This window comes from Pseudomonas sp. H1_F01, assembly GCF_054681425.1.
This window is the reverse complement of sequence record NZ_CP162823.1, coordinates 6,480,416-6,595,758: the sequence shown is the minus strand read 5'-3', so window position 1 is coordinate 6,595,758 and position 115,343 is coordinate 6,480,416. Positions and strand designations below refer to the sequence as shown.

Genomic DNA, 115,343 nt, shown 5'->3' with positions numbered 1-115,343 from the left:
GACGTCATTAGCTGGCGTCTCGACGTTAACGGTGCCAGTGGTCTGGCCGGCGGCGATGGTGATGACCGAGCCGTTGCTCAAGGTCACCGTCACCGGGGTCTGGGCCGGGTTGGTCAGCGTCGCGGTGTAGGTAATCTGGCCGCCTTCGGTGATGGTGTTGCTGGCGGTCAGGGTCAGGCCGGTGGTGTCGGCCGAATCGGTAATCGTAGTAACCGCAGGCGTCGTGCTCGGCACCAGATTTTCGAAGTTGCCACCGGTCGCACCGGTAATGGTGGTGCTGACCGTGCTGCCGTTGTTGTAGACGTCATTAGCCGGCGTCTCGACGTTGACGGTCCCGGTAGTCTGGCCGGCGGCGATGGTGATGACCGAGCCGTTGCTCAGGGTCACGGTCACCGGAGTCTGGGCCGGGTTGGTCAGGGTGGCGGTGTAGGTAATCTGGCCGCCTTCGGTGATGGTGTTGCTGGCCGTCAGAGTCAGGCCAGTGGTATCCGCCGAATCGGTAATCGTGGTGACTGCAGGCGCCGTGCTCGGCACCAGGTTTTCGAAGTTGCCACCGGTCGCACCGGTAATGGTGGTGCTGACCGTGCTGCCGTTGTTATAGACGTCATTGGCTGGCGTCTCGACGTTGACGGTCCCGGTAGTCTGGCCAGCAGCGATGGTAATGACCGAGCCGTTGCTCAAGGTCACCGTCACCGGGGTCTGGGCCGGGTTGGTCAGGGTGGCGGTGTAAACAATCGAACCGCCTTCGGTGATGGTGTTGCTGGCGGTCAGGGTCAGGCCAGTGCTGTCCACCGAATCGGTAATTGTGGTGACCGCAGGCGTCGTGCTCGGCACCAGATTTTCGAAGTTGCCGCCGGTTGCGCCGGTGATCGTAGTGCTGACCGTGCTGCCGTTGTTATAGACGTCATTAGCTGGCGTCTCGACGTTAACGGTGCCAGTGGTCTGGCCGGCGGCGATGGTGATGACCGAGCCGTTGCTCAGGGTCACGGTCACCGGAGTCTGGGCCGGGTTGGTCAGGGTGGCGGTGTAGGTAATCTGGCCGCCTTCGGTGATGGTGTTGCTGGCCGTCAGAGTCAGGCCAGTGGTATCCGCCGAATCGGTAATCGTGGTGACTGCAGGCGCCGTGCTCGGCACCAGGTTTTCGAAGTTGCCACCTGTCGCACCGGTAATGGTGGTGCTGACGGTGCTGCCGTTGTTGTAGACGTCATTAGCCGGCGTCTCGACATTAACGGTGCCAGAGGTCTGGCCGGCGGCGATGGTGATGACCGAGCCGTTGCTCAAGGTCACCGTCACCGGGGTCTGGGCCGGGTTGGTCAGGGTAGCGGTGTAGGTAATCTGGCCGCCTTCGGTGATGGTGTTGCTGGCGGTCAGGGTCAGGCCAGTGGTGTCCACCGAATCGGTAATCGTAGTAACCGCAGGCGTCGTGCTCGGGACCAGGTTTTCGAAGTTACCGCCGGTTGCTCCGGTAATGGTGGTGCTGACCGTGCTGCCGTTGTTGTAGACGTCATTAGCCGGCGTCTCGACGTTGACGGTCCCGGTAGTCTGGCCGGCGGCGATGGTGATGACCGAGCCGTTGCTCAGGGTCACGGTCACCGGAGTCTGGGCCGGGTTGGTCAGGGTGGCGGTGTAGGTGATCTGGCCGCCTTCGGTGACGGTATTGCCCGCGCTCAGGGTGACGGTGGTGGTGTCGATGGTGTCGGTGATCTGGGTCACGGCCGGCGTGGTGGGCACGGTCACGGCAATGCCAGTGCCACCGGTGGTGCCAGTGACGGTCACGCTGATCTGGCTTGGGTCGTTGTAGACCGTGTCATTCGGCGCGAGTGGAACGTTGACGCTACCGGTCAGCTGACCCGCCGGGATCACGATGACCGCGCCGTTGGACAAGGTCACGGTCAAGGCGGTTTGCGGGGCCTGGGTCACGGTCGCGGTGTAGACCAGCACGCCGCCGGCTTCGGTCAGGGTCGGCGTGGCGCTCAGGGTCATCGTCGCATTGAGGACAGCGTTGGCGGTCGTATCCGTAGTATCGCCACCCAGGGTGTTGTTATCGGTGGCAGCCGCCGCAGCGAGACCTTCAGTTGGGAAACCGACAGTAGGGTCGACGCTACCAGCGGTGGCATCCAGCACCACAAAGCTGTGGCCGCCACCGGCGGCGCCGCCCGTACCTGCGGCAGTGGCGCCGGCGGCGGTGGCTTCCAGGGCGGTCGTCGGGTCGACACCCGCGGCGATGGCTTGTTGCAGCTCTTCTACCGACGGCGCGGCCTGGGCAGTGGCTTGTGCCAGGTCGGTGGAAGAGTCCGGGGCATTGGCGCTCCACTGGGTGTCGCGGCCCAGGTCCAGGGTGCGGCCATCGGCCAGATCCAATGTGACGGCGCCAGAAGGGCCAGTGTCCAACTGATCGCCCGTGTACAGGCGATCGCCTTCAATGAGTACGCGCCGGATGCCCTCTGGGGATACGACGAAAACCTGACCAACAATGCTTTTGACAACGGCAATAACACTGCTCATTGAAGACTCTCCGGGTGTCACGCTCAGTAGACTTCCATGGACCCGTCAGCTTGTAGGCTGCAGCGGTCTGGACGTACATGTTCACAAAGTAAGGTTATTTGACGCTTTTACATGTCAATATTTTGGCTGTGTTTTCTCGATTATTTTGTTTGTGCCAAACTATTGACCTTCTGCCGGCCATCCTAAACAATCGCCGAGGTAATGTCACATTGATATTTAAGCGGCGACCTGTTCTTTCAGTGCGTGTTCCAGCTCCTGTTTTGAACTTTCCGACATACGGTCATTCCGGTTGCCATCATCCGATGCAGCGCCACGTTTCGCTGTGATCCAAGACAAGTGTTTCAGGAAGAAATCCATCATGCGTCTGTACCTGTTCAAGGCTTTACCCTTTGCTCTCGCCGCCAGTTTCGTACAAGCACAAACCTTGCCGCAGGCCATGCAACAGGCGCTGGATGTCCATCCTGAAATCCAGGCTGGCGTGAACAGTCGCCTCGCGGCGGATTACCAACTCAAGGCGGCCAAGGGCGGCTACCTGCCTAGAGTGGACCTTGCAGCCGGATACGGCCGTGAAGGCACCGACAGCGTCACCACCCGGTCGGGCGGGACCAATCATTGGGAAACCCTGAACCGTAGCGAGTCGAGCCTGCGCCTGTCGCAAATGGTTTTTGACGGTTTTGCGACGTCCAGCGAAGTGGGGCGTCAGCAAGCCACCGTCAATGCCCGTGCCTACTCGTTGCTGGACGCGTCCGAGCGCACCGGGTTGACAGTGGCCCAGGTCTACCTGGACGTGCTGACCCGTCGCGAGTTCGTGCGCCTGGCCGAGGAAAACCTCAAGAGCCACGAGCGCATCTTCGACCAGATCAAGCTGCGTACTTCCCGCGGCGTGGGCAGCGGCGCCGACCTGGACCAGGCCGAAGCGCGCATGGCTCAGGCCCGCAACAACCTGATCACCGAACAAACCAACCTGGCCGATGCCGAGACCAACTACCTCAGCGCCGTTGGACAACTGCCCGATCAACTGGAACGTCCTGCTGATTTTCTGGCGTTGCTGCCGGCCAACCTGACCGAAGCCCGTGCCCAGATGCTGGAAAACAGCCCGGTGCTGCGTTCGGCCGAAGCCGACATCGCCGCTGCCGAGCAGCAGTACGAAGCCGCCAAGTCGAGCTTCTACCCACGCTTCGACGCCGAGCTGGGCCGCACTGCCGACAACGACCTGGACGGCCAGAACGGTCACAACAATGAATGGCAAGCCATGCTGCGCATGCGTTTCAACCTGTATGCCGGCGGCAGCAACAAGGCGGACCTGGAATCCAAGTCGTACCTGTCCAACCAGGCCCTGGACATTCGCAACAACGCGTTGCGCCAGTTGAACGAAGAGCTGGGCCTGGCCTGGAACGCCTTGAACAACGCCAATGCCCAGGTGCCGGTCGCCCAGCAATACGTGGATCGCAGCGCTAACGTGCGCACCGCCTACCAGAAGCAGTTCAGCCTCGGCGAGCGGACCCTGCTCGACTTGCTCGACAGCGAAAACGAGCTGTTCAGCGCTTCCCGTCGCCTGGCGGAAATCAAGAATGTGCAGCTGTTCACCCAGTACCGGATCAAGGCAACCATGGGCCAGCTGTTGAAAAGCCAGGGTGTGGTCGCGCCGTTGGCATCGGTTGTGCAGAACGACATGAAGCCCAAGGTCCAGTTGCCTGGGATGAATTGAGTCCTACCACCCGTTTTAATCAGTCAGAGTGCCGAGCGTGGAATCAGAAGTCAGTCCAGTCGAACTAGTTCATGACCCGCGCACGCTGCACGACGACCCGCTGCTGGACGGCTTGCTGGCGCTCTGCATGCTGCATCAGAAGCCGGCCAGCGCGGCGATGCTCACCACCGGCCTGCCGCTGCCCAAGCAGCGGCTGAGCGTCGAATTATTGTCGCGCGCGGCGGCCCGTGCCGGTCTGCAAGGTCGGGTGCTGCAACGCAAGCTCGAGCAGATCCCGACCATCGCCATGCCAGCGCTGTTGTTGCTCAAGGACGGCCGCAGTGCCGTGCTGCTGGGCTGGGTTGGCGACGACCAGGCGCGGTTGCTGCTCAGCGAAAGCGACGGCGGTGAGGTGACCATCAGCCGTGAACTGCTGGCCGATGACTACAGCGGCAAGGTGTTCTTCGCCCAGCCGCAGCATAAATTTGACGTTAACCACGGCACGCTGATCCCTCGGGCGCGTTCGTGGTTTCGCGACACCCTCAAACGGTCCCGCTGGCTGTACGCCGATGCCATCGCGGCGAGCCTGCTGATCAACATCATCGCCATGGCCGCGCCGCTGTTCGTGATGAACGTCTACGACCGCGTGGTGCCGAACCAGGCCGAATCGACTCTGTGGGTATTGGCCGTTGGTATCACCGGCGCCTATGTCTTCGACCTGATCCTCAAGATGCTGCGCAGCCTGTGCCTGGACCTGGCGGGCAAGAAAACCGACCTGATCATCTCGGCGACGCTGTTCGAGCGCATCGTCGGCATGTCCATGAAATACCGCCCGGCGCGGGTCGGCAGCTTTGCCCAGAACATCCATGAGTTCCAGAGCCTGCGGGACTTCCTTGCTTCGCTGACCCTCACCAGCCTGATCGACCTGCCGTTCACCCTGCTGATCTTCATGGTCATCGCGATTATCGGCGGGCACCTGGTGTGGATTCCGGTGCTGGCGTTCCCGATTGCCCTGCTGATCGGCTATGCGCTGCAGAAGCCTTTGGTGGCGACCATGGAGCGAACCATGGCCTTGGGCGCCGAGCGCCAATCCAGCCTGATCGAAACCCTGGCCGGCCTGGACGCGGTGAAGGTCAACAACGCCGAGAGCGAACGCCAATACCAGTGGGAACAGACCATCGGCACCCTCAGCCGCCTCGAACTGCGGGTGAAGATGCTGTCCGGCCTGGCAATGAACATCACCTTGCTGATCCAGCAACTGGCCGGGGTGGTCATGATCGTCTTCGGCGTTTACCTGATCATCGCCGGTAGCCTGAGCATGGGTGGGCTGGTTGCCTGCTACATGCTCAGCGGTCGCGCCCTCAGCCCGTTGGCTTCGCTGTCGGGCCTGCTGACCCGCTACCAACAGGCGCGGGTGACCATGACGTCCGTCGACCAGATGATGGAGCTGCCCCAAGAGCGCAATTTCGACGAGCGCCCCCTGAGCCGCAAGGTCCTGCAGGGTGCCGTCGAATGCCGTCAGTTGAATTTCACTTATCCGAACCAGCAGAACCCCGCGCTGAAGAACATCAACCTGGTGATCAAGCCGGGCGAGAAAATCGGCATCATCGGCCGCAGCGGCTCGGGCAAGAGTTCCCTGGCCAAGTTGCTGGTGGGGCTTTACCAACCCGACGACGGCGCCTTGCTGGTGGACGGCGTGGACATCCGCCAGATCGACGTCAGCGAGCTGCGCTACAACATTGGCTACGTGCCCCAGGACATCCAGCTGCTGGCCGGTACCCTGCGGGACAACCTGACCTCCGGCGCCCGTTACGTCGAAGATGAACTGGTGCTCCAGGCCGCTGAACTGGCGGGCGTGCATGAATTTGCCCGCCTGCATCCGCAAGGCTATGAACTGCAAGTCGGTGAGCGCGGACAGAACCTGTCCGGTGGTCAGCGCCAGAACGTCGCCCTGGCCCGCGCGCTGCTGCTCAACCCGCCGATCCTGTTGCTGGATGAACCCACCAGCGCCATGGACAACACCGGTGAAGAACGCTTGAAACAGCGCTTGGCTGCCGTGGTGGAAAACAAGACCGTGTTGCTGGTGACGCACCGTGCATCCTTGCTGTCGCTGGTGGACCGCCTGTTGGTGATCGACCGTGGACAGATCCTCGCCGACGGCCCGAAAGCCGCTGTCATGGAAGCGTTGAAGAAGGGGCAGATCAGTGTTGCTTAAATCCGGTTTCAAGGGCGCGGTGGGCCGTTATTTCAAAGGTTCCGACTCGCTGCACGGCCAACCGCTGCCCGAGGTCAACAAAGCCCTGATCGAGGACGCTCCGCGGGTGGTGCGTTTGACGATCTGGGGCATCATCGGCTTCTTTGTGTTCCTGATGCTGTGGGCCAACTTCGCCGAGATCGACGAAGTGACCAAGGGCGACGGCAAGGCGATCCCATCGTCCAAGATCCAGAAGATCCAGAACCTGGAAGGCGGCATCGTCGCCGAGCTGTTCGTAAAGGAAGGGCAGATCGTCGATGCCGGCGCGTCGTTGATTCGCCTGGACGACACCCGGTTTGTCTCCAACGTCGGCGAAACCGAGGCCGATCGCCTGTCCATGCTGTTGCGGGTCGAGCGCCTGAGTGCCGAGGTCGACGACCGGCCGCTCAACTTCCCGGCCGATGTGCTCAAGGCGGTGCCGGGCCAGGCCGCCAGCGAGGAGTCGCTGTACCTCAGCCGCCGCCAGCAGTTGCACGATGAAATCGGCGGCTTGCAGGAGCAGTTGATCCAGCGCCAGCAGGAACTGCGCGAATTCGTGTCCAAGCAGGCGCAGTACCGCTCCGGCCTGGCGCTGCAACGCCAGGAAATCAACATGTCCGAGCCGCTGGTGGCACAGGGCGCGGTGTCGCCAGTGGAAGTGCTGCGGCTCAAGCGCGCCGAGGTCGAGACCCGTGGGCAACTGGACGCCACGACGTTGGCGATCCCGCGTGCCGAATCGGCGATCAAGGAAGTACAGCGCAAGATCGACGAGACCCGTGGCAAGTTCCGCAGCGAAGCCTTGACGCAGCTCAACGAAGCTCGCACCGACCTGAACAAGGCCCAGGCCACTGGCAAAGCCCTGGAAGATCGGGTGAGCCGGACCCTGGTGACGTCGCCCGTGCGCGGCATCGTCAACAAGTTGCTGGTGAACACCATCGGCGGCGTGATCCAGCCCGGCAGCGACCTGGTGGAAATCGTGCCGCTGGACGACACCATCCTGGTGGAAGCGAAAATCCGTCCTCAGGACATCGCCTTCCTGCACCCCGGCCAGGACGCCACGGTGAAATTCACCGCGTACGACTACACCATCTACGGCGGGATGAAAGCCAAGCTGGAACAGATCGGCGCCGACACCATCACCGATGAAGACAAGAAAACCACCTACTACGTCATCAAGCTGCGCACCGAACGCAGCCACCTGGGCACCGATGAAAAACCGCTGCTGATCATTCCGGGCATGGTGGCGTCGGTGGACATCATCACCGGCAAGAAAACCGTGCTCAGCTACCTGCTCAAGCCCATCATCAAGGCCCGGTCCGAGGCGTTGCACGAGCGGTAGCGCCCTGGTTGATCGTTGGTTGATCGTTCCCACGCTCCGCGTGGGAATGCCTCCTGTGACGCTCCGCGTCACGCTTTTCGGAGCGCAGAGCATCCTTGGCTACATTCCCATGTGTGGGGGCAAAGCTTGCTCGCTAAACAGGCGCCTCGGATCGCGTTGTCTTCATCGCGGGCAAGCCTTGCTCCCACAGCGGTGCGGTGCAAAACTCCAGGTCATATCGTTATTCGTTAACGGTATTTAAATTACTGTTCTTATGCCTTTAAAGTCATCCCCCTGCGTACCTGCCGACCAATCGGCGCGCCGCACGACACAAACCAACACGGTAACGCCGTGAGTTTTGATCGATTGCGCGCCTGTTCAAGCGCGCTGTGCGTGGGAGTGATGTATGTCAGCCGTCTCTTATTCTCCAGATTCACCTATCGCGAACATTGCCCCGCAGTCGTTCGAAATCCGTCCGTTGCGCGATGCCGTAGGCGCCGAAATCGTCGGGCTGGACCTGTCCCGACCGGTCAACGACCAGGATTTCGCCCGCATCCACCGCGCACACCTGGACTATCACGTCGTGGTGTTCCGCGACCAACGCATCACCCCGGAACAACAGATCGCCTTCAGCCGCCGTTTTGGCGTGCTGCAGATCCATGTGCTCAAGCAGTTCCTGTTGGCCGGACATCCGGAAATCCTCATCGTCTCCAACATCATCGAAAACGGCCAATCCGTCGGTCTCGGCGATGCTGGCAAGTTCTGGCATTCGGACCTCTCCTATAAAGAACTGCCCAGCCTCGGCTCGATGCTCCACGCCCAGGAACTGCCGAGCGAAGGCGGCGACACGCTGTTCGCCGACATGCACAAAGCCTGGGACGCTCTGCCCGAAGCGCTGCGTAAAGCCGTGGAAGGCCGTTCGGCGGCGCACTCCTACACGGCGCGCTACAGCGAAACCAAATTCGAAGGCAACTGGCGCCCGACGCTCACGCCGGAGCAACTGGCCCAGGTCGCCGAAGTGGTGCATCCGATCGTACGCACCCACCCGGAAACCGGGCGCAAGGCGTTGTTCGTCAGCGAGGGGTTCACCACCCGCATCGTCGGTCTGCCGGAGGACGAAAGCGCAGCGCTGCTGGCCGAACTGTATGCCCACAGCGTGCTGCCGCAGAACATCTATCGCCATCAATGGCAGCCCCATGACCTGGTGTTCTGGGACAACCGCTCGCTGATCCACTTGGCCGCCGGTTGCCCGAGTCATCTGCGCCGCAAGCTGTATCGCACCACCATCCAGGGCGACGCCCCTTTCTGATCGGCTGCGCCTCGCGCAAAGAGCCCGGAGAATCTCCATGTCCAAACGCATTGCTTTTGCACCGCTGGCCGCCATCGGCCTGGGGTTCAGCTTGCTGGCCGGCAGCCTGGTCGCGCCGGCCAGCGCCCACGCCGAGGGCGAGATTCGTATCGCCGAGCAGTTCGGCATCGTTTACCTGTTGCTGAACGTGGTCCGCGATCAACAATTGATCGAAAAATACGGCAAACAGGAGGGCATCGAGATAAAGGTCGACTGGACCCAATTGTCGGGCGGCGCGGCGGTCAACGATGCGTTGCTGTCGGGCTCTATCGATATTGCCGGGGCCGGCGTCGGGCCGTTGCTGACGGTCTGGGACCGCACCCGCGGCAAACAGAACGTCAAGGCCGTGGCCTCCCTGGGCAACTTCCCTTATTACCTGTTGAGCAACAACCCGAACGTCAAGACCATCGCCGACTTCACCGAGCAGGACCGCATCGCGGTGCCGGCGGTGGGCGTTTCGGTGCAGTCGCGTTTGCTGCAATACGCCGCCGCGAAACAGTGGGGCGACAAGGACTTCAATCGCCTCGACAAGTACACCCTGGCGGTTCCGCATCCGGACGCCACGGCGGCGTTGATTGCCGGCGGCACCGAGTTGACCGGGCACTTTTCCAACCCGCCGTTCCAGGATCAGGCCCTGCAAAACCCCAACGTCCACGTGGTGCTCAACTCCTATGACGTGCTCGGGCCGAATTCGCCCACGGTGCTGTTCGCCACCGAGAAATTCCGCGATGAAAACCCGAAAACCTACAAGGCATTCGTCGAGGCGCTGACCGAAGCGGCCGAATTCGCTCAGAAGGACAAAGGCGCGGCGGCGGACACTTACCTGCGGGTAACCAAGGCCAAGATCGACCGGGCGACGTTGCTGAAGATCATCGACAACCCGCAGATCGAATTTACCGTCAGCCCGAAAAATACCTACCCGCTGGCCGAGTTCCTCTACCGCGTCGGCGCGATCAAGAACAAACCGGCGTCGTGGGAAGATTATTTCTTCCAGGACGCCAAACCGCTGCAGGGGAGCTGATTGTCATGAACGCGCTTTTGCAAGGCCACGCGGCCAGCAACCCCACTTCCACCGGCACCGCGTTGTTGTCCGTGGATAATGTCAGCCTTGAATACCGCACCCCGCAGCGGGTGGTGCGGGCCACTCACCAAGTGAGTTTCGAAGTCGATCCGGCGGACCGTTTCGTACTGCTCGGCCCATCGGGCTGCGGCAAGTCCACTTTGCTCAAGGCCATTGGCGGCTTCATCACGCCGTGCGAAGGCGAGATTCGTTTGCAAGGCCAGACTGTCAGCGCGCCGGGACCGGATCGGATCGTGGTGTTCCAGGAGTTCGATCAACTGCCGCCCTGGAAAACCGTGAAGCAGAACGTGATGTTCGCGTTGCTGGCATCCGGCACGCTTAAGCGTCGCGAGGCCGAGGAGCGGGCACTGCACTATCTCGACAAAGTCGGCCTGGCGGCGTTTGCCGATGCCTACCCACACACCTTGTCCGGTGGGATGAAGGCCCGCGTCGCGATTGCCCGAGCGCTGGCGATGCAACCGAAAATCCTGCTGATGGACGAGCCCTTCGCCGCCCTCGATGCCCTGACCCGACGCAAGATGCAGGAAGAGTTGCTGCTGCTTTGGGAAGAGGTGCGTTTCACCCTGCTTTTCGTCACTCACTCCATCGAAGAAGCGTTGGTGGTGGGCAATCGCATCCTGCTGCTGTCACCGCACCCAGGAAGGGTACGGGCGGAAATCCACAGCCATCAATACGATCTGCACAGCCTCGGCGGCGTGGGGTTCCAGCACACGGCGCGGCGGATTCATCGGTTGCTGTTCGATGAAAGCCAGTCGCCGGAAATCGAGCGTGAGCTGGATTTCACCGACATCCGCATCGCGTATTAAGGGGAGCGTTCCATGAGCCAGTTATCGCCTGCGCGCGAAGAGTACGAAGTCGATCTGCAACCCCTGACCCACGTGCCACTGGAGCGCGAGTTGCCCTTGGGCCAGCGCCTCTGGCAACAGGGTTGGTTGCGCAAAAGCCTGATCCTGTTGCTGCTGGCGCTGGTGTGGGAGGGCGTGGCCCGATACCAGAATAACGACCTGCTGCTGCCGAGCTTCTTGCAGACCGCCAGCGCGTTGTACGACGGTTTGCTCAGCGGCGAGCTGCTGGGCAAGGTGTGGATTTCCCTGGTGGTGCTGCTCAAGGGCTATCTGCTGGGGATCGTCCTGGCGTTTGGCTTGACCACGCTGGCCGTGTCGACCCAGTTCGGTCGCGACTTGCTCAGCACCCTGACGTCGATGTTCAATCCATTGCCGGCCATCGCCCTGTTGCCGCTGGCCCTCTTGTGGTTTGGCCTGGGGCAGAACAGCCTGATTTTCGTGCTGGTGCATTCGGTGCTGTGGGCACTGGCGTTGAACATGTATTCGGGGTTTCTCGGTGTGTCGGAAACGCTGCGCATGGCCGGGCGCAACTACGGGCTCAAGGGCCTGCGTTTTGTGCTGTTCATCCTGATTCCGGCGGCGCTGCCGTCGATCCTCGCCGGGCTGAAGATCGGCTGGGCCTTCGCCTGGCGTACCCTGATCGCCGCCGAACTGGTGTTCGGCGCCACCAGCGGCAAAGGAGGCCTGGGTTGGTACATCTTCCAGAACCGCAACGAGCTGTACACCGACAAGGTCTTTGCCGGGTTGGCGGTGGTGATTCTGATCGGGTTGCTGGTGGAGAATCTGGTGTTCGACAGTCTGGAGCGGGTGACGGTGAAGCGCTGGGGGATGCAGCGGTGATTCGGTAGTACACCTTTGTGGCGAGGGAGCTTGCTCCCGCTCGGCTGCGCAGCAGTCGCAAACCGGGCCATGCGGGTTGCCTGAAGGAATGCTGGGGGCCTGCTTCGCAGGCCAGCGGGAGCAAGCTCCCTCGCCACGGGTTATGGGTTGTCTGGGCTGACGCCATCGCGAGCAAGCTCGCTCCCACAGTGGGGTGGTGTTGTGTCTCGATATTGGGTTCGACACAAAACCCATGTGGGAGCGAGCTTGCTCGCGATGGCAATCTTCAGCTCACCACAGGCCTGTCAGCCCGCCGCTTGAACCTCAAGCCGATCCATCGCCCTTTCCACCAACAAATGCACCCCATCAGCCATCCGGCTGATCGCCAGGATGACGCTGCGGCGCGAACCGTCGACATCATCAGCCAGGTCGGCGGCGATGGCGCTGATGGACAGCAGATCTTCGGAGGCATTGGCCAACAGGATTTCGGTGTCGATATCAGGGGCGACCATGAAGAGTTGGGCGGTTTGGGTTTTGCCCGAGGCTTCATCGGTGGGTTTGGGATTGAGGTAGTAGTCGAGGACGCGCTCGGCGGCTTCGTCGAGTTTTTTGGTTTTTGAGGACTTGTCGGAGTTGCCAGGGCTTCCTGGCGGATTCGGAGTTACCTTGAACATGTTTTGGCTTCCTATTCAATCAGAGCCGCCCTAGCTCGCTTGCACGCGATATAAGGGTGGCAGCTATGTGAGGGTGTGCAAGACCGAGTAGGAACCACCAAAAAAACCTCGGCAGACCCGAAGGTCTCCCCACACACAGCCGCCATAAAACACGGGCACGAATGCTCATTGAATGGCTGGTGGCATTATTTGGCGTTCTTTTACCCGGACTTGCACGTCCGTGTCACCGTTTTTTCAGTGACAAACCCAGACTAGCGGTGAGCCCCGAGCCGGACAAGTTCACCAACATCGCCGCAACTTGAAGGAAATCTCCTAGGACCTTGCTGTATGCAAGCTGCACACCGCTCCGCTGGGCTGCACCCTGTAGGAACTGACGAGTGCAACGAGGCTGCGATCTTGGGACTCAAGTGTCTAGGGAAAGATCGCAGCCTCGTTGCACTCGACAGCTCCTACACAGCTCCTACGGTCCAGAGGGCGGTGTGACATTTCGCTAAATCCCCACGCCACAATTAGCCAAGTAAAGCCCTCTCCATTTCCTTTAGACTGGCCGCCCTCAAGCAAGCCTTCAGGACATGGAATGCCACCCCCTCACAGTCCCCTTCGCAAAGCCCTGGTCGTTTGGTTATATGCCGCCGCCCTGATGCATCTGCTCGCCGGCGTCACGCTGACCTGGGCCGGTCATTCGGGCTTGCTCGACGGTTATCTGCAGAATATCGAACAGGCTTTCTGGGGAGCCGACTCAGTGCCCGTCACGGCCCGCGCGCAACAGGTCTGGTGGCTGGCCTTGTTCGGCGCCACATTGCAGAGCTATGGGCTGTACATGCTCGCCCTGGTCCATATCGGCCATCGATTGAAGCGCGCCATGCCCTGGGGCTGGCTGATCGCCGGCATCCTGCTCTGGGCGCCCCAGGACATGCTGATTTCCGCCCAGGCACGGGTCTGGTCCCACCTATGGTTCGACAGCCTGGCTCTGATCGTTTTATTGCCGCCGCTGTTCTGGCTCTATCGCCACGACCGCCGCACCTCCCTGACTGACAACGCGTCGAGTGATTCAAACCATGCCTGACTTTTCACTGCTGGACTGGGCCATCACCCTGCTGATTGCCCAGGCGATCCTCGGTGCGCTGGATACCCTGTACCACCACGAACTCACCGTCGCCTTGCCCTATCGCCACAGTGCCCGGCTGGAGCTCTCCATCCACGCCCTGCGCTCGTGCTTCTACGGGATCCTGTTCCTGGGCATGGCGCACTTGGCCTTCGAGGGGACTTGGGCGATCGTCATTGCGTTGCTGTTCGCACTGGAGATCGGCCTGACGCTCTGGGATTTCGTGGTCGAGGACCGTAGCCGCAAGCTGCCCGCCATCGAGCGCATCATGCACACGGTGCTGGCGGTCAACGGCGGGGCCTTCTTCGCGCTGTACGGCGTGCAACTGGCGCAGTGGGCGAGTTTGCCCACCGGCCTGAGCGCGATCGACCTGGGCTGGCGCGGTTGGCTGCTGACATTGTTTGCCATCGGGGTCACGGTCTCGGGGATTCGCGACGGCTTGGCGGCCTTGCGCATGCAGCGCGCGGGCAAACCCGCCAACCCGTTTGCCGGTGGTGCCTACAAGCGCGTGCTGGTCACGGGTGGCACCGGGTTTATCGGCGAGACGCTGGTCAATCAATTGCTCGACGCCGGGCACACAGTCACCGTGCTGGCTCGCGATCCATTGAAAGCGGCCTATCTGTTTGATGGCCGCGCCCGTTGCCTGCGCTCCCTGGGCAAGCTGGGTCATGACGAAACCTTCGATGTGGTGATCAACCTGGCAGGCGCGCCGGTCGCCGGGCCGCGCTGGAGCCCCGCGCGCCAGGCGCAACTCATCGCCAGCCGGGTCAATACCACCGAAGCCTTGATGACCTGGTTGAAAAACGCCCGGCACAAACCGGCGTTGTGGATACAGGCGTCGGCCGTCGGTTTTTATGGCGTGCGTGACGCCAGTGAAAGTCTCGATGAAAGCGCCACCCAGGGCGATGGCTTCATGGCTGAACTCTGTGTGCGTTGGGAAGCCTCAGCCCGGCCCGCCACCGAATTGGGTGTGCGGCAGGTGGTGATGCGCCTGGGCGTGGTGTTTGGCCCGGGCGGTGCGTTGTTGCCGTTGCTGATTCCATTTCGCCTGGGGTTTGGCGGGCGGATGGGTGACGGTCGGCAAATCATGAGTTGGGTGCACCGCGACGACGTGATCCAAGTGATCGCCCGGGCCTTCGATGACGAAAGCCTGAGTGGCACCTACAACCTGGTGGCGCCAGAAACGGTCAGTCAGGCGCTGTTCGCCGAAAGCGTCGGCAAGGTGCTCAAGCGCCCGGTGTGGTTCCACATTCCCGCCGCGCCGGTGCGTGCTTTGGCAGGCGAAATGGCTCAGTTGTTTTTCGACGGTCAACGTGTGCTGCCTAGTCGTCTCGTCGAGGCGGGCTATACGTTCCGTTACCCGACGCTTGACGCTGCCCTGCGCGACCTGGTCTGAGGAGCGCCCATGAGCAAGCCCCGGATGTACCTGCTGGCTGGCAACGGAAGCGCTGCCGATTGGTGGGACGATGCGTTGCCGCACTTTCAACACCATGACGTGGTGCCGCTGGAACTGCCCGGCTTCGGCAACAACCCTCAGGCTCCCTGCGAAGACTTGGCGGCCTACGCCCAGGCGTTGCTGGCGGCAACGGACAAGGGCAGCGCGATCATGGCGGTCGGGGTCAACGCCTTGCTGGTGCTGCACGCCTTGCAACGTCAGCCGGGGCATTTTTGTCGCAGTGTGTTGTTGGCGCCGGTGGGTGCGTTTTTGTGGCAGCGACGGCTGCCGGCGTTGATGTCGCCGCTGTCGATTCGCAAGACCATTCACTGGCTGCTGGCGAACAAACCGACGCTGTTTGCCCGCAAATTTTCCAGCCAGTCCTGGACGCCCGCGCAGTACCAGCGCATGGGCGCCGGCTATGCTCGCTGCCGCGCCTTTGTGCCGCACTGGGACTTGGTGCGTGCCGACACCGCCTTGCCATTGCTGGAGTGGATAACCGACCCGGTCGAACTGGTGTGGGGCGATCAGGACAAGGTGCTGGGCGTCGCGCAGGCGGCGGCCTGGTCGGCCATTCTCGCCCGTGCCGATCTGACCATCAGCCTGAAACCCGGCTGGGGGCATTACCCGTGGATCGATTCACCCGCTGAATTCGCGGCGTGGCTGGAATCCGGCGAACGTGGTTTCGTCGCGCATACCAAAGGCGGCCGCTTGCGTCTGGCGGCGTTGGCTGGGCAGCCGGTGCCTGCGGCGCTGTCGCTCAACGATTGTGATGATCCGCGTTTGCCAAACTTTCTGGAGAGCCAGCCGGACGCTCTCTGGGCAGTGCGTTCCTCCAGTTACGGGGAGGATCAGGCCGATGCGGCCAATGCCGGCTTGAGCACCACGTTCCTGCGCGAGCCGACGCACAACGTGCCGGCGCGCATTGCCGAGTTGAGTGCGGCAGGTGTCGAGGAAGTGGTGGTGCAGCGCTTCATCACGCCACGGCTGTCCGGGATCGCCTTCGTGCGTCACCTGTCCGTTGAATTGGAATGGGTCGAAGGGCATCTGGAATCGTTGGCCGATGGCAAGGTGAGCCCCGAGCGCGCGATCATTTCCCGCCTCGGCGCGTCGTGGAACAGCGACACCTTCAAGCCCGCCCATGGCCTGACTGCAGACCTGCTGTGGCGTTTTCTCCAAGGCGTGCTGCGGGTCTTCCACTACGTACCCGGCGATGTTGAATGGGCCTGGGACGGCACGCAACTCTGGCTGTTGCAGTACCGACCGATCAGCGACTATGGCTGGCGCCGCCACCTGACCGCCGCCAACATCGCCGAGATCCTGCCGCCGCAACCCAGCGTGTTGGTGGAGTACGCCCAGCGCCGCGCGGCGGCGAGCATTCCGGCGATCATGGCGCGTTGGGACTCGCGGGTGCTGCAAGACAACGAGCCTTTCACGGCGGTGTTTGGCGGCGCTTCGTATATCAACAATGATTTGTTTCTCGCCAGGCTGGCCGACTGGGGCATCAGCGCCAGCAGCTACGCCGGCGAGGTCGGCGGCGCGACTCCGCACCTGCCTTGGCGGCCGCTGCGCCTGCTGCGTTCGCTGCCGTTGTTCCTGCGCATGCAACGCGTTGCCCGCGGGCATTTGCTGACGCTGGAAAACGGCTTGCGACGTTTTGACCGAGAGCTGCAGGAACTGACCGGACAAGGCGCAGACGGCCAGCAACTGGCCGACTGGTTTACCCGTTTCTACGTGTTCGTGGTGCAAGGCAACCTGTGCATCGCCAGTGCCCTGGCCAGCAGTGGCGGCGACTGGCTGGGCCGGCCACCGACCGCCTACGACAATCTTGAACACAGTCCGCATCGGCTGCCCTGGGAAACCGATCCAGCGACGCCACGCCCGGCACCGACCGAACTGCCGTTGCAGACCTTCCCACAATGGCCCCTGACGATTCGCCTGGCCCATTCGACCGGTCTGCCAGGCTTGCGCGGTTACTACTTGCAGGTGCGCGAATGGTATCGCGACAACCTGATGCGGATTTTCTTTCGCTTGCATCACGCCATGCCGACGGTGGACCGGGCGCATTGGTTCGCGCCGCACCCGGACATCCGCAGCCGCGACGGCAGCTTCTGGCAGGACGGGCGTGAAGGCACCGAGCAGGCGAGTGGGTTCTTGATCTACCCGGGTCAGGCCCAAGGTATTTTGGGCCAGGACATCCTGCTGGAAGACACCCTCGACCCCGGCCGCCACGCCCACTATCAAAGCTCCCGTGCCGTGATCGCGCGCATGGGCGGACGCTTGTCCCACGGCTCGACGTTGCTGCGTGAATTGCGCAAACCTTCGGCGGTATTGCCTCAGGTGGATGTGGGGTGGTTGGGGCGTGAGGTGGTGTATTGCGATGGGGTGTTGAGGTTGGTGGAGTAGGCAGCGCGATGTCTGCCAACCACATAACCTGTGGCGAGGGGATTTATCCCCGTTAGGCTGCGTAGCAGCCTCGAAACCTGACGCCTCGGTACTTCAGGGAGATTGAATACATGCTTGGGACTGCTGCGCAGTCCAGCGGGGATAAATCCCCTCGCCACAGAGATTTCTCCTTGCTTCACGGTTACTCCCTTGACGCCCCCTACCGCTGTCGTAGACTCCGCCCATCCGTCAGGGAGTAACGGTCATGCGACGTTTAAGTAGTTGGGTTGTGGGATTGGCCTTTGTAGCGTGCGGTGTCCAGGCGCAAACGCCTGTAGCAGACGATCCATTGCTTGAGAGTAACGCCACGGCCAGTGCGTCTGGCAACGAGGCTCGAGGGGTGCTTCGGGCGCGGGATCAGGCGGTGCTGGCCAGCGAGTTGGCCGGGCGTATCGTCGAGTTGCCGTTCAGTGAGGGTGAGTCGTTCAAGAAGGGCGACACCCTGGCGCGTTTCGATTGCTCGGCCTATCAGGCCCAGCTCAATGCGGCCCAGGCGGCCAGCCGTGGTGCCAGTGAGGAACTGGCGCATAACCGGCAGTTGGCGGCGTTGAAGTCAGTCGGGCGGTTTGAAGTGTCGCGGGCCGAGGCCCGGCTCAACGAGACCCAGGCGCAGTCCCAGGTGTACCAGGTCCAGGTCAAGCGCTGCAGCGTGGTCGCACCCTTCGATGGTCAGGTGGTGGCACGCAAGGTCCAGCGTTATGAAAGCGTCGCGGCCGGCGCGCCGTTGCTGGATGTGGTCGACAACCGCACCCTGGAGATCCATTTGCTGGTGCCTTCACGCTGGATGGACAGGCTCAAGCCCGGTCAGCCCTTTACGTTTATCCCCGATGAAACCGGCAAGCCGTTGCAAGCGACGGTCAAGCGCCTGGGCGCGCGCATCGATGAGGGCAGCCAGACCCTGCTGCTGGTGGCGAACGTGCCGGATGCCAGCGGCCTGCTGTCGGGCATGAGCGGCACGGCGCGTTTCGCGGAGCCCAAGTGAACGCGCCGATGTCGGGCAGCGCCGAGCAGGTGTTTGCCCGCTTCCTCGACCTGGAGCGTCATACGCGGGCCGCACGAACGCCGGCGCAATTGAGCTACAGCCTGGTCAACGACGGCCAGGCGCTGTTCGGGTTTCGCCACGCCGCGTTGTTGATCGCCGGCAAGGTCCAGGCGGTGACCGGCGTCAGCACCGTGGAGCCGAATGCGCCGTTCGTGGCGTTCGTCGAGCAGGCCGTGGCGCAGTTGTTCAAGCAGGGGGTGCTGAAGCAGGCCCGGGTGATTGCCGCCGATGGGGTAAGCGAATCCGTTCGGGAAGACTGGCGAAGCTTGTCGGCCGGACAAGTGTTCTGGCTGCCGTTGATCGATCATCAGGCCCAAGTGTTCGGCGGTTTGTGGCTGGCCCGCGACCTGCCTTGGACCCCGCCTGAACAAGTACTGCTGTCGCAACTGGGCGACACCTACAGCCATGCGTGGCTGGCGCTGCAACCGCGCAAGCCGTGGCGCCTGCGCTGGACTCGCAAGCGCCAGGTCGCCCTGGTGGCGGTGTTGTTGCTGGGCTTGCTGATCCCTGTGCGCCAGTCCGTGTTGGCCCCGGCCGAAGTGGTGCCGCTGGGCGGGCAGGTGGTGGCGGCGCCGTTGGATGGGGTGATCGCCGAGTTCCTGGTCAAGCCTAACCAGGCCGTCAAGAACGGTGACCTGCTGCTGCGTTTCGAAAGCACCAGCCTCAAGGCCCAGGCCGATGTGGCCGAGCGTGCGTTGGGCGTGGCCGAGGCAGAACTCAAGGCCAATTCCCAGCGCTCGTTTGCCGACGCGGAATCGAGTTCGAAGATCGACCTGCTGGCCGCCCGAGTCGAACAGAAACGCGCCGAGCGCAACTACGCGCTTGAACTGCTCAAGCGCAGCGAAGTACGCGCCGAGCGCGACGGCATCGCGGTGTTCGCCGACGCCGAGCGCTGGCTCGGCAAGCCTGTGCAGACTGGCGAGCGGCTGATGGAGATCGCCGATCCGAACCAGGCCGAGTTGCGTATTGAATTGGCGGTGGGCGACGCGATTGCCCTGGAACCCGGTGCGCAAGTGGCGTTGTTTCTCGACAGCGACCCGTTGCAGCGGCACCTGGCCTGGCTCGAGCGCTCGGCGTATGAAGCGCAGCCTACCGCCGCCGGGCAACTGGCGTATCGGTTGGATGCGCGTTTCGATGCTCAAGCGCCGCGTATCGGCCTGCGAGGTACGGCGAAGGTCTTCGGCGACCGTGCTCCGCTGGCGTTGTACCTGTTGCGTAGACCACTGGCCGGCCTGCGCCAGAGCGTAGGCCTGTAGCATGGAGCTGCCGAGCCTGCGGCCGGACCTGCAACTGTCCCCGGCGGCGCCGGACCCGGACGGTTCGCCGCAGTGGACCTTGGCCGATCCGGTGCGCGGGCGCTATTTCAAGCTTGGCGCGGCGGCGATGCGCATGTTGCGACACTGGTCCCTGGGTGATCCGGAGCAGGTGCTGCAAGCCGCGAACCGCGAGCCAGGCCTGCCACTCAATGGTGAATCGCTGGAGCAGTTGCTGGGTTTCTTGCGCGGTCATGATCTGATCAGCGCGATGGACCCGCAACAGCGCGACAGCTATCTCTTCAAGACCGCCGCGCAGCGCCAGAGCCTGTGGCAGATCCTGCTGCATCAATACCTGTTTTTTCGCATTCCGCTGTGGCGCCCGGACGCTTTTCTCAATCGTGCCTGGCCCTGGTTGGCGCGGTTCGGCCCCGGGATCCTGCGCTATGGTCTGCCGCTGACCTTGGGTGCCGGCATTTTCCTGGTGTCGCGGGACTGGCAGCGATTCATCGCGACGTTTCCGCACCTGTTCAGCCTGGGCGGTGCGCTGGCGTTCGGGACGGCGTTGCTCTTCGCCAAGCTGTGCCACGAATTCGGCCATGCATTCATGGCCAAGCGTGCGGGCTGTCGTGTGCAAAGCATGGGCGTGGCATTCATGGTGCTGTTGCCGATGTTCTACACCGACGTCAGCGATGCCTGGCGGATCAATGACCGCCGCGCGCGGTTGCTGATCGGTGCCGGCGGGGTCCTGGCCGAGCTGGTGCTGGCGTGCATCGCGTTGCTGGCCTGGTCGCTGCTGCCCGACGGGCCGGCGCGCACCGCGGCGTTCATGCTGGCCAGCGCCACCTGGATCACCACGCTGGTCATCAACCTGAACCCCTTCATGCGCTTCGATGGGTATTTCCTGCTCAGTGATTTCTGGGCGGTGGATAACCTTCAGGGGCGTGCGTTCGCCCTGTGCCGCTGGCGCCTGCGTGAAGCCTTGTTCGGTTATGGCGCGGCGGCGCCGGAACCCTGGTCGCCGAAGATGCGGCGCCGTTTGCTGGTGTGGGGCTATGGCTCCTGGCTGTGGCGGGCGTTGTTGTTTTTCGGGATTGCCCTGGCGGTCTATCACCTGTTCTTCAAGGTGCTGGGCATTTTTCTGATGATGGTGGAATTGGTGTGGTTCATTTTTATGCCCATCGTGAATGAATGGCGGCAATGGTGGAGTCGCCGTGAGCAGGCCCACGGCGTTAGGGTGCTCCTGAGCAGCCTGGTGGTGCTGGCTTTGCTGTTGGTGCTGTTGCTGCCCTGGCGCAGCGCGGTGGAAGTGCCGGCCATGCTCGAGGCCGGGCGTGCCAGTGCCTTGCACGCGCCGGTGGCGGCCCGGGTCAAGCAGGTGAATGTGCGCGACGGCCAGACTGTGGCACAGGGCGATGTGTTGATTGAGCTGGAGTCGCCGGACATGGCGTCGCGCCTGACCATCGTGCGCCGGGAAATCGAGATCCAGCAGTTGCAGATGCGGCGTCAGGCCGGGCGCAGCGAAACCGCTGCCGATGCCGGCATCATCGAACAGCGATTGGCCGAAGCGGTGGCCGAATACCGGGGCCTGGTCGCCCAGCGTGAACGCCTGTTGCTGCGCGCGCCCCATGCCGGCCAAGTGCGCGACTTGTTGCCGCAACTGTCGGTCGGGCGCTGGTTGTCGCCCACGCAGGCGCTGGCGCGGGTGGTGCAGACCGATTCGCGATTGCGCGGGTACTTGACCGAAGCCGAGCTTTGGCGGGTCGAGCCGGGGGCCACGGGACGGTTCATTGCGGACGATCCGATGCACACCTCCATCGCCGTGCAACTGAATGAAATCGATACCAACGGCGTGGCCTGGGTCGAACAGCAAGCGTTGACGTCTGATCATCACGGACCGATTGCGGTGCGCCGCGACTCGCAGCAACGGGCCGAGCCGGTGCAGGCGCAATACGGCGTGCGCCTGAGTGCGGTGGGCGATACCTCTGCCCCGGTGCAACCGCTGCGTGGGGTGGCGGTGTTGCAGGGCAAGGGCGAGTCGGTGTTGGGAGCGGCCTGGCGTCGGTTGGCGGCGTTGGGTGTCAGGGAAAGCGGGTTCTAAGGGGCGAGCATGGATTCAGTGGCAGCAGAGGGATTGGTGGTGCGTCCATCGCGGGTCAGCGATGGACCGTTCTTGCAGGGCCTGTACCAGGCGGCGCGACCGGACCTGCAGTGGATCGACGGTGAGCACGAGCAAGTGCAACAGGTGCTTGCCCAGCAGTTCCAGGTGCAGGAGCAAGGGTTGGGCGAGAACTTTCCCAATGCCATGCATTACGTCGTGGAAAAACTCGGCACCGCCATCGGCGCCTTGAGCACGGATTTCGGCCCCAATGAAATTCGCGTGCTGTACCTGGCCTTCATCCCCCAGGCGCGTGGGCAAGGTTATGGCCGGACGGTGCTGCAAGGGGTGCAGAAAGCCGCGCAACAGATCCGTTGCCCGGTGGCGACCGTGGTCTGGACCAGCAATCCCCATGCCCGCCGGCACTACCTGGCGCTGGGTTTCGAAGTACAAGAGCGCAGCCCGGCGGCGGAGCGGTTGGTCTGGTATCCGAAAGGCAACTGAGCAAGTCTTGCAGGCACTATAAATTCCTGTGGGAGCGGGCTGTGTGGGAGCAAGGCTTGCCCGCGATGAAAACGCCGCGGTCTCTTGAGGACCGCTGCGCCTGGATCGCGAGCAAGCTTTGCTCCCACACAGCCCGCTCCGACAATAGGTCTGTTTTGAACTCGGGTTTTGTGTGATCAGTTAAACGCGATGTAGAAATACCCCAGCGCCGGATCCCGTCCCATGGGTGGCATCCGTGACACGAATACCCCCTCGATCTTGCCCAGTTCCGGCACTTCCAGCTCGCAGAGGCCGTCCACGAACGCCGTACTTTCCAGGCTGTTGAGTTCCACACTGAAGGGCATGCGCTCGGTGTTCGGCAGCTTTGCCCGAGGTGTTTCTTCGAGGGTTTCGAAGCGCACCGGCAGGCGACTGCCGTCGGGCAGGGTCAGGCTGCCGGTCTGGCCCAGCAGCGGTTGGAAATGGCGGCTATGAACCTGTTGCAGCATGTCGAGACTCCAAAAGGCCGGAGGACCGTAGCCCTCCGGCGATTCATCAGTTACGGGACGGGAAGAGGCCATTCAGCGCGACGCTGAAGTTGATCGCCAGGAACGGGTTCATTATCTCCATTGGCAAACCGTTGCCTGTGGCGGAAATCGTGCCGTTAACGGTGGTGGTCACCCCCTGCAACGGCACCGGCGAGGCGCCTATCTTGTCGGAATAGATCGCCGCCGATCCCGGCCCGGTGCCTGAGGTGCCGATGAACGAGTTGGTGGCCGTTGGGGTATTCACCGGGTTGCTGGCCGGGTTGGCCAGTTGCAGGGTGGTCGAGGCACTGATGCCTGCGAGCGTGTGGGTGTGGTTGGGCAGGTTGTTGATCGTTGCTGTGACGTTTTCGGTACCGGAAACTTCGCCGATGACCCGCGGAGTCAGGCCCAGGCCGTTGCCTTGCCCCAAGGGCAGGCGGCCTTGCAAGTTGGGCAGCATGAAGTTGGTGGTGCCGTTGCCTCCGTAGTAGGTGCCGAGCAGGGAGAACAACGCCTGGTATTGGGAGATGCCGAGTGTCTGCCCGTTGCACAGCGCCCAGCCATTGGGCGCGAAGTTAAAGGCGAATGACTGGATAGTGCCCATAAATACTTCCATAGATTCCTCATCCCTTCAGATTGTTGGTATGGCGACGCGGGCAGGGTCTGGGGGAGGAGAGGTGCGATCAGTCCTACTCCTTAACCCCTGGCCTGGTCACGCACGCTGAGCGTAGACGCGGTTGTTTCATTCTGCTGGGTGAAAAGGGCATGAAAATACTTCGAGTTCGCTTAATCGATTCACGTATGCCGTGGGCCTGTACCGTCCATCTTTTTTACGGTTCAAGGTGTATTTGATGTCAAAGTACTACTAGTCGGCGATTATTTCCTCGGCTACGCTTGGCGATACAAAGGGACTACAAACAGGTGAAGGGATTGCCGCAGTTTCACTTTATCTCCGGTTTACCGCGCTCGGGCTCGACCCTGCTTTCTGCCATTTTGTTGCAGAACCCGCGCTTTCATGCCGGCATGACCAGTCCCGTCGGTTCGCTGTTCAGCAGCGTCCTGCAGCAATGCAGCGCCGGCAGCGAGTTCGGCTCGGTCATCGACACCGACCTGCGCCGCCGCCTGCTGCGCGGTCTCTTCGACTCCTACTACGCCGACAAATCCGACAAGCCTGTCATCTTCGATACGAACCGCCAGTGGTGCGCCCGCTTGCCTGCCTTGCAGGATCTGTTTCCCCAAGCCAAGACCATCGCCTGTGTGCGCAACGTCGCCTGGGTGCTCGACAGCCTGGAGCGGCTCTACCGCGCCAATCCGTTCGAAAACACCAAGCTGTTCAACGACGATGACGAGCGCAACACCGTCTACAGCCGCTGCGAAACCCTGGCCCAGCGCAACCGCCTGGTGGGGTTCGCCTGGACGGCGCTCAAAGAGGCCTATTACGGTGAGAACGCCGAGTCGCTGCTGATCGTTGATTACGATTTGTTGAGCCAGGCCCCGGAGCGGGTGATGCGCCTGGTGTACGACTTCATCGGCGAACCCTGGTTCGAGCACGATTTCAATCACTTGACCTACGACGCGCCGGCCTTCGACCAGGCCCTGGGCGTTGCCGGCCTGCACAAGGTCAAGCCCAAGGTCGCGCCGCAAGCCCGGCGGACCTTGCTGCCGCCGGATCTGTTTGAAAAGTATGCCGAGTTGTCGTTCTGGCGCGATGGGTCCGCAAGCGCCGCCAATGTCATTCGTATGAAAACCGACGCCGCGATCAGCTGATTGCGGTTTTTTTCATTTGCGTGTTCAAGAAGTTCGAGTCCAGGTGATCGTCATGTGGTGGAGTAAAGGCAAATCGCGGGTAACCGAGGGCGCACAGGCCCTGGCATCGCCAATGATCATGTCCCTGGAGCCGCGAATGCTATTCGACGGCGCGGTGGCGGCAACCGTGGCCGACGCTGCTCAACCGGATGCACATCCGACGGCCGATGCGGCCAAGACGCCCACGGCGGACCAGCCGGCCGACACCCATGCACCCCAGGGCCAGGTCGATGCCACCGAGGCTGCCGTGCCGGGCAAGTCTGTGGTGTTCGTCGATTCCCGGGTCAAGGATTCCGCCAGCCTGCTCGAAGGCGTGGCGCCTGGTACCCAGGTCGTGCAACTGGATGCCAGCAAGGACGGCTTGCAACAGATCGCCGATTACCTGGACACCCACCAGGGCATCAGCTCGGTGCAGATCATCGCCCACGGTAACGCTGGTGATTTGTGGCTGGGCAACAGCTACCTGTCGGCGGATAACGTCCAGGCCCGCAGCGAAGTGCTCGCGCAGATCGGCCAGGACATGAATGCCGGTGGCGATATCCTGATCTATGGCTGCTATACCGCCGAAGGCGAACGTGGCTTGAGCCTGGTCGATTCATTGGCGCAGTTGACCGGCCGCGATGTAGCGGCGTCCGACGACCGTACCGGCCTGGGCGGCGACTGGGACCTGGAAATCGCCACCGGCAACATCGAAAGCGCCAACGTGCTCTCGAACTCCGCCATGAGCGAGTACCAATGGGGCCTGGCCACCTGGACCGCCACCAATAACCTCAATTCGGGTATCGGTTCTTTGCGCGCAGCCCTGGGTTCGGCGCAGAACGGTGACATTGTCACGTTCAATACCAGCATGACCGTCGCGCTGACCCAAGTGCTGGTGGTCGATAGAAACGTCACCATCGATGGCGACCTCAACAACGACAACGTCGCCGATGTGACCCTGGATGGGCAATATCGCACCCAGATCATCAACGTGACGTCGGGTACCACCGCCACCCTCGATGGCCTGGTCATTACCCGGGGCATGGTGGCAGGCAACGGTGGTAACGGCGGCGACGATGCGCTGGTGTCCCAGGGCGGCGGCATCTACAACGCCGGCACCTTGACCCTGAGAAACGTCACGGTGACCGCGAACGCCGCTTCGGGCGGCGGCGGTGGCGGTGGTGTAACGCCGCAGTACGCCGGTGGCGGCGGTGGTGGCGGTGGCGCGATCACTGGCGGTACCGGTGGCAAGGGCGGCGACACGCTCAACTCCACGGGCTCCAACGGCACGGCCGGACAAGGGGGCGCGGGCGGCGGCTTCTTCAACATTGGCGGGCGTGGCGGTTCCACCACGGGTGGCGCGGGCGGTGCGGCTTATCCAGGCTACAGCACCGGTTCGGCCGGCGGCACGGCCACCAGCGGAGGCTTGTCCATCGGCGGTGGCGGCGGTGGCGATGGTTATGACGACATCGGCGGCGCTGGCGGCGGCGCGGTGGGGGGTATCTACAACGATACCGGCGCAACCCTGCGGATCATCGGCAACTCGGTCATCTCCAACAACGTCGGTGCCGGCGGTGGTGGTGGTGGCGGCGGGGCTGGCGGTAGCTATCTCCAGGCGGGTGGTGCGGGTGGTGTCGGTGTCGGCGCCATCTGGAACAAAGGCTCGATCCTGATCACGGCTGCCAACTTCGCGGCCCTGGCCGGTAACGTCGGTGGCAGCGGCGTGGGAGGGACAAGCGCTGGCAGCGCTGGCGTTTCGCCGGCGTCGGTGGCCAACGTCTACGGGGATGGCGGCACCATCAACACCAACTATGTGCCGGACGAGACGCCGCCCACCGCGACCGTCGTGGTGGCCAATACCAACCTGAACTCCGGTGGTACGTCGACGGTGACCATCACCTTTTCCGAAGCCGTTACCGGCCTTACCGCAGCGGACCTGACGGTGCAGAACGGCAGCGTCGGCACCTTGACCAGTGGCGACGGTGGCATCACCTGGACTGGTACGTTGACCGCGGCCAGCAACATCGCCGACACCACCAACATCATCACCCTGAACAATACCGGCGTCGCCGACCTGGCCGGCAATGCCGGGGTGGGCACCACCGACTCGAACAATTACATCGTCAATGACACCGTGGCACCCACGGCGTCCATCGTGGTGAGCGACACGGCCCTGAGGATTGGCGAGACCTCCACGGTCACCATCACCTTCTCCGAAGCCGTTTCCGGCTTTACCACGGCCGACATGACGGTGGCCAACGGTACGCTTAGCGGCCTGAGCAGCAGCGACGGTGGCATCACCTGGACGGCCACGCTGACGCCGGATGCGGCGATCACCGATACATCCAATCTCATTGTCCTGAACAATACGGGCGTGGCGGACCTCAATGGCAACGCCGGCGTGGGGACGACCAACTCCAACAACTACGCCATCGACACGCAACGCCCGACCGCCACCATCGTGGTGTCTGACACCGCGCTGCGCGTCGGTGAAACCTCCGTGGTGACCATCACGTTCAGCGAGGCGGTGAGTGGTTTTACTACCGCCGACCTGACGGTCGCCAATGGCACGGTCACCGGCCTGAGCAGCAGCGACGGTGGTATCACCTGGACCGGGACGCTCACACCAAGTGCCAGCGTCAGCGACACCACCAACCTGATCACCCTGGATAACACCGGCATTGCCGACCTGTCCGGGAACGCCGGCAGCGGGACCACCGACTCCAACAACTACGCCATCGACACCGCGCGCCCGACCGCCACCATCGTGGTGGCCGATACCGCGCTGAACATCGGCGAAACCTCACTGGTGACGATCACCTTCAGCGAGGCGGTGACCGGTTTCACCCTGGCTGACCTCACCGTTGCCAATGGCTCCTTGAGCGGCCTGAGCAGCAGCGACGGCGGCATCACCTGGACCGCGACGCTCACCCCGAGCGCCAGCACCACCGATGCCACCAACCTGATCATCCTGGCCAATACCGGTGTGGCAGACGCGGCGGGCAACACCGGCAGCGGCACCACCAGTTCCAACAACTATGCCGTCGACACCCAGCGTCCGACCGCGACTATCGTCGTGGCCGACAACGCCTTGAGCGTCGGCGAAACCTCGCTGGTGACCATCACCTTCAACGAAGCGGTGACAGGCTTTACCACCGCCGACCTGACGGTCGCCAACGGTACGATCACCGGCCTGAGCAGCGGCGACGGCGGCATCACCTGGACCGGCACGCTCACGCCAAGTGCCAGCGTCAGCGACACCACCAACCTGGTCACCCTGGATAACACCGGCATTACGGACTCAGCCGGCAACGCTGGCAGCGGGACCACCGATTCCAATAACTACGCCATCGACACCGTGCGTCCGACCGCCACCATCGTGGTCGCCGACACGGCCATCGCCGTTGGCGAAACATCGCTGGTGACGATCACCTTCAGCGAGCCCGTGACGGGTTTCACCCTGGCGGACCTGACCGTCGCCAACGGCAGCCTGAGCGGCCTGAGCACCAGCGACAACATCACTTACACCGCGACCTTCACGCCGAGCGCTGGCATCAGCGATACCACCAGCCTGATCACGCTCAATAACACGGGCGTGGTGGACGGTGCAGGCAACGTCGGCAGCGGTACCACCGACTCCAACAACTACGTCGTCGACACGCTGCGCCCGACCGCCACCATCGTGGTTGCCGATACGGCGCTGAGCGTTGGCGAAACGTCGCTGGTCACCATCACCTTCTCCGAAGCGGTGACCGGTTTCGACAATTCGGACCTGAGCGTGGCCAACGGCACGTTGAGTGCCGTCAGCAGCAGTGATGGCGGCATCACCTGGACCGCCACCTTCACGCCAGCCCTCGGGGTCAGCGACACGTCCAACCTCATTGTCCTGAACAACACCGGCGTCAGCGATGCGGCGGGCAACACCGGTACCGGCACCACCAACTCCAACAACTACCAGGTCGACACCAACGTGCCGACGGCGACCATCGTGATTGCCGATACCACATTGAGCATCGGCGAGACGACGTTGGTCACCGTGACGTTCAACTCGGCGGTCAGCGGGTTCGACAACGCGGACTTGACCGTCAGCAACGGTACGCTCAGCACCATGAGCAGCACCGACGGCGGCGTCACCTGGACGGCCACGTTCACGCCGAGCGCGAGCATTTCCGACACCAGCAACGTGATCACCCTGGACAATACCGGCTTGATCAACGCTGCGGGCAACGCCGGCGTGGGCACCACCGACTCCAACAACTATGCTGTCGATACAGTGCGCCCAACCGCGACCATCGTCGTGGCCGACACCGCCATTGCCGCTGGCGAGACCTCGCTGGTGACCATCACCTTCAACGAGGCCGTGACGGCATTCACCAGTGCTGACCTGACGGTCGCCAACGGCGTGATCTCCGGGCTGAGCAGCAGCGATGGCGGCATCACCTGGACTGCGACCTTCACGCCGACCAGTGGCGTCACGGACACCAGCAACGTCATCTCGCTCAACAGCGGCAGCATCGTTGACCTGGCGGGCAACCTCAATGTCGGCGGCACCGACTCCAACAACTACGCGCTGGACACCGAACGTCCGACCGCAACGATCGTGCTGGCCGATGCCAACCTCAGTGTCGGCGAAACCTCGCTGGTGACCATCACCTTCAGCGAGGCGGTGACCGGTTTCACCAACGCTGACCTGAGCGTTGCCAACGGCACGCTGAGTGCCGTCAGCAGCAGCGATGGCGGCCTGACCTGGACTGCGACCTTCACGCCGACCCTCGGTGTGCGGGATACATCCAACCTGATCATCCTGGACAATACCGGCGTGAGTGACGCGGCGGGCAACACCGGAGCCGGCACGACCAACTCGACCAACTACGCGATCGACACGCAGGTGCCGACGGCGACCATCGTGGTGGCCGATACGTCCCTGAGCATCGGTGAAACCAGCCAGGTGACCATCACCTTCAACGAAGCGGTGAGCGGTTTCGACAACAGCGACCTGACCATCAGCAACGGCACGCTGAGCAACGTGTCGTCCTCCGACGGTGGCGTTACCTGGACGGCCACGTTCACACCGAGCGCGAGCATTTCCGATACCAGCAACCTGATCACCCTGGACAATACCGGTGTCGTCAACGTCTCAGGCAACGCTGGCGTCGGCACCACCGATTCGAACAACTACGCCGTCGACACCGTGCGCCCAACGGCGACCATCGTCGTCGCCGACACCGCCATTGCCGCCGGTGAGACCTCGCTGGTGACCATCACCTTCAACGAGGCCGTGACCGGTTTCACCGACGCCGACCTGAGCGTCGCCAACGGTACGCTCAGCGGGTTGAGCAGCAGTGACGGCGGCATCACCTGGACCGCGACTTTCACTCCGACCAGTGGCGTCACGGACACCAGCAACGTCATCACCCTTGCCAACAGCGGCGTCGCCGACCTGGCGGGCAACGCGGGCAGCGGCACCACTGATTCGAACAACTACAGCGTCGACAGCCAGCGCCCGTCCGCCACTATCGTGCTGAGCGATTCGGTGTTGAAACCGGGTGAAACCGCGCAGGTGACCATCACCTTCAGCGAGGCGGTGACCGGCTTCAGCAACGCTGACCTGAGCGTCGCCAACGGTACTCTGAGCGCCGTCAGCAGCAGCGATGGCGGCCTGACCTGGACCGCAACCTTCACGCCGACCCTGGGCGTGACCGACACCAGCAACCTGATCACCCTGGACAATACCGGCGTGAGCGACGCGGCCGGCAATACCGGGACCGGCACTACCGATTCGGCCAACTATGCAGTCGAGACGCAGGTGCCGACGGCCACGATCGTGGTGGCCGACAGTGCGCTGCGCATAGGAGAAACCTCGCAGGTCACCATTACGTTCTCGGAAGCGGTGAGCGGTTTCGACAACAGCGACCTGACCATCAGCAACGGTACGCTCAGCAATGTGTCGTCCACCGACGGCGGCGTCACCTGGACGGCCACGTTCACGCCGAGCGCCAGCATCACCGACACCAGCAACCTGATCAGCCTGGACACCAGCGGCGTGGTCAACGCCTCGGGCAACAGCGGTGGCGGTGTGGTGGACTCCAACAACTACGCAATCGACACGGTTCGCCCTGGCGCCACCATCACCGTGGGCGATACCACCCTGGGCATTGGCCAGAGCACCACCGTGACCATCAGCTTCACCGAGGCGGTGTCCGGTTTCGACTTGTCGGATCTCAGTGTCGCCAATGGCGTGTTGTCCAACCTTGCCAGCAGTGACGGTGGCCTGACCTGGACCGCGACCCTGACGCCGACTGTGGGCGTCAACGATGCCACCAACCTGATCCTGCTCGATGCCGGCAATGTGCAGGACCTGGCCGGTAACGCCGGCGTGGGCATCGCGATTTCCGCCAACTACGCACTCGACGCCACCCGGCCGACGGCAACCATCGTGGTCGCCGACCCGAATCTGACAGTGGGCGAGACGACCCAGGTGACCTTCACCTTCAGCGAAGCGGTGACGGATTTTGACCTGTCGGACCTCAGCGTCACCAACGGTGAACTGACCAACCTGACCACCAGCGATGGTGGCAAGACCTGGACCGCGACGTTCACACCGACGGTGAACCTCACCGACCCGAGCAATTTCATTGCCCTGGACACCAGCAACGTCAGCGACCAGACGGGCAACGCCGGGGCCAGCGTGGCGGTGTCCAACAACTATGCGATCGACACTGTGGTGCCCAACGATGTGAAGCCGCCGCCGGAGTTCCTGACCACCGATCCGGTCACGGTTATCCCGCCGTCCGAGGTGCCGTTGCAACCGATCGTCTTTACCCCGCCGACCGGCAACCTCGGTTCGCCGCTGGGCTTCCCGCCGCTGTTCGAGCAACGGGACGTGGGCGGTGGCCTGCGGCCGATCGGGGATATTTTCATCAACCATGGTGCGCTTGCGCCGAGCTATATCGCCCAGGTCTTCAGCACTGACGCCGCCGGCGACGGTAGCGGCCAGGGGTTCCTGGGCTTTGGTGGTGGTGATGGCGGGGTGTTCGGCACCAGCACGCTGTCGACCCTGTTCAACCAGGACTCCGGCTCCGAGGGCGAATCAATGGACGCCTTCGACAGCCAGTCGATGCAGGGCGGCGATGTTTCCCAAGGGCTGCGCGGGACGTTCGGGGCGCCGACCCTGGGTCAGCAACTGCAACACCTCAAGGACACTGAACAGCGTCAGGTCGACAGCCTGGCGAGCGCGTTACAACAGGTCGGCATCAGCCAAGTGCAGGCCTGAATTCTAAAAAATATTGGGGCAGCCAGGGGCAATCCAGGGAATGAATAGAAGTCAGAAGTTATTCGGTATGAGTTTGCTGGCGTTGGTGGTGAGTGGTTGTGCGGTCACCAGCGATCCGATCGAGCGTAGCGTCAGCGAACAGCGCGCTCGAACCGACCTGCAGAATATGTACAAGGATCAGGAGCCGCTCAGCGGCCCGCTGACCCTGCACCAGGCCATGGCCCGGGCAGTGAAGTACAACCTCGAAGGCCGCTTGAAGATCATGGAGGAAGCCCTGGCCAAGCGTCAGTTGGACCTGGCCAGTTTCGACATGCTGCCGCGCATGGCCCTGGACGCCGGTTATGTGGGCCGCAACAACGTCAACGCCTCCAGCAGCCAGAGCGTGGAAACCGGCACCCAGTCCCTGGAGCCGTCGACCTCCCAGGACCGCGACCGCGAGGTGGCGGACCTGACCATGGTCTGGAACGTGCTCGATTTCGGCGTCAGCTACATCAGCGCCAAGCAGGCCGGGGACCAGCGCCTGATCGTGCAGGAGCGCCGGCGCAAGGTGATCAACACCATCGTCCAGGACGTGCGTTCAGCCTACTGGCGCGCCATGGCCGCCGAGCGCCTGCTCAAGCAGATCGACAGCCTGATGGCCCGGGTCGAGACGGCGCGGGACAATAGCCAGAGCATGAGCGAACAGCGCATTGGCGACCCGGTGCAGGCCCTGGGCTACCAGCGCTCGCTGATCCAGGCTACTCGCCAGCTCGAAGAGCAGCGTCGGGCGCTGTCCCTGGCCAAGACCGAACTGGCGACCCTGATCAACTTGCCCTTGGGCACCGAGCTGACCCTGGCGACCCAGGATGAATACGCCATCCCGGAACTCAAGGTCGACCTGGCCCGTCTCGAACAGGAAGCCCTGGCCAGCCGTCCGGAACTGCGCGAGCAGGATTACCAGACCCGCATCACCGCCGCCGAAACCCGCAAGGCCATGCTGCGCCTGCTGCCGGGGCTGGAGTTTTCCGCCGGCGGGCATTACGACAGCAACTCGTTCCTGGTGGAACAGGGCTGGGCCGACTATGGCGTGAAAGTCACCTGGAACCTGTTCAACGTGATTTCCGCCCCGGCGGCCATCGACGTGGCCAAGGCCGGTGAAGAAGTGGCGTCGGCGCGGCGCCAGGCGATGTCGATTGCCGTGTTGGCGCAGTTGTACGTGGCCAATGCCAACTATCGCGAAGCGCTGCGCCAGTTCAAGACCAGCCAGCAACTGGCGGACATCGACGGGCAGATTGTCGGTCAACTGCGCAACCGTCACGAGGCTGCCGGCATTGGCGAGCTGGATCTGATCCAGGGTGAACTGAACACCCTGCAGGCCGATCTGCGCCGGGACCTGGCCTACGCCGACCTGCGCAACGCTTATGGGCAGATCTTCGCCAGCGCCGGTCTGGACCCGCTGCCAAACGAAGTGCAATCGACCGCAGTCCAGTCGATTGCCTCGGCGCTGGCTAATCGTGAAGCAGCCTGGGCCCAAGGCGACATCACGGTGCCGACGACGGCCGCGGTGACTCAATAACCGGGCGCTGGCATGACGCGCCCGGCGTTTTCCCGGCTGCCGGTGGCGGTGAACCTGCCGTTGCTGTTGCAGGCACTGGCCGCCGTTGAAGACGAGCGCTGGCAGGGGCATTTCAACAGTGCCTATTACAGCGGCGACTGGAGCGGGGTGGCGCTGATCTCGGCGGCGGATGCCGTCACCGAGCTGTCGCCCGGGCGCGGTCAGCCCCTGCACCGCGCGCCTTGGTCAACGGATGGCCGTTGGCATGAGGCGTTGCGCGACTGGCCCCTGGAGATCGTCTCGGCCCGGCTGCTGCGGCTCGGGCCCGGCGGGTGCATCCACGAACATCGCGACTATGACCTGGACGGGCCGGACGCCGACCTGCGCCTGCACGTGCCGCTGCTCAGCTCGCCTGGCGTGGACTTCTTCCTGGATGGGCAAATCATTCCGATGACGGCGGGCGAGTGCTGGTTCCTCGACCTGGCGCGACCTCATCGAGTTGTGAATCGAAGCGCTCATTCGCGGGTTCACCTGGTGCTCGATTGTCGTCCTGGGCCTTGGCTGGCACAGCAGATTGCCGATGGGCTGCCCACCACACCCGCTGTGGGCGTCGGGCCAAGCGACTTTGTCCTTTTTCGGCAGCGTGTAGAAACGGATCCCCATCTCGCCCGAACCTTGCAGAACCTGCATGAGCCGGAAGCTTTCATTGACTCCGCTCTGGCGCTGGGGGCCGAACGAGGGCTTCATTTCACCCGGGAGGAGTTGCGGGCTGCGATGCGCACCGGTCGCCAGCAGTGGAGAGACCAATGGAAGACCTGAATCTGCATGGCTGGTTGCCGATCCGCGTATGGCAAGAGGCCGGGCAGTGGCGGGTCGATTGGTGCTGGTTCGGCGACGCGCGACTGTCGCAGCCATTCTTCGGCGACGCCGTGGAAGACGCCCTGCGCTTGCCCTTCAACCAGGCGTTCCGCCGCCAGACACCCTTGGACGTGTTCGGTCAGTGGCAACGACAAAGCCCGGGCCTGGCGCCCAGTGCGTTCATTTTCCATGCCTCCCGCTGCGGCTCGACCTTGATCAGCCAGATGCTTGCCCAATTGGACGATCACATCGTTATCTCGGAACCACCGCCCCTGGATACGTTGCTGCGCAGTGATCTGTCGCCTGCCGAGCAGTGCGTGGCGCTCAAGGGCTTGATGTCCGCCTATGGGCAGCGCCGCCGAGGCGTGGAGCAACGCCTGGTGGTCAAACTCGACGCCTGGAACATCGGTGAGCTGGCGCTGTTGCGTGAGTGTTTCCCCGACACGCCCTGGCTGTTCCTGTACCGCGACCCCTTGGAAATCGCCGTCTCCCACCTGCGGCGTCCCGGCATGCACATGGTGCCGGGGATGATCGGGGCGACGGTCCTGGACGATGGATTGCCGTTCGGCAGCCCGGAAGATTTCATCTCGCGTCGGGTGGGACGGTTGTTGGCGACGGGTTTGGAACACTGTCAGGTATTTGGCGCAATGGCGGTCAACTACACCGAACTGCCCGAGGCGATGACGGGCAGGCTGGCGGCGTTTTTCCGGCTCGATGATGAGCAATGCGGGCAAGTGTTCGCAGCGGTCGGGCAGCACGCCAAGCAGCCGGCGCAAGCGTTTGTAGGCGATAGCGAGGACAAGCGCCGGGAGGCTTCGGCGTTGTTGCGTGAGCGGGTCATGCGCTGGGCGCAGGGGCCCTATGAAGCTCTCGAAACATTGCGCTATGGCGAGGGGTTCTAGCGAAACGCCGCACTTCCCCATTGTGGGAGCAAAGCTTGCTCGCGAAACAGGCGCCTCGATTTCTGAAAGACCGCATCGCCGCCATCGCGGGCCAGCCTTGCTCCCACAGTGGGCAATGCATCAAGCCTTGTTGGGCGACAACTCCGCCATCCCCTTGAGCAATTCAATCGGCAAGGGGAAGACGATGGTGGAGCTTTTATCCCCGGCAATCGAGCCCAGCGTCTGCATGTAGCGCAACTGCATGGCGCCCGGCTGGCGGCCGAGCATTTCGGCGGCCTGCATGAGTTTTTCCGAGGCTTGAAGCTCGCCTTCGGCGTGGATCACCTTGGCCCGGCGTTCCCGCTCGGCCTCGGCTTGGCGGGCGATGGCGCGGATCATCGATTCGTTGAGGTCCACGTGCTTGATCTCGACGTTCGCCACCTTGATGCCCCAGGCGTCGGTCTGGGCGTCGAGCACTTGCTGGATGTCGCCGTTCAATTGCTCGCGCTCGGCCAGCAATTGGTCCAGGTCATGCTTGCCGAGGACCGCGCGCAAGGTGGTCTGGGCCAGTTGGCTGGTGGCCATGAGGAAGTTTTCGACCTGAATGATGGCTTTCTGCGGATCGAGCACGCGGAAATACAGCACCGCGTTGACCTTCACCGAGACGTTGTCGCGAGTGATCACGTCCTGGGGCGGCACGTCGAGGACAATGGTGCGCAGGTCGACGCGGATCATCTGCTGCACCACTGGAATCAGCAGGATCAACCCCGGCCCCTTGACCTGCCAGAACCGTCCGAGCTGGAACACCACTGCCCGTTCATATTCACGCAGGATCCGGAATGTCGAAGCCGCCAACGCGATCAACAGCAACAACAGCATCGTAAAACCGATTTGCATACCCATCTCAGACTCCTTGCGAATCAGCGGGGGCCACTTCCAGCAGCAAACCCTTGCGAGTGATGACACGCACCGCTTGCCCAGGCCGCAGCGGCGTCGCGCTTACCACCTGCCAGCGTTCGCCTTCCAACCGGACCCAGCCATGATGATGATTGCCGGCCTGCAACGCGGTCACCGTCGTGACACTGCCCAACAGCGCGGCATCGCCGCTGAAAGGTCGGCGCGGTCGTGTTTTCAACGCACGGACCAACAGGACGATCAGCAGCAAAGCACTGACCAGGCCCAGGCCGAGCATCAGCGGAACCGGGACTTCGGCGTTGGTCAGGATGACCGCGCCAATCACACACAGGACAATCCCGCCCAGCCCCGCGACGCCGTAATTGGGCAGGGCCGCCTCGAAGACCAGCAAGCCCACGCCAAAGGCGATCAGCCAGAAAGCCATCGGGTCGGTATATGGCAGCGCGAGGCCATCGGCGCCGAATGCAGGCCCGCTGATCGCCAGCAGCGCAACCGTCAACCAGTGAATGTTCACGGGATCCTCCGCAACGTGTATTCGTCGGGACGTTATCCAAAGTCTAGTCGAGTCGAGGGTTGATTGAATTTTGATCAGTCTGGCGGTCGGCGAGGGGCTAGACTGCGGAGAAACACCCCGCCATCTCCATTATGTTCAGGAGGCCCGTATGGAAACCCCAATTCACCCTCTTTCCTCATTATTCAAGCAACTTGGCTTGCCCGATGACGCTCAGGGCATTGATCAATTTATCACCAGCCATTCACCCCTCAAGCCTGGGCTGCACCTGGCCGATGCGTTTTTCTGGAGCGAGGGCCAGCGGCAAATGTTGCGCGACGAGATCCTCGAGGATGCGGACTGGGCGGAAGTGATCGACCAGTTGGATGTGTTGTTGCGCAAAGGGCGTAGCGAGTGAGATCGACGCATTACCTGTGGGAGCGAGCTTGCTCGCGATAGCGAACGGTCGGTCAGCATGGATGTACCAGACATACCGCTATCGTGAGTAAGCTCGCTCCCACAGGTTCGAGTTAATATTCTTTTCAGGTCTTAACAAATAGCTTCTTATTCCTTAAGTAATATAGCTCTCCTCCCTATACTCGTCCGGGAACAGACACGCAGGAGAGCACCCATGCGCAACGAATCGATTCGCTACCTGATTGTGCCGGGCTGGCAAGGATCGCCGGAAAATCATTGGCAAACCCACTGGCAGAACAGCTTGCCCAACAGCGCCCGGGTCGAGCAGGCCGACTGGGTCACGCCCCGGCGTGAAGACTGGGTCGCGGCGCTGGCCGAGGCCGTGGCCGCCGACAGCACGCCAGTGATCCTGATCGCCCATAGCCTGGGTTGCATCACGGTGGCTCATTGGGCCGCCACCGCGCCGGTGCAGTTCCTGCGACAAGTCCGTGGGGCGTTGCTGGTGGCGCCGGCGGATGTCGAGCGGCCAGCCTGCGCTCCGGCGCTGCGCAACTTCGCGCCGATTCCCACTGATCTGTTGCCGTTCCCAAGTCAAGTGGTCAGCTCCGACAACGACGCCGCCGTGAGCGCCCCGCGTGCCCTGGAACTGGCGCGCAATTGGGGAGCCGAGGCCGGGATCCTGGCGGGGGCGGGGCATATCAACGTGAAGTCCGGCCACCAGCGCTGGGAGCAGGGTTTCGCTTATCTCTATCGTCTGCAAAACCGCATGGAGCATCACGCCCTGCGTCGCGCCTGAATTTTTAGCGCCCCCCGTCTCCCGGCGGTCTGGGGCGGGAGCCAGCCATGAGTTTGCATGAAACCTTCGGTCAGCCCTTGCTGACCTTTCCCGATGCGGAAAAAAGCCCCCTGAGCATTCGCGCCAAGGCGCTGGTGTTCGTCGACCCCCGTTCACGGCAGTTGCGCCAGGAATTGGAGCAACTGGCACCCCGTGCGATTTCGGTGCTGATACGCGGCGAAACCGGTAGCGGCAAGGAACTGCTGGCCCGGCATATCCATCGCGAAAGCGATCGCGGCGGATTGTTTGTGTCGGTCAACTGCGGCGCTATCAGCCCGACCTACGCCGACGCCGAACTGTTCGGTTATGCCGCCGGCAGCTACAGTGGCTCGGCCAGCAGCCGGGCCGGTTGGTTCGGCTCGGCCAACGGCGGCACCCTTTACCTGGACGAAATCGGCGATTTGCCACTGCCGATCCAGATCAAGTTGCTGGCGGCCCTGGAGAACCACGAAGTCACCCGTGTCGGCGCGCATCAGCCCAGTCCGGTGGATGTCCGCCTGGTTGCGGCCACCAGCATCGACCTGGCGCAAGCAGTGGCCGCCGGGAAATTCCATGAGCGGCTCTATCACTACCTGAGTGAAGGCCGGCTCGAATTGCCCGCCCTGCGTGAGAGAGTGGGCGATATCCTGTCATTGGCCGAGTATTTCCTGGGCATCTACAGCCAACGCCTGGGCCTGACAGTGCCGCTGATCAGCGAAGCGGCGCAACTCGCACTTGAACAGCACAGTTGGCCGGGCAATACCCGCGAACTGGAGAATGTCATTCATTTTGCGTTGTTGGTGAGCACTGGGGATTACATCTTGCCAGAACATCTTAACTTGCCAGCCCTGACGGAACCTTTGGCGGTGGTAAAGCAGATGGCTCTAACGTTAGTCAGGTCCGGCAATCATCAGCAACTGGAGCAGTTGAAAGAGTGGTTTGCTGAACTCTGATTTGTGCATGTGCCCGCCGATTTTATTTAGCCCCGACGGCTGTGCCGTCGGGGCGATTTGTTATGTGAGTATTAAAAGTATTGCCTTGATAATGTTATGTCAGTCGTTAAGTTATATATTTTAATATAAATAATATGTTTGATTTGTCCGCTTGATTTACGGAGGTTTTGTGGCCGTTAATTGAATGGCGCAAGCAGTTTTGACTTGCGAATTCATTAACTAAAGGTCGAGGTTTAAAATGCAGTTTGGAAATGATACGTCTGTCGTGGCAAATGCTCCTGCATGGTTCGAGTTGCAAGAGTTCAAGATTTTTTCAGTGTCGGGTGGTAACCGAGTATATAGGAATGGTCGTCAACAGCTGAAGGTCAGGGTAGTTGTCGCGGTGGCAGATGCGTTTCATAGGAGAGTTCCCCTGACCCAGTCCGAACTTGACTCCATCGTTTTGGTCGATGCATCGAGTGGGTTGCCTTTGTCCAAAAAAAACAGATACGGCCCGGAGGGTACCCATGTATGGGAGTACATGGAGTTCCAAGATAGTCGATTTCGCGAACTGCCTCACAACGGCCCTGTGCCTGGTTCGGTACCGCCGGGACCGTTCGTCTATGTAGTGGATTTTTATGTCAGCAGCACTTCGTATACACCCATTAGAGTGCGGCCGCGAATAACGCGGGCGGACGGCGAGATGTTCCAGTTTGATACGAAAACCGAACTGGCATCTCTTCAATTGTATTCGCTTCCTGTGGCGGTTTATCGGGCAGAACAGTATTCGCTCAATCGCACTTCGGCCCCCTACGCCTCCACCTCGCGTGACATTGAAAAGGTCGAGGTTTTTGTCTTGGAACTGATCATTGATCAGCAGCGAATTGAGTTCGTAACGGGCTTCAATATCGGCACTCATCCGCGGATAGGAAGCTCGGATCGCCGATACACAGGTTATTACCTGGTTGGCTATGGCAATGGCAGGTATATGCGAACAGGCGGGGCTCCGAGGTGGGAGCGACCTGATGCGTTGGGAGGGAGTCGCAGCGAAGAAGGGCAGGTTGCTTTGGTACTTGCCTACGGCAAACACGGGGGGGATGTGTGGGTCCGAGACCCTGTATCCAACACGCTTATGGAATTTCAAGATATGTATGGGAATCCTCACCAACTGCGCTTGGAGCTAACCGATGATCCGCTTTTGGTCCGGATTCATCGATAAATAAAAAGACGTTTTCAAGGACGATCCCATGAGTAACTCAACCTCTCCTTCCGGGCAGTTAACTTCGGCTGCCTTCAAGTTTGATAGTTTTGTCCGTTCGGGTGTGGACCCCCGTACCGGTACCTACAGCTGCAGTGTGGCGCTGGACGCGGTGCCGGCTGAGGCAGCCGGCGGCCCGAAGGTCTCACTGACCCTTTCATACGATTGCTTCAATGATAGGAATCTGGGCCTCGGAACCGGCTGGTCTCTTCGTACCTGCAGTTACGATCAACGTCGACGTAAATTGACATTGACGAACGGAGAGACCTATCAGCTATTTATCAGCGGTGGCCAGGTAACTTTCCTTGATAAGAAGCTCGATAACCTACTCGTCACGATACAAGACAATGAAATGCTTATTAAGCACATCGATGGCAGGATTGAAATTCTTTCACGCCCCAGCGCGACCTATAACGAGTGGCTGCTGGAGCGCGAGTATTGGCCCGATGGCAAGGAAACGCTCTACCAGTATCATCTCCTGTCCGGAACGCGACAGTTGGCGACGGTCCATCATCAGCGTCGACGGGTCTTGCATATCGACTATGCCCTGAACAGCCCGGAGCCACCGTCAATTACCGTGTGGCCGGATATTCCCTCCAAGAGGCTTCAGTACCTGCTTGCGCTACGGCTTGGAGAGCTCCAGGGCATCAAGCTGGTTACCGCTGAAAATACCGAGTTGAATTGGAACTTTGGCTATTCCCCGATCAATGGCTTCTTGGTGATGAGCGAAGTTCATCAGCCAAACGGTGCCCAGGAAAGTCTCACGTACAAGAGTCAGGGGCATAGGCTACCCGACGGTGCACCAGTCCCCGACATGCCGTACGTCACCCAATCGGTCATGTTTCCCGGCGGAGACCAGCCGGCGATTATCAATACATACCAGTATTCGCCTAGAAACTTCCTTGGCAATGCCTCAGGTTTTCGCTGGTCCGCTGAGCGTGATGTGCTTTATAGCGTCAGTAGCGATTATCAATACTCCTGCACTCAGATTCAGTGGATCCTTGATAGAAACGGTCGACGCGAATACTCACGAATTATTCGTACCTACAACCGCTTCCATTCGATGATTTCACAAAGGACGATCTGCGGCAGCACGATGCAACTGCGGGAGATCCAATATCACGATGTGCCCGATAAGGCTTTCAGCAATCAGCCTCCACAGTTCCAGATGCAACGCGCCGTGCATGACAGCTTTTTTTTCAACACCAGCGCGACTGAGGATATGGGGCGCAGCAACGTCCGGACGGAGACCACCCGGACGTCTTATGACGTGCATGGAAACCTGTTGGAAAAAACCAGTCCATGCGGTGCCCGGGAGATTTATGAGTACTTCCCGGCACAAGGATGCGTGGATTGTCCACCCAGCCCCATAGGCGTGCCTTGTTTCCTCAAGCGCAAGTCGATACACCCTTCGCCTGATTTCGCCACCGCACCTACCACCGTCGTTCATTACACCTACAGCCAATCGCCCTCACTGCTTGCTGGGCGTCCCTGTGTTCGGCTCGCCAGTGAAACACTCTACGAAGAGGGCATCAGCGAGCCACGGGTGGACTGTCGGTTGAAATACATCAACAACGTTAGTGACGTCTTTCATGGGCGGTTGCAGAGCAAAGTTGAAACGGTAGGTGGCGTGCGGAGCGAATATCGTTACGCCTACCAACATGAAAACGATAACGTTCGCACCGACCAGACCTTTAGCGCCCAAGGACTGAGCCATCTACGACAGGACTGGCATGACGTATGCGGATGGTTGATCAAGAGCAGTGAGGCCGGTGGCTGCGTGGTCAGCATGGAATACGATTCGCTGGGGCAGTTGACCCGTGAAACGGTAATGCCCGACACCGGCCACTCTGCGTCGCGTGAGTTCATCTATCAGTCGGCGCCCGGCGGTCATGCCACCGTCACTGTCAAGGACGCCCGCGGCGGCCTGACAGTGACCCGCAGCGACGGACTGGGTCGCACCCTGAACGTCGAGAAACAGGACGTCGATATGCCCGGCGCGCCGATGCGGGTCGTTTATGAGGCCCGATACGACGGCCTCGGTCGCCTGCAGTCGGATAAACAAATCGATTGGTTCAACGGCGAGCCGAAAACGCTGGAAACGCTTTACGACTACGACCAGTGGGGGCATCAGAACCGTACCAATCGTCGTGGGCAAGTGATCGTTCATGATGAGATCGATCCTGTGGCACGCACTCGTACCCACTGGACGGATGGTGGCGGCAAGACCTGTACATTCCTTAACGCTCTGGAGAAACCAGCGCGCGTCGAACGTATGGATCTGTCAGGCGTTGTGCGGGAGGTCACTGTCTATGACTACGATGGCTTGGGACGGTGTATCAGGCAAATCGCTTCCGACGGTGCGGTTACCCGCTACACATACGATTTGGCTGGCCGTGTGCTGAGTACGACTCTACCGGACGGTACTGTCATCGAGAAAAAGTACGCGCTGCAAAGTCAGGCTGATCACCCCACGCAAATCAGCGCGAACGGCTATGTACTGGGAACTCGTGCCTACGATGGGTTGATGCGCATTACCGACAATCAATGCGGCGGTCGCAGCGAACGAATGAGCTATGCGGGTTCCAGCAGGAACGCTTCGCGCAAGCGCACTCCCGCCGGGAAAGAGCTGCGGTTCACACTTGATCCAATGCTCGATGATTGCATCACCAGCCGCTCCGGCAGCCAGGCATCCGTCGCCACGAAGCATCGGTTTGATCCGCACACCGGCTTGCTTCAGGAAGCGGCCAATTCGCTGGTGCAGCGGCGTATGGAATATGGTCCTTCAGGCCGGCTCAGCCGAGAATCCTGGGTCACTGCGCTTGACCGGTTCGATAGTGAGCAAACCTATTCATTGATGGGTAAGCCGATTGGCCATACCGACGTCAACGGCATGGCCCGCATCTGTCTTTATGATCAAACGGGACGCCTGTCGGGAGTCACACAAGGCCCAGTCAGCGCCTCCGCTCAAGAACGCATCACCGCCACCTATTCGTACGACGCCCAAGGGCTCGTCAAGTGCATCACCGTCACCGATCCTCGATCAGGCCTTTCGATGGTCACCGATCTGGTATACGACGAGTTTGGCCGCGAAATCCTTAGACGTTCCGCCTCCTCGGCCAATGACGTCGTCGAGGTCGCCCAGTCGTTCGGCCCGGGGGATAAGCTCAGCCGGCGTACGCTCAAGTCAAACGGGGTGCTGCGTGTCGAGACGTTTGCCTATGATTTGCGGGGCCGATTGACCCGTTACGCCTGTCAAGGCCCGCAGGCGCCCGTGGACGTACAGGGCAAAATCATCACGTCGCAGGATTACACCTATGACTATCTCGATAATATCCGGCGGGTCGTCACGCGTTTCGCGGGCGGCGAGAACACCGCCACGTACCGATATGACCTGGCTGACAAAACGCAACTGAGTGCTGTTACCCACAGTCATCGCGATTATGTGTCCGCCAATTCGACCTTCCGATATGACGACGACGGCAACTTGCTCAACGACTCATGGGGTCGCCAGCTGACCTACGATGAATTGGGCCGCCTGGAGCGCGTGAGTTCGGCTGACTCAAGGTCGACATTGGCGCGCTATCGGTACGATGCTTCGGACCGGCTTCATGCCGTTGAGTTGACGGGGCAGGAGCCGTATCGCCGGTTCTACCGAGAAGAGCAGTTATCCAGCGAGGTAACGGAAAAGGGCAGTCGCAGCATCGTTCGCGAAGAACGACAGTTGTTGGCGTTGTTGCAGGGGCAAGAGACAGCGTTATTCAGAACCGATGGCTGCGGCAATGTCCTGCAAGCACTTTCTGGCGACGACAATCCCCATCACGCCTATTCGCCTTATGGCCAGCGCCAGGGGGGAGACGGGTTGGGCAGTCTGTTCGGTTTCGGCGGCGAACCGCTGGATCCGGTCACTGGCTGCTACCTGCTTGGCAATGGCTATCGGGCCTACGATCCGGTACTGATGCGATTTCATAGGCCCGACAGTTGGAGTCCTTTTGATGGCGGTGGCCTGAACCCCTATGCCTATTGCCTCGCAGACCCGATCAATCTCAGCGATCCGACCGGTCATATTTCTACCTGGGGCTGGATCAAGATCGGCCTTACTGCTGCTTTCGCGATCGCCTCTGTTGCATTCACCATTGCGACACTTGGCGCATCCGCGCCATTGGTAGGGGTGTCGTTTTCGGCTGCGGCGGCCTTGACGCTGGAGGTGGTGGGAGGCGCGGTATCGATTGCGTCGGTGGTGTTGGAAGAGGCCGCGCCGGACGCCGTTGCCGCTCAAATCCTGAGCTACACCAGCCTTGCCTTGGGCGCCGTCTCCGGCGGGGCTGCGCTGGCTGGCAAATTGCTGGGAAGGGGGACATCGCTAGCCCTACGCAAAACCGTTGATTCGCTCGGTGACGTGGTGACGCTGGGTCGCAGCAATGTGCGCGCGACACGTGCTGGCGGCTACTCCAAGGCCGCGAGCCCTTTGGTTCGGGAAGGCCAGCGCAACTTCATCGGCCTGCAAGACGATCTCGCCAACGTGCTGACGGCCAAGGATGTAGTCGGCTACGCCAATTACCCGGTTAAAGGCGTCACCTATACAATCGAGAGGGAAAAATACATTGAAAAGGCCAAAGGGTATCTTCGACAGGCGGACGAATGGTTCAGCAATCATGAGCGAGCTGAAGCCCCCGAAGATATTTACGGTGAAGTCAGGAAGCGAGGCTCGGACATCCGATTTGCATGACGAAGGTACCTCCGTATGTTTTTGTTATATTCAATATTGATATATGTCCGTCCATAAAAGATATTTTTAAGGAATAAAAAATATCGGTATCTTCCGCATCACGCCAGCGATAGCACTTCGCTGGCACTCCCACGTTGGCCGTCGTCCATGACGACAGTGATATTCGATAAGGACACTGCATGAAAAAGGTTCTGTTGTTCACCGCATTGGCGGCAGCCCTGGCCTCGGGCCTGGCCCAGGCCGCGGAAAAACTGGTCGTGGCGGCCACGCCTGTACCCCACGCTGAAATCCTCGAGCTGATCAAGCCAGCCCTGGCCAAGGAAGGCGTGGACCTGGAAATCAAGGTCTTCACCGACTACGTCCAACCCAACGTGCAGGTGGATCAGAAGCGCCTGGACGCCAACTACTTCCAGACCCTGCCGTACCTGACGAACTTCAACGAAGGCAAAGGCACCCATCTGGTGACCGTGATCGGCGTTCACGTCGAACCGTTCGGCGGCTACTCGAAGAAGTACAAAAAGCTGGCTGATCTGCCAAATGGCGCGACCATCGCGTTGCCTAACGAAGGCAGCAACAGCGGCCGTGCGCTGATCCTGCTGCAGAAGGCAGGCCTGATCGAGTTGAAAGACCCGAAAAACGCGTTGGCGACCCCGAAAGACATCGCCAAGAACCCGCACAACTTCAAGTTCAAGGAACTGGAATCGGCCATGCTGCCGCGTGTGCTGGACCAGGTCGACCTGGACCTGATCAACACCAACTATGCCCTGGAAGCGGGTCTCAACCCGGCCAAGGACGCACTGGTGATCGAAGGTGCGGATTCGCCTTACGTCAACTTCCTGGTGGCCCGTCCGGACAACAAGGACAGCCCGGCCATCCAGAAACTGGCCAAGGCCCTGACCAGCCCTGAAGTGAAGGCGTTCATCGAGAAGAAATACAGCGGCGCGGTACTGCCGGCGTTCTGATTCGCGCGGTAAACCTTGTCACGGTTTCAAACGCCGACGGCTGATACAGCGTCGGCGTGATCGTTCCCCTCAGGCCACCCCGCTCTTCAACGCCCTGCGCAACGCCACCAACAATTTCACTATTTCCTGCGGTTCCAGTCGCTGCGGCACTTTTACGTCAGCCATGTTCTCTTCCTTGTGATGGTTCGGCCGGGTGAAAAACAGTGCTCCCTTGGAGGGATACTTAAAAAATCCGTCTTTCGGCGAAAAGAAAAGTAGTCGTCTTTGTCCTTCGCGGCAAATTCGGGGTGTGGGAGCGAGCTTGCTCGCGATTCGGTTTATCAGGCGCTGGCTAGTCCGGCCAATGCCACGCCGGCTCATCCAACACCCGCTGCCCGACAATCCCGGTCTGCCCAAGCTCCTTTTCCAGCACGATGCAATTGCAACCCTCATCCTGCTCCAGGGCGGCGATCAGGCGCGTGGCGTGGGACACCACCCAGACCTGGCAATTGACTGAAGCCCGGATGATCAGCCGCGCCAAGGCCGGCAACAGATCGGGGTGCAGGCTGGTTTCCGGTTCGTTGAGCACCATCAGCGAGGGCGGTCGTGGTGTGAGCAGGGCGGCCACCAGCAACAGATAGCGCAGGGTCCCGTCCGACAGTTCGGCGGCGGACAACGGGCGCAGCAGGCCATGCTGTTGAAACGCGATAGCGAAACGTCCGCCTTGCAGTTTCTCGATGTGCAGGTGGGCTCCGGGGAACGCGTCGCCGATGGCGGCATGCAAGGCCTCGACGTCACCGATTTCAAGGATGGTCTGCAACGCGGCGGCCAGGTCGCGTCCGTCGTGGTGCAGCACCGGCGTGCGGGTGCCCAGTTGCGGTTGGCGCACCGGGGCGTCGGCATCGCTGCGAAAATGATCGTAGAAGCGCCAGCGACGAATGAACTCGCGCATCTGCAGGACCTCCGGCGAAGTACGCAGGCTGCCGACCTGGTCGAACAGGCTGTCGAAGGTCGGCGTGTGCTGGGCCAGCACATCCCAGGAGCGGCCTTCGCGGGCACGGATCATCGGCCCGTTGCGGTCCACCAGCAGGCTGGCCGGCCGAAACACCGGGCCGGCCCAGATGCATTCGCGCTTGATTTCAGGGTCCAGTGAAAATGCTGAAAGACTGGGCTCCGGCAAGCCCAGGGCGATGCAATAGCTGAAGTCTTCCCCAGCGAAGCCCAGGCGCAGGCGCTTGGTGCCCTGGCGCACAATCGCCTGGACCGGCACTTCGCCGTTACGCATGCGCCGGCTGATTTCTTCCGGCCCGGCCCAGAAGGTCGAGTCCAGTCCGCCTTCGCGGGCCAGGGCGTTGACCACTCCGCCCTGGGCTGTCTCTGCCAACAGGCGCAGGGCGCGGTACAGATTGGACTTGCCGCTGCCGTTGGGACCGGTGATCAGGTTCAGCCGACCCAGGGGGATTACCAGCTTGTTGATGGAGCGGTAATTGGCCACCGCCAGGGTCTTGAGCATGAGCAGACTCCTGCTGCAGGGGTCCATAGGAGACGATCAGTTTGCCTGATTTGTGCTCCTGTTGTATTCGTTGAACCCTGTTCTAAGCTCACAGTCGTATCGTCACTGGTACGTCCGTACAGCGCAAAGGAGTCTGCATGGCTGGTCCCCGAATCAAACTGATAGTTGGCCTGGGCCTCTGTGCGATGTTGGCCGGATGCGGTGATGACAAGCCTGTGGAAAAAGCCCTGCCACGGGTTTTTGTGCAGCAAGCCGTGCCCAGCGAATACGCCGCTTCTGTGACCCTGACCGGCGATGTCCAGGCGCGGGTGCAGGCTGACTTGTCGTTTCGCGTGGGTGGCAAGATCATCGAACGCAAGGTCGATGTCGGCGCCCGGGTCTCGGCCCGGCAAGTGCTGGCCCGGCTCGATCCTCGGGACCTGCAGACCAACGTCGACTCCGCCGAGGCCCAGGTGGCTGCAGAGCAGGCGCGGGTCAAGCAGAGTGCGGCGGCGTTCGTGCGCCAGCAGAAACTCTTGCCCAAGGGCTACACCAGCCAGAGCGAATACGACGCTGCCCAGGCTCAACTACGCAGTAGCCAGAGTGCGCTGACCGCTGCCCAGGCCCAACTGGCCAACGCCCGCGAGCAACTGAGCTACACCGCACTGATTGCCGAGGCACCGGGCATCATCACGGCGCGTCAGGCGGAAGTCGGCCAGGTGGTGCAGGCCACTGAGCCGATCTTCAGCCTGGCCCGGGATGGCGAACGCGACGCGGTGTTCAACATCTACGAATCGCTGTTGAGCGAACCGCCGTCGGACCCTGCAATCACCATCAGTTTGCTGGATAACCCCGCCATCAAGACCACCGGCACGGTGCGTGAGATCACCCCGGCGGTGTCTGCCCAGACCGGCACCGTGCAGGTCAAGGTCACCCTCGATGATTTACCCGAAGGCATGCACTTGGGCTCGGTGGTCAGTGCCACGGCCAAATCCGCCGGCAAGACCGCCTTCGAGCTGCCCTGGTCGGCCCTGACCAAGAACCTCAGTGACCCGGCCGTGTGGCTGGTGGATGGTGAGGGCAAGGCGCAGTTGCAGACGGTGACCGTCGGCCGTTACCTGACCGGCAAAGTCATCATCAGCGATGGCCTCAAGGGCGGTGAGAAAATCATCACCGCAGGCGGGCAATTGCTACACCCCGGCGTACGCGTCGAGATCGCTGAAAACACCTCTGAAAAAACCACGCCGGGAGCCCAGCCATGAAGCGTTTATGGATGGTCTCGGCCGGCCTCTTGCTGGCTGCCTGCTCCAAGGAAGAAGCGCCACCCGAACCGGTGCGCCCGGTGTTGTCCATTGAAGTCAGGGCCCTCGACCAGCAGGCGCTTGGGCGGTTCGCCGGGAATATCCAGGCGCGCTACGAGAGCGACGTGGGTTTCCGCGTGCCAGGACGGATCGCCAGCCGCAATGTCGACGTCGGCGCGGAGGTGAAGAAGGGCGACCTGCTTGCCACGCTCGACCCTACCGACCAGCAGAACCAGTTGCGCGCCGCCCAGGGCGATCTGGCGCGGATCGAGGCGCAGTACATCAATGCCCAGGCCAATGCCCGCCGCCAGCAGCAATTGTTCGACCGTGGCGTCGGTGCCCAGGCGCAGTTGGATATCGCCCAGACCGATTTGAAAACCACAGGCGCTTCCCTTGAACAGGCCCGGGCTTCGGTGGAGCAGGCCCGCGACCAGCTCAACTACAGCGAACTGCACACCGACCACGACGCCGTCGTCACGGCCTGGAATGCCGAAGCCGGGCAGGTGGTCACCGCCGGCCAGCAAGTGGTGACCCTGGCCCGCCCGGACATCAAGGAGGCGGTGATCGACCTGCCGGCCGGTCTGGCCGAGCGCCTGCCCGCGGACGTGGTGTTCGAGGTCGCCGCGCAATTGGACCCGAGCATCCACACCACCGCCACCGTGCGCGAGATCGAACCCCAGGCCCAGAGCGCCACCCGCACCCGCCGCGCGCGCCTGACATTGGCCGATACGCCGCCAGGTTTTCGCCTGGGCACGGCCATCAGCGTGACCCTGAGCTCGACCATCGAACCGCGCATCGAGCTGCCACTCAGCGCGTTGCAAGAGATCGACGGCAAGGCGCGGATCTGGCTGGTCGACCCGCACAGCCAGACCGTCTCGCCCCGTGACGTGCGGATTCTCGAACGTTCGGCCAGCTCGGTGCTGGTGGCCAACGGCATCAAGGCCGGCGATCGCGTGGTCAGCGCCGGGGTGAACAGTCTCCAGCCGGGGCAGAAAGTGAAACTCGACGAGGAAGCACGATGAAAGGGCCTTTCAATCTGTCCGAATGGGCCCTGCGACATCAGTCGTTCGTCTGGTACCTGATGTTCGTGGCATTGTTGATGGGCGTGTTTTCGTACATGAACCTGGGGCGCGAAGAAGACCCATCGTTCACCATCAAGACCATGGTCATCCAGACCCGTTGGCCTGGCGCGACCCAGGAAGAAACCCTCAGGCAGGTCACCGATCGCATCGAGAAGAAACTCGAAGAGCTCGATTCCCTCGACTACGTCAAAAGCTACACCCGACCGGGGGAGTCGACGGTGTTCGTGTACCTGCTCGACACCACCGGGGCCAAGGATATCCCCGAGATCTGGTACCAGGTGCGCAAGAAGATCAACGACATTCGCGGCGATTTTCCTGACGGCCTGCAAGGGCCCGGGTTCAACGACGAGTTCGGCGATGTCTACGGTTCGGTGTACGCCTTCACTGGCGATGGCCTGTCGATGCGCCAGTTGCGCGACTACGTAGAACAGGTGCGCGCCGAGATCCATGACGTCCCGGGCCTGGGCAAGGTCGAGATGGTGGGCGAGCAGGACGAAGTGCTCTACCTGAACTTCTCCACGCGCAAACTTGCCGCCCTGGGGATCGACCAACGACAAGTCGTGCAAAGCCTGCAAACCCAGAACGCCGTGACCCCGGCCGGGGTCATCGATGCCGGACCCGAGCGGATTTCCGTGCGCACGTCCGGGCAGTTCCAATCCGAAAAAGACCTGGCCAACGTCAACCTGCGGCTCAATGACCGCTTCTATCGACTGGCCGACATCGCCGATATCAGCCGCGGTTACGTTGACCCTGCCACGCCGATGTTCCGTTTCAACGGCACGCCGGCCATCGGCCTCGCCATCGCAATGAAGAAGGGCGGCAACATCCAGGATTTCGGCAAGGCGTTGCATGCGCGCATGAGCGAGCTGACCGCTGACCTGCCGGTAGGCGTTGGCGTGCATACCGTGTCGGACCAGGCCGAAGTGGTGGAAGAGGCGGTCGGCGGCTTCACCAGTGCCTTGTTCGAGGCGGTGATCATCGTCCTGGTCGTCAGCTTCGTCAGCCTCGGCGTCCGGGCCGGACTGGTGGTGGCCTGCTCGATTCCGCTGGTGCTGGCGATGGTCTTCCTGTTCATGGAATACAGCGGCATCACCATGCAGCGGATTTCCCTCGGTGCGTTGATTATCGCCCTCGGCCTGCTGGTGGACGACGCGATGATCACCGTGGAAATGATGGTCACACGCCTGGAAAAAGGCGACAGCAAGGACCAGGCCGCGACGTTCGCCTATACCTCGACAGCGTTCCCGATGCTCACCGGGACCCTGGTGACCGTGGCCGGCTTCGTGCCCATCGGCCTGAACGCCAGTTCCGCTGGTGAGTACACATTTACCCTGTTCGCGGTCATCGCCGTGGCGATGCTGGTGTCGTGGATCGTCGCGGTGTTGTTTGCCCCGGTGATCGGCGTGCACATCCTCAGCACCAATGTGAAACCCCACAGCGCCGAGCCGGGGCGGATCGGCCGGGCGTTCAACGGCGGCCTGCTGTGGGCGATGCGCAATCGCTGGTGGGCCATCGGCATTACCGTGCTGCTGTTCGTGCTGTCGGTGTTTTGCATGCGCTTCGTGCAGAACCAGTTCTTCCCGTCCTCGGACCGGCCGGAAATCCTGGTGGACCTCAACCTGCCGCAGAACGCCTCAATGGACGAGACCCGCCGGGCCGTCGATCGCCTGGAAGCGACCCTCAAGGGCGACCCGGATATCGAGCGCTGGAGCACCTACATCGGCGAAGGCGCGATTCGCTTTTACCTGCCGCTGGACCAGCAACTGCAGAACCCGTACTACGCGCAACTGGTGATTGTCAGCAAGGGCCTGGAGTCGCGCACGGCCCTCACCGAGCGCCTGCAAAAGCGTCTGCGCGAGGATTTCGTCGGGATTGGCAGCTACGTGCAGGCCCTGGAAATGGGGCCGCCGGTGGGCCGGCCGATCCAGTACCGGGTCAGTGGCAAGGACATCGACCAGGTGCGCAAGCATGCTATCGAACTGGCCACCGAGCTGGACAAGAACTCGCACATTGGCGAAATAATTTACGACTGGAACGAACCGGGCAAGGTGCTGCGCATCGACATCGCCCAGGACAAGGCGCGGCAGTTGGGCTTGTCTTCCGATGATGTGGCCAGGCTGATGAACAGCATCGTCAGCGGCTCGCCCGTGACCCAGGTCAACGACGATATTTACCTGATCGACGTGGTCGGCCGTGCCGAAGATGCCGAGCGTGGTTCGCCGGAAACCCTGCAGAACCTGCAAATCGTCACCCCGGGCGGCACCTCGATTCCGTTGCTGGCGTTCGCCACGGTGCGCTATGAACTGGAACAACCCTTGGTATGGCGTCGTGACCGCAAGCCGACCATCACCATCAAGGCCGCCGTGCGCGACGAGATCCAGCCCACCGACCTGGTCAAGCAATTGCAACCGGCCATCGACAAGTTCGCTGCCGGTCTGCCAGTGGGCTACAAGGTCGCCACGGGCGGTACGGTGGAAGAGAGCAGCAAGGCCCAAGGGCCGATCGCCAGTGTCGTGCCGTTGATGCTGTTCTTGATGGCGACCTTCCTGATGATCCAGCTACACAGCGTGCAGAAACTGTTCCTGGTGGCGAGCGTCGCGCCTCTCGGGTTGATCGGCGTGGTGCTGGCGCTGGTGCCGACGGGCACGCCCATGGGCTTCGTGGCGATCCTCGGGATCCTCGCGTTGATTGGCATCATCATCCGTAACTCGGTGATCCTGGTGACTCAGATCGATGAATACGAACGTGACGGCTACGAGCCCTGGGATGCCGTGGTGGAAGCCACCGAGCACCGACGCCGACCGATCCTGCTCACGGCGGCTGCGGCGAGCCTGGGGATGATCCCGATCGCCCGGGAAGTGTTCTGGGGGCCGATGGCCTACGCGATGATCGGCGGGATCATCATCGCGACGCTACTGACGCTGCTGTTCCTGCCGGCGCTGTATGTGGCCTGGTACAAGATCCGCGAGCCGAAGCGCGATTGAATTGGCGTTAACTCATGAGGGCTGCTGTGCAGCCCATCGCGAGCAAGCTTTGCTCCCACAGCAGATATGTGGTGATTCAAGTTCTGTCTTCACAAAGATCCAACTGTGGGAGCAAGCTTTGCTCCCACAGCAGATATGTGGTGATTCAAGTTCTGTCTTCACAAAGATCCAACTGTGGGAGCAAGCTTTGCTCCCACAGCAGATATGTGGTGATTCAAGTTCTGTCTTCACAAAGATCCAACTGTGGGAGCAAGCTTTGCTCCCACAGCAGATATGTGGTGATTCAAGTTCTGTCTTCACAAAGATCCAACTGTGGGAGCAAGCTTTGCTCCCACAGCAGATCCGTGGTGAATTCAGATTCTGTATTCGCAAAGATCTGTGGGAGCAAAGCTTGCTCGCGAGGCGTCATTTCAGCCCCCTGAGCGCTTCATTTGCGCAACAACCGCAACCCATTGAACACCACCAGCAAACTCACCCCCATGTCGGCGAACACCGCCATCCACATGGTGGCGAACCCGGCGAAGGTGAACCCGAGGAAGATCGCCTTGATCACCAACGCTAAGGCAATGTTCTGTTTCAGGATGCTTGAAGTCTGCCGCGACAGGCGAATGAAAGCCGGGATCTTGCGCAGATCATCGTCCATCAAGGCGACATCGGCGGTTTCGATGGCCGTGTCGGTGCCGGCCGCCGCCATGGCGAAACCGATTTCCGAACGGGCCAGGGCCGGGGCGTCGTTGATGCCGTCGCCGACCATGCCGACGCGGTGACCCTGGGCGTACAACGCTTCGATGGCTTGCAGCTTGTCTTCGGGCAGCAGGTCGCCCCGAGCCTGGTCCATGCCTACCTGCGCGGCAATCGCGTCGGCGGTGTGGGCGTTGTCGCCGGTGAGCATCAAGGTCTTGATGCCCAGGCCATGCAGTTGCCGGATGGCCTCGCGGCTGGAGTCCTTCACGGTGTCGGCCACGGCAAACAGCGCCAACGGGCCTGTAGCGTCGAGCAGCAGCACCACGGACTTGCCTTGTTTTTCCAGGGCGAAGAGTTTCTCTTCCAGTTCGGGCGAGCACAGGCCGAGGTCTTCCACGAGGCGGTGATTGCCCAGGTGATAAGTCTGCCCGCCGATGTCGCCGCGCACGCCGCGCCCGGCAAGCGCCTCGAAGTTATCCACAACCTGCTGTGTCAGTTGTTTATCCACAGCCGCGTTGGCAATCGCCCGGGAAACCGGGTGGTCGGAGCGGGCAGCGAGGCTGGCGGCCAGGGCCGGAGCGGTGGTTTCCACGCTCGGGTCCAGCGCCACATAGTCGGTTTGCACCGGCTTGCCGTGGGTGATCGTGCCGGTCTTGTCCAAGGCCAGGTAGTCGAGCTTGTAGCCGCCCTCCAGGTACACGCCGCCCTTGACCAGGATGCCTTTGCGCGCAGCGGCGGCGAGGCCGCTGACGATGGTCACGGGGGTGGAAATCACTAGTGCGCACGGGCAAGCGACCACCAGCAGCACCAGCGCCCGGTAGATCCAGTCGAACCACGCCGCGCCCATGAACAGCGGTGGGATGATGGCTACAGCCAGGGCCAGGACAAACACCGCCGGGGTGTAGATTTTCGAGAACTGGTCGACGAAGCGCTGGGTCGGCGCGCGGGAGCCCTGGGCCTGTTCCACGGCGTGGATGATTCGCGCCAGGGTGGAGTGATCGGCTGCCGCGGTCACGGTGTATTCCAATTCGCCGGCCTGGTTGATGGTGCCGGCAAACACCTTGTCGCCGATGGTTTTTTCCACCGGCAGGCTCTCGCCCGTGATCGGTGCCTGGTCAATGGTCGAACGACCGGCGACCACGTCGCCGTCCAGGCCAACCCTTTCGCCCGGGCGAACCCGTACCCGCGCACCGAGGGCGATGACTTTTACGTCTTGCGCCTGCCAGCTGCCATCGGCCTGTTGCACGGTGGCCTGTTCCGGGGCCATCTGCATCAGGCCACTGATGGCGTTGCGCGCCCGATCGAGGGATTTGGCTTCGATCAGCTCGGCCACGGTGAACAGGAACATCACCATCGCCGCTTCCGGCCATTGGCCGATCAACACGGCGCCGGTCACGGCGATGCTCATCAGCGCGTTGATGTTCAAGTTGCGGTTTTTCAGGGCGATCCAGCCCTTCTTGTAGGTACCCAGGCCGCCGCTGAGGATCGACACCAACGCCACCAGCGCGACCACCCAGTTTGGCGCGGCGCTGGTGAAGTGGATCAACTCGGCACCCAGGGCCGTCACGCCGGACAGCGCCAGCGGCCACCAGGGCTTGGCCGGGGCGGGCAAGTCAGGGGTGGCTTTCTCTTTGCCTGGCGTCATCGGCTCGGCCTGCATCCCTAAGGATTCGATGGCCTTGATGATGGGCGCGTCGCTAGGCAAATCATGGGTCACGCCCAGCACGCGGTTGATCAGGTTGAAGTCCAGTTGCTGCACGCCTTCGAGCTTGCCGAGCTTGTTCTGGATCAGCGTCTGTTCGGTGGGGCAGTCCATGGCTTCGATGCGGAAACTGCTCAGCCGCGCACCGTCCGTCGGCGTTTTGTCGAGGATGACCTGCGACGGGGCTGCTTTCGATGCGCAGCAGGAATGCCCGTGGTCATGGCCGTGGTCGGGTTTGTGGATGTGAAGGGAATCGCTCATCGGGTGACGTCCGTGAAAAGTGCCTGTTGCGCAGTAAAGACCCTGTAGCCACTATAGGGTCAAGCACCTATTTGGGAGGCCGCACCATGAAGATCGGAGAACTGGCGAAAATCACTGACTGCCAGGTCGAAACCATCCGTTACTACGAGCGCGAAGGCTTGCTGCCGGAGCCGGCCCGCAGCGACGGCAATTACCGCGTCTACACCCAGGCCCATGCCGAGCGGCTGACGTTCATCCGCAACTGCCGCACCCTGGACATGACCCTGGAAGAAATCCGCAGCCTCCTGGCCCTGCGCGACAGCCCCCAGGACCAGTGCGAAAGCGTCAACGCACTGATCGACGAACACATCCAACACGTCAAGGCCCGCATCGACGGCCTGCTGGCGTTGCAGACGCAACTGATCGACCTGCGCCATCGCTGCGGCGAAGGACCGGACCTGGATCAATGCGGGATCTTGCAGCGGTTGGAAGTCAGTGGAGCGGTGGCGCCGGAGGTGGAGCATTCGCATGTGGGGCGCAGCCACGGGCATTGAGCCCTTGCCGCTAATCCGAATACACAGAGGCCTATAGGCGAGCCTGCGGGAGCAAAGCTTGGTGCGATCCTGTGGGAGCAAAGCTTGCTCGCGATGAACGATAACGCGATCTTCTGACGGATCGAGGCGTTTCCATCGCGAGCAAGCTTTGCTCCCACAGGCCCGTCCACAGGGGTGATGGTGGGATTCTTTTAGACCGCCATCGGCGCGGTCATCGGCGCGTGGTGCTGGTAGCCTTCGAGGGAGAAGTCGCTCGGTTCCACCAACTCCAGCCACTCAGGCTGGTACACACCGGTCTTGGCGAATTCCGGCACACGCTCGGAAATCACCAGCTTGGGCATCGGGAACGGCTCGCGCGTGAGCTGTTCGTTAAGCATGTCCAAGTGGTTTTCGTAGACGTGGGCATCGCCGATGAAATAGGTGAACCAGCGCGGTGTGTAGCCGGTCAGGCGACCGATCAGGCTCAGCAGCGCGGCGCCTTCGGTGAGGTTGAACGGCGTGCCCAGGCCCAGGTCGTTGGAGCGGATATAGAGGGTCAGGGAGATTTCCCTGGTCTCGACATTCGGGTGGAACTGGTAGAGCAGGTGGCACGGCGGCAGGGCCATCTCATCGAGCTGGGCGCAGTTCCAGCCGTGGAACAGGATGCGCCGGCTGCCCGGGTCCTTGATGATGGTGTCGACACACTGGCGAACCTGGTCGATGGCCTTGTACAGCACCACGTAGGCCTGGCCGTTTTCTTCGCCTTCGGCGATCTGCCGGTAACCCTGGGCCAGGGTCTGCTCGATGGCCGCCGGGTTGCTCAGGGGGATCTGTTTGTAGGCCGGCCACTTGCGCCATTGCACGCCATAGATCTCGCCCAGGTCGTCTTCGCCCTGGCGGAACGGGTTGGCCAGCCACTGGGCGTTTTCGTTGGCGTTCTGGTCCCAGACCTTGCAGCCCAGGGCTCGGAATTCGGCGGCATTGTTCACGCCGCGCAGGAAGCCGCACATCTCGCCGATGGCCGATTTGAAGGCCATCTTGCGGGTGGTGATGGCTGGGAAGCCATCTTTCAAGTCATAGCGCAGCATGGCGCCGGGGAAGCTGATGGTGTTCACACCGGTGCGGTTGGCTTGCTTGGTGCCGTTCTTGATGACGTGGGCCACCAGATCGAGATATTGCTTCATGGGTTACCTGTGTCCTTGAACCCGGGGCCAGCGCCCCGGGGTTCGAATTTTAAACCTTGGCCGCCGCAGCCGGCGCACGATGATAAGCCAGCCAGATCAGCGCCAGGCCGCCGACGATCATCGGCAGGCACAGCACCTGGCCCATGGTCAGCCAGTTCCACGCCAGATAGCCGAGCTGGGCGTCCGGTACGCGGACGAATTCAACGATGAAACGGAAGATCCCGTAGAACAGCGCAAACATGCCCGACACCGCCATGGTTGGCCGTGGCTTGCGCGAGAACAGCCAGAGGATCAGGAACAGTGCCACGCCTTCGAGGGCGAACTGATACAGCTGCGACGGGTGGCGCGGCAGCTGCGCCGGATCGCTGAACGGCGGAAAGATCATCGCCCACGGCACGTCGGTCGGCTTGCCCCACAATTCGGCATTGATGAAGTTGCCGATGCGCCCGGCGCCCAGGCCGATCGGCACCATCGGCGCGACGAAGTCCATCAGCTCGAAAAACGATTTGTTGTTGCGCTTGCCGAACCACAACGCCGCCAGCATCACGCCGATGAACCCACCGTGGAACGACATGCCGCCCTTCCAGACCTCGAAGATCAGCGTCGGGTTGGCCAGGTACGCACTCAGGTCGTAGAACAGCACGTAACCCAGGCGCCCGCCGACGATCACGCCCATGGATAGCCAGAACACCAGGTCGGAGAGCTTTTCCTTGTTCCAGGTCGGGTCGAAACGGTTGAGCCTGCGCGACGCCAGCAACCAGGCGCCGCCGATGCCGACCAGGTACATCAGGCCGTACCAGTGGATTTTCAGCGGGCCGATGGCCAGGGCCACCGGATCGATCTGCGGGTAAGGCAGCATTGATATTCCTCGTAAACGTCAAAAATACCCGGGCGACGCTGCCACCTCGGGATTAAGCCAGGATTGCGTCAGAACAGGAAACTCAAGCCGACGCAGAATAGCAGGGCGGCGAACAGCCGCTTGAGCAAGCGCGGTGACAGGCGATGGGCCAGCCGCGCACCGAAGCGGGCGAAGACCATGCTGGTCAGGGCGATGCCCAGCAGCGCCGGCAAATACACAAAACCGAGACTATGGGCCGGCAGCAGCGGATCGTGCCAGCCCAGAATCATGAAACTTAAAGCACTGACCACGGCGATGGGCAGTCCGCAGGCCGATGAGGTTGCGACCGCCTGCTGCATCGGCACGCTGCGCCAGGTCAGGAACGGCACGGTCAGCGAACCGCCACCGATGCCGAAAATCGCCGAGGCCCAGCCGATCACCGTGCCGGCCAGGGTCAGTCCGGCCTTGCCCGGTACGCTGCGACTGGCGTTGGGCTTGAAGTCCAGGGCCAGTTGCACGGCAACGATCAGGGCGAACACGCCGATGATCTTTTGCAGGTGCGGGCCGGAAATCGCTTCGGCGGTGATCGCGCCGAATCCGGCACCGATCAGGATCCCGACGGTCATCCAGGCGAAAATCGGCCAGCGCACCGCGCCTTTGCGCTGGTGCTCACGCACGGCATTGACCGAGGTGAAGATGATTGATGCCAGCGAGGTGCCGACGGCCAGGTGCGTCAACACCTGCGGGTCGAAGCCCTGCAGGGTGAAACTGAACACCAGCACCGGGACGATGATGATCCCGCCCCCCACGCCGAACAACCCGGCCAGCACGCCGGCGCAGGCGCCGAGCAGCAGATAGAGCACAAATTCCACCAGCGTCTCCCCACCCATCCCCGAAATAAGAGCGGCATGGTAACGGATCCATGGTCCCTGGCTCCACTGAAGGCGATGGATGCATGATGGATGTGTGAGTAGAGTGGCTAATGATCGCTGTCCCTGTGGCGAGGGGATAAATCCCCTCGCCACAAAAGCGGTGTCGTTCAGCTTCATTTTTAAACAGGACAACCTGATGTGCCTGATCGTATTTGCCTGGCGACCCGGCCATGCCCGGCCGCTGATCGTGGCGGCCAACCGCGACGAGTTCTATGCCCGGCCGACCTTGCCCCTGGCCCAGTGGCCTGATGCGCCCCATGTGCATGCCGGGCGCGACCTGGAGGCCGGCGGCACCTGGCTCGGCATTGGCGCCGAGGGGCGCTTTGCAGCGCTGACCAACATTCGTGACCCGGGCCAGTTGCCGGCATTCAAGTCGCGTGGCGAACTGGTGGCGCGGTTTCTGACCGGAAATCTTTCGATTGCCGAGTATTTGAGCGAAATCGTGCCCCGCGCCAGCGAGTATGGTGGGTTCAACCTGCTGCTCGGCGATGGCGTCGAGCTCTGGCACCACAACGCCCGCGATACCCAGCCGCAGCGGTTGGGCGAGGGGCTCTATGGCTTGTCGAACGCTGGGCTGAACACACCCTGGCCCAAGTTGCTCAAGGCCCGCGCGGCGCTGGGCGAAGTGCTGGACGATCCGCGGCCTGAGGCACTGCTTACGCTGTTGAACGACCCGCAACCTGCTTCGGTGGCTGAGCTGCCTGATACGGGGGTGGGAGTGGCGACCGAGATGCTGCTATCGAGTGTGTTCATCGCCAGCCCGGCCTACGGGACGCGGGCCAGTACGGCGCTGATTGTCCATGCCGACGGGACGCGGCAGATGGTCGAGCGTAGTTTCGGGCCGCATGGGGGGCATTTGGGGGAGGTGGAAGTCAGGGTTTAGTTTTTGCTGTGTGATTGCCGGCCTCATCGCGAGCAAGCTCGCTCCCACAGTGGATCTTCAGTGAACACATATTTTGTGAACAACCGAGATCCCCTGTGGGAGCGAGCTTGCTCGCGATAGGGGTCAGAGGGTCTTGTTCGAAGCCGGATTGATCATCCGCGCCAACCCAAGGTTCTTCAGCGCCAGTTGCAAGGAGCTGTGGATTACTTGCGGGTTGTCGATGGTCATCACCTCCGCGAGCAATTCCTGGGCCTTGCTGAGGTTGATCTGGCGCAGCATCCACTTCACTTTCGGCAGGTTGGTGGCGTTCATCGACAAGCTGTCGAACCCCATCGCCATCAGCAGCACTGCCGCCGCCGGGTCGCCGGCCATTTCGCCGCAGATGCTCACCGGCTTGCCTTCGGCATGGGCATCACGCACCACGTTCTGCAAGGCTTGCAGCACCGCCGGGTGCAGGTAGTCGTACAGGTCCGCGACCCGCGGGTTGTTGCGGTCCACGGCCAGCAGATACTGGGTCAGGTCGTTGGAACCCACCGACAGGAAGTCCACCTGCCGCGCCAGTTCCTTGGTCTGGTACACCGCCGCCGGAATCTCGATCATCACGCCCACTGGCGGCATCGGTACATCGGTGCCTTCGTCGCGTACTTCGCCCCAGGCCCGGTGGATCAGGTGCAGGGCTTCTTCCAGTTCATGGGTGCCGGAGATCATCGGCAACAGGATGCGCAGGTTGTTCAGGCCTTCGCTGGCCTTGAGCATGGCGCGGGCCTGGACCAGGAAGATTTCCGGGTGGTCGAGCGTCACGCGAATACCGCGCCAGCCGAGGAACGGGTTGTCTTCCTTGATCGGGAAGTAGGACAGGGACTTGTCGCCGCCGATGTCCAGGCTGCGCATGGTCACCGGTTGCGGGTGGAACGCGGCCAGTTGTTCGCGGTAGATCGCCAGCTGTTCCTTTTCGCTGGGGAAGCGCTGGTTGATCATGAACGGCACTTCGGTGCGGTACAGGCCCACACCTTCGGCGCCACGTTTCTGCGCCCGGGCCACGTCGGCCAGCAGGCCGGTGTTGACCCACAGCGGCATGCGGTGGCCGTCGAGCGTCACGCACGGCAGGTCCCGCAGCGCATCCAGGCCCAGGGACAGTTGCTTTTCTTCCTCGACCACATCGGCAAACTGCTTGCGCAGCACGTCGCTGGGGTTGGTGTAGACCTCGCCGTGGTAGCCATCGACGATCATCTGGATGCCGTCGACCTTGGAGTACGGCAGGTCCACCAGGCCCATCACCGTCGGGATGCCCATGGCCCGGGCCAGGATTGCCACGTGGGAGTTGCCCGAACCCAATACCGAGACCAGCCCCGCCAGCTTGCCTTCGGGCACTTCGCCGAGCATGGCCGGGGTCAGCTCTTCGCTGACCAGGATGGTGTTGTCGGGGTAGACCAGGGTCTGCTGGCGCTCTTGCTGCAAGTAGGCCAGCAACCGGCGGCCAAGGTCCTTGACGTCCGAGGCCCGCTCGCGCAGATAGGCGTCGTCCATCAGTTCGAAACGGTTGACGTGGTCGGTCACCACCTGGCGCAGTGCGCCCTGGGCCCACTGGCCGGTCTTGATGATGGTGGTCACTTCGCTGCCCAGGGAGGCATCGTCGAGCATCATCAGGTAAACGTCGAACAGCGCGCGCTCTTCAGGGCGCAACTGCGTCGCCAGCTTGGCCGACAGGGCGCGCATGTCGGCGCGCACGCCTTCGATGGCGGTCTTGAACAAGCCCAATTCGGCGTCGATATCGGTGATGGTCTTGTCTGGCACCACGTCCAGGTCGGCGGGCGGCAACATGACCACCGCCGTGCCCACCGCCGCGCCCGGTGAACCCGGTACGCCGACGAACTTGGCTTCCTGGATGCCCTTGCCCTGTCGACCCAGGCCGCTGATCGAGCCGGTGGCCTCGGCGTGGGCGATAACCCCGGCCAGTTGCGCGCTCATGGTCACGAGGAAGGCTTCTTCACCCTCATCGAACTGGCGGCGTTCTTTTTGCTGGATGACCAACACGCCGACAACGCGGCGGTGGTGGATGATCGGTGCGCCGAGGAACGAGGCATAGCGCTCTTCGCCGGTTTCGGCAAAGTAGCGGTAGCGCGGGTGATCCGCAGCGTTTTCGAGGTTCAGGGGTTCTTCGCGTGTGCCGACCAGACCGACCAGGCCTTCATTGGGGGCCATGCTGACTTTGCCGATGGAGCGCTTGTTCAAGCCCTCGGTGGCCATCAGCACGAAACGATTGGTCTCGGGATCCAGCAGGTAGACCGAGCAGACCTGGCTGCCCATGGCCTCTTTGACACGCAATACAATAATCCCCAACGCCGCCTTGAGATCCTTGGCGGAGTTAACTTCCTGGACGATCTTGCGCAGCGTATTGAGCATGGCTCGGGGTCGAACTCCGTCGTCAGTCGCGCGTCAGCAGGCGCGGGGCAAGCTCTTTGAGAGCGCGTCGGTACACTTCGCGCTTGAATGTCACCACCTGGCCCAACGGATACCAATAGCTGACCCAGCGCCAGCCATCGAACTCCGGTTTACCGGTCAAATCCATCCGCACCCGCTGCTCGTTGGAGATCAGGCGCAGGAGAAACCATTTCTGCTTCTGGCCGATGCACAGCGGTTGGCTGTGCGTCCTGACCAGGCGTTGCGGCAAACGATAGCGCAACCAGCCTCGGGTGCAGGCGAGTATTTCGACATCTTCTCGCTCAAGCCCCACTTCTTCGTTCAACTCGCGGTACAAGGCCTCTTCCGGCGTCTCCTGGGGGTTGATCCCGCCCTGGGGAAACTGCCAGGCGTCTTGATTGATACGGCGAGCCCATAGCACCTGCCCTGCATCATTCGTAAGAATGATCCCCACATTGGGGCGGAAACCATCGGGGTCGATCACGGCAACAACCTCGCAAACGCATGTCGCCGCATTGTTCCACAAAGGTTGTGAAAGCAGCAACGAGCCCGCCTAGCTTATGTGCACTCTTGTGAAAAGTCCGTATTCTGGACGCCTTTCTTCAGATTTTTCAGCGAGTAACTGCAATGCGGCTGGCTTTATTCGACTTGGACAACACATTGCTGGGCGGCGACAGCGACCACGCGTGGGGCGATTACCTGTGCGAGCGCGGTTTCCTGGACGCTGTGACCTACAAGGCACGCAACGACGAGTTCTACCAGGATTACCTGGCCGGCAAGCTCGACAACGCCGAGTACCTGAATTTTTGCCTGGAAATTCTCGGTCGTACCGAAATGCACGTGCTGGCCCAGTGGCACCTGGACTACATGCGCGACTGCATCGAGCCGATCGTCTTGCCCCAGGCCATCGAATTGCTGGAAAAGCACCGTGACGCCGGCGACAAGCTGGTGATCATCACCGCCACCAACCGCTTTGTCACCGGGCCGATTGCCGAGCGCCTGGGCGTCGAAACCCTGATCGCCACCGAGTGCGAGATGATCGACGGGCGCTACAGCGGGCGCAGCACGGATGTCCCGTGCTTTCGCGAGGGCAAGGTGACCCGGCTGAACCGTTGGCTGGAAGAGACCGGGCATTCGCTCGACGGCAGCTATTTCTACAGCGACTCGATGAATGACCTGGCGCTGCTGGAGGTGGTGACGCATCCGGTGGCGGTGGATCCGGATCCGAATCTTCGGGTCGAGGCCCAGAAGCGGGGTTGGCCGGTGATTTCGTTGCGCAATTGACTGTGGGAGCAAGCCTTGCTCCCACAGACTGTGTTTTAAACCGGCTTGGCCCCCATCAACCCCGCAATGGCGATAAAGCAGACAACACTGAACAGCGCCAAGGCAAAGGTAAACTTCCCGCTACCTCCCGGCGTCTTGCGCAATTTGTTCAGTCGCACCACCAGCCAGAACCCCGCCAGCGCCGCCACGGTGTAGAGCACGCTGGAAGCCAGCAGCCAGGTCTGCCCCAGCGACCAGCCAACCTGATGCACCATCCACCAGCCCGTGAAGGGCAGGCTTGCCAGTGCCAGGATCATCACCAGCCAGATGAACAGCCGCGGACGTTGCAGCGTGCGCGCCGCCGCCGTGGCATCGCCGTTGCGGCGCGTGCGCCAGACCCAGATGGCCAGCCCCAGGGCGCCCGCCAGCAGCAGTACGGTGGCGATGACGTGAGCGATCTTCAGCGCAGTCAATGTTTCCATTGTTGGATTTTCCTCAATTCTTGCTCACAGCCTAGCCCGGCTTTATCAACCCAGGAACAGTTGGTAGGCCGGGTTATCGCTTTCATCCCAGTACGGGTAGCCGATTTCTTCCAGGGCGGCCGGCACCAGGTGGCGCTCATCGTGCGGCACCTGCAGCCCGGCGACCACACGGCCATCCGCCGCGCCATGGTTGCGGTAGTGGAACATCGAGATGTTCCAGCGCCCGCCCAGCTTGTTGAGGAAGTTGAACAGCGCACCCGGGCGTTCCGGGAATTCGAAGCGCAGTACCACTTCGTCGATGACATGTGCCGCATGTCCGCCGACCATGTGGCGAATGTGCAACTTGGCCAGTTCATTGTCGGTCAGGTCCAGCACCGGGAAGCCTTGTTCGGTCAGGCTGGCGATCAGCGCGCTGCGCGGGTCGTTTTCCGGGTGGGTCTGCACGCCGACGAAGATGTGCGCTTCGCTGCCAGTGTTGTAGCGATAGTTGAATTCGGTGATCTGGCGCTTGCCGACAGCTTCGCAGAACGCCTTGAAGCTGCCCGGCTTCTCGGGGATGGTCACGGCGATGATCGCTTCGCGGCCTTCGCCCAGTTCGGCGCGTTCGGCAACGTGGCGCAAGCGATCGAAGTTGACGTTGGCACCGGAGTCGATGGCCACCAGGGTCTGGCCGCTGATGCCCCGTGACTCGACGTATTTCTTGATCCCGGCCACGCCCAGGGCGCCGGCAGGTTCGGTGATCGAGCGGGTATCGTCGTAGATATCCTTGATGGCCGCGCAGATTTCGTCGGTGCTGACGGTGATGACTTCGTCCACGTAGTGCTTGCAGATATCGAAGGTGTGCTGGCCGATCTGTGCCACGGCGACGCCGTCGGCGAACAGCCCCACGGTCGGCAGGACCACGCGCTCGCCAGCGGCCATCGCCGCTTGCAGGCAATTGGAGTCGTCCGGCTCGACGCCGATGATCTTGATGTCCGGGCGCAGGTATTTCACGTAGGCCGCGATCCCGGCAATCAGCCCGCCACCGCCCACCGGGACGAAGATCGCATCCAGGCGTCCCGGGTGCTGGCGCAGGATTTCCATCGCCACGGTGCCCTGCCCGGCGATGGTGTGGGGATCGTCATACGGGTGGATGTAGACGTAGCCTTTTTCGTCGACCAGTTTCAGCGAATAGGCCAGGGCTTCGGGGAACGAGTCACCGTGCAGCACCACCTTGCCGCCACGTGAGCGCACGCCTTCGACCTTGATTTCCGGGGTGGTCTTGGGCATCACGATGGTGGCCTTGACGCCCAGCACCTTGGCCGCCAGGGCCAGGCCCTGGGCGTGGTTGCCTGCCGAAGCCGTGACCACGCCGCGTGCGCGCTCTTCGTCGCTGAGCTGGGTCAGCTTGTTGTAGGCCCCGCGAATCTTGAACGAGAACACCGGCTGCAAGTCTTCGCGCTTGAGCAAAATGCTGTTGCCCAGCCGCTCGGAGAGCTGGCGAGCGGTCTGCAGCGGGGTTTCTACGGCAACGTCGTAAACGCGCGAGGTGAGGATCTTTTTGACGTACTGTTCAAGCATCGGAAAGCATCACTGAGCGGGTTGGGCAGGGCCAAGGAGTCTAACCCGGCTTTTAGCTGGGCGACCACACGAATCCCAAGGTTTTGTTGGGTTATACTCGCGGCCCTCTTTACTTCCTGCCCGCTTTCGGAGCCCGCATGACCCAGGATCAACTCAAACAGGCCGTGGCCCAGGCCGCCGTCGACCTCATCCTCCCGAAGCTGGATGACAAGAGCGTCGTCGGGGTTGGCACCGGCTCTACGGCCAATTGCTTCATCGACGCGCTGGCGCAACACAAGGGCGCGTTCGACGGCGCGGTCGCCAGCTCCGAAGCAACCGCCGCGCGCCTCAAGGGCCACGGGATCCCGGTGTACGAGCTCAACACCGTGAGCGACCTGGAGTTCTACATCGACGGCGCCGACGAAAGCGACGCGCACCTGAACCTGATCAAGGGCGGTGGCGCGGCCCTGACTCGCGAGAAGATCGTCGCGGCCGTGGCCAAGACCTTCATCTGCATCGCCGACGCCAGCAAACTGGTGCCGGTGCTTGGCGCGTTCCCATTGCCAGTGGAAGTCATCCCGATGGCCCGCAGTCATGTGGCCCGCGAACTGGTGAAGCTGGGCGGCGACCCGGTGTATCGCGAAGGCGTGCTGACCGATAACGGCAACATCATCCTCGACGTGCACAACCTGCAGATCACCAACCCGGTGGAACTGGAAAGCCAGATCAACGCCATCGTGGGCGTGGTCACCAACGGTTTGTTCGCTGCACGGCCTGCGGATGTGCTGCTGCTAGGGACCCCTGAAGGGGTGAAGACCCTGCGGGCTGAATAAACCGGGCGATCAGTTATTGGATTCAACACCGGACCCTGTGGGAGCGAGCTTGCTCGCGATGGCGGTATGTCAGTCGATACCTTCATGGCTGATACACCGCTATCGCGAGCAAGCTCGCTCCCACATTGGGTTTTTGTGGTAGTTCAGGGTAAGTGGATCAAGGTTGTGACTTCTTGAACACGTAGAACAGATTCGGCTCGCTCACCAGATACAGGTTGCCATCGTCGTCCATGGCGAGGCCTTCGGCCTGGGGCACGGTTTTTTGCAGGCCCTGGCGGCCCTTGCTCAACGACAGCGTGCTCAATGGCCGGCCGTCGATATCCAATTCGATAATCAACCGCGACTCCTCGGACAGCGCCAGCAAATGGCCGCTGCGTTCGTCGTATTGCAGGCTTGAGAGGTCGCGCACGAACAACCCGGCATCGCGCTTGGGGTTGTTGATCACATGGACTGCATAGGACTTTTCCGGATTGTGGTGAGGAAACCCATGCACTTCATAAATCAGCATCGGGTCGCGTTCCTTCGCTACGAACAGGCGTTTGCCTACCGAATCGTAGGCGAGTCCTTCGAACCCCTTGTTGCCGCTCATATGCACGCCCAGGGTCATCTGTTCGGCTTCGGCGGCGTCGAGGAATTGGGTGTCGTCTTCCAGGCGAATCTTTATCAGCCGCTGCTGGCGCTCGTCGGTGATGACGTAGATGTCTTCGCTGATGAATTCCACTGCCTCCGGATCGCCAAAGCCGATCAGCGCAATGCGCCGCAGGATCTTGCCATCGAGTGACAGCTCGATCAGCTCGGAATTCTGGTTGGTAACTGTAAACAAGCTCTTGCGTACCGGATCGAACGTCAGCGCCGAAACGTCATCGTTCAGGCCTTCGATTACCTGCGCCTCGACTGTGACCTGGTATTGGTCCAGTGCGATGGCTTGCTCGTTGATGGGTTTGAAGAGGATGTTGACGTTGAACCAGGCGCGTTCGAACAGGCGCAGGTGCTGGCCGGCGGCGATCAGGAAGATCAGCGCCAGCGTCAGCAGCATCAGGATCAAGGGTTTTGGGCGGGCGAGTCGACGCATGTCAGGGTGGGCTCGGATAAGAACAGGTGCGTGGAAATACCACGGCTGCCTGAACTGAAGCTTAATGGCTGTGTGCCACACCCTACAACGAAGGAAGATTTATCCCGCAGAGTTAGTGCTGTCAGCGCTGTTTTTCGAAACGATAGAACAGATTCGGCTCGCTGACCATGTACAGATTGCCGGCCTCATCGACGGTGACGCCTTCGGCACGAGGGATTGTGTCTTTCAAGCCGTTGAAGCCGCCCAGCAAGGTCATGAAGCTGACCTGCTCGCCTTTTTCGTCCAGTTCCAGCAACAGATGCGAGTCGGCCGAAAGCACCAGCATGTGCCCGGTGCGCGGATCGATCGCCAGTGCCGAGAGATTGCGCAGGTCCAGTTCATTGCTGACATGGATCTGCTTGTCGCCCTTGAGCGACTGGCTGCCATCGCTTTTCCAGGTGAACAGCGCTGGCGGGCGTTCCTCTCCGAGCACCAGTTGCTGGTTGCGCGGGTCCCAGACGATCGCTTCGAACCCTTTGTTCTGGTTCTTGGATGGGCCGAGATCATAGTGGGGGAAGTCGGCGTTGTTCAGTTCGCGGGTATCGGCACCAACGTGGACGATGGTCAGCGTGTGATTGCGTTCGTCGGTGATCGCCAGCAGGCCGTTTTCCATATAAGCCACGCCCTCGGGGTTGCTCCAACCCACCAAGGGCATCTTGCGCAGCACATCGCCTTGCAGGGTCAGTTCCACCAGGAACGGGTTTTTGCCCATGACGGCGAACAGGGTCTTGGTCTGCGGGTTGTAAGTCACATCGGACGCCTCGTCCTTCTCCATGCCGGATAGTGGCTTGGCGTCGATCACGGCGCGGTAGTCTGGCAGCCAGATGCTCGCCTGGCGCTCGGCTGGGCTCTGGAAGCGTTCCGATAGCCAAAGCAGGCCGCGGTCGTCCCAATGCATCGCAAACGCCAGGCCATAGGCAGCGGCCACCGCCAGCAGCGACCAGGCATACCAGGGCAGGGCGAAGCGGGAGCGGCGGGCAGGTTTGGTGGCGGACAGTGCTTGGGGTTTGGCCATCGGGGAATGCGTTCCAGAAAATTCGGCTAGGGGAGTGGCTGGCTCAGATGCCGCATTCCCCGGAATTATCCGGATGGCATGTGAAAAAAACGGTAAATGGTGGGGTGGAACTCAACCCAGCCCTGTGGGAGCCGAGCTTGCTCGCGATAGCGGTGTATCAGCCAACATCAATGCTGGATGTGATGGCCTCATCGCGAGCAAGCTCGCTCCCACAGGGGGGCGCAGGTGTAGCCGTTAGCGAACGCTGCTTTCGAAGCGGCTCGCCCCCGGCAACTCCAGTACCAGCTCATCACCTGCATTCAACGGCCCGACGCCCGCCGGGGTGCCGGTGAGGATCACGTCGCCGGCCTGCAGCGAGAAGCAGCCGGCCATGTACTGGATCATCGGCACGATAGGGTTGAGCATCAGGCTGCTGTTGCCGTCCTGGCGCACTTCACCGTTGATGGTCAGGCGAACGGGGATGTCGGTCAGGTCGGCAAAGGTGCCGCTCGACACGAACGGTGCGAGCACCGCCGCGCCGTCGAAGGACTTGGCCACTTCCCACGGCAGGCCCTTGGCCTTGAGTTCGGCCTGCTTGTCCCGCAGGGTCAGGTCCAGGGCCGGGGCGAAGCCGGAGATCGCGTCCAGTACTTCTTCAACGCTGGGCTTGGTGGACAGCGGCTTGCCGATCAGCACGGCGATTTCCGCCTCGTAGTGCACCGAGCCACGGTCGGCAGGAATGCTGAAACCGCCTTCCAGCGGTACCACGCAACTGCCCGGCTTGATGAACAGCAAGGGTTCGGTGGGCACCGGGTTATCCAGTTCCTTTGCATGTTCGGCGTAGTTACGGCCAATGCACACCACTTTCCCTACCGGGAAATGAATACGTGTACCGTCGACATACTGGTGCTGATAGCTCATTACCGACTCCTGCTTCTGGGATTCATCAGGTGTTTTTAGGCGTCAAATCGCGAAAATCTTGCCCGGGTTCATGATGCCGTTCGGGTCGAATACCGCCTTCACCGCTTTCATGTACTCGATTTCCACAGGTGAACGACTATAGGTCAGGTAGTCGCGCTTGGTCATGCCCACGCCGTGTTCGGCGGAAATCGAGCCGTTGTACTTCTCGACGGTTTCAAAGACCCATTTGTTCACGGTCGCGCATTTGGCGAAGAACTCATCCTTGCTCAGGTTTTCCGGCTTGAGGATGTTCAAGTGCAAGTTGCCGTCGCCGATGTGGCCGAACCAGACAATTTCGAAGTCCGGGTAGTGTTCGCCGACGATCGCGTCGATTTCCCGCAAGAAACCCGGAACCTTGGAGACGGTTACCGAGATGTCGTTCTTGTACGGCGTCCAGTGGGAGATGGTTTCGGAGATGTATTCGCGCAGCTTCCACAGGTTCTGCAGCTGGGTTTCGCTCTGGCTCATCACGCCGTCCAGCACCCAGCCTTGCTCCACGCAATGCTCGAAGGTTTCCAGGGCGTGGTTGGCGACTTCTTCAGTGGTGGCTTCGAATTCCAGCAGGGCATAGAACGGGCACTCGGTTTCGAACGGTGCCGGCACGTCGCCGCGAGCGAGGACCTTGGCCAGGGCCTTGTCGGAGAAAAACTCGAAGGCGGTCAGGTCCAGCTTGCCCTGGAAGGCGTGCAGCACCGGCATGATCGAATCGAAGTCCGGTGTGCCGAGCACCATGGCGGTGAGGTTCTTCGGCGCACGGTCCAGGCGCATGGTGGCCTCGACCACGAAGCCCAGGGTGCCCTCGGCGCCGATGAACAGCTGCCGCAAATCGTAGCCGGTGGCGTTCTTGATCAGGTCCTTGTTCAGCTCCAGCAGGTCACCCTTGCCGGTGACGACCTTCATGCCCGCCACCCAGTTGCGGGTCATGCCGTAGCGAATGACCTTGATCCCGCCGGCATTGGTGCCGATATTGCCGCCAATCTGGCTGGAACCGGCCGAAGCGAAGTCTACCGGGTAGTACAGGCCATGTTCTTCGGCCTTGTTCTGCAGTTGTTCGGTGACCACGCCAGGCTGGCAGACCGCGGTGCGGTCGGTGAGGTTCACGTCGAGCACCTGGTTCATGTAGTCGAACGACACGACCACTTCGCCGTTGGCGGCCACGGCTGCGGCGGAAAGCCCGGTACGTCCGCCCGATGGCACCAGCGCGATTTTGTGCGCGTTGGCCCAGCGCACGATGGCCTGGACCTGTTCGGTGGTCTTGGGGAAGACGATGGCCGAAGGTGCAGGGGCAAAATGCTTGGTCCAATCCTTGCCGTAAGCGTTCAGGGAGTCGGCATCGGTCAAGACCTTGCCAGGCTCAACCAGGGTCTTCAGCTCATCTATCACGGCAGGATTGGTCATCGACAGAACTCTCGAACAATTCATGGTCATCCTGAGAACGCTTCACGTCGCAGGAATGAGTGTTTAGCGGGGTGCATATGCTAGCATACCGACCCCGCAGCGTAGTGCCCAACGGCTGTTCTGCGGCGACGGCTGTCACGCCGGTCGGGCCAGCATGCGCTGTCCGATTCCCTGCCATTTTTCTCCGGGACACAGGTTTACGCAGATGAGCAAGACTTCTCTCGATAAGAGCAAGATCAAGTTCCTTCTTCTCGAAGGCGTCCACCAATCGGCTGTCGACGTCCTCAAGTCGGCGGGCTACACCAGCATCGAGTACATCACCAGTTCTCTGCCGGAAGCCCAGCTCAAGGAAAAGATCGCCGATGCTCACTTCATCGGCATTCGCTCCCGTACCCAATTGACCGAAGAGATCTTCGACCACGCCAAGAAACTGGTGGCGGTCGGCTGCTTCTGCATCGGCACCAACCAGGTTGACCTCAATGCGGCGCGCGAGCGCGGTATCGCGGTGTTCAACGCGCCGTACTCCAACACCCGTTCCGTTGCCGAACTGGTGCTGGCCGAAGCGATCCTGCTGCTGCGCGGCATCCCTGAGAAGAACGCTTCCTGCCACCGTGGTGGCTGGATCAAGAGCGCGGCCAACTCCTTCGAAATCCGCGGCAAGAAGCTGGGTATCGTTGGCTACGGCTCGATCGGCACCCAGTTGTCGGTATTGGCTGAAGGCCTTGGCATGCAGGTGTTCTTCTACGACACCGTGACCAAGCTGCCGCTGGGCAACGCTACCCAGGTCAACAATCTGCACGAGTTGCTGGGCATGTCCGACATCGTGACCCTGCACGTCCCGGAAACCGCTGCCACCCAGTGGATGATCGGCGAGAAGGAAATCCGTGCCATCAAGAAGGGCGGGATCCTGATCAACGCCGCGCGTGGCACCGTGGTCAAGCTCGACGCCCTGGCCGACGCGATCAAGGACAAGCACCTGATCGGCGCCGCCATCGACGTGTTCCCGGTGGAGCCACGCTCCAACGACGACATCTTCGAAAGCCCGCTGCGTGGCCTGGACAACGTGATCCTTACTCCGCACATCGGCGGTTCCACCGCTGAAGCCCAGGCCAACATCGGCCTGGAAGTGGCGGAAAAACTGGTCAAGTACAGCGACAACGGTACCTCGGTATCGTCCGTGAACTTCCCGGAAGTGGCTCTGCCGGCACACCCTGGCAAGCACCGTTTGCTGCACATCCACGAAAACATCCCGGGTGTGATGAGCGAGATCAACAAGGTCTTCGCCGAAAACGGCATCAACATTTCCGGTCAGTTCCTGCAGACCAACGAGAAAGTCGGCTACGTCGTGATCGACGTCGACGCCGAATACTCGGATCTGGCGCAAGAGAAGCTGCAGCACATCAACGGCACCATTCGTTGCCGCGTGTTGTTCTAAGCAGGCCTGGCTTGCAATTAAAAACGGGAGCCCCGAAAGGGCTCCCGTTTTTTATTGCCTGACACCGGGGGCAGCATGAAACCCACAGGTGTTTGTGTTGCGTCAGCCGGTGCGTGTTATTTCACGTTGACAGTGATTTTCTCGGACACGATCGACGGATCGAACGGCATATGGCCGGTGTCGCCCAGGATCAATTGCAAGGTGTGCTTGCCCGGGGTCAGTTTGATGGTGGCCTGGGTTTGTGCCTTGCCGAAGTGCATGTGGTTGGCGTCGTTTGGAATCGGCGCGCCGGCGGCAGGCAGTTTGTCGACATCGATCAGCAAATGGTGGTGCCCGGTGTTTTTGGTCATATCGCCGGCCGGAGCCAGGGAGATATCCTTGACGCCGAACTTGACCGTGAATTCCTGGGCGACGGTGGCGCCGTCTGCCGGGGAAACGATGAACACTTCTGCACCTTTGGGCGCCGGGGTCGCGGCGGTTGCCAGCATCGAAGCGCCCAGTAACAGGCCGGTCAACGCGGCACGAGACATAAAGCTTTTCATTTTTTTCTCCAGTTTTTCCATGAAATCCGCCTGGCCATGACAACTTCATGACCAATCGTTGTCGAAGCCTGCAACAACCATAGCAAAGCGAGCCTGAAACGAGCGTCGCTTGTATAAATACAAAGGAGTGACCATGCGCTTTCTGCCTGGCCTGATTTGCCTGCTACCCCTTTTGAGTCCCCTGGCTCATGCCGAACTGATCGATGACATCAATGACCGTGGCGAACTGCGCATTGCCCTCGAGGCCAACACCGCGCCCTTCAACTTCAAGGAAGACGGCAAACTCACTGGTTTCGAAGTGGAGCTGGGCGAAATGCTTGCCAGTGAGCTCGATGTACGCCCCGACTTCGTGGTCACCGATGCCGGCGACCTGATGAGCGGGGTGGAGAGCGGCAAGTACGACGTCGCCATCAACCACATAGCAATGACCCCGGAACTGGCGGAACGTTTCGACACCAGCGCCGTTTACAGCCATCCGGATGCACAACTGCTGGCGAGCAAGGATGAGACGCCACGCCCGTTGGTCATGGCGCAGTCATTCCAGCCAGAAAAAAAGAGCGAGCCGGCGCCGAGCCTGGTGATTCCGTTCCAGAAGGGCAACCCGGCGTTCAAGGCCAGCCTGGACAACGCCCTGGCGCGTATCAAGGATGACGGGCGGTTGGAGAAGTTGTCGCAGAAGTGGTTGGGTAAGCAGGAGTGAAGCCTTTCAGGCGATGAGGCCATGGCGCTTCATTGGCCAATACACCGCCATCGCGAGCAAGCTCGCGATGGCGTCTTCAAATGTTAAGCAGGTTTACGCCAGACACTCGCCAACCAAGGCTGTTGCTCCCGCGGCAGTCCAGCCGGTCGGTAGTAATGCTCCAGTTCCACGAAGCCTGCGTCGCCAAGCAACGTGCGCCAGGCCGCGAGGTCGTGGTAGGCGCCGAAGCGCTGGCCGTTCCAGCCCTCCTGGTTTTCGCCTCGCGGGTTTGAGCTGAACAGCGCGCCGCCGGGCTTGAGCGTGGCGTGCAGTTGCTTGAGCACTCGAGGCAGTTCCTGGACGGGCACATGAAACAGCACCGCGTTGGCGAAAATCCCGTCAAAGCGCTCGGCCGGCAGGTCGAGTTCCAGGAAGTCCTGTTGCCACACTTCACAGCCGCTGTCCTGGCGCGCCATCCGGGCAAACTTTTCTGAACCGTCGAGGCCGACCGCGACATGACCCATGGCCGTGAATGTGCGCAGGTCGCGCCCCGGGCCGCAGCCCAAATCCAGGATGTGCAGCGGTGCCTCGCCCTGGATATGGCGCAGCAAGGCGTCGATGTTCTGGCTGACATCGTGATCGCGGGTGCCTTCGCGAAAGCTTTCTGCCACGGCGTTGTAATGGCCCAGGGTCGTGGCGGTGATGGCGTGCAGGTCTTCGGTGGTGTGTTTCATGATTGGGGCTTGAGTGAGGAGCGTCAGGTGACTATACCGCAAGCCCGCTGGTCTGCCTGTGGGAGCAAGCTTTGCTCCCACAGGTCAACTGCTCCCCCCGGTCAGCGCTTGTTCAAGCCGCGTGCCAGGCGGTCGCCACCCAACTGGATCACTGCCACCAGCGCCACCAGCAACACGATCACCGTGAGCATGATCTGGCTGTCGAATCGCTGGTAGCCGTACCGGTAGGCGATGTCGCCCAGGCCGCCGGCACCGATCGCTCCGGCCATGGCCGAAGAGTTGATCATGGTCACCAAGGTGATGGTAAAACCGCCGACGATGCCCGGCAGCGCTTCGGGCAGCAATACATGCCAGACAATGTGCCAGCGTCGGCAACCCATGGCCTGGGCCGCTTCGATCAGACCATGGTCAACCTCCCGCAGGCTGACTTCGGCGATGCGGGCAAAGAACGGTGTGGCGGCGATGGTCAGCGGTACTACCGCTGCCCACACGCCATAGGTGGTACCGACGATCAGCCGGGTGAACGGGATCAACGCCACCATCAGAATCAGGAACGGTATCGAGCGGAACAGGTTCACGAACGCGCCCAGGGCTCGGTTCAAGACCGGCGCTTCATAGATCCCGCCCTTGCCGCTGGTCACCAGGATCACCGCCAGCGGGATGCCCGCCAACAACGCGATCAGCGACGACACGCCGACCATCAGGAACGTGTCGATGAAACCCTGCAACAGCCGATCAAACCACATAACCCAGCACCTCTACCCGTTGCGCCCAATTGCCCGCCCGTTGCCGCAGTTCCTCGGCGCCCCACGACGAACCGCTCACGGCCAGTAGCAATTGCCCCAGCCCGTGGCCCTGAATTCGCTCGATGCCGCCGTGCAGCAGTCGCACCCGTCCACCGAGGGCGCTGAACAAAGCGGCGAGATCCGGCTCTTCACGATCTATGCCGGTGAATTGCAGGCGCAGCACAATGGCGGCATCCGCCGATGCCGGCTGCGTCTGCAAGCGGTTTTGCAGTTCTTCCGGTATCGCGTGTTGCAACGGTGCCAGCAGTGTTCGACTGACCTCGTGTTGCGGGTTGCCAAACACTTCCCAGACCGGCCCCTGCTCGACGATCCGCCCTTGCTCAAGCACCACGACCCGGTCGCAGACTTCGCGAATCACCGCCATTTCATGGGTGATCAACACGATGGTCAGGCCCAACCGCTGGTTGATTTCGCGCAGCAGGCCGAGGATCGATTGTGTGGTCTCCGGGTCCAGGGCCGAGGTGGCTTCATCGCATAACAAAATCTGCGGGTCATGCACCAGCGCCCGGGCAATCCCCACCCGCTGTTTCTGCCCGCCCGAAAGTTGCGCCGGATAGGCCTTGTGCTTGCCTTGCAGGCCGACCAGTTCCAGCAGCTCGCGAACTTTGCGCTGGCGTTGCTCCTTGGGCACGCCGGCGACTTTCAGCGGCAGCTCAACGTTCTGCCACACGGTCTTGGCCGACATCAGGTTGAAGTGCTGGAAGATCATGCCGATGCGCCGACGCAGTTCCACCAGGCGGTCTTCATCGAACTCGCCGATGTCTATCTGATCGATCAACACCCGGCCACTGGTGGGTTGTTCGAGGCGGTTGATGGTGCGGATCAGCGACGACTTGCCGGCGCCGCTGCGGCCGATGATGCCGAACACCTCGCCGCGCTGGATCGCCAGGTCGATGCCTTGCAAGGCGGCCACCGGACCCTGGGCACCGTTATAGGTCTTGCCCAGGCCGATGAAGCGCACATGGGCACGGTTGAGCTCCGGATGCAGTTCGGTGTGTTCGGCGCTCTGGGGCGTGGGGGCTTCGTGTCGGAGTCGAGCGTTGACGGCGTTCATGTCAGCCTTCCCAACCGGCTTGGTAGAGCTTGCCGTGGGCCTTGTCCAGGGCGGCGCGCACGGCTGGCGAGTGTTGGTAGATGTTGACGAACTTGATCAGCCGTGGATCGTTTTTGCTCTTGGGCTGGATCACGAACTGAATCACGTATTCCTTGTGATCGAGGCCGTCGAACAGCAAGGCGGAGCTGGCGTCGAAGGTCTTGGCCAGGCGGATGTAGGCGGGATAACCCTGCACCAGGTCGGCGTCTTCATAAGCGCGCACCAACTGCACGGCTTCGACCTGCAGGATCTTGAGCTTCTTCGGGTTGGCGACGATGTCGTCTTCGGTGGCCTTGTAGCCGACGCCCGGCTTGAGGCTGATCAGTCCGGCCTTGGCCAACAGTTGCAGGCCGCGACCGCTGTTGATCGGGTCGTTGGCAATGGCGACGCTGGCACCTTCTGGCAGTTCGTCGAAGCTTTTGTATTTTTTCGAATAGAGGCCGACGTTGTTGATGATCCCCGGCGCAAAGGGCACCAGGTCGAACCCGGCTGCGGCCTTGGCATTTTCCAGGAACGGGATGTGCTGGAAGTAATTCACGTCGATATCGCCAGAGGCCAGGCTGACGTTGGGCGCGATCCAATCGCTGAACTCCACCAGCTCGACCTTCAAGCCTTGCTTGCCGGCTTCTTCGACGGCCGCTTCCAGGGGAATGGCGAACGCGGCGGTGGTGCCGATTTTCAACGGCGCATCGGCGGCAAACAGCGCCGAGCTGAACAGGCCGAGGGCCAGGGCCAGGGTTTTGACTGGCAGGGTCAGGAAGTGCTTGGTCATGTCAGTTATTCCAGTCATTTAGGAGGAGGTGCATATTTTTTGGCGAACAGAGCTATGTGGGAGCAAGGCTTGCCCGCGATGAAGTTGATGCGGTCTCTCAAAAAGCGAGGTGTCTGCATCGCGAGCAAGCTTTGCTCCCACAGTGCCTTGCTCCCACGTCAGTGCCGGTAAGTCGAACCGGTGTGTTGCCTGGGGAGATGGGCCTGTGCGTGAAACAGTTTTTCACGCAGGGTGCCGTTGTCGTATTCGGTCTTGTATGAGCCGCGTCGCTGCAACTCGGGGACCACCAGATCGATGAAGTCCACGTAGCTTTGCGGCGTGACGATGCGGGTCAGGTTGAAGCCATCGAGGCCGGTTTCGGCGATCCAGGACTCCAACTCGTCGGCCACTTGTTCGGGCGAACCGACCACCGTGATGTAGCGACCGCCCAGGGCGTGTTGCTCGAGCAATTTGCGCCGGGTCCAGTCGTTGTTCTGCAAGGTCTTGGTGGCGGACTGGATGGCGTTGCTCTTGACGTACTGGATCGGTTCGTCCAGTTCGTACTGGGAAAAATCGATCCCCGTCGATGCGGAAAAATGCGCCACGCCAGCCTCGGCGCTGGCGTAGCTCAGGTACTCGGCATGCTTGGCCCAGGCGGCCGCTTCGGTCTCGCCGACGATCACGTTCAGGCCCATGAACACCTTGATGTCCCCGGGGTTGCGCCCGGCCTCTACGGCGCTGGCGCGGACCTTGTCCACCTGGGCCTTGGTCGCCGGTTTGCTCTGGCCGCTGATGAACACGCACTCGGCATGCCGACCGGCGAACAGCAGGCCGCGCTCGGAACTGCCGGCCTGGAACAGCACCGGTGTGCGCTGGGGCGAGGGTTCGCACAGGTGATAGCCCTCGACCTGGTAGAACTCGCCCTGGTGCCGGACCTTGTGCACTTTTTCCGGCCGGGCATAGATCCGCTGCACGCGGTCATTGAGCACCGCGTCGTTTTCCCAACTGCCCTCCCACAGTTTGTAGAGCACTTGCAGGTATTCGTCGGCCTGGTCGTAGCGGCGGTCATGCTCGACTTGCGCGGTCAGGCCCATGGCTTTGGCGGCGCTGTCCAGGTAGCCGGTGACGATGTTCCAGCCGACCCGGCCGCGACTCAGGTGGTCGAGGGTGCTCATGCGTCGGGCGAACAGGTAGGGCGGTTCGTAGGTCAGGTTGGCGGTGAGACCGAAACCGAGGTTTTTCGTCACGGCGGCCATCGCGGACACCAGCAGCAACGGGTCGTTGACCGGCAGCTGGATCGACTCCTTGAGCGTGACGTCCACCGACTGTTGGTACACGTCATAGACCCCGACGATGTCGGCGATGAACAACCCGTCGAACAATCCGCGCTCGAGCAATTGCGCCAGGGCGGTCCAGTATTCGATCGTATTGAACTGGGTCGACGTGTCCTGGGGATGGGTCCACAGGCCGTGATTGATGTGCCCGATGCAGTTCATGTTGAACGCGTTGAGCAGGATCTTTTTCTTGCCGGCCGCCATCAGATGGTCCCCCGCAGCGGCGGTTTTTCATCGTTGAGGTAGAAGTTGCCCACCGCGTGGTATTTCCAGCGCACCGGGTCATGCAGGGTGTGCACCCGGGCGTTGCGCCAGTGGCGGTCGAGGCCATGTTCGGCCAGGGTCGCCTGGCTGCCGGCCAACTCGAACAGCGTGCTGCCGGCGGCCAGGGAAATCTCGGTGCTGATGGCGCGGGCTTCGGCCACGGCAATCGAGGCAGCGGCGACTGTGTCGGCCCGGGTGTCGGCCTGTGCTCGGTCGAGAAACTCACCAGCGCGCTCCAAGAGGGCTTCGGCGGCGTGCAGGCGGATGCTCAGTTGGCCGAAACTCTTGAGGGTGTGCGGGTCTTCTGTGGCGACGTCGCTGGTGGCGTCGATCCAGGGGCGGGTTTTATTGCGGACAAAATGCAGGGCGTCTTCGTAGGCGGCGCGGGCGATGCCGGTGTCGATGGCGGCGTGAAGAATCTGCGCCAGCGGCCCTACCGGTGTGGGGCGTTCGAAGGCGCTCTGGAAGGGCACGATGTCGGCGGCGGCGACATACACGTCTTCGAACACCACCGAACCACTGCCCGTGGTGCGCTGGCCAAAACCGCTCCAGTCGTCGATCACCGTCAGGCCTTGGCTGCTGCGAGGGACGAACGCCAGTTGTTGCACGCCGTTTTCGTCCACCACCGATGTGGGGATGCGCTGGGCGTAGATCGCGCCCGTGGCGTAGAACTTGCGACCGTTGATGCGATAGCCCTCGCCGTCGCGGCGCAGTTGGGTGATGCGGTCATGGGCAGTCTTGGTGCCAAGTTCGGCCAGGGCATTACCAAAGCGCTGGCCGGCGAGTACTTCGGCGTACAAGCGTTGTCTTTGCGCTTCAGTGCCGTTTACCCGCAGCACTTCCAGGGCATAGAAATGATTTTGCGGAATTTGCCCCAGCGAGCCGTCGGCCTGAGAAATCAGCGCGATGACTTTGGCCAGGGTGACGTTGGAAACACCGGCGCCGCCATAGGCCTTGGGCACGCTGATGCCCCACAGGCCCGAGCGGGAGAAAGCCTCCAGTTCCGGGTACGGCAGGCGGCGCTCGCGGTCGCGCAGGGCGCTGTCGCGCTTGAAGTCATCGGCCAGGTCGCTGGCCACGATCAGGGCTTGTTCATCGCTGGTGATCACCGCGACGTGTTGAGAAAACGTCATGTACTGCTCCAGAGGTCGGGTCGTCAGATCCAGGAATGGCGGGCCGGCAAGGTGCCGTTCAGGTGGTAGGCGCCTACCGCGTGATACTTCCAGCGCACCGGGTCGTGCAGGGTGTGGACCCGTGCGTTGCGCCAGTGGCGATCGAGGTTGAATTCGGCGAGGGTGGCGCGGCTGCCGGCCAGCTCGAAGAGTTTTTCGCTGGCTTGCAGGGCGATCTCGGTGGTGAGCACTTTGGCCTCGGCCACGGCAATCGAGGCGCGGGCGGCCGATTGCGCCGTGATGGGGGCGGCACTGACCTGATCCAGCACCTGTCCGGCCTTGCGCAGCAAGGCTTCGGCGGCGTGCAGTTCGATTTTCAGTTTGCCAATGTCGGCGATCACGTAGAGGTCGTCACTGGCTCGCTCGACCTTGGCGTCGACCCAGGGCCGGGCTCGTTCACGGACGAAGGCGATGGCGTCGTCAATGGCGCCACGGGCGATACCCGCATCGATGGCGGCCTGGATCAGTTGGGAAATCGCGCCTTGCACACCGGGTGTTTCGTTGATGCGCCAGTTATCCAGGACCAACTCGGTATCCACCCGCACATTGTTCAGCAGCACGGTGCCGCTGGCGGTGGTGCGCTGGCCGAACCCCGACCAGTCGTCGACGATCCGCAGGCCCGGGGTGCCGCGCCGCACGAACGCCAGCACCTGCCGGCCCTCGTCATTCAGCGCCTTGACCGCGACCCAATGGGCAAACAGCGCGCCGGTGGAATAGAACTTCTGGCCATTGATGACAAATCCGTCACCGTCGGCGGTGATCCGAGCCTTGAGCTCAAGGGTATTGCGAGTAGCGCGTTCCGGCCCGGCGTTGCCGATGCGCCAACCTTCGAGCACGCTCTGCAAGAGGATTTTTTTCTGCCGTTCGGTGCCGGTGCCGAGAATCAGTTGGAGCACGCCGAACTGGTTTTGCGGGATCTGCCCGAGGGCGGGATCAGCGGCGGAGATGATCGCGAAGACGTGGGCCAGTGTGACGAACGAAACCTGCGGGCCGCCGTATGCCCGGGGGATGGCGATGCTGCCCAATCCGCTGCGGGTGAATTGCTCGATTTCTGCCCAGGGCAGTTTGCGTTGCTGGTCACGACGCGCGGCCTGCTGACGGGCGACCTGCGCCAGTTCATGGGCAGCTTTGATGGCCTCGGCCTCGTTGCGCAACACCTGTGCGGGCAACAACAGCGGTGCGATGTCCAGGTCGCTCTGGACTTTTGCTTGCGCCAGATCCGACATTACAGCCACTCCGTGGCTGCTGGCAGTGCCCTGGCGTATTGCCCTGGGGTGATTGTGTTCCGTTCCATACCCACCTCACATCTCAAGAAACGCCGCGATGAATGCGGCGAGCAAAAATCAAGAATGTCCGGTGGTCCGGTTCATATACCCTAAACGTGTATAAATTATTTTTGAACTAACGTTTAGGAATATGTATAGGTTGGATTTAGATGGGCGGCTGTACGCTCACTTGGGGCGAAGCGGCTTTTGTGGTGAGGGAGCTTGCTCCCGCTATGTGGGAGCAAGGCTTGCCCGCGATGGACGCGATGCGGTCTTGCAGAATCGAGGCGCCTGTTTCGCGAGCAAGCTTTGCTCCCACAGCCCAAGCGGGAGCAAGCTCCCTCGCCCACAAAAGCGTCCCTCGCAAAAGTGTCTCCCGTATCAAGGCCTTTTGCGGTGCGGCTCGGCCGCCATGAGGGCTTCTTTCGGCGGTTTTTTCAGGTACGGATTGGCGCAACCGATCTTCAATGTCCGTGGCGGTGCCCAGTGGGAGTTGTTGCCCACACGGTCGAGGATGCAGTAGGTCACTTCCAGGCGCAGGTCTTCTCCTGCCTCCAGGATGATCTGCGGCGGGACCCAGATATTGATTGGCTGGCCGACCTCGCTGGCGGTGACGGCAGGCAGGTCCATGCGCACATCGCCCCAGCGCAGGGTCACGGCATCGCCGGCGGCCATGTTCAGGTAGGGCTCGATGGTCAGCGGTACGCCGCGCTTGATCTGGTTGGGGTTCACCCCTTGGCGTCGGATAGTGCCGGGAATGCGCACTGGCGCCAGGCCCTGGTTTTCATCGCCGCTCAGGGCCGACGGCTGTCCGCCGGGGCAATCGAGCTTCGCATGTACCCGTTGCTTGGCGGATAGCGCCGGCCCACGCCCGACCTGCATCACCCGATAGTGAATGCGCGACGCTCCATCGACGATAAAACTCTCCGGGACCCGCAGGGTGACGCTGTCTTGCACATCGGCCTGCGACAACAGGCGCGAGCCGACGTAGCAGTTGTCCCAGAACAGTTCGATCAGGTCACCTGCGTCCATACCAGGGTAGGGCGCAATGGCAACCTCCAGGTGAGCGGCGTTGGCGATATTGATGCCGGTAGGGTGGGCATTGGCCAGGGTGGGGGCGGCCAGTTCAGGACTCTTCGACTTACATGTCATGGTGTTCTCCTTGATGCTTGAAAACGAAGTCCGTTTGATCAAAGGCGCTTGATAATCGCGACATATTTATTTGTGCAGTCATAGAGGCTGGCTACGTTTAGTCACTGCGCAGAACTAAAATAATGTGCGTCGCCTATTGCTCACTAGATAAGGTCTCAGTAGTTTCAGTGTCAATAGAGGAACTTGCTTAATAATTAATTGTGAAAGGCTTCAGAAATATCCTACGCGGCAAAGTTAATAATACGCGGCGCCGCACGCCTTTTTCCTAGGCTTGCCAGTTTTCAAAAAAATGGGTGCGCAAGGGCACTGGAGACTGAAGTGGAAAGACACTTGGGTGACGGGGAGTGTTACGAGAAGTTGTATATCCCGCACATGAAAACAGTGCGAGTTGTTTCTTTTGCAGCGGTCTCACTTCCTTCCCTGGAAGTGATAATGCTAAGAATAACTTACTGGGCGCCGTGCCCGGCGGAAAGGAACTTGCTGAGGAACTGTCGCGTGCGTTCTTCCTTGGGGGCTGCAAACAAGGCCTTGGCTTCGCCTTGTTCGACGATCACGCCTTTGTCGAAAAACACCACGCGGTTGGCCACGTCCCGGGCGAAGCCCATTTCGTGGGTCACGATGACCATGGTGCGTTTTTCTTCGGCCAAGCCGCGAATGGTTGCCAGCACCTCGCCCACCAGTTCCGGATCGAGGGCCGAAGTCGGTTCGTCAAACAGGATCACTGCCGGTTCCATCGCCAACGCCCGGGCAATCGCCACGCGCTGTTGCTGGCCGCCGGAAAGGCGCCGTGGGTAGGCGTCCTCCTTGCCGGCCAAGCCGACCTTGGCCAAGAGCTTGCGCCCCAGGGCTTCGGCTTCGGCGCGAGGGATTTTCTTCACCACCTGCGGGCCTTCAGTGACATTTTCCAATGCGGTGCGATGGGGAAACAGGTTGAAGTTCTGGAACACGAAGCCCACCTGCTGGCGCAAACGGCGCACCAGGCCCTGTTGCTGGTTCAGCGGGCGACTGCCATCGATCTCGATGTCGCCGACCTTGATCCGGCCGCTGGTAGGCTCTTCGAGGAAGTTCAAGCAGCGCAGGAAGGTGGTCTTGCCCGAGCCGCTGGGGCCGATGATCGCAACCACTTCGCCTTCTTCGATCTTCAAGTCGATGCCGTTGAGCACCACCTGGCCCTTGAACTGCTTTGTCAGTTTTTCCACGACAATCATGGGTCAGGACTCCTGGTCATGCCGATTGACCCGGGCTTCCAGGACGTTCTGCAGGTGCGAGAGCACGCTGGCCAGAACCCAATAGATCAGCGCGGCGGCAAGGTACATGGTGAAGATTTCGAAGGTCCGCGCGGTGATCAACTGCGCCTGGCGGAACAGCTCCGGTACCTGGATAGTCGCCGCCAGCGCGGTGTCCTTGACCAGGGAAATGAAGCTGTTGCCCAACGGTGGCAGGGCCGTGCGTGCGGCTTGCGGCAGTATGGCTCGGCGCAGGGTCTGGGCGCGGGTCATGCCGATGCTTGCCGCCGCTTCCCACTGGCCGCGCTCGATGGAGCTGATGGCGGCCCGCAGGATTTCACACGCGTAGGCGGCCATGTTCAGCGAGAAACCGATCAGGGCCGCCGGTAGAGGATCCAGCTCGATGCCCAGTTGCGGCAATCCGTAATAGATCACGAATAGCTGCACCAGCAACGGCGTGCCGCGAAAGAACGACACGTAGATGCGGGCGATCCAGTTCACCAGTTTGAAGCGCGACAGGCGCATCAGCGCCAGGCCGAACCCCAGCAGCAAGCCGAAAAACATACCGCCCAGGCTGAGGAAGACCGTGTAATACGCGCCCTTGAGCAGGAAGGGCGCGGAGTCCAGTGCGAGTTGAAGAGCTGCTTCCATTATTGGGTAACGTCAGCGCTGAAGTATTTTTCCGAAAGCTTTTTCAGCGTACCGTCGGCGCGCAGCTTTTCGATGGCCTTGTTTACGGCTGCCAACAGCTCAGGCTCGCCTTTGCGCAGGGCAATACCGGACTCCTGGCGCGAAAAGGCTTCGCTGGTGACGGTGGTGTCCTTGGCTTTCTTGGCGTATTCCAGTGCGGCCAGGCGGTCGATCAGGATGGTGTCGATACGACCGACGCGCAGGTCCTGGAACTTGGTTGGGTCGTCATCGTAGGTTTTGACTTGGGCGCCCGGTACTTCTGCCTTGACCCACTGTTCGTAGTTGGTGCCCAGGCCCACGCCGACTTTTTTGCCATCCAGGTCGGCGGCCTTCTTGATGTTCAACTCGTCGGCTTTCTTGGTCAGTACCAGCGCTTGAATCCCGGAAACGGTGTACGGCTCGGAGAAATCGTACTTTTTCTTGCGTTCCTCGGAGATGGTCACCTGGTTGACCACTGCGTCCAGACGCTTGGACTCCAGGGCCGCGAGAATGCCGGCCCATGGGGTCGTCTGCAGCTTGACCTTCACCCCCAGTTCCTTGGCCAGGGCTTCGGAGAACTCCACTTCGAAGCCGGTCAGTTTGCCGCTGTCATCGACGAAACTGAACGGTGGATAAGTGCCTTCCAGGCCGATCTTGATTTCGCCGGCATCCTTGATTTTCTGCAGCTGCTCACCGGCAACTGCTTGCCCCAACAGCCCGGCGCTCAATGCCAGGCCCAGCGAACCTACCAACAGGTTGCGACGTAATGCGGAAAAATTCATGACAAGCCCCTGTGTTTTCTTATGAAGAGGTTATTTTGGCTGAGATAAGGCGTAGCCGCGATCCGAAAAGATTGCCACATCCTGCCTTAAAGCAGCTTGGGCGTCTCGCGGCAAATGTGCCTGCGGCGAGACTATAGGATGGCTTTTATAGATTGGAAAATAATATTAAACAAAGCGCATATGTCTATTTGGAATGACTGCTTGTGGGAGCGAGCTTGCTCGCGATCACGGTGGATCAGCCGAAATTTATGCAGCTGACATACCGCTATCGCGAGCAAGCTCGCTCCCACAGAAGTCTCCACTAAGCCTGGAGCGCCGCGCTGTAGGCAAACAACGCCGGTGCGCCGCCGGTGTGCAGGAAGATGATCGGGCCTTCGTCGAAACGGTCGCGACCCATGCCGTCGAGCAGGCCGGCCATGGCCTTGCCGGTGTAGACCGGATCGAGCAGCAGCCCTTCCTGGCTGGCCAGCAGCTTGACCGCCGCCAGTGTCCCGGCGTTGGGTTCGCCGTAGCGGGGGGCGAAATATTCGTCCCACAGGTTCACTTTGAACGCCTCCGGAAGGGCGACTTCGAGCAACGCTGCCGTGCGCTCGGCCAGGCCCTGGACCTTCGGAAACTGGTCCTCCTCGCTGCGCGAGACCGTGACGCCGATGACAGGCAGCGCCGGCAGGGCTTCGCTCAGCGCCAGCGCCAGGCCGCTGTGGGTGCCGGCACTGCCCGAGGCCAGTACCACGGCGGCGAATTCAATCCCGGTGTCCTTGATCTGCTCGGCCAGTTCCAGGCCGGCGCGCACATAACCCAGCGCGCCCAAGGCGTTCGAACCTCCAATCGGCACCAGGTAGGGTTTTTTCCCGTTGCTGCGCAGGCGACCGGCCAGGGCCTGCAGCTGCTCATCGGCGTTGTCCAGGTTGTCCACCAACTCGACCTTGGCGTCGAACAATTCCAGCAGCAGCCGGTTGCCGTTACCCAGGTAATTGCTGTCTTCGGTGTCGATGGGGTTTTCCAGCAAGGCCACGCAGCCCAGGCCCAGCTTCGCGGCGAGGGCGGCGGTCTGGCGCACATGGTTGGACTGGATCGCCCCGGCGGTGATGAGGGTATCGGCGCCTTGGGCGATGGCATCGGCGGCCAGGTATTCGAGCTTGCGCAGTTTGTTGCCACCCATGGCCAGGGGCGTCAGGTCATCACGCTTGATATAGATGTCCCGGCCGAGCCAGGTGGAGAGACGGTCGAGTTTTTCCAGTGGTGTCGGATGGCCGAGCAGGTCGAGACGGTTAAAGCGAGACAGCTGTTCTTTGATCATGGGTCCGTACTGGTTGTAGGCGATGTCTGGACTATAGGCACGCGGATATTCATGGGCAACCGGCATGTGGGAACGAGCTTGCTCGCGATGGCGGCCTGACATTCAACATCTTCATTGACTGCTACACCGCTATCGCAAGCAAGCTCGCTCCCACAGGGGCTTGGCGCCAGTGAACGAATGCTCTACTGGCAACGTCATACCCTCTCGTAGGCTAGTGTAGGAAGCGTGCCGTCGAGCCCTGCGATTAGTCCTTAGCTAGCTATTTATGTTTAACTTGAACGTTCATTCAAGTTAAACCGTCGGTTTGCTGCCCGCTCACAACAGGAGGCTTGCCTTTGCCGAGTCCGTTTTCGACCACCCCGATTCTTTTTCCCGAGGTGCTTGTTTCATGAGTGCCTCGTCCCTTCCACCCAGCGGCCTGGTCCGCATGAACCCGCCGGTCTTTTACTTCGCCGCGACCTTTATCCTGCTGTTCGGCCTGGTGGTGATTGCCATGCCCGCGCAGGCCGGTGCCTGGTTGCTGGCCGCGCAGAACTGGGCGGCCAATACGGTAGGCTGGTACTACATGCTGGCGATGACGCTGTATCTGGTCTTCGTGGTGGTCACCGCCTTGTCCGGCTACGGCAAGATCAAGCTCGGTGCCGACCACGACGAGCCCGAATTCAGTTATCTGTCCTGGGCCGGCATGCTGTTCGCCGCCGGCATCAGCATCACGCTGTTTTTCTTCTGCGTGTCCGAGCCGCTGACTCACATGGTCCAGCCGCCCCAGGGCGAGGCCGGTACCGCCGAAGCTGCGCGCCAGGCCATGCAGATCCTGTTCTTGCACTGGGGGCTGCACGGCTGGGGCGTTTTCGCATTCGTCGGCATGGCCCTGGCGTACTTCGCCTACCGGCACAATTTGCCCCTGGCCCTGCGTTCGGCGTTGTACCCGCTGATCGGCAAGCGCATCAACGGCCCCATCGGCTACGCCGTGGACGGCTTCGGTATTATCGCCACGGTGTTCGGCCTCGGCGCCGACATGGGCTTTGGTGTGCTGCACCTCAATTCCGGGCTCGACTACCTGTTCGGCATCGCCCACACCCAGTGGATTCAGGTTGGCCTGATCGTGCTGATGATGGGCGCGGCGATCATTGTCGCGGTGGCCGGTGTCGACAAGGGCGTGCGGGTCATGTCCGACATCAACATGCTCCTGGCCTGCGCGTTGTTGCTGTTCGTGCTGTTCGCCGGACCCACCCAGCATTTGCTCAACACCTTGATCCAGAACATCGGCGATTACCTCGGCGCTCTGCCGATGAAGAGCTTCGACCTGTACGCCTACAACGAACCTAGCGACTGGCTGGGCGGCTGGACGGTGTTCTACTGGGCCTGGTGGATCGCGTGGTCGCCGTTCGTGGGGCTGTTCATCGCACGGATTTCCCGTGGCCGCACCATCCGCGAATTCGTGTTTGGCGTGCTGCTGATTCCCCTGGGTTTCACCCTGGCGTGGATGTCGATCTTCGGCAACAGCGCCATCGACCAAGTGCTGAACCACGGCATGAGTGCCCTGGGCATGTCGGCCTTGGAAAACCCATCGATGAGCCTTTACCTGCTGCTGGAAACCTACCCCTGGAGCAAGACGGTCATCGCGGTCACCGTGTTCATCAGTTTCGTGTTCTTCGTCACCTCCGCCGACTCAGGCACCGTGGTGCTGTCGACGTTGTCGGCCAAGGGCGGCAACCCCGACGAGGACGGGCCGAAATGGCTGCGGGTGTTCTGGGGCGCGATGACCGCCCTGGTGACTAGCGCGTTGCTGTTCTCCGGCAGCATCGATGCCTTGAAGTCAGCGGTGGTGCTGACGTCCTTGCCGTTCTCGTTGATTCTGCTGCTGATGATGTGGGGCCTGCACAAGGCGTTCTACCTGGAGTCGCAGAAGCAGATCGCGCAATTGCACTCCCTGGCGCCGGTGTCGGGTTCACGTCGGGGCACGGGCGGCTGGCGCCAGCGCTTGAGCCAGGCGGTGCATTTTCCGTCCCGTGATGAGGTGTACCGTTTCCTCGACACCACAGTGCGCCCGGCCATTGAAGAAGTGACCGCGGTGTTCGTCGAGAAGGGCCTGACAGTGGTGGCCCAGCCCGATCCGGCCAATGACAACGTCAGCCTGGAGATCGGTCACGGTGAGCAGCATCCGTTCATCTACCAGGTGCAGATGCGCGGCTACTTCACGCCGTCCTTCGCCCGCGGCGGCATGGGCTCCAAGGAACTCAACAACCGTCGTTACTACCGTGCCGAGGTGCACCTGAGCGAAGGCAGCCAGGATTACGACCTGGTGGGCTACACCAAGGAGCAAGTCATCAACGACATCCTCGACCAGTACGAGCGGCACCTGCAGTTCCTGCATTTGGTGCGCTGACTCATCTGCACCGACCTCATCGCGAGCAAGCTCGCTCCCACAAGGGAATCACTTGACCCCTGTGGGAGCGAGCTTGCTCGCGATGGCGGTTTAGCTGGCGATGCAGGAAAAAGCCTCAGACTAGTCCGCCATTGGCTCGCAGGATCTGCCCGTTCACCCAGCCAGCGGCCGGGCTCACCAGGAACGCGATGATGCTGGCAATGTCTTGCGGCTGGCCGAGGCGTTCCAGGGGCGGCATCTTGGCGTAGTGCTGCACCTGTTCCTCGCTTTTGCCGTGCATGAACAGTTCGGTGGCGACTGGGCCGGGGGCCACGGCATTGACCGTGATCTGCCGACCGCGCAGTTCCTTGGCGAACACCTGGGTCAGGGATTCCACTGCGGCCTTGCTGGCGATGTACACCGAGTAGCCCGGCAGGTTCAGGCCCACGGTGCTGCTGGAAAAGTTCACGATCCGGCCACCGTCATTCAAACGGGTCGCGGCTTCGCGCAGGGTATTGAAGGTGCCACGGGTGTTGATGGCGAACGTCTGGTCGAACAACTCGTCGCTGTGCTGCGCCAGGGGCATCACTTGGAGGATGCCGGCGTTGTTGATCAATACATCGACCTTGCCCAGTTGCGCTTCGGTTTCATCGAACATCCTGCGGACATCGGCGGCAGAGGACACGTCTGCCTTCACCGCTATGGCTTGGTGGCCGGCCTGGCGCAGTTGCACCACCAACTTGGACGCCTCGCTGGCGCTGTTGGCGTAGTTGATGACGACGGCGAAACCTTCGCTGGCCAGTTGCTTGGCGATTTCGGCGCCGATGCCGCGGGAAGCACCGGTGATGATGGCAACTTTGGACGTTTGAGTCGGCATGCTTGAGTCCTCTTGAAGTGGGTGAGGCCAGGTTCACATGTTTACTCTCGGCGATAAATGCCCGAAAGTTGCCTTGACTGTTCAACAATCACTAACAATAAAGGCACCGGATTCACATGGATCAAGTCAAAGCGATGAAGGTGTTCGTGCGCATCTATGAGCGAAGCAGTTTCACCCTGGCCGCTGAAGACTTGAACATGCCACGGGCCACGCTGACCCATACCCTCAATCAATTCGAAGCCTGGCTGGGCGTTCGTTTGTTGGAGCGCAGTACCCGCAAGGTGCGCCCGACCCTCGATGGCGAAGCCTATTACCCACGCTGCGTGCAATTGCTGGCGGAACTTGAAGAAGCCGAACTGGCGTTTCGCGGCGTGGCGCCCAAAGGCAAGTTGAGGGTGGACTTGCACGGCACCCAGGCACGGTATTTCGTGATTCCGGCGTTGCCACAATTCATGGCCCGCTATCCCGAAATAGAACTGTTCATCAGCGAGGCCGATCGTTTCGTCGATCTGATCGCCGAAGGCGTCGATTGCGTGCTGCGCTCCGGTGAGTTGGCGGACTCATCATTGATCGGCCGGCGTGTCGCCAATCTTCGGCAGATCACCTGCGCCAGCCCCGGTTACTTGCGCCAGTACGGCGAGCCGAAGTGCCTCGATGACTTGAAACATCACAAGGCGGTGAATTACGTCTCGCGGACCACCGCCAAACTGTATCCGTTTGAGTTCATGGTCGATGGCGAGCTCAAGGAGGTCCCGATCGGGGGCTCGCTGTCGGTGTCCGGCGCCGAAATCTATGCCGCCTCGGCCATCGCCGGCCTGGGCCTGATCCAATGCCCGCATTACCGGATGGAAGAGCCGATCCGGCAGGGCCTGATGCAGGAAGTCCTCACCGCCACCCCACCACCGTCCATGCCGGTGTCGGTGCTCTATCCGCACAACCGACTCATGTCGCCGCGGGTTCGTGTATTCGTGGATTGGGTGGCGGAGGTGTTTGCGCAGGCGCGTTAGTGTGGTCTCCGACTTCCTGGCACTGCAAACCCTGTGGGAGCGGGCTTGCTCGCGAATGCGTCGGCAAATTCAGAATTTGTGCTGACTGACACACCGCTTTCGCGAGCAAGCCCGCTCCCACACCTGATATGCGAACTTTCAGCCTGACCGATGCGTCTGTGAAGTGTTAGCTTCTGCCACCAGCGTCCGAACAGAGAGCCTTTCGATGACCTACACCGCTGCGCAAAACCGCTACGAGTCCATTCCCTACCGCCGCGTCGGTCGCAGCGGGCTGGTGCTGCCGGCGCTGTCGCTGGGGTTGTGGCACAACTTTGGCGACAGTACGCCCATCGATACCCAGCGCGCCTTGCTGCGTACGGCGTTTGACCTGGGCATCAACCACTTCGACCTGGCAAACAACTACGGCCCGCCCTACGGCAGCGCCGAGATCAATTTCGGCCGGTTGCTGCGCGAAGATTTCAAGCAGTACCGCGATGAGTTGATCATCTCCAGCAAGGCCGGTTGGGACATGTGGCCGGGCCCATACGGCCAGGGTGGTGGCTCGCGCAAATACGTGCTCGCCAGCCTCGACCAGAGCCTGCAACGCCTGGGGCTGGACTATGTGGATATCTTCTATTCCCACCGCTTCGACCCCGACACCCCACTGGAAGAAACCGCCAGCGCACTGGCCACTGCCGTTCAGCAGGGCAAGGCGTTGTACATCGGCATTTCCTCGTATTCCGGGGTGAAGACCCGGGAAATGGCGGCGCTGCTCAAAGAGTGGAAAGTCCCGCTGCTGATTCACCAGCCGGCCTACAACCTGCTCAACCGCTGGGTGGAGAAAGACCTGCTGGACGCCACCGACGAACTGGGTACCGGTGTGATCGCTTTCACGCCACTGGCCCAGGGCTTGTTGACCGACAAGTACCTCAAGGGTATTCCGGCCGATGCGCGGGTGAACCGTCCGGGCGGCGGCTCGTTGCAGGCTTCGCATCTGTCGGAGGAAAACATCGCCCATGTACGCGCCCTCAATGAGATCGCCCAGCGGCGCGGCCAGAGCCTGGCGCAAATGGCCCTGGCCTGGACCCTGCGCGATCCCCGCGTGACCAGCGCGCTGATCGGCGCCAGCCGGCCGGAGCAGATCATCGAGAACGTCGGGGCGTTGAAGAACCTGAGCTTCAGTGCTGAAGAACTGGCGCAGATCGATCGGTTTGCCCTGGAGGGCGGGATCAATCTTTGGGAGAAGCCCTCGTCGGCTGAGTAACGAATCGGCTGATCTGCAATGATCAGCTGAATACACAATCTTGTGGCGAGGGGATAAATCCCCTCGCCACAAGAGCAATTCAGACTCGGTGCCTCACCTGAAAAACGGCACATCCCCCAACACCGTCGCCCGGTGCATCACCCGGCGGGCGGGGCGGTAATCATCCACGGCAAAGTGCTGGGTGACGCGGTTGTCCCAGAACGCCACGTCGTTGACCTGCCAGCGCCAGCGCAGGGTGAACTCCGGGCGGGTGGCGTGGGCGAAGAGCAGTTTCAGGATCACCTCGCTTTCGGTTTCCGACAGCTCGTTGATCCGTGTCGTGAAGCCTTCATTGACGAACAGCGACCGTCGCCCGCTCACCGGATGAGTGCGGATCACCGGATGGGACAGCGGTGGGTTTACCCGCCGTGCCTCTTCCCAGCGCGCCAGGTCTTCGGTGGTGTTGCCAAACCGTTCCAATGGAAAGGACCGGATGAAATCGTGGGTCGCTGTCAGGCCTTCCAGCAAGCGTTTCAAAGGGGCTGACAGAGCTTCGTAGGCCGCGATGCCGCTGGCCCACAACGTGTCGCCGCCAAACGCCGGCAGTAGCTTGGCGCTGAGCACCGCGCCCATGGCCGGCGTCGGGAGAAAGGTCACGTCGGTGTGCCACACGGCGTTGTCGCGAACATCGGTGACGGCGGTGTCGAGCACCAGTACTTCCGGCTGTTCCGGTATGTTGGGGTAGATCGGGTGAATGTGCAGGTCGCCAAAATGCGCGGCGAAACGCGCTTGTTGCTCCGGTTCGATTGGCTGGTCGCGAAAGAACAACACCTGATGTTCAAGCAAAGCCTGCTCGATGGCCTCGCGATGCTCCGGGCTCAGCGGCTGGCTGATATCGATCCCACTGATCTGCGCGCCGAGGGCTGTGCTCAAGGGAGTAATGGTCGGGCGGTTCATCGTCGAGTTCTCGGATTGGGCGCCGAATGGTCGGCGTAGTCATTGGGTATCAATGGGCCTGGCCGTGCCACGGCACCAGTTTGCGTTGCAGGGCGCGCAGGCCCATTTCCATGGCGAAGGCGATCAGTGCGATCACCAGGATCCCCAGTACCACCACGTCGGTGACCAGGAACTGCGCCGCTGACTGCACCATGAACCCCAGGCCGCTGGTGGCGGCGATCAGCTCGGCGGCCACCAGCGTCGACCAACCCACGCCCAGGCCAATGCGAATGCCGGTGAGGATGTCCGGCAAGGCACTGGGCACGATCACGTGGCGAATCAACTGGGCCCGCGTGGCGCCCAACGATTGCGCAGCGCGTAGCTTGGCCCGGTCGACAGTGCGCACACCGGTGGCGGTGGCGATGGCAATCGGGGCGAAAATCGCCAGGTAGATCAGCAGCACTTTCGACAACTCGCCGATGCCGCACCAGATCACGATCAACGGCAGGTACGCCAGCGGCGGAATCGGCCGGTAGAACTCGATCAACGGGTCGAGCACGCCGCGAGCGATGCGGTTGGCGCCAATGGCGATGCCCACCGGCACCGCCGTCAGCACCGCGAACAGCAGGCCCAGGCCGATGCGTTCAAGGCTGGCGGCCAGGTGCTGCCAGAGGGTCGAGTCCATGTAGCCGCTGGTTGCCAGCAGCCAACCTTTTTGCAGCACTGCAGACGGCGAGGGCAGGAACAGCGGTTCGATCAGGCCGCTCGCGGTGACGGCCCACCAGACCGCCAGCAGGGCGATCAGGGTCAAGCCGCTGATCCAGCGTGTACTCAGGCTGGGCCTTGAGTCGTTGGTCGCGCGCCTGCTCGTAGTTTCACTGACGACGGCTGGAATTTCGTAGCTGCTCATGCGCGCTCCTGTGGTCGAGTGGCGCTGCGTTGGGCGAACACCTTGGCGAGCACATGCTCGCGGGTTTCGATAAAGCGCGGGTCGGATTTGATCGACCGCGCCGATTCCCCGGCCCCGTAGCGTTGGCCGAAATCCAGGCTCAGGCGCTCGACGATCTGCCCCGGGTTAGGTGCCAACAGAATCAAGTCGGTGGCGAGGAACACGGCTTCTTCAATGTCATGGGTGATCAGGAACACCGGCTTGGCGGTGCGCTGCCAGACCTGCAGCAACAGTTCCTGCATCTGCTCGCGGGTGAAGGCGTCCAGCGCACCGAAAGGTTCGTCCATCAACAGCACGCGTGGGTCGGCCGCCAGCGCCCGGGCCAGGCCGACGCGTTGCTTCTGGCCGCCGGAAAGCTGCCAGACACGACGTTGCTCGAAACCGGCCAGGTCAACCAGGGCAAGCATTTCCCGGGCCCGGGCTTCGCGCTTTTGCTTGCCGACCCCAGCCAGTTCCAGGCCGAACCCAACGTTTGCCAGCACGTCCTGCCAAGGCAGCAGTGCATCGTCCTGGAACACCACGCCGCGCTCGGCGCTCGGACCCTTGACCGGCGTGCCGTCGAGGGTGATCTGCCCGGCGCTGGGCTCGACGAACCCGGCAATCAGGTTCAACAGCGATGTCTTGCCACTGCCGGACGGGCCGAGGGCAACCAGCAATTGCTGGGGCCCCAGGGTCAGGGAAATATCCGCCAGCACCGGTTCCGCCGCGCCGGGGTACTGTGCGCTGATGCGCTCCAGCTGTAGCAAGGCCATCGCGTGTCTCCCTTTTCCTGCTCAACGAGTGATGTATTTGGCGCTGACGTAAGGCGCGTAGTCCGGCAGCACGGCTTCGACCTTGCCTTGCTCCTTGAGGAACGCTGCGGTGTCGGTGATGGCTTGGGTGGTCGGTGCGCCGAGGCTCACGACCTGATCGGCCGCGAGGGGAAAGACATTGCCTTGCAGCAACAGCGGGATATCGCTGGCCTTGGCGCCGGAGAGCTTCACCAGTTTGTCGACGTTGGACGTATCGGCCAGCCAGGCTTGTGGGTCCTTGCGGTACTGGGCGTAGGCATCCAGGGTCACTTTGGCGAAGGCGGTGACAATTTCAGGATGCTTCTGGGCGAAGTCCTTGCGCACTATCCAGGCGTCGAAGGTCGGGGCGCCGAACTTGGCCAGTTCCGCGGAGGTGATCAGGACCTTGCCGTTTTCCTTGGCCACGCCCAGGGCCGGGTCCCAGACGTAGGTGGCGTCGATGTCGCCGCGCTTCCAGGCGGCAATGATGGCCGGTGGCGCCAGGTTGAGTACGGTGACTTTCGACGGGTCGATATTCCAGTGCTTCAACGCGGCGAGCAGGCTGTAGTGCCCGGTGGACACGAATGGCACGGCGATTTTCTTGCCGATCAGGTCTTGCGGGGAGTTGATGCCCGAACCGTCACGAACCACCAAGGCTTCGGCGGCGCCGATCTGGGTGGCGATGAGGAAGGTTTCCACCGGGACCTTGCGGGTGATGGCCGCGGTCAACGGGCTGGAACCGAGGTAGCCGATCTGCACGTCGCCCGAGGCGATGGCGGTGATGACATCGGCGCCGTTGTCGAACTTGCGCCAGTCGATCTTGGCCTGGGTGGCTTTTTCGTAGGCACCATCGGCCTGGGCGACTTTGGCCGGGTCGACGGTGGTCTGGTAAGCGACGGTCAGGTCGGCCGCCTGGGCAAAAAGACTCGTTGCAGCCAGGGAAGCGGCCGCGAGAAGGCGAAGGGGGAAACTCAAAGACATGGGAAAGCTCCTCAACAGGCCGCCGGATGTTCGGCGTTGGAGGAGACTAAATGATCTAAGAATTGGAAAATAAATAACTTTTTCGAATGAGCTTATTTTCGAAAAAATCTATTGAGAACGGCTTGAAACTTTTGTGGCGAGGGAGCTTGCTCCCGCTGGGCCTGTAGGTGCTGTCGAGCGAGGCGAGGCTGCGATCTTTCCCCAGACGCTTGAGTCCCAAGCGAAAGATCAAAAGATCGTCCGAACGCGGCCCGAGCCTTCGGCAGCTCCTACAGTGCAGTCCAGCGAAGCGTCCTCGTCAAAGAGGGATCAGTTACTGATCGCCAGGATGCTCGCCTGATACGAACCCACGAACACGTCGAAATCCCCCACCTCGTTCTGCTCCAGCTCAGTTTGCTGAACCAGGGATTCTCGGGCGGTTTCCTCGAATGCAGTCTGTTCCTGGGCGGGCAAAGGCTCGGCGCGGAAGAACTCGGCGTGGGCCTTGCTTTGGCGCAGGGAGAACTGGGCAAAGCTTTCCTGATGTTCGGCCATGGCGGCCAGCACCTGGGCGGAGGGCGTCAGTGACGGGTCGCGGACTTTCGCCAATTGCGCGTCCAGCGCCTGGCGGTGGGCATCGCCACCTTGACTCTGGTCGAGCAGCGAGGCCAACGGTGCGATGTTTTCCAGCAATTCGACGGCCCAGGCCTGCATGTCCACCGATTGACCCTGGCGCTGCAATTGCAGGCCAGGCTTGCGGCCTTCCTTGACCACGGTCAGGAAGTTGCTGGTGGCGTTGCCGCATTCGTTGTTTTCCAGCTGCGGGCTGTCATTGAGACCGCAATACAGCAGGAACGCATCGAGGAACCGCGACTCGGTGAGGTCGATACCCATCGGCAGGAACGGGTTGATGTCCAGGCAACGCACTTCGACGTACTGGATACCCCGGGCCATCAAGGCCTGGATCGGGCGCTCGCCGGTGTAGGTCACGCGTTTGGGGCGGATGTTGGAGTAGTACTCGTTTTCGATCTGCAGGATGTTGGTGTTGAGCTGCACCCACTCGCCGTTCTGGTGAGTGCCGACCTCGACGTACGGCGCATAAGGCGTCGCCACCGCTTTGCGCAGGCTGTCGGTGTAGCTGGCCAGGTCGTTGTAGCAAGGCGTGAGGCCGGCCTGGGCGTTGCTCTGGTAACCCAGGTCGCTCATGCGCAGGCTGGTGGCGTAGGGTAGGTACAGGGTGTCCGGGTCCAGTTGTTCCAACTGGTGCGGGCGACCGCGCAGGAAACCGGCGTCCAGGGCCGGCGAGGCACCGAACAGGTACATCAGCAACCAGCTGTAGCGGCGGAAATTGCGGATCAGCGCGATGTAGGCCGACGACTGGAAATCACGGTCGCTGGCCTCGACGCCTTCGGCCTGCCGGAGCAGGGGCCAGAGTTTTTCCGGCAGGGAAAAGTTGTAGTGGATCCCGGCAATGCATTGCATGGTCTTGCCGTAGCGCAGGGCCAGCCCCTTGCGATAGACGTACTTGAGCCGACCGATGTTCGAGGTGCCGTAATACGCGATCGGGATGTCCTCTTCCGCCGGCAGTGGGCACGGCATCGAAGGGCTCCACAGGTACTCGTCACCCAGTTTGCTGTAGGCGAACCGGTGGATCTTGTCGAGGCTGCGCAGGGTATCGGCCGGGTTGGCCAGGGCTGGCGTGATGAACTCCAGCAGCGACTCGGAATAGTCGGTAGTGATCTGTTCGTTGGTCAACGCCGAACCCAGGGCCTTGGGATGCGGGGTCTGCGCCAAGTGCCCATCGCCGGTGACGCGCAGGCATTCACGCTCGATGCCGTGCAGGCACTGTTCGAGCAGGGAGAGGTTGGCGCGCTCGCCGAGCAGGGCCAGGCGGCGGTTTAAAAGGTCGCTCAAGTTGAATTCCTTCACGCGTCAGTCGCCCCAATATGGGGGTGGGCAAGACGGTCTACAAGGGTGAAGTTAAAACTGGCGTTTTCGCCTGGTTTTCATGCTGCCAAAGACAATCATCACACCCCCTGTGGGAGCGAGCCTGCTCGCGATAGCGGTCTGTCAGTCAACTTTTATATTGACTGGTCCACCGCTATCGCGAGCAGGCTCGCTCCCACAAGGGGTTTCGGCGCGGCATTCATGGCGTCGAAATTAACTCAAATCGATGACAGGGAGCTATAGGACAGCGAACGTGCCTTGCGCTTTTGCGACCAGTTTGTCGCCTTGCATCACCTCGGCCTCGACCACCAGCGTGCGCCGACCGGGGTGGATGACCCGAGCGGTGCACAACACGTCGCCGTCGGACACTGCGCGAATGTAGTTGATCTTGCATTCGATGGTCGCGCTCTGCTGGTCAAAGCCATGGACACTGGAGCAGGCCAGTCCCATGGCGATGTCCACCAGGCTGAACAGCGCGCCGCCGTGCAGCTTGCCGCCGCGATTGCGCAGCGGCGGCTCAAGGCTCAGGGCGACTTGCGCCACCCCGTCCCCAAGGCTGTGCAGACGGCAGCCGAGCAGCTTGAAAAACGCGCTCTCCACCAACTCGGCTGGCACGTCCATCAGCGTTTCTTCAACTGCTTGGCGTTGGCGAACAACGAGGCCATGGCGTTGTTCGCCGGGGCCGCGGTGGCGGTTTCCTTGCGTGGCGCGGTGTTTTGCGACTGGCGTGGCGTCGAGCCGGGACGCGCACCACGGGCACCGTCGACTTTCTCGCCCGGTGTGTCGCTCATGCGCATCGACAGGCCGACGCGTTTGCGCGGGATGTCGACTTCCATGACCTTCACTTTCACCACATCACCGGCTTTCACCGCTTCGCGCGGGTCCTTGATGAACTTCTCGGACAAGGCCGAGATATGCACCAGACCGTCCTGGTGCACGCCGATGTCGACGAAGGCACCGAAGTTGGTGACGTTGGTCACCACGCCTTCGAGGATCATGCCCGGCTGCAGGTCCTTTAGGTCTTCGACGCCGTCCTGGAACTCGGCGGTCTTGAACTCGGGGCGCGGGTCGCGGCCCGGTTTCTCCAGTTCCTGGAGGATGTCGGTGACGGTGGGCAGGCCGAAGGTTTCGTCGGTGAACTTCTTCGGGTCCAGGCGCTTGAGGAACCCGGCGTCACCGATCAGCGAACGGATGTCGCGGTCGGTCTGGGCGGCGATGCGTTGCACCAGCGGGTAGGCTTCAGGGTGGACAGCGGAGGAGTCCAGCGGGTTATCGCCGTTCATCACCCGCAGGAAGCCGGCGGCCTGTTCGAAGGTCTTTTCACCCAGGCGCGGGACTTTCTTCAACGCGGCGCGGGTCTTGAACGCGCCGTGTTCGTCACGGTGGGTGACGATGTTCTGCGCCAGGGTGGCGTTCAGGCCGGAGATACGTGCCAACAGCGCCACCGAAGCGGTGTTCACGTCAACGCCCACGGCGTTCACGCAATCCTCCACCACCGCGTCCAGGCCGCGCGCCAGTTTCAACTGGGAAACATCGTGCTGGTACTGGCCGACACCGATGGATTTCGGGTCGATCTTCACCAGTTCCGCCAGTGGATCCTGCAGGCGACGGGCTATGGACACCGCGCCTCGGATCGACACGTCCAGGTCCGGGAATTCCTTGGAGGCCAGTTCCGACGCCGAGTAAACCGAAGCGCCTGCCTCGGAAACCATGACCTTGGTCATCTTCATGGCTGGGTATTTCTTGATCAACTCGGCAGCCAGCTTGTCGGTCTCGCGGCTGGCGGTGCCGTTGCCGATGGCGATCAGGTCCACCGAATGCTTGGCGCACAGGGCGGCGAGCACGGCGAGGGTCTGGTCCCACTTGTTGTGCGGCACGTGCGGGTAGACCGTGGCGTGGTCCAGCAGCTTGCCGGTGGAATCCACCACGGCCACCTTGCAACCGGTGCGCAGGCCCGGGTCCAGGCCCAGGGTGGCGCGTGGGCCGGCCGGTGCGGCCAGCAGCAGGTCATGCAGGTTGTGGGCGAATACGTTGATTGCCTCGGTCTCGGCGTTATCGCGCAACTCGCCCAGCAGGTCGGTTTCCAGGTGGGTGTAGAGCTTGACCTTCCAGGTCCAGCGCACCACCTCGGCCAGCCATTTGTCGGCGGCGCGATTCTGGTTCTGGATGCCGAACTGCTGGCCGATCATGCCTTCGCACGGGTGCATGGTGCCGGGCAATTCTTCACCGACTTTCAGTGCGGAGCTGAGGATGCCTTCGTTGCGACCACGGAAAATCGCCAGGGCGCGGTGGGACGGCATGCTCTTGAGCGGTTCGTCGTGTTCGAAGTAGTCGCGGAACTTCGCGCCTTCCTCTTCCTTGCCGGCGATCACCCGGGCGCTGAGGGTAGCTTCCTGCTTGAGATAGCTACGCAGTTTTTCCAGCAGGTTGGCGTCTTCGGCGAAACGCTCCATGAGGATGTACTTGGCGCCTTCCAGCGCCGCTTTTACATCCGCCACGCCTTTTTCGGCATCGACGAAGCGCGCGGCTTCGGCTTCCGGGGCCAGGGTCGGATCGTTGAACAGGCCGTCGGCCAGCTCGCCGAGGCCGGCTTCCAGGGCGATCTGGCCCTTGGTGCGGCGCTTTTGCTTGTAGGGCAGGTACAAGTCTTCGAGGCGGGTCTTGGTGTCGGCCAGCTTGATGTCGCGCTCAAGTTGCGGGGTCAGCTTGCCCTGCTCCTGGATGCTGGCCAGGATGCTGATGCGCCGTTCGTCGAGTTCTCGCAGGTAGCGCAGGCGTTCTTCCAGATGCCGCAATTGGGTGTCATCGAGGCTGCCGGTCACTTCTTTCCGGTAACGGGCGATGAAAGGCACCGTGGAGCCTTCATCGAGTAGCGCGACGGCCGCTTCGACCTGTTGTGGGCGTACACCGAGTTCCTCGGCGATGCGGCTGTTGATGCTGTCCATAAAACCACCTGACAAATTGTGAAATCAGGCTCGCCGCCGCAGAAGCAGGGCTCGGCGAGACTGGTTGAGCGGCCTGGCATGCGCCGCTGCCTGGGTCAAAAGGCTGCCTGTTGACCCGCGAAATTCAAAAAATGCTGCCTGGCCAAGGGGAAAAAAATGGCACGCCGGGTCACGATCCGGTATTCCCTGGCACAAAAGGCCGCGCATTATAACCAGCGTTCCGCCCTGAGGGGGGGACATGGTCTGTAGGCTTGATACCCGGATTTGTGGTGATGGAGGAAAAATCTGCTAACAATGCACACGGTGCGTATAACGGCAGCTAGGCCATAATGCGCGCCGAGATCAAAGGAGCTTCCTATGAGCAGCACTGCACAAACTGCTGAAGGCGAAAAAATTCTTATTGTTGACGACGATCCGGGGCTGAGCAGCTTGCTGGAACGCTTTTTCGTCAGCAAGGGCTACCGCGCCCGCACCGTACCGAACACCGAGCAAATGGATCGACTGCTGGCCCGTGAAGTTTTCAACCTGGTGGTGCTCGACCTGATGCTGCCTGGTGAAGACGGCCTGACAGCCTGCCGCCGCCTGCGTGGCGCCAACAACCAGATCCCGATCATCATGCTCACCGCCAAGGGCGACGAGCTGAGCCGTATCAAGGGCCTGGAACTGGGCGCCGACGATTACCTGGCCAAGCCGTTCAACCCCGACGAACTGATGGCCCGCGTCAAGGCGGTGCTGCGTCGTCAGTCGGCGCCGGTACCTGGCGCGCCGGGTAGCGAAGATGAAAGCGTGACATTCGGCGACTATGAGCTGTCCCTGGCCACTCGCGAGCTCAAGCGCGGTGATGAGGTCCATATGCTCACCACCGGCGAGTTCGCGGTGCTCAAGGCCCTGGTGATGAACGCCCGCCAGCCGCTGACCCGGGACAAACTGATGAACCTGGCCCGTGGCCGTGAATGGGATGCGCTGGAGCGCTCCATCGACGTGCAGATTTCCCGTCTGCGCCGGATGATCGAACCCGATCCTTCCAAGCCGCGGTATATCCAGACCGTCTGGGGCGTGGGTTACGTGTTCGTGCCGGATGGCGCCGCCAGCAAGTGATCGGCGATTTGTAGGAGCGGGTGGCCTGGCCGGTTGAAATGTCTTCTTCCAGGCGACTCGCGGTCTGTCATTGTGCGAGCATCGCTCGCTCCTGCAAGTGTGTAGCGGTTATTCATGAAAACCCCCGTTTGGTTCCCCCAGAGTTTCTTCTCCCGCACCCTCTGGCTGGTGCTGATCGTCGTGCTCTTCTCCAAGGCACTGACGCTGGTGTACCTGCTGATGAACGAAGACGTTCTCGTGGATCGGCAGTACAGTCACGGCGTTGCCTTGACGCTGCGGGCCTATTGGGCGGCGGACGAAACCAACCGAGCGAAAATTGCCGAGGCGGCGACGCTGATCCGCGTTGTCGGTGCCGGCGTGCCGGAGGGCGAGCAGCACTGGCCCTACAGCGAGATCTATCAACGCCAGATGCAGGCCGAACTGGGTGCCGATACCGAGGTGCGATTACGCATGCACTCGCCGCCGGCGCTGTGGGTACGAGCCCCGAGCCTGGGGGATGGCTGGCTGAAAGTGCCGTTGTACCCGCATCCGCTGCGCGGCCAGAAAATCTGGAACGTGCTCGGCTGGTTCCTGGCCATCGGCCTGCTGTCGACGGCGTCGGCGTGGATCTTCGTCAGCCAGCTCAACCAACCATTGAAACGCCTGGTCTACGCCGCCCGCCAACTGGGCCAGGGGCGCAGCGTGCGGCTGCCCATCAGCGATACACCCAGCGAGATGACCGAGGTCTACCGTGCCTTCAATCAGATGGCCGAGGATGTCGAACAGGCCGGGCGCGAGCGTGAGTTGATGCTCGCTGGTGTCTCCCATGACCTGCGCACGCCGCTGACCCGGCTGCGGTTGTCGCTGGAGTTGATGGGCGAGCACACCGATCTGACCGACGAGATGGTCCGCGACATCGAGGACATGGACGCGATTCTCGACCAGTTCCTGGCGTTCATTCGCGACGGTCGTGACGAGTCTGTGGAAGAGGTGGACCTAAGTGAATTGGTGCGGGAGGTGGCCGCGCCCTATAACCAGAACGATGAGAAAGTGCACCTGCGCCTGGAGCCGATCCAGCCGTTCCCGTTGCGCCGGGTGTCGATGAAGCGTTTGCTGAACAACCTGATTGGCAATGCACTGAACCATGCTGGCACCGGCGTCGAAGTCGCGGCCTATGTCTCCGGTGACACCAGCGCGCCTTACGTGGTGCTGAGCGTCATGGACCGTGGCGCCGGCATCGATCCTTCTGAGCTGGAAGCCATTTTCAACCCCTTCACTCGCGGTGATCGCGCCCGGGGCGGGAAGGGCACGGGGCTGGGCCTGGCCATCGTCAAGCGCATCGCTTCGATGCACGGCGGCAACGTCGAACTGCGAAATCGTGTCGGTGGCGGGCTGGAAGCTCGGGTGCGCTTGCCGTTGGGCTTGATGCTGCCTCGGGATGCGGTGTAGCGATCTCCCTCAAGCAAGACAGAGAACCTGTGGGAACAAGCTCAGCTCCCACAAAGGCTCACTTCCACAGGGTTTGTGTTGAGTCAGCCCTTGCCCTTGGTCCGGGTCATGTTCGGCCCGCCATTCTTTTCCAAATGCTCGATGATGATCCCGGCCACGTTCTTGCTCGTGGTGGTTTCGATCCCTTCCAGGCCTGGCGAGGAGTTGACTTCCATCACCAGCGGTCCGTGGTTGGAGCGCAGGATGTCCACGCCCGCCACGGCCAGGCCCATGACTTTCGCGGCCCGCAGGGCGGTCATGCGTTCTTCTGGGGTGATCTTTATCAGGCTGGCACTGCCGCCGCGATGCAGGTTGGAGCGGAACTCTCCGGGCTTGGCCTGGCGTTTCATCGAGGCAATCACCTTGTCGCCGACCACGAAGCAGCGAATGTCCGCGCCACCGGCTTCCTTGATGTACTCCTGGACCATGATGTTCTGCTTAAGGCCCATGAACGCCTCGATCACCGATTCCGCCGCCGTCGCGGTTTCACACAGGACCACGCCGATGCCCTGGGTGCCTTCCAGCACCTTGATCACCAGCGGTGCGCCGTTGACCATCGCAATCAGGTCGGGAATGTCGTCGGGGGAGTGGGCAAAACCGGTTACCGGCAGGCCGATCCCGCGCCGTGACAGCAACTGCAGCGAGCGCAGCTTGTCCCGGGAGCGGGCGATGGCCACCGACTCGTTGAGGGGAAACACCCCCATCATTTCGAACTGACGCAACACGGCGCAGCCATAGAACGTCACCGATGCGCCGATACGCGGGATCACCGCATCGAACCCTTCCAGCGGCTTGCCACGGTAATGGATTTGCGGCTTGTGGCTGGCGATGTTCATGTAGGCGCGCAGGGTATCGATCACCACCATTTCATGGCCTCGTTCGGTCCCGGCTTCAACCAGACGACGAGTGGAATACAGACGCGGATTACGCGACAGCACAGCGATCTTCATGCAACACCTGTGGCAGAGGTAGTGGACACCGGGAATGCCGGCTTGTCTTGAACGTATTTGATACCCGGATTGACCACCAGTTGGCCGTCGATCAAGGCTTTGGAGCCCAGTAACAGGCGGTATCGCATGGACTTGCGGCAAGCAAGGGTGAACTCGACCCGCCAGATCCGATCACCCAGTGCCAACGTGGTGCTGATCACGTAGCGGACCTGGGCGTGGCCGTTGGAGCTTTTTATTGTCTTGCGGGCCACCAGCGGGGCTTCGCAGCGGCGATGGCGCAATTGCACGACCGTACCGAGGTGCGCAGTGAAGCGCACCCACTTTTCGCCATCGCGCTCAAATGGCTCGATGTCGGTGGCATGCAGGCTGGAGGTGCTGGCGCCGGTGTCGATTTTTGCCCGCAGGCCCACGACTCCCAGATCCGGGAGCGCCACCCACTCGCGCAGACCGACAACGGTCAAATGGTCAAAAGTCTTCAATAAAAAAACCTGCGATCAGTACATCGGATCGTGGACTCCGCGAATCGCGGTATTCACGCAGAATAATCACAAAATGGCGACAGTTATCTACGCGCTTGTTTGTGCTTGTAACCGATTTCGAGCCAAGCCATGCATGTGGAGGCGATTTGACGGGCATTCTATCCGTCGGGCCGGATTCGTGCGCCCGACAAAAACGGTAGTACAGTTCCGGCTATTGGCAGAAAAGAGGAATGGCAGTGGCACAAAAAAAGGAAGAGGACGACAAGGTCCGTCTCGATAAATGGTTGTGGGCGGCGCGATTCTACAAGACGCGGGCGCTGGCCAAGACCGCCATCGAAAGCGGCAAGGTTCATCACCGCGGAGAACGTTGCAAGCCGGGCAAAGAGCCACGCGTTGGCGATGAATTTGTCATCCGCACCGGTTTCGATGAAAAGACCGTGGTGGTCGAAGCCTTGTCGATCGTGCGTCGCGGCGCGCCTGAAGCCCAGGCGCTGTATCGCGAAACCGAAGCCAGCATCGCCAAGCGCGAAACCGCCGCCGCGCAACGCAAGGCCGGCGCCCTGGGGGTCAGCACCGACGGCAAGCCGAGCAAGAAGCAGCGCCGGGACCTGTTCAAGTTTCATGGCAGCAATAGCGAATAAAGCGCCGGTCATTTCACCCGTGGCGAGGGAGCAAGCTCCCTCGCCACAATGTGTCAGCCTACACATTCAGATGAGGTGTCAGCACCTTCCCGTCAGGCAAGCCTAAGCCTTGCTTGGAACCCACCCTGAATGCCCATAAAATGCCTGCCATCATTTGTCATCACCTCAGATACCAGACCCTATGACTGATTTACCGGATACCGACTACACCCAACGTTTCATCTTCGATGACAGCGACGCCCGTGGCGAACTGGTGGCGTTGGAGCGTAGCTACGCCGAAGTCCTCGCCAAGCACGCCTATCCGGAGCCGGTCGCACAACTGCTCGGCGAGCTGATGGCGGCTGCGGCGTTGTTGGTGGGCACCTTGAAGTTCGATGGCTTGCTGATTCTCCAGGCGCGCTCCGAAGGTCCGGTGCCGCTGCTGATGATCGAGTGCTCCAGCGAACGTGAGATCCGTGGCCTGGCCCGTTATCACGCCGAGCAGATCGCGCCCGACGCGACCCTGGCTGACATGATGCCCGACGGCGTGCTGGCCCTGACGGTCGACCCTACCCATGGCAAGCGCTACCAGGGCATCGTCGATCTCGACGGCGCGACCCTGGCTGAATGCTTCACCAACTACTTCGTCATGTCCCAGCAGACCAATACCCGCTTCTGGCTCTACGCCGACGGGCGGCGTGCCCGCGGTTTGCTGCTTCAACAACTGCCTGCCGATCGCCTTCGCGACGCGGAAGAACGTGATGCCAGCTGGCAGCACATCAACGCTCTGGCCAGCACCTTGAGCGCCGATGAGCTGTTGAGCCTGGACAACGAAACCGTGCTGCATCGCCTCTATCACGAGGAGCAGGTACGCTTGTTCGATGGACAGCCGTTGCGCTTCCAGTGCAGTTGCTCTCGTGAACGTTCTGCCAATGCGCTGGTCAGTCTGGGTCTGGAAGATGCGCAGCAACTGGTGATCGAGCATGGCGGTGCCATCGAGATCGATTGCCAGTTTTGCAACGAGCGCTACCTGTTCGACGCGGCGGACATCGCGCAATTGTTCGCCGGTGCGGGTGTCGACACACCGTCAGATACTCGTCACTAAAACGATTCAGCGCAGGTAAATCTCCTGGCAAACGCCGGATTTACGCCGTACTGACGGGAGGGCCCTACTCTTTTTGGGGTTTTCTGGCATAATCCGGCCCACTTTTTTCGGGTAGTAGTGCGCGACTTCCTACTACAAAACGTTTGGAGCACTCGGCCACGGGCCGACGGGGAATCTCATGACGCAAGCCAATAACGCCGTGTACACCGATCTGAGTGTCGATGATCTGGTCAAAGAAGCCCTGAATCGCGGTGAAGGCGAGCTTGCCGATACTGGCGCGCTGGTTGTTCGTACCGGTCATCGTACCGGTCGCTCGCCAGTCGACCGTTTCATCGTGGAAGAGCCAACCACCCAGGACGCCATCGCCTGGGGCCCGATCAACCGCAAGTTCCCGGCCGACAAGTTCGATGCCCTGTGGAACCGCGTCGAAGCCTACCTGGGCGAGCGCGAGCGTTTCGTATCCCACGTGCATGTAGGCTCCGATCCTGCGCACTACCTGCCAGTCAAGATGACCACCGAGACCGCGTGGCACAACCTGTTTGGCCGTTGCCTGTTCATCAACCCCGAGCAATACAACGCCGGCGGCAAGGATGAATGGCAGATCATCAACGCGCCGAACTTCGTCTGCGAGCCTGAGCGCGACGGCACCAACTCCGACGGCACCGTGATCATCAACTTCGCGGCCAAGAAAGTGCTGATCGCCGGTATGCGCTACGCCGGTGAAATGAAGAAAGCCCTGTTCTCCGTGCAGAACTTCCTGCTGCCGGCCGTTGACGTGCTGCCGATGCACTGCGCCGCGAACATGGGCGAAGAGGGCGATGTGACCCTGTTCTTCGGTCTGTCGGGCACTGGCAAGACCACCCTGTCCGCTGACGAGAGCCGTTATCTGATCGGTGACGACGAGCACGGCTGGGGCGTGGGTGTGGTCTTCAACATCGAAGGCGGCTGCTACGCCAAGTGCATCGACCTGTCCGAGAAGAACGAGCCAGTTATCTGGAAAGCCATCCAGCACGGCGCCGTACTGGAAAACGTCGTCCTGGACCCGGTCACCAAGAAAGCCGACTACGCCGACGACAGCCTGACCCAGAACAGCCGCGCCGCCTACCCGCGTGAGCTGATCGAAAAACGCGCACCGAAAAACCTCGGTGGCGAGCCAAACGCTGTGATCTTCCTGACCTGCGACCTGACCGGTGTACTGCCGCCTGTGTCGATCCTCAGCGAAGAACAAGCCGCCTACCACTTCCTGTCCGGCTACACCGCACTGGTGGGCTCGACTGAAATGGGTTCGGGCAGCGGCATCAAGTCGACCTTCTCCACCTGCTTCGGTGCCCCATTCTTCCCGCGTCCGGCTGGTGAATACGCTGAGCTGCTGATCAAGCGCATCCGCGGTTTCGGCTCCAAGGTCTACCTGGTCAACACCGGCTGGACCGGCGGCGGCTACGGCGTCGGCAAGCGTTTCAATATCCCGACCACCCGTGCGGTGATCGCAGCGATCCAGAGCGGCGCGCTGATCGGTGCTGAAACCGAACACCTGGACATCATCAACCTGGACGTGCCGCTGGCTGTTCCAGGCGTCGAGACTGGCCTGTTGAACCCACGCAACACCTGGGCCGACAAAGCTGCCTACGACGAAGCGGCCAAGGCATTGGCCGGTCTGTTCACCGAGAACTTCAAGAAGTTCGACGTGAGCGACGCGATCAAGGCGGCGGGTCCGCAGCTGTAAGGCTTGGTTAGCGAATAAAAAAGCCGCCCTTCATGGGCGGTTTTTTTATGGGCGACTATTTGAGGCGCCCCGATCAACTAGGCCTCTTCCACTTCCCGCGTATCCCATCGTTGCGCCTTGATCGCCTTATAGAGCATGCCGATGGTCAGTGGCGTCTTGTTCCCACGGCCCTTGGCCCTGCGCTTTTGAAACACATCAAATCCTTCAGGCTGAAAATAGCGGTAGGCGTCGTAGTCGATGAGCTCGATGGCGAACCGTTCTTCCAAGGCCTCCATCAGATGCCGGGCATCCGCGCCGTCACAACCCAGGTCGAGATTGATCGCGGTGTCCAGGCGGATCGTCTTGCGTTCAGGCAGGCCGATCTCTTCGTGCAGCAATTCCATGAGCTGGCGCATGGCGTGATCGTCGGGGAAGTCTGGGGCGAGGTACATGGCGAGGTTCCGGGAGGTTGGCGTGCGTCCGTCTGAAGGGAAAGTTTAGGGGGAAATCGTTGCCCGTTGGAAAAGAAGAAAGATCTCACAGCAGTCTCGGAACCGTCTGCTGAGTAAACCTTTAGTCGCCCGGTAAGGTTCGCCACGCCCTTTCAATGGGGGCAATGGCGATCGAGCAAGGACGAAGCATGACGAAAGGAAAGGCCAGTGTCCCGCAGGCCTGGGAGCATTACGGTGGTGATCGGGGCTACAGGATCCTGCGGGCCATGACCCCCAGCGAACTGGCAAAAAGAGATGCCGATCAACACACCTATGAGGCCATGCTCGCCAGGCAGACGGCGTACATGAGCGAGCGTCTGGCCCAGGTCCGCGAAGCATCACCTTCCGACGTGAAGGGCTGTGTATTTGCAAAGTCCTGCAATCTGGCTGTTTCGGTAATCGACTACCACAACCCGAGCGGCTACATCCCGACTGAAGCCTTGAGGGAGTACGGCCAATTTACCTTGTTGGGTGGGCGTCAAGCAGACGAGTCAGGGCGCATTCAGCTTAAGAGTATCAGTGGGTCGTTGCCGACAAGCTTCGGCACGTTTGCCTTGGGTAGGACGATGCCGGTCTCCCTTGGTGCTGCTGCCGCGGTCAGCGCTCCTGTGGCGGCGGGTGTGCTGATCGGCCTGGTCGGATTGCTGATGCCCACGAACCTGGGTGACGGCTCGTTGTACACCGAAGAGCAACTGCGCTCCCTGGAGCAGGCTCGCACCCGGGTTCGGTTGCATGTCGAAACCCAGGTCGATGGAACACTCAAGGGATACGGCTACAACACCCAGACGCGACGTGACTGGGAAATGATTCCCGTGGTCACGTTCCAGGCTCGCGGCGAGCAGCAGGTGGCGGACTTTGGCGATGGGGTCGAATTGATCTGGACGCCGGCAGTCGATCCATCCGCCACGCTGGGCATCCCGACGCTGGAGGCCGCGCCACAGGCTCCGCACATATGGATTTTTCCGCCAACGCCTGCGGCGGACAGCATCATCGTCAACCCGATTTATCCGCCGCAGTACAAGGATTTCATTCTTGTGTTTCCGGCGGATTCTGGGGTTTCGCCGTTGTATATCGTGCTCAGCATTTCTGATCACAAATATCACCCGACCCCGAAAGGTGTAATTCCTGCTTTTCCTGATCTTGTTCGCGGTCGGTCAAAAACTCCCGTACAAGGAGGTGGAGGATTACGTCCACGTTGGCACGACCGGAAAGGCAATATTTATGATGGGACCGGCAGCATAGCGCCCTTGAAAAGTACAACCCGCGTGGAAACCATTTGGGTGAGTTCAATCACATCACGGGCGAACAGACCAAAAAAGCGGATAAGACAAGGAAGGTAGAGCCATGAGTTTTGGGGTGTTGGGTTTTTATCCTGGTAAGGATGAGCTGGTATTTGAGCAGAGCATCAGCTTGTCGGTGGAGGACTTGAAGCCCGTGATGCAATGGGCAGGTAGTAATGATCATATTGGTGCGGACTTCAGGCTTTCAGCAAAGCAAGTGCTTGAAATCGAGCGGTTGGCATCATTGGTTCTTCCTCAAGGACTGGATCTTTATTTAACGTCTTATGACTGAACACCAAGCTCAAACTGTCAGCTATCAAACGTCTCCGCGCGTGCGTTGACTCCCGAGTCGATCAGCGTCACGGCCATTCAGGCTGTATCATCCCGTATCGATTCGACCCCGACCTTTTCTCGACTCACCGCGTTGTCCCGCTAGGCTTTGGGCATCGCAGCAGTCAAAGGAGCGACCGCGCATGCACAGCACCCTGGAACAGGTTTTCGGTTATCCACAGTTTCGTCCCGGTCAGGAGGCGGTCATCGGCGCCGTGCTGGCCGGTCGGTCGGCAGCGGCCATTTTCCCCACCGGCTCAGGCAAGTCCTTGTGTTATCAATTGCCGGCCCTGCTATTGCCTCATCTGACCCTGGTGGTCTCGCCACTGCTGGCGCTGATGCAGGACCAGTTGGCGTTCCTCAAGCGCCACGGCATTGCGGCGGCGAGTATCGATTCGGCCCAGGGTCGTGATGAAGCCAACGACGCCATGGCACGAGCCCGTTCGGGTGAGTTGAAGATCCTGATGATTTCTGTGGAGCGCCTGAAGAACGAGCGCTTTCGCAACTTCTTGCAGCAGGTGCCGATCTCGTTGCTGGTGGTGGACGAGGCCCACTGTATTTCGGAATGGGGGCATAACTTTCGACCTGACTACCTCAAGCTTCCCGATTACCAGCGTGAGTTCAATATTCCTCAGGTCTTGCTGCTGACGGCCACCGCGACACCCAAGGTCATCGCCGACATGCAGGCGAAATTCGCCATCGCCGCCGTGGATGTGGTGACAACCGGTTTCTACCGCTCGAACCTCAATCTGCTGGTCGAGCCCGTGCTGGGAGCCGACAAGCGCGCACGGCTGGTGCAGTGGCTGGGCGAACGTGCCGGGCAGCCGAGCATCGTCTACGTGACCTTGCAGCGAACCGCCGAGCAGATCGCCGAACACCTGGGCCGGCACGGGATCGAGGCCGAGGCCTATCACGCCGGTTTGCCCCATGAACAACGCGAAGATATCCAGCGGCGGTTCATGGGCGGGCAATCCAATTGCATCGTCGCGACCATCGCTTTTGGCATGGGCATCGACAAGAGTGACATTCGCAACGTCGTGCATTTCGACCTGCCCAAGTCCATCGAAAACTACAGCCAGGAGATCGGCCGCGCCGGTCGGGACGGGCAGCCTTCCGATTGCCTGGTGCTGGCCAACCGCGACAGTCTCAACGTGCTGGAAAACTTTGTGTATGGCGATACACCGGAGCTTGCAGGCATTCGTTGCGTGCTCGATGAGCTGCAGGCCGCCGCTCCCGATGGGCAATGGGAGTTCTTGCTGGGACCCCTGGCGGACCAGAGCAACATCCGGCAGTTGCCACTCAAGACGTTGCTGGTCCAGTTGGAGCTACGTCGGCTGATCGCGCCGCGCTATGCCTATTTCGCGGAGTACCGCTTCAAGTTCCTGACTGAGCCACAACAATTGCTGGAGCGCTTCGAAGGCGAGCGAAGGGACTTCGTCTCGGCCATCATCCAGACCTCCAGTCGCGCCCGGGCCTGGGCCACGGTGAATTTCGACGGGATGTACCAGCAATATCACGCTGAGCGTAATCGCGTGGTCAAGGCGCTGGATTATTTCCAGGAAAAAGGCTGGATCGAGCTGGAAAGCAAACAGATGACCGAGGTGTACAGCGTGCTGGAAGGGGGCCTGGATACGCAGGTCTTGAGCTCCGAGCTACACGCCTATTTCACCCGGCACGAGCAAGGTGAAATCGCGCGGATCCACGCCATGCTCGAGTTGTTCGCCACCGACCGTTGCCTGGGTTATCGCCTGGCGCAGTATTTCGGCGATGACAATGCGCCACGCGAGTGCGGTCATTGCTCGGTGTGCCATGGGCATATCGCTCGCCTGCCGGAGCCGCCGGCGTTGCCGCCGCTTGTGGATAAAAACTTCGAGGCGCTGTGTAGCGACTTTATCCACAAGCATGAGCAGCACAGCGGCAGCGTGCCGTCTGCCGAGCGCCTCACCCGCTTCCTGTGCGGGATCGGCATGCCGCTGTTCACCCGATTGAAGGCGCGGAAAATCCGCGGATATGCCGCACTGGAGGCGTATCCATACGCTGAAGTTCGTCAGTGGGCCCAGGCGCACCTGTGAGCTGCATCCATCCGCTGAATGCCCTGCATCACACGAATAAATTTCAAAAATATTCGGTGGCTGACTAAGGTGAAGGCTGTCTTCGGATCGCCAACAAGAGAGCAAACATGAGCCAGACACCTTTCGATATTCAGCGTGCCGCGGTGGTCGGTGCAGGCACCATGGGCCGGGGCATCGTGATGTGCCTGGCCAACGCGGGCGTGGCGGTACAGTGGGTCGACAACAATCCGCAGATGCTCGAGCAGGCACTGGTGGCCGTGGCCGAGACCTATGCCCATGGCGTGCGTCAGGGCCGTATCGATCAGGGTGAGGCCGACGCGCGGATCGCCCGGGTGACACGGGCAGATGATTACGCGGCAATCCGCAATGTGGACCTGGTGATCGAAGCGGTTTACGAAAACCTCGAACTCAAACAGAAAATCTTTCGTGAACTGGACGGCCTGCTCAAGCCCGAGGCTATCCTGGCGAGCAACACCTCGGCGCTGGACATCGATGCCATCGCCGCTGTCACCCGCCGGCCCGCCCAGGTCCTGGGCCTGCATTTCTTCAGCCCGGCGCACATCATGAAGCTGCTGGAAATCGTTCGCGGCGCGCACACCTCCACAGCGGTGCTGGACGCGGCGTTGGTTCTGGGCAAGCGCATGGGCAAGGTCAGCGTTGTATCAGGCAATTGCCATGGATTCATTGGCAACCGAATGCTTCATCCTTATGTGCTGGAAGCGCGCAAGATGCTGCTGGAGGGGGCATTCCCCCATCAGGTGGATGCCGCGTTGCAAGGCTTTGGTTTCGCCATGGGACCGTTTCGTATGTACGACGTCGTTGGCATCGATCTGGAGTGGCGCGCCCGTGAGCTGGCGGGCAAGGGCCAGGATGCGCCCGAGGTGCAGGTGGACAACCGTTTGTGCGAACTGGGACGGTTCGGCCAGAAAAGCGGCAATGGGTACTATCACTACGAGCCGGGCAGTCGACAGGCCGAGCATGATGTCGAGGTCGATGCGCTGGTGCTACGGGTCAGTGAAGCGCTGGGTTTCCAGCGGCGCGAGATTGGCCCGGAGGAAATCCTCGAGCGGTGCTTGCTGGCGCTGGTCAACGAGGGGGCAAAGATCCTGCAGGAAGGCATTGCCGAGTCGGCCCATGACATCGACCTGGTCTACCTCAACGGCTATGGTTTCCCTGCCGACAAGGGCGGGCCGATGGCCTGGGCCGACGGGCAGGGGCTGGAGGATATCCACGCACGCCTGCTGGAGCTCGAAACGAAGCAGGGCGACCAGTGGAAGCCAGCGCGCCTGATCGGCGATCTGGCAGCGCAGGGCAAGGGCTTCGCGAAGGCCTGAGGCCGGGTCAAGCCAAGGTCATTGAACAACCGTAAAGGACACCTGATGCCCCAACGCAACGAATACCGACACTTGCAAACCATTACCACGCGCTGGCACGACAACGATGTGTACGGTCACGTCAATAACGTCACCTATTACAGTTTTTTCGATAGCGCAGTGAATACCTACCTGATCGAAGTCGGTGGCCTGGATATCCATGATGGAGAGGTGGTGGGGTTCGTGGTGAGTTCAGCCTGTGACTACTTTGCCTCGATCGCTTTTCCTGACCGGATTGAAATCGGCCTGCGGGTAGGGAAGTTGGGCAGCAGTTCGGTGCAGTACGAGCTGGCGGTGTTCAAGGTCGGCGAGGAGGAGGCCTGCGCGGCGGGACGTTTTGTTCACGTATTCGTGGACCGGGCGTCGAATCGGCCGGTGGCGATTCCGGACCGGCTACGTGGGGCTTTGGAATTGTTGGTGGTCTGAAACAAAAAATCGCAGCCTCCTGTCAGCTCTGGAAGCTGCTGGAGGCTGCGATCTTCAACGGCGGTTATCAGTCAGCCGTTAGTCGCGGTAGTAGCGATGATGTTTTTTGCGATGCCCGTAGGCATGGCCACGACCCGGGTGGCCATCGCGGTAGTAGCGGCGATCACCGCGGCGACCGTCATAACGACGATCATCGTCATCGTCCTTGCCCATGTAGTTACCCAGGGCGCCACCAGCGCCGCCGCCTGCAGCTGCACCGATCAGGCTGCCAGTGGTGCCGCCGACGCTACGGCCGACCACGTTACCGCCGGCTGCGCCCAGTGCGCCGCCGATCGCCGCTTCGCCGCGGCTGTGTTTGTCTGCGCCGACTGCACTGCCGCCCGCGCCACCCAGCGCCGCGCCGATAGTGGAGCCGGTGTTGCCGCCCAGGGACTGGCCGACGACCGAACCCAAAACCCCGCCCAATGCGCCGCCCACACCTGCTTCGGCAGTACCGCCGGCAGAAGCGATGCCACTGGCCAGGCTAAGGGACAACAAGAGAATGGAGGAGAACTTCATAGAGGAGCCTCAAAGGGATGACGGCGCGATCCTGAGGCTGGCTTCGCTTGGTTACAATAGAAATCCGACGAGTAACACGACTTGTGCACAATTCTCTAAGTTATTGTTTTTTGGTGGGAACTTAAGGCAAATTGGCCGGTCTTTAGCTACTTCGGACAGGCCGTTTTCTTTGGAAAACGGCCTTTTTTGTGGGCGTTCGAAAAGTACGATCATGGGAGCAAAGCTTGCTCGCGACAGGCGACTCTATTTCTGCAAGACCGCATCGCTTTCATCGCGGGCAAGCCTTGCTCCCACACAAACCTAAATCCTCGCCATAGATGTGTGTATCAGGCCGACTTGGCCAGGATCAGTCCATTCTCGCTCGCCGCTTCCAGGCGGATCGCGACGAACTTCGACGTTGGAGTGTGGCTGCCGTCGCCCGTGCTTTCCAGTGGCACCAGCGGGTTCACTTCAGGGTAATAGGCCGCAGCCTGCCCGGCAGGAATGTCGAATGCCAGCAGGGTAAAACCCTTGACCCGCCGTTCGCGGCCGTCATCCCAGAGCGAGACGATGTCGGCTTTCTGCCCCGGCTTGAAGCCCAGGCGAATGATGTCCGCTTCGTTGACGAACAACACGTCACGCTGACCCTTCACACCGCGATAGCGGTCATCGAGGCCATAGATGGTGGTGTTGTACTGATCGTGGGAACGCATGGACTGCATGATCAGGTCGGGCAACTGGCCGGTGGCCCGGGTGCGTTCATGCACAAGGTCGGTCGGTAACCGGTTGGGCTTGAAGTTGGCGCGGCCCGACGGGGTGTTCCAGCGCCGCGCACCGGCGCTGTTGCCCAGGTAGAACCCACCAGGGTTCTTCAGCTTTTCGTTGAAGTCCTTGAAGCCGGGTACGGTGTCGGCGATCAGGTCGCGGATGCGACTGTAGTCGGCCACCAGCCAGTTCCAGTCCACCGGACGGCTACCCAGCGTGGCGGCCGCGATGCCGGCGATGATCCACGGTTCGGAGCGCATCTGGTTCGACAGCGGCTGCAGCTGGCCCATGGAGGCATGCACCATGCTGAAGGAGTCTTCCACGGTCACCGCTTGCGCACCTTCGGTTTGCAGGTCGATGTCGGTGCGGCCCAGGCACGGCAGGATCAGCGCTTCCTTGCCGTGAGCCAGATGGCTGCGGTTGAGCTTGGTGCTGATCTGCACCGTCAGGTCGCAATTGGCCAAGGCCTGGAACGTTCGATGGCTGTCCGGCGTGGCTTGGGCGAAGTTGCCGCCCAGGGCGATGAACACCTTCGCCTGGCCGTCGGCCATTGCGTGGATCGCCTCGACCACGTTGTGGCCGTTTTCACGCGGTACCTTGAATTGGAAACGCCGCTCCAGCGAATCGAGGAACGCCACTGGCGGACGCTCGTTGATGCCCATGGTCCGGTCGCCCTGGACGTTGCTGTGGCCGCGTACCGGACACAGGCCTGCGCCTGGCCGGCCGATGTTGCCGCGCAGCATCATCACGTTGGCGATTTCCTGGATGGTCGCCACCGAATGACGGTGCTGGGTGATACCCATCGCCCAGCACATGATCACGTTCTCGCTCTTGGCGTACATGCGCGCCGCTTGCTCGATGTCGACCAGGGTCATGCCCGAT

92 protein-coding genes and 1 pseudogene (2 of these 93 running past the window's edge) are annotated in these 115,343 nt (G+C 61.5%); 47 read left to right on the top strand and 46 right to left on the bottom strand.

Annotated elements, in window-relative coordinates:
- Together AB4O09_RS29640 and AB4O09_RS29635 are read right to left on the bottom strand one after the other, a co-directional pair.
- Window positions 1–2,505, bottom strand: the beginning of a protein-coding gene (locus AB4O09_RS29640) for a retention module-containing protein (RefSeq protein WP_460107826.1). The gene continues 11,634 nt to the left of window position 1, outside the view; 2,505 of the gene's 14,139 nt are visible here — the first part of the coding sequence; the start codon lies at window positions 2,503–2,505; its stop codon lies beyond the left edge, outside the window.
- A 216-nt stretch (window positions 2,506–2,721) separates the two neighbouring features.
- A complete protein-coding gene (locus AB4O09_RS29635) occupies window positions 2,722–2,865 on the bottom strand; it encodes a hypothetical protein (protein WP_155252638.1) in 144 nt (47 codons plus the stop codon).
- On the opposite strand from AB4O09_RS29635, the gene AB4O09_RS29630 reads away from it, so the two are divergent.
- From AB4O09_RS29630 to AB4O09_RS29600, 7 genes are all read left to right on the top strand, one after another.
- Window positions 2,864–4,213, top strand: a complete 1,350-nt coding sequence (locus AB4O09_RS29630; RefSeq protein ID WP_003196552.1) for a TolC family outer membrane protein — start codon at window positions 2,864–2,866, stop codon at window positions 4,211–4,213. The two genes, AB4O09_RS29635 and AB4O09_RS29630, sit on opposite strands and share 2 nt — an antisense overlap.
- Window positions 4,214–4,250: 37 nt before the next feature.
- Complete coding sequence (locus AB4O09_RS29625) at window positions 4,251–6,407, top strand: type I secretion system permease/ATPase (protein ID WP_003196554.1); 2,157 nt, start codon at window positions 4,251–4,253, stop codon at window positions 6,405–6,407.
- Complete coding sequence (locus AB4O09_RS29620; protein WP_003196556.1) at window positions 6,397–7,764, top strand: HlyD family type I secretion periplasmic adaptor subunit; 1,368 nt, start codon at window positions 6,397–6,399, stop codon at window positions 7,762–7,764. The genes AB4O09_RS29625 and AB4O09_RS29620 overlap by 11 nt, the downstream gene beginning before the upstream one ends.
- Before the next feature lie 385 nt (window positions 7,765–8,149).
- Window positions 8,150–9,052 (top strand): TauD/TfdA dioxygenase family protein, encoded by a 903-nt coding sequence (locus tag AB4O09_RS29615; RefSeq protein ID WP_003196558.1) that lies wholly within the window; start codon window positions 8,150–8,152, stop codon window positions 9,050–9,052.
- Between the two features lie 37 nt (window positions 9,053–9,089).
- Window positions 9,090–10,112, top strand: a complete 1,023-nt coding sequence (locus AB4O09_RS29610; RefSeq protein WP_003196560.1) for an ABC transporter substrate-binding protein — start codon at window positions 9,090–9,092, stop codon at window positions 10,110–10,112.
- 5 nt (window positions 10,113–10,117) lie between these two features.
- Window positions 10,118–10,978 (top strand): ABC transporter ATP-binding protein, encoded by an 861-nt coding sequence (locus AB4O09_RS29605; protein ID WP_003196562.1) that lies wholly within the window; start codon window positions 10,118–10,120, stop codon window positions 10,976–10,978.
- Between the two features lie 12 nt (window positions 10,979–10,990).
- Window positions 10,991–11,857, top strand: a complete 867-nt coding sequence (locus tag AB4O09_RS29600) for an ABC transporter permease (protein WP_003196564.1) — start codon at window positions 10,991–10,993, stop codon at window positions 11,855–11,857.
- 284 nt (window positions 11,858–12,141) lie between these two features.
- On the opposite strand, the gene AB4O09_RS29595 is transcribed toward AB4O09_RS29600, so the two are convergent.
- Window positions 12,142–12,510, bottom strand: a complete 369-nt coding sequence (locus tag AB4O09_RS29595) for a DUF6124 family protein (protein WP_013692018.1) — start codon at window positions 12,508–12,510, stop codon at window positions 12,142–12,144.
- A gap of 577 nt (window positions 12,511–13,087) precedes the next feature.
- Here AB4O09_RS29595 and AB4O09_RS29590 point away from each other — a divergent pair.
- The 7 genes from AB4O09_RS29590 to AB4O09_RS29560 all read left to right on the top strand — a co-directional run bounded on the left by AB4O09_RS29590 (window position 13,088) and on the right by AB4O09_RS29560 (window position 22,392).
- Window positions 13,088–13,576 carry a cell division protein gene (locus tag AB4O09_RS29590; RefSeq protein WP_223529055.1) on the top strand — a complete coding sequence of 163 codons (489 nt, stop codon included), beginning with the start codon at window positions 13,088–13,090 and terminating at the stop codon, window positions 13,574–13,576.
- Entirely contained in the window at window positions 13,569–15,011 is a 1,443-nt protein-coding gene (locus AB4O09_RS29585) for a TIGR01777 family oxidoreductase (RefSeq protein WP_460107824.1), read from the top strand. The genes AB4O09_RS29590 and AB4O09_RS29585 overlap by 8 nt, the downstream gene beginning before the upstream one ends.
- 9 nt (window positions 15,012–15,020) lie before the next feature.
- A complete protein-coding gene (locus AB4O09_RS29580; protein ID WP_033028045.1) occupies window positions 15,021–17,456 on the top strand; it encodes an alpha/beta fold hydrolase in 2,436 nt (811 codons plus the stop codon).
- A gap of 244 nt (window positions 17,457–17,700) precedes the next feature.
- The gene (locus AB4O09_RS29575) at window positions 17,701–18,477 is read left to right on the top strand and encodes an efflux RND transporter periplasmic adaptor subunit (protein WP_003196573.1); all 777 of its coding nucleotides are present in this window, start codon (window positions 17,701–17,703) and stop codon (window positions 18,475–18,477) included.
- Window positions 18,474–19,793 carry an efflux RND transporter periplasmic adaptor subunit gene (locus AB4O09_RS29570; protein ID WP_223529060.1) on the top strand — a complete coding sequence of 440 codons (1,320 nt, stop codon included), beginning with the start codon at window positions 18,474–18,476 and terminating at the stop codon, window positions 19,791–19,793. The genes AB4O09_RS29575 and AB4O09_RS29570 overlap by 4 nt, the downstream gene beginning before the upstream one ends.
- Window position 19,794: 1 nt before the next feature.
- A complete protein-coding gene (locus AB4O09_RS29565; RefSeq protein WP_027912158.1) occupies window positions 19,795–21,891 on the top strand; it encodes a biotin/lipoyl-binding protein in 2,097 nt (698 codons plus the stop codon).
- A 9-nt stretch (window positions 21,892–21,900) separates the two neighbouring features.
- Window positions 21,901–22,392, top strand: coding sequence for a GNAT family N-acetyltransferase (locus AB4O09_RS29560; RefSeq protein ID WP_003196579.1), 492 nt, complete (start codon window positions 21,901–21,903; stop codon window positions 22,390–22,392).
- Window positions 22,393–22,568: 176 nt separating this feature from the next.
- On the opposite strand, the gene AB4O09_RS29555 is transcribed toward AB4O09_RS29560, so the two are convergent.
- On the bottom strand, window positions 22,569–22,880 hold the full coding sequence (locus tag AB4O09_RS29555; protein WP_027912157.1) for a DUF6916 family protein: 312 nt from the start codon (window positions 22,878–22,880) through the stop codon (window positions 22,569–22,571).
- Window positions 22,881–22,926: 46 nt separating this feature from the next.
- Window positions 22,927–23,514, bottom strand: coding sequence for a phage tail protein (locus tag AB4O09_RS29550; protein ID WP_003196583.1), 588 nt, complete (start codon window positions 23,512–23,514; stop codon window positions 22,927–22,929).
- A gap of 305 nt (window positions 23,515–23,819) precedes the next feature.
- Here AB4O09_RS29550 and AB4O09_RS29545 point away from each other — a divergent pair, with 305 nt between their 5' ends.
- Genes AB4O09_RS29545 through AB4O09_RS29525 form a run of 5 tightly spaced genes read left to right on the top strand, consistent with a single transcriptional unit; the run spans window position 23,820 to window position 35,250 of the window.
- Complete coding sequence (locus tag AB4O09_RS29545) at window positions 23,820–24,665, top strand: sulfotransferase family protein (RefSeq protein ID WP_003196585.1); 846 nt, start codon at window positions 23,820–23,822, stop codon at window positions 24,663–24,665.
- A gap of 52 nt (window positions 24,666–24,717) precedes the next feature.
- Window positions 24,718–31,956: an Ig-like domain-containing protein gene (locus AB4O09_RS29540; protein ID WP_053161694.1), complete on the top strand. Its 7,239-nt coding sequence runs from the start codon at window positions 24,718–24,720 to the stop codon at window positions 31,954–31,956.
- A 40-nt stretch (window positions 31,957–31,996) separates the two neighbouring features.
- Window positions 31,997–33,511 (top strand): TolC family protein, encoded by a 1,515-nt coding sequence (locus AB4O09_RS29535; protein WP_003196589.1) that lies wholly within the window; start codon window positions 31,997–31,999, stop codon window positions 33,509–33,511.
- A gap of 12 nt (window positions 33,512–33,523) precedes the next feature.
- Window positions 33,524–34,309 (top strand): aspartyl/asparaginyl beta-hydroxylase domain-containing protein, encoded by a 786-nt coding sequence (locus AB4O09_RS29530; RefSeq protein WP_003196591.1) that lies wholly within the window; start codon window positions 33,524–33,526, stop codon window positions 34,307–34,309.
- Entirely contained in the window at window positions 34,297–35,250 is a 954-nt protein-coding gene (locus AB4O09_RS29525) for a sulfotransferase family protein (RefSeq protein WP_003196594.1), read from the top strand. The genes AB4O09_RS29530 and AB4O09_RS29525 overlap by 13 nt, the downstream gene beginning before the upstream one ends.
- A 120-nt stretch (window positions 35,251–35,370) precedes the next feature.
- Here AB4O09_RS29525 and AB4O09_RS29520 read toward each other — a convergent pair whose 3' ends face one another.
- Window positions 35,371–36,132, bottom strand: a complete 762-nt coding sequence (locus AB4O09_RS29520; RefSeq protein WP_003196596.1) for a slipin family protein — start codon at window positions 36,130–36,132, stop codon at window positions 35,371–35,373.
- Window position 36,133: 1 nt separating this feature from the next.
- The gene (locus AB4O09_RS29515; RefSeq protein ID WP_003196597.1) at window positions 36,134–36,658 is read right to left on the bottom strand and encodes an NfeD family protein; all 525 of its coding nucleotides are present in this window, start codon (window positions 36,656–36,658) and stop codon (window positions 36,134–36,136) included.
- Window positions 36,659–36,806: 148 nt separating this feature from the next.
- Here AB4O09_RS29515 and AB4O09_RS29510 point away from each other — a divergent pair, with 148 nt between their 5' ends.
- The 6 genes from AB4O09_RS29510 to AB4O09_RS29485 all read left to right on the top strand — a co-directional run bounded on the left by AB4O09_RS29510 (window position 36,807) and on the right by AB4O09_RS29485 (window position 45,746).
- Window positions 36,807–37,052: a DUF2789 domain-containing protein gene (locus tag AB4O09_RS29510; RefSeq protein ID WP_003196599.1), complete on the top strand. Its 246-nt coding sequence runs from the start codon at window positions 36,807–36,809 to the stop codon at window positions 37,050–37,052.
- A 213-nt stretch (window positions 37,053–37,265) separates the two neighbouring features.
- A complete protein-coding gene (locus AB4O09_RS29505) occupies window positions 37,266–37,847 on the top strand; it encodes an alpha/beta hydrolase (RefSeq protein WP_003196600.1) in 582 nt (193 codons plus the stop codon).
- Window positions 37,848–37,894: 47 nt separating this feature from the next.
- On the top strand, window positions 37,895–38,818 hold the full coding sequence (locus tag AB4O09_RS29500; RefSeq protein ID WP_003196603.1) for a sigma 54-interacting transcriptional regulator: 924 nt from the start codon (window positions 37,895–37,897) through the stop codon (window positions 38,816–38,818).
- Window positions 38,819–39,056: 238 nt separating this feature from the next.
- Window positions 39,057–40,016 (top strand): hypothetical protein, encoded by a 960-nt coding sequence (locus tag AB4O09_RS29495; RefSeq protein WP_027912155.1) that lies wholly within the window; start codon window positions 39,057–39,059, stop codon window positions 40,014–40,016.
- A gap of 28 nt (window positions 40,017–40,044) precedes the next feature.
- Window positions 40,045–44,784 (top strand): RHS repeat domain-containing protein, encoded by a 4,740-nt coding sequence (locus tag AB4O09_RS29490; protein ID WP_033063757.1) that lies wholly within the window; start codon window positions 40,045–40,047, stop codon window positions 44,782–44,784.
- Window positions 44,785–44,963: 179 nt separating this feature from the next.
- Entirely contained in the window at window positions 44,964–45,746 is a 783-nt protein-coding gene (locus AB4O09_RS29485) for a MetQ/NlpA family ABC transporter substrate-binding protein (RefSeq protein ID WP_003196610.1), read from the top strand.
- A gap of 331 nt (window positions 45,747–46,077) precedes the next feature.
- On the opposite strand, the gene AB4O09_RS29480 is transcribed toward AB4O09_RS29485, so the two are convergent.
- Window positions 46,078–47,238, bottom strand: coding sequence for an AAA family ATPase (locus AB4O09_RS29480; protein ID WP_003196612.1), 1,161 nt, complete (start codon window positions 47,236–47,238; stop codon window positions 46,078–46,080).
- Between the two features lie 137 nt (window positions 47,239–47,375).
- Here AB4O09_RS29480 and AB4O09_RS29475 point away from each other — a divergent pair, with 137 nt between their 5' ends.
- From AB4O09_RS29475 to AB4O09_RS29465, 3 genes are read left to right on the top strand one after another with little or no spacing between them, the layout of a single operon-like run.
- The gene (locus AB4O09_RS29475; protein WP_038857395.1) at window positions 47,376–48,479 is read left to right on the top strand and encodes an efflux RND transporter periplasmic adaptor subunit; all 1,104 of its coding nucleotides are present in this window, start codon (window positions 47,376–47,378) and stop codon (window positions 48,477–48,479) included.
- Window positions 48,476–49,540, top strand: coding sequence for an efflux RND transporter periplasmic adaptor subunit (locus tag AB4O09_RS29470; RefSeq protein ID WP_003196618.1), 1,065 nt, complete (start codon window positions 48,476–48,478; stop codon window positions 49,538–49,540). The genes AB4O09_RS29475 and AB4O09_RS29470 overlap by 4 nt, the downstream gene beginning before the upstream one ends.
- On the top strand, window positions 49,537–52,584 hold the full coding sequence (locus tag AB4O09_RS29465) for an efflux RND transporter permease subunit (RefSeq protein ID WP_003196619.1): 3,048 nt from the start codon (window positions 49,537–49,539) through the stop codon (window positions 52,582–52,584). The genes AB4O09_RS29470 and AB4O09_RS29465 overlap by 4 nt, the downstream gene beginning before the upstream one ends.
- A 427-nt stretch (window positions 52,585–53,011) precedes the next feature.
- On the opposite strand, the gene AB4O09_RS29460 is transcribed toward AB4O09_RS29465, so the two are convergent.
- On the bottom strand, window positions 53,012–55,231 hold the full coding sequence (locus AB4O09_RS29460) for a heavy metal translocating P-type ATPase (RefSeq protein WP_013692031.1): 2,220 nt from the start codon (window positions 55,229–55,231) through the stop codon (window positions 53,012–53,014).
- 86 nt (window positions 55,232–55,317) lie between these two features.
- Between AB4O09_RS29460 and cadR the strand changes: the two genes are divergently transcribed.
- Entirely contained in the window at window positions 55,318–55,764 is a 447-nt protein-coding gene (cadR, locus tag AB4O09_RS29455) for a Cd(II)/Pb(II)-responsive transcriptional regulator (RefSeq protein WP_003196623.1), read from the top strand.
- Window positions 55,765–55,955: 191 nt separating this feature from the next.
- Here the strand turns inward: cadR and AB4O09_RS29450 are convergent, their stop codons facing one another.
- The 3 genes from AB4O09_RS29450 to AB4O09_RS29440 form a co-directional block, all read right to left on the bottom strand.
- The gene (locus tag AB4O09_RS29450; RefSeq protein WP_003196624.1) at window positions 55,956–56,927 is read right to left on the bottom strand and encodes a thymidylate synthase; all 972 of its coding nucleotides are present in this window, start codon (window positions 56,925–56,927) and stop codon (window positions 55,956–55,958) included.
- A gap of 49 nt (window positions 56,928–56,976) precedes the next feature.
- Window positions 56,977–57,786, bottom strand: a complete 810-nt coding sequence (lgt, locus tag AB4O09_RS29445; protein WP_003196626.1) for a prolipoprotein diacylglyceryl transferase — start codon at window positions 57,784–57,786, stop codon at window positions 56,977–56,979.
- Window positions 57,787–57,854: 68 nt separating this feature from the next.
- Window positions 57,855–58,637, bottom strand: coding sequence for a sulfite exporter TauE/SafE family protein (locus AB4O09_RS29440; protein ID WP_003196628.1), 783 nt, complete (start codon window positions 58,635–58,637; stop codon window positions 57,855–57,857).
- Window positions 58,638–58,833: 196 nt separating this feature from the next.
- Between AB4O09_RS29440 and AB4O09_RS29435 the strand changes: the two genes are divergently transcribed.
- The gene (locus tag AB4O09_RS29435; protein WP_013692032.1) at window positions 58,834–59,580 is read left to right on the top strand and encodes an NRDE family protein; all 747 of its coding nucleotides are present in this window, start codon (window positions 58,834–58,836) and stop codon (window positions 59,578–59,580) included.
- Between the two features lie 123 nt (window positions 59,581–59,703).
- Here AB4O09_RS29435 and ptsP read toward each other — a convergent pair whose 3' ends face one another.
- Together ptsP and AB4O09_RS29425 are read right to left on the bottom strand one after the other, a co-directional pair.
- A complete protein-coding gene (gene ptsP / locus AB4O09_RS29430) occupies window positions 59,704–61,983 on the bottom strand; it encodes a phosphoenolpyruvate--protein phosphotransferase (protein ID WP_003196632.1) in 2,280 nt (759 codons plus the stop codon).
- Window positions 61,984–62,005: 22 nt separating this feature from the next.
- Window positions 62,006–62,485 (bottom strand): RNA pyrophosphohydrolase, encoded by a 480-nt coding sequence (locus AB4O09_RS29425; protein ID WP_003186867.1) that lies wholly within the window; start codon window positions 62,483–62,485, stop codon window positions 62,006–62,008.
- A gap of 143 nt (window positions 62,486–62,628) precedes the next feature.
- On the opposite strand from AB4O09_RS29425, the gene AB4O09_RS29420 reads away from it, so the two are divergent.
- Window positions 62,629–63,285, top strand: coding sequence for a histidinol-phosphatase (locus AB4O09_RS29420; protein WP_003196633.1), 657 nt, complete (start codon window positions 62,629–62,631; stop codon window positions 63,283–63,285).
- Between the two features lie 35 nt (window positions 63,286–63,320).
- Here AB4O09_RS29420 and AB4O09_RS29415 read toward each other — a convergent pair whose 3' ends face one another.
- Both AB4O09_RS29415 and ilvA read right to left on the bottom strand, forming a co-directional pair.
- Complete coding sequence (locus AB4O09_RS29415; protein WP_003196634.1) at window positions 63,321–63,746, bottom strand: DUF2269 family protein; 426 nt, start codon at window positions 63,744–63,746, stop codon at window positions 63,321–63,323.
- Window positions 63,747–63,791: 45 nt separating this feature from the next.
- Complete coding sequence (gene ilvA / locus AB4O09_RS29410; RefSeq protein ID WP_003196635.1) at window positions 63,792–65,306, bottom strand: threonine ammonia-lyase, biosynthetic; 1,515 nt, start codon at window positions 65,304–65,306, stop codon at window positions 63,792–63,794.
- Window positions 65,307–65,443: 137 nt separating this feature from the next.
- Here ilvA and rpiA point away from each other — a divergent pair, with 137 nt between their 5' ends.
- Window positions 65,444–66,118 (top strand): ribose-5-phosphate isomerase RpiA, encoded by a 675-nt coding sequence (gene rpiA / locus AB4O09_RS29405; protein ID WP_013692033.1) that lies wholly within the window; start codon window positions 65,444–65,446, stop codon window positions 66,116–66,118.
- Between the two features lie 157 nt (window positions 66,119–66,275).
- Here the strand turns inward: rpiA and AB4O09_RS29400 are convergent, their stop codons facing one another.
- The 4 genes from AB4O09_RS29400 to AB4O09_RS29385 form a co-directional block, all read right to left on the bottom strand.
- Complete coding sequence (locus AB4O09_RS29400) at window positions 66,276–67,190, bottom strand: SdiA-regulated domain-containing protein (protein ID WP_003196637.1); 915 nt, start codon at window positions 67,188–67,190, stop codon at window positions 66,276–66,278.
- 121 nt (window positions 67,191–67,311) lie between these two features.
- Window positions 67,312–68,244 carry an SdiA-regulated domain-containing protein gene (locus AB4O09_RS29395; protein WP_003196638.1) on the bottom strand — a complete coding sequence of 311 codons (933 nt, stop codon included), beginning with the start codon at window positions 68,242–68,244 and terminating at the stop codon, window positions 67,312–67,314.
- 234 nt (window positions 68,245–68,478) lie between these two features.
- A complete protein-coding gene (locus AB4O09_RS29390; RefSeq protein WP_003196639.1) occupies window positions 68,479–69,144 on the bottom strand; it encodes a fumarylacetoacetate hydrolase family protein in 666 nt (221 codons plus the stop codon).
- Between the two features lie 42 nt (window positions 69,145–69,186).
- Window positions 69,187–70,581 (bottom strand): FAD-binding oxidoreductase, encoded by a 1,395-nt coding sequence (locus tag AB4O09_RS29385; protein ID WP_003196640.1) that lies wholly within the window; start codon window positions 70,579–70,581, stop codon window positions 69,187–69,189.
- Between the two features lie 205 nt (window positions 70,582–70,786).
- On the opposite strand from AB4O09_RS29385, the gene serA reads away from it, so the two are divergent.
- Window positions 70,787–72,016 carry a phosphoglycerate dehydrogenase gene (gene serA, locus AB4O09_RS29380; protein WP_003186856.1) on the top strand — a complete coding sequence of 410 codons (1,230 nt, stop codon included), beginning with the start codon at window positions 70,787–70,789 and terminating at the stop codon, window positions 72,014–72,016.
- A 116-nt stretch (window positions 72,017–72,132) separates the two neighbouring features.
- Here the strand turns inward: serA and AB4O09_RS29375 are convergent, their stop codons facing one another.
- Window positions 72,133–72,558, bottom strand: coding sequence for a DUF4399 domain-containing protein (locus tag AB4O09_RS29375; RefSeq protein WP_003196642.1), 426 nt, complete (start codon window positions 72,556–72,558; stop codon window positions 72,133–72,135).
- A 133-nt stretch (window positions 72,559–72,691) separates the two neighbouring features.
- Here AB4O09_RS29375 and AB4O09_RS29370 point away from each other — a divergent pair, with 133 nt between their 5' ends.
- The gene (locus AB4O09_RS29370) at window positions 72,692–73,258 is read left to right on the top strand and encodes a transporter substrate-binding domain-containing protein (protein ID WP_003196644.1); all 567 of its coding nucleotides are present in this window, start codon (window positions 72,692–72,694) and stop codon (window positions 73,256–73,258) included.
- A gap of 83 nt (window positions 73,259–73,341) precedes the next feature.
- On the opposite strand, the gene AB4O09_RS29365 is transcribed toward AB4O09_RS29370, so the two are convergent.
- The 12 genes from AB4O09_RS29365 to AB4O09_RS29310 form a co-directional block, all read right to left on the bottom strand.
- Window positions 73,342–73,971, bottom strand: a complete 630-nt coding sequence (locus AB4O09_RS29365) for a class I SAM-dependent methyltransferase (protein WP_003196646.1) — start codon at window positions 73,969–73,971, stop codon at window positions 73,342–73,344.
- A 101-nt stretch (window positions 73,972–74,072) separates the two neighbouring features.
- The gene (locus AB4O09_RS29360) at window positions 74,073–74,717 is read right to left on the bottom strand and encodes a methionine ABC transporter permease (RefSeq protein WP_003196648.1); all 645 of its coding nucleotides are present in this window, start codon (window positions 74,715–74,717) and stop codon (window positions 74,073–74,075) included.
- Window positions 74,707–75,831 (bottom strand): methionine ABC transporter ATP-binding protein, encoded by a 1,125-nt coding sequence (locus AB4O09_RS29355; RefSeq protein ID WP_013692036.1) that lies wholly within the window; start codon window positions 75,829–75,831, stop codon window positions 74,707–74,709. Before AB4O09_RS29355 ends, AB4O09_RS29360 begins: the two co-directional genes overlap by 11 nt.
- 1 nt (window position 75,832) lies before the next feature.
- Window positions 75,833–76,642, bottom strand: coding sequence for a MetQ/NlpA family ABC transporter substrate-binding protein (locus AB4O09_RS29350; RefSeq protein ID WP_028237782.1), 810 nt, complete (start codon window positions 76,640–76,642; stop codon window positions 75,833–75,835).
- Window positions 76,643–76,800: 158 nt separating this feature from the next.
- The gene (locus tag AB4O09_RS29345; RefSeq protein WP_053161708.1) at window positions 76,801–78,159 is read right to left on the bottom strand and encodes an LLM class flavin-dependent oxidoreductase; all 1,359 of its coding nucleotides are present in this window, start codon (window positions 78,157–78,159) and stop codon (window positions 76,801–76,803) included.
- The gene (locus AB4O09_RS29340) at window positions 78,159–79,352 is read right to left on the bottom strand and encodes an SfnB family sulfur acquisition oxidoreductase (RefSeq protein ID WP_003196655.1); all 1,194 of its coding nucleotides are present in this window, start codon (window positions 79,350–79,352) and stop codon (window positions 78,159–78,161) included. Before AB4O09_RS29340 ends, AB4O09_RS29345 begins: the two co-directional genes overlap by 1 nt.
- Window positions 79,353–79,375: 23 nt before the next feature.
- A complete protein-coding gene (locus AB4O09_RS29335; protein WP_223529026.1) occupies window positions 79,376–80,617 on the bottom strand; it encodes an SfnB family sulfur acquisition oxidoreductase in 1,242 nt (413 codons plus the stop codon).
- 420 nt (window positions 80,618–81,037) lie between these two features.
- Window positions 81,038–81,808 carry a hypothetical protein gene (locus AB4O09_RS29330; RefSeq protein ID WP_003196659.1) on the bottom strand — a complete coding sequence of 257 codons (771 nt, stop codon included), beginning with the start codon at window positions 81,806–81,808 and terminating at the stop codon, window positions 81,038–81,040.
- A gap of 446 nt (window positions 81,809–82,254) precedes the next feature.
- Window positions 82,255–83,016 carry an L-cystine ABC transporter ATP-binding protein TcyN gene (gene tcyN / locus AB4O09_RS29325; RefSeq protein ID WP_003196662.1) on the bottom strand — a complete coding sequence of 254 codons (762 nt, stop codon included), beginning with the start codon at window positions 83,014–83,016 and terminating at the stop codon, window positions 82,255–82,257.
- A 3-nt stretch (window positions 83,017–83,019) separates the two neighbouring features.
- Complete coding sequence (tcyL, locus tag AB4O09_RS29320) at window positions 83,020–83,685, bottom strand: cystine ABC transporter permease (RefSeq protein ID WP_003196663.1); 666 nt, start codon at window positions 83,683–83,685, stop codon at window positions 83,020–83,022.
- Window positions 83,685–84,485, bottom strand: coding sequence for a cystine ABC transporter substrate-binding protein (gene tcyJ, locus AB4O09_RS29315; protein WP_003196665.1), 801 nt, complete (start codon window positions 84,483–84,485; stop codon window positions 83,685–83,687). The genes tcyL and tcyJ overlap by 1 nt, the downstream gene beginning before the upstream one ends.
- Before the next feature lie 301 nt (window positions 84,486–84,786).
- Window positions 84,787–85,785, bottom strand: a complete 999-nt coding sequence (locus AB4O09_RS29310) for a D-cysteine desulfhydrase (RefSeq protein ID WP_003196667.1) — start codon at window positions 85,783–85,785, stop codon at window positions 84,787–84,789.
- A gap of 427 nt (window positions 85,786–86,212) precedes the next feature.
- Between AB4O09_RS29310 and betT the strand changes: the two genes are divergently transcribed.
- Window positions 86,213–88,174: a choline transporter BetT gene (gene betT, locus AB4O09_RS29305; RefSeq protein WP_167331293.1), complete on the top strand. Its 1,962-nt coding sequence runs from the start codon at window positions 86,213–86,215 to the stop codon at window positions 88,172–88,174.
- A 115-nt stretch (window positions 88,175–88,289) separates the two neighbouring features.
- Here the strand turns inward: betT and AB4O09_RS29300 are convergent, their stop codons facing one another.
- On the bottom strand, window positions 88,290–89,030 hold the full coding sequence (locus AB4O09_RS29300) for an SDR family oxidoreductase (protein WP_003196671.1): 741 nt from the start codon (window positions 89,028–89,030) through the stop codon (window positions 88,290–88,292).
- A gap of 116 nt (window positions 89,031–89,146) precedes the next feature.
- On the opposite strand from AB4O09_RS29300, the gene AB4O09_RS29295 reads away from it, so the two are divergent.
- Window positions 89,147–90,037: a LysR family transcriptional regulator gene (locus tag AB4O09_RS29295; protein WP_003196673.1), complete on the top strand. Its 891-nt coding sequence runs from the start codon at window positions 89,147–89,149 to the stop codon at window positions 90,035–90,037.
- A gap of 205 nt (window positions 90,038–90,242) precedes the next feature.
- Entirely contained in the window at window positions 90,243–91,280 is a 1,038-nt protein-coding gene (mgrA, locus tag AB4O09_RS29290) for an L-glyceraldehyde 3-phosphate reductase (protein WP_003196675.1), read from the top strand.
- Between the two features lie 93 nt (window positions 91,281–91,373).
- On the opposite strand, the gene tauD is transcribed toward mgrA, so the two are convergent.
- The 7 genes from tauD to AB4O09_RS29255 form a co-directional block, all read right to left on the bottom strand.
- A complete protein-coding gene (gene tauD, locus AB4O09_RS29285) occupies window positions 91,374–92,216 on the bottom strand; it encodes a taurine dioxygenase (protein WP_060613173.1) in 843 nt (280 codons plus the stop codon).
- 49 nt (window positions 92,217–92,265) lie between these two features.
- Window positions 92,266–93,105 carry a taurine ABC transporter permease TauC gene (gene tauC, locus AB4O09_RS29280; RefSeq protein ID WP_003196679.1) on the bottom strand — a complete coding sequence of 280 codons (840 nt, stop codon included), beginning with the start codon at window positions 93,103–93,105 and terminating at the stop codon, window positions 92,266–92,268.
- Window positions 93,102–93,896: a taurine ABC transporter ATP-binding subunit gene (tauB, locus tag AB4O09_RS29275; protein ID WP_003196681.1), complete on the bottom strand. Its 795-nt coding sequence runs from the start codon at window positions 93,894–93,896 to the stop codon at window positions 93,102–93,104. Before tauB ends, tauC begins: the two co-directional genes overlap by 4 nt.
- Window positions 93,897–93,917: 21 nt before the next feature.
- Complete coding sequence (gene tauA, locus AB4O09_RS29270) at window positions 93,918–94,895, bottom strand: taurine ABC transporter substrate-binding protein (RefSeq protein ID WP_003196684.1); 978 nt, start codon at window positions 94,893–94,895, stop codon at window positions 93,918–93,920.
- Window positions 94,896–95,204: 309 nt separating this feature from the next.
- Window positions 95,205–96,788, bottom strand: a complete 1,584-nt coding sequence (gene gshA / locus AB4O09_RS29265; RefSeq protein WP_258636501.1) for a glutamate--cysteine ligase — start codon at window positions 96,786–96,788, stop codon at window positions 95,205–95,207.
- 270 nt (window positions 96,789–97,058) lie between these two features.
- Window positions 97,059–97,442, bottom strand: a complete 384-nt coding sequence (locus tag AB4O09_RS29260) for a PaaI family thioesterase (RefSeq protein ID WP_003196688.1) — start codon at window positions 97,440–97,442, stop codon at window positions 97,059–97,061.
- Window positions 97,442–99,766 (bottom strand): Tex family protein, encoded by a 2,325-nt coding sequence (locus AB4O09_RS29255; protein ID WP_003196689.1) that lies wholly within the window; start codon window positions 99,764–99,766, stop codon window positions 97,442–97,444. The genes AB4O09_RS29260 and AB4O09_RS29255 overlap by 1 nt, the downstream gene beginning before the upstream one ends.
- A gap of 357 nt (window positions 99,767–100,123) precedes the next feature.
- On the opposite strand from AB4O09_RS29255, the gene ompR reads away from it, so the two are divergent.
- Together ompR and AB4O09_RS29245 are read left to right on the top strand one after the other, a co-directional pair.
- On the top strand, window positions 100,124–100,864 hold the full coding sequence (gene ompR / locus AB4O09_RS29250) for an osmolarity response regulator transcription factor OmpR (protein WP_003196691.1): 741 nt from the start codon (window positions 100,124–100,126) through the stop codon (window positions 100,862–100,864).
- Window positions 100,865–100,978: 114 nt separating this feature from the next.
- Entirely contained in the window at window positions 100,979–102,292 is a 1,314-nt protein-coding gene (locus AB4O09_RS29245; RefSeq protein WP_003196694.1) for an ATP-binding protein, read from the top strand.
- Between the two features lie 83 nt (window positions 102,293–102,375).
- Here the strand turns inward: AB4O09_RS29245 and rimK are convergent, their stop codons facing one another.
- Both rimK and rimB read right to left on the bottom strand, forming a co-directional pair.
- On the bottom strand, window positions 102,376–103,281 hold the full coding sequence (rimK, locus tag AB4O09_RS29240; RefSeq protein WP_003196697.1) for a 30S ribosomal protein S6--L-glutamate ligase: 906 nt from the start codon (window positions 103,279–103,281) through the stop codon (window positions 102,376–102,378).
- The gene (gene rimB, locus AB4O09_RS29235; protein WP_003196699.1) at window positions 103,278–103,760 is read right to left on the bottom strand and encodes a retropepsin-like aspartic endopeptidase RimB; all 483 of its coding nucleotides are present in this window, start codon (window positions 103,758–103,760) and stop codon (window positions 103,278–103,280) included. Before rimB ends, rimK begins: the two co-directional genes overlap by 4 nt.
- Before the next feature lie 236 nt (window positions 103,761–103,996).
- Here rimB and AB4O09_RS29230 point away from each other — a divergent pair, with 236 nt between their 5' ends.
- The 3 genes from AB4O09_RS29230 to AB4O09_RS29220 all read left to right on the top strand — a co-directional run bounded on the left by AB4O09_RS29230 (window position 103,997) and on the right by AB4O09_RS29220 (window position 107,208).
- The gene (locus AB4O09_RS29230) at window positions 103,997–104,401 is read left to right on the top strand and encodes an RNA-binding S4 domain-containing protein (RefSeq protein ID WP_003196700.1); all 405 of its coding nucleotides are present in this window, start codon (window positions 103,997–103,999) and stop codon (window positions 104,399–104,401) included.
- Window positions 104,402–104,582: 181 nt separating this feature from the next.
- Window positions 104,583–105,485: an Hsp33 family molecular chaperone HslO gene (hslO, locus tag AB4O09_RS29225; protein ID WP_003196701.1), complete on the top strand. Its 903-nt coding sequence runs from the start codon at window positions 104,583–104,585 to the stop codon at window positions 105,483–105,485.
- 178 nt (window positions 105,486–105,663) lie between these two features.
- On the top strand, window positions 105,664–107,208 hold the full coding sequence (locus AB4O09_RS29220) for a phosphoenolpyruvate carboxykinase (protein ID WP_027911793.1): 1,545 nt from the start codon (window positions 105,664–105,666) through the stop codon (window positions 107,206–107,208).
- Between the two features lie 77 nt (window positions 107,209–107,285).
- On the opposite strand, the gene AB4O09_RS29215 is transcribed toward AB4O09_RS29220, so the two are convergent.
- Entirely contained in the window at window positions 107,286–107,639 is a 354-nt protein-coding gene (locus tag AB4O09_RS29215) for a DUF1493 family protein (protein ID WP_003196705.1), read from the bottom strand.
- 188 nt (window positions 107,640–107,827) lie between these two features.
- Here AB4O09_RS29215 and AB4O09_RS29210 point away from each other — a divergent pair.
- The 5 genes and pseudogenes from AB4O09_RS29210 (at window position 107,828) to AB4O09_RS29190 (ending at window position 113,159) form a co-directional block, all read left to right on the top strand.
- Window positions 107,828–109,026: pseudogene (locus tag AB4O09_RS29210) on the top strand (colicin E3/pyocin S6 family cytotoxin).
- Complete coding sequence (locus AB4O09_RS29205) at window positions 109,023–109,250, top strand: hypothetical protein (RefSeq protein WP_003196709.1); 228 nt, start codon at window positions 109,023–109,025, stop codon at window positions 109,248–109,250. The pseudogene AB4O09_RS29210 and the gene AB4O09_RS29205 overlap by 4 nt, the downstream one beginning before the upstream one ends.
- 181 nt (window positions 109,251–109,431) lie before the next feature.
- Entirely contained in the window at window positions 109,432–111,360 is a 1,929-nt protein-coding gene (locus AB4O09_RS29200) for a RecQ family ATP-dependent DNA helicase (protein ID WP_069971241.1), read from the top strand.
- A 107-nt stretch (window positions 111,361–111,467) separates the two neighbouring features.
- A complete protein-coding gene (locus AB4O09_RS29195) occupies window positions 111,468–112,694 on the top strand; it encodes a 3-hydroxyacyl-CoA dehydrogenase (protein ID WP_003196713.1) in 1,227 nt (408 codons plus the stop codon).
- A gap of 45 nt (window positions 112,695–112,739) precedes the next feature.
- Window positions 112,740–113,159, top strand: a complete 420-nt coding sequence (locus AB4O09_RS29190) for an acyl-CoA thioesterase (protein ID WP_003196715.1) — start codon at window positions 112,740–112,742, stop codon at window positions 113,157–113,159.
- Between the two features lie 78 nt (window positions 113,160–113,237).
- Here the strand turns inward: AB4O09_RS29190 and AB4O09_RS29185 are convergent, their stop codons facing one another.
- Window positions 113,238–113,717 (bottom strand): glycine zipper domain-containing protein, encoded by a 480-nt coding sequence (locus AB4O09_RS29185; protein ID WP_003196716.1) that lies wholly within the window; start codon window positions 113,715–113,717, stop codon window positions 113,238–113,240.
- Between the two features lie 326 nt (window positions 113,718–114,043).
- On the bottom strand, window positions 114,044–115,343 hold the 3' portion of the coding sequence (locus AB4O09_RS29180) for an FdhF/YdeP family oxidoreductase (RefSeq protein ID WP_027911791.1). The gene runs 1,049 nt beyond the window's last position; only the last 1,300 of its 2,349 coding nucleotides appear in the window; its start codon lies beyond the right edge, outside the window; it ends in the stop codon at window positions 114,044–114,046.

What these genes read in the sequence shown, in the direction of transcription:
- AB4O09_RS29630 (WP_003196552.1), top strand. Translation starts at nt 2,864, where the DNA reads ATGCGTCTGTACCTGTTCAAGGCTTTACCCTTTGCTCTCGCCGCCAGT.
- AB4O09_RS29635 (WP_155252638.1), bottom strand. Translation starts at nt 2,865, where the DNA reads ATGATGGATTTCTTCCTGAAACACTTGTCTTGGATCACAGCGAAACGT.
- AB4O09_RS29615 (WP_003196558.1), top strand. Translation starts at nt 8,150, where the DNA reads ATGTCAGCCGTCTCTTATTCTCCAGATTCACCTATCGCGAACATTGCC.
- AB4O09_RS29610 (WP_003196560.1), top strand. Translation starts at nt 9,090, where the DNA reads ATGTCCAAACGCATTGCTTTTGCACCGCTGGCCGCCATCGGCCTGGGG.
- AB4O09_RS29605 (WP_003196562.1), top strand. Translation starts at nt 10,118, where the DNA reads ATGAACGCGCTTTTGCAAGGCCACGCGGCCAGCAACCCCACTTCCACC.
- AB4O09_RS29600 (WP_003196564.1), top strand. Translation starts at nt 10,991, where the DNA reads ATGAGCCAGTTATCGCCTGCGCGCGAAGAGTACGAAGTCGATCTGCAA.
- AB4O09_RS29595 (WP_013692018.1), bottom strand. Translation starts at nt 12,510, where the DNA reads ATGTTCAAGGTAACTCCGAATCCGCCAGGAAGCCCTGGCAACTCCGAC.
- AB4O09_RS29590 (WP_223529055.1), top strand. Translation starts at nt 13,088, where the DNA reads ATGCCACCCCCTCACAGTCCCCTTCGCAAAGCCCTGGTCGTTTGGTTA.
- AB4O09_RS29585 (WP_460107824.1), top strand. Translation starts at nt 13,569, where the DNA reads ATGCCTGACTTTTCACTGCTGGACTGGGCCATCACCCTGCTGATTGCC.
- AB4O09_RS29580 (WP_033028045.1), top strand. Translation starts at nt 15,021, where the DNA reads ATGAGCAAGCCCCGGATGTACCTGCTGGCTGGCAACGGAAGCGCTGCC.
- AB4O09_RS29575 (WP_003196573.1), top strand. Translation starts at nt 17,701, where the DNA reads ATGCGACGTTTAAGTAGTTGGGTTGTGGGATTGGCCTTTGTAGCGTGC.
- AB4O09_RS29565 (WP_027912158.1), top strand. Translation starts at nt 19,795, where the DNA reads ATGGAGCTGCCGAGCCTGCGGCCGGACCTGCAACTGTCCCCGGCGGCG.
- AB4O09_RS29560 (WP_003196579.1), top strand. Translation starts at nt 21,901, where the DNA reads ATGGATTCAGTGGCAGCAGAGGGATTGGTGGTGCGTCCATCGCGGGTC.
- AB4O09_RS29555 (WP_027912157.1), bottom strand. Translation starts at nt 22,880, where the DNA reads ATGCTGCAACAGGTTCATAGCCGCCATTTCCAACCGCTGCTGGGCCAG.
- AB4O09_RS29550 (WP_003196583.1), bottom strand. Translation starts at nt 23,514, where the DNA reads ATGGAAGTATTTATGGGCACTATCCAGTCATTCGCCTTTAACTTCGCG.
- AB4O09_RS29540 (WP_053161694.1), top strand. Translation starts at nt 24,718, where the DNA reads ATGTGGTGGAGTAAAGGCAAATCGCGGGTAACCGAGGGCGCACAGGCC.
- AB4O09_RS29535 (WP_003196589.1), top strand. Translation starts at nt 31,997, where the DNA reads ATGAATAGAAGTCAGAAGTTATTCGGTATGAGTTTGCTGGCGTTGGTG.
- AB4O09_RS29530 (WP_003196591.1), top strand. Translation starts at nt 33,524, where the DNA reads ATGACGCGCCCGGCGTTTTCCCGGCTGCCGGTGGCGGTGAACCTGCCG.
- AB4O09_RS29525 (WP_003196594.1), top strand. Translation starts at nt 34,297, where the DNA reads ATGGAAGACCTGAATCTGCATGGCTGGTTGCCGATCCGCGTATGGCAA.
- AB4O09_RS29520 (WP_003196596.1), bottom strand. Translation starts at nt 36,132, where the DNA reads ATGGGTATGCAAATCGGTTTTACGATGCTGTTGTTGCTGTTGATCGCG.
- AB4O09_RS29510 (WP_003196599.1), top strand. Translation starts at nt 36,807, where the DNA reads ATGGAAACCCCAATTCACCCTCTTTCCTCATTATTCAAGCAACTTGGC.
- AB4O09_RS29505 (WP_003196600.1), top strand. Translation starts at nt 37,266, where the DNA reads ATGCGCAACGAATCGATTCGCTACCTGATTGTGCCGGGCTGGCAAGGA.
- AB4O09_RS29500 (WP_003196603.1), top strand. Translation starts at nt 37,895, where the DNA reads ATGAGTTTGCATGAAACCTTCGGTCAGCCCTTGCTGACCTTTCCCGAT.
- AB4O09_RS29495 (WP_027912155.1), top strand. Translation starts at nt 39,057, where the DNA reads ATGCAGTTTGGAAATGATACGTCTGTCGTGGCAAATGCTCCTGCATGG.
- AB4O09_RS29490 (WP_033063757.1), top strand. Translation starts at nt 40,045, where the DNA reads ATGAGTAACTCAACCTCTCCTTCCGGGCAGTTAACTTCGGCTGCCTTC.
- AB4O09_RS29485 (WP_003196610.1), top strand. Translation starts at nt 44,964, where the DNA reads ATGAAAAAGGTTCTGTTGTTCACCGCATTGGCGGCAGCCCTGGCCTCG.
- AB4O09_RS29480 (WP_003196612.1), bottom strand. Translation starts at nt 47,238, where the DNA reads ATGCTCAAGACCCTGGCGGTGGCCAATTACCGCTCCATCAACAAGCTG.
- AB4O09_RS29475 (WP_038857395.1), top strand. Translation starts at nt 47,376, where the DNA reads ATGGCTGGTCCCCGAATCAAACTGATAGTTGGCCTGGGCCTCTGTGCG.
- AB4O09_RS29470 (WP_003196618.1), top strand. Translation starts at nt 48,476, where the DNA reads ATGAAGCGTTTATGGATGGTCTCGGCCGGCCTCTTGCTGGCTGCCTGC.
- AB4O09_RS29465 (WP_003196619.1), top strand. Translation starts at nt 49,537, where the DNA reads ATGAAAGGGCCTTTCAATCTGTCCGAATGGGCCCTGCGACATCAGTCG.
- AB4O09_RS29460 (WP_013692031.1), bottom strand. Translation starts at nt 55,231, where the DNA reads ATGAGCGATTCCCTTCACATCCACAAACCCGACCACGGCCATGACCAC.
- cadR (WP_003196623.1), top strand. Translation starts at nt 55,318, where the DNA reads ATGAAGATCGGAGAACTGGCGAAAATCACTGACTGCCAGGTCGAAACC.
- AB4O09_RS29450 (WP_003196624.1), bottom strand. Translation starts at nt 56,927, where the DNA reads ATGAAGCAATATCTCGATCTGGTGGCCCACGTCATCAAGAACGGCACC.
- lgt (WP_003196626.1), bottom strand. Translation starts at nt 57,786, where the DNA reads ATGCTGCCTTACCCGCAGATCGATCCGGTGGCCCTGGCCATCGGCCCG.
- AB4O09_RS29435 (WP_013692032.1), top strand. Translation starts at nt 58,834, where the DNA reads ATGTGCCTGATCGTATTTGCCTGGCGACCCGGCCATGCCCGGCCGCTG.
- ptsP (WP_003196632.1), bottom strand. Translation starts at nt 61,983, where the DNA reads ATGCTCAATACGCTGCGCAAGATCGTCCAGGAAGTTAACTCCGCCAAG.
- AB4O09_RS29420 (WP_003196633.1), top strand. Translation starts at nt 62,629, where the DNA reads ATGCGGCTGGCTTTATTCGACTTGGACAACACATTGCTGGGCGGCGAC.
- AB4O09_RS29415 (WP_003196634.1), bottom strand. Translation starts at nt 63,746, where the DNA reads ATGGAAACATTGACTGCGCTGAAGATCGCTCACGTCATCGCCACCGTA.
- ilvA (WP_003196635.1), bottom strand. Translation starts at nt 65,306, where the DNA reads ATGCTTGAACAGTACGTCAAAAAGATCCTCACCTCGCGCGTTTACGAC.
- rpiA (WP_013692033.1), top strand. Translation starts at nt 65,444, where the DNA reads ATGACCCAGGATCAACTCAAACAGGCCGTGGCCCAGGCCGCCGTCGAC.
- AB4O09_RS29400 (WP_003196637.1), bottom strand. Translation starts at nt 67,190, where the DNA reads ATGCGTCGACTCGCCCGCCCAAAACCCTTGATCCTGATGCTGCTGACG.
- AB4O09_RS29395 (WP_003196638.1), bottom strand. Translation starts at nt 68,244, where the DNA reads ATGGCCAAACCCCAAGCACTGTCCGCCACCAAACCTGCCCGCCGCTCC.
- AB4O09_RS29390 (WP_003196639.1), bottom strand. Translation starts at nt 69,144, where the DNA reads ATGAGCTATCAGCACCAGTATGTCGACGGTACACGTATTCATTTCCCG.
- AB4O09_RS29385 (WP_003196640.1), bottom strand. Translation starts at nt 70,581, where the DNA reads ATGACCAATCCTGCCGTGATAGATGAGCTGAAGACCCTGGTTGAGCCT.
- serA (WP_003186856.1), top strand. Translation starts at nt 70,787, where the DNA reads ATGAGCAAGACTTCTCTCGATAAGAGCAAGATCAAGTTCCTTCTTCTC.
- AB4O09_RS29375 (WP_003196642.1), bottom strand. Translation starts at nt 72,558, where the DNA reads ATGAAAAGCTTTATGTCTCGTGCCGCGTTGACCGGCCTGTTACTGGGC.
- AB4O09_RS29370 (WP_003196644.1), top strand. Translation starts at nt 72,692, where the DNA reads ATGCGCTTTCTGCCTGGCCTGATTTGCCTGCTACCCCTTTTGAGTCCC.
- AB4O09_RS29365 (WP_003196646.1), bottom strand. Translation starts at nt 73,971, where the DNA reads ATGAAACACACCACCGAAGACCTGCACGCCATCACCGCCACGACCCTG.
- AB4O09_RS29360 (WP_003196648.1), bottom strand. Translation starts at nt 74,717, where the DNA reads ATGTGGTTTGATCGGCTGTTGCAGGGTTTCATCGACACGTTCCTGATG.
- AB4O09_RS29355 (WP_013692036.1), bottom strand. Translation starts at nt 75,831, where the DNA reads ATGAACGCCGTCAACGCTCGACTCCGACACGAAGCCCCCACGCCCCAG.
- AB4O09_RS29350 (WP_028237782.1), bottom strand. Translation starts at nt 76,642, where the DNA reads ATGACCAAGCACTTCCTGACCCTGCCAGTCAAAACCCTGGCCCTGGCC.
- AB4O09_RS29345 (WP_053161708.1), bottom strand. Translation starts at nt 78,159, where the DNA reads ATGGCGGCCGGCAAGAAAAAGATCCTGCTCAACGCGTTCAACATGAAC.
- AB4O09_RS29340 (WP_003196655.1), bottom strand. Translation starts at nt 79,352, where the DNA reads ATGACGTTTTCTCAACACGTCGCGGTGATCACCAGCGATGAACAAGCC.
- AB4O09_RS29335 (WP_223529026.1), bottom strand. Translation starts at nt 80,617, where the DNA reads ATGTCGGATCTGGCGCAAGCAAAAGTCCAGAGCGACCTGGACATCGCA.
- AB4O09_RS29330 (WP_003196659.1), bottom strand. Translation starts at nt 81,808, where the DNA reads ATGACATGTAAGTCGAAGAGTCCTGAACTGGCCGCCCCCACCCTGGCC.
- tcyN (WP_003196662.1), bottom strand. Translation starts at nt 83,016, where the DNA reads ATGATTGTCGTGGAAAAACTGACAAAGCAGTTCAAGGGCCAGGTGGTG.
- tcyL (WP_003196663.1), bottom strand. Translation starts at nt 83,685, where the DNA reads ATGGAAGCAGCTCTTCAACTCGCACTGGACTCCGCGCCCTTCCTGCTC.
- tcyJ (WP_003196665.1), bottom strand. Translation starts at nt 84,485, where the DNA reads ATGAATTTTTCCGCATTACGTCGCAACCTGTTGGTAGGTTCGCTGGGC.
- AB4O09_RS29310 (WP_003196667.1), bottom strand. Translation starts at nt 85,785, where the DNA reads ATGATCAAAGAACAGCTGTCTCGCTTTAACCGTCTCGACCTGCTCGGC.
- betT (WP_167331293.1), top strand. Translation starts at nt 86,213, where the DNA reads ATGAACCCGCCGGTCTTTTACTTCGCCGCGACCTTTATCCTGCTGTTC.
- AB4O09_RS29300 (WP_003196671.1), bottom strand. Translation starts at nt 89,030, where the DNA reads ATGCCGACTCAAACGTCCAAAGTTGCCATCATCACCGGTGCTTCCCGC.
- AB4O09_RS29295 (WP_003196673.1), top strand. Translation starts at nt 89,147, where the DNA reads ATGGATCAAGTCAAAGCGATGAAGGTGTTCGTGCGCATCTATGAGCGA.
- mgrA (WP_003196675.1), top strand. Translation starts at nt 90,243, where the DNA reads ATGACCTACACCGCTGCGCAAAACCGCTACGAGTCCATTCCCTACCGC.
- tauD (WP_060613173.1), bottom strand. Translation starts at nt 92,216, where the DNA reads ATGAACCGCCCGACCATTACTCCCTTGAGCACAGCCCTCGGCGCGCAG.
- tauC (WP_003196679.1), bottom strand. Translation starts at nt 93,105, where the DNA reads ATGAGCAGCTACGAAATTCCAGCCGTCGTCAGTGAAACTACGAGCAGG.
- tauB (WP_003196681.1), bottom strand. Translation starts at nt 93,896, where the DNA reads ATGGCCTTGCTACAGCTGGAGCGCATCAGCGCACAGTACCCCGGCGCG.
- tauA (WP_003196684.1), bottom strand. Translation starts at nt 94,895, where the DNA reads ATGTCTTTGAGTTTCCCCCTTCGCCTTCTCGCGGCCGCTTCCCTGGCT.
- AB4O09_RS29260 (WP_003196688.1), bottom strand. Translation starts at nt 97,442, where the DNA reads ATGGACGTGCCAGCCGAGTTGGTGGAGAGCGCGTTTTTCAAGCTGCTC.
- AB4O09_RS29255 (WP_003196689.1), bottom strand. Translation starts at nt 99,766, where the DNA reads ATGGACAGCATCAACAGCCGCATCGCCGAGGAACTCGGTGTACGCCCA.
- ompR (WP_003196691.1), top strand. Translation starts at nt 100,124, where the DNA reads ATGAGCAGCACTGCACAAACTGCTGAAGGCGAAAAAATTCTTATTGTT.
- AB4O09_RS29245 (WP_003196694.1), top strand. Translation starts at nt 100,979, where the DNA reads ATGAAAACCCCCGTTTGGTTCCCCCAGAGTTTCTTCTCCCGCACCCTC.
- rimK (WP_003196697.1), bottom strand. Translation starts at nt 103,281, where the DNA reads ATGAAGATCGCTGTGCTGTCGCGTAATCCGCGTCTGTATTCCACTCGT.
- hslO (WP_003196701.1), top strand. Translation starts at nt 104,583, where the DNA reads ATGACTGATTTACCGGATACCGACTACACCCAACGTTTCATCTTCGAT.
- AB4O09_RS29220 (WP_027911793.1), top strand. Translation starts at nt 105,664, where the DNA reads ATGACGCAAGCCAATAACGCCGTGTACACCGATCTGAGTGTCGATGAT.
- AB4O09_RS29215 (WP_003196705.1), bottom strand. Translation starts at nt 107,639, where the DNA reads ATGTACCTCGCCCCAGACTTCCCCGACGATCACGCCATGCGCCAGCTC.
- AB4O09_RS29205 (WP_003196709.1), top strand. Translation starts at nt 109,023, where the DNA reads ATGAGTTTTGGGGTGTTGGGTTTTTATCCTGGTAAGGATGAGCTGGTA.
- AB4O09_RS29200 (WP_069971241.1), top strand. Translation starts at nt 109,432, where the DNA reads ATGCACAGCACCCTGGAACAGGTTTTCGGTTATCCACAGTTTCGTCCC.
- AB4O09_RS29195 (WP_003196713.1), top strand. Translation starts at nt 111,468, where the DNA reads ATGAGCCAGACACCTTTCGATATTCAGCGTGCCGCGGTGGTCGGTGCA.
- AB4O09_RS29190 (WP_003196715.1), top strand. Translation starts at nt 112,740, where the DNA reads ATGCCCCAACGCAACGAATACCGACACTTGCAAACCATTACCACGCGC.
- AB4O09_RS29185 (WP_003196716.1), bottom strand. Translation starts at nt 113,717, where the DNA reads ATGAAGTTCTCCTCCATTCTCTTGTTGTCCCTTAGCCTGGCCAGTGGC.